Here is an 83619-nt window from a genome sequence, read left to right as displayed (position 1 = left end):
GCAAGAACAACACACTAAACTCAACCATTCGTTTCGTTCACTGCGTTGGTGTGCTGCGTATTCTATAGAGTTTACTCACGAGCGCAACCCCTTTTTCTTAAATAATCTAATAATTACGTTTACATGATTATTTTTCATACAAAACAACCTTAAAAACTATAAAATCAGCTTGTTTTACCTATTTTACACATCACTAATCACCACTACCTTCATAAAAAAACCACCTTTTATGGTGGCTCTAATTTATATATTTGTTTTATTGCTCTGCAAGCCAAGTCATAAATTTCTGTCTTTCAGCTTTTGTTGTATTTTTCCAAATATGAATTAACTGCTGAGCTTCGCCATTTTGTACACCAATATTCGATTGTGTTTTTGCTATTGGTGCGTTCAATTTGGCTTGTGAAGTGTATTCTGGCGATGGTTGAATGTTCACTTGAGATTTATCTACCGATTCACCTTCAGTAAATAAATTGCTCACAATGCCCAAGTTTGACGATTTTGCACCTTGCTGTTTAACAAGGAGTTGATTTTTACTGTTATACAGTCCAAATATGGGCTGTTTAGCATATTCTCTAGCGATATCTATGTTTTTTGGGTTATCAATTAATGCCAAAACGTAATTTTGATTATCTTCTAATAATGGTGTTTTAATATTAACAATATTTGATCGAACAATTTCATGTGTGCCAATATTTCGATTTTCTTCAAAATATTGTGTATATCTCACAGAAATAACATTTTCACCAGCTTTTAATTGATGTGCATTTTTCTTAGAACTAAATAAGCTTGTATTTACTTCATGCCCATTAATAGCTGCAACTTTAATTTCTTCTGGTGTTGTTAATGTAATTGCTGCAAATGCAGGTGAAGCCATCATCAATAAAGCTAAACTTAAAGACCATCTTTTATTCATCAACACTTATCTCATCATTTTTTAAATTTGATGAAACTATGAATGAACGAGATGACACTTTCATTACAACCAAACATCACATTCTTTTATATAAAAAAAAGAGCGCATTCGCACTCTTTTTACAATGATTCAAATATTAATTGAATGATTTAAAACGTTCCGCATCATCAATAAATGTTTTTTCACCAGCTGGTACTTCAATAGAACCAAATACAAGTTGTGCGCGTAATTTCCAGCTTTCTGGAATATTGAAGGTTTCTGCAACTTCTGCATCTACAATTGGATTGTAATGTTGTAATGATGCGCCAATGTTTTGTTCCGCCAATGCTGTCCAAACTGCAAATTGCGCAATTGCTGTTGAATGCTCAGACCAAACTGGGAAATTATCTGCATACAATGCAAAGTTTTCTTGTAAGTTTTTAATGACAGATTGATCTTCATAAAATAAAACTGTGCCTTTACCCGCTGCAAAACTTTGAATTTTTGCTTCCGTTGGTGCAAATGCTTCTGCAGGTACAATTTTACGTAATGTTTCTAAAGTGATATTCCAAAATTTAGCATGCGACTCACCCAGTAAAGTCACAACACGAGAAGATTGTGAGTTAAATGATGACGGGCTTAAACGTACAGCTTGTTGAATTGTTTTTTCGATTTCTGCGTTTGCAAGTTCTACTTTATTACCAATTGCATAAATTGTACGGCGTTTTTCTAAGTGTTTTAAAAATGACATTAGGATTCCTCTTTGATCTCACGATCACGCTTAATTCGTTAGATACATCTTATTATTTTTAATTTTTAGATAAACACTCAATTTCATAACAGAGTGTTTTATTAATGGAACAATCTAGTAAATCAAACTTACGCATATAACAAAAATCGTTATATGCGTAGCTTCATCAGTAAAAAACCTTAAATTGTTGCGCGTAATCTATATGTGGTTTTTCACCTATTTCTTGCTCAATGGAACCAAAAACAAGTTGCGCACGTAATTTCCAGTTTTCATCTATAGCAAAACTTTTGGCAATTTCTTCATCAATAATTGGATTGTAATGTTGAAGAGATGCGCCAATATCTGAATCTGCTAATGCTGTCCAAACTGCAAATTGTGCCATTCCTGATGTTTGCTCTGACCAAATTGGAAATTCTTTGGCATCGAAAGGACGTTTCTTTTGTAAATATTGAATGGTTTTTTGATCTTCATAAAACAAAACCGTTCCATAGGCTTTTACACATTGATCCATCTTAAGTTCAATACCTTCAAATATATGTGCAGGCACAATTTTACGTTGCATTTCCCGCACAATATCCCAAAATTTTTTATGTGAATTTCCATACAAAATAACCACACGCGTACTTTGCGAATGATAAGCAGATGGACAACTCCGCACAGACTCTTGAATAAGCTCTGTAAGATAGGTTTGACTAAAACGTATTTTATTACCTAAATCGCTTACATTTCTGCGTTTCTTTAGCTGATCAATAAATGTAAGGTTTTCATCAAAACTTATATTTCTCTTTTTAAATCGAAAATCTTTAGTGATGTCTGACGTTAAAACATGACCAATTTTATCTAACAATGCCATTACCTTAATTTCCCCCAAAAATCGGCATGAATCCCTTTATTATTGTAATGATTTTATTTTCAATTATTTACTTATAAGGCTTATGCTTGATGTATTTTAAATCAAACACTTAGGTAAAAAACAATAAACTCCGCATTTCGCGGAGTTTATGTGCAGTACTAAATATTCTAAAGATGAAAAGATAAGTTGTTATTTATCTGTTTCAAAAAGTGCAGCAACAAATGATTTTGCAGAAAACGGGCGTAAATCGTCAATTTTTTCACCCACGCCAATAAAGCGAATAGGTACATGTGTACGACTTGCAATATTAAATAAAACACCGCCTTTTGCTGTTCCATCAAGCTTGGTAATGGTAATACCTGTTAAACCAACAGCCTCATCAAACATTTCAACTTGATTAATTGCGTTTTGACCAGTACCTGCATCTACAACCAACATCACTTCATGTGGTGCAGTCGCATCACTTTTTTGCATAACGCGTTTAACTTTGGTTAACTCTTGCATAAGATGGCTTTTGTTGTGCAAACGCCCTGCTGTATCTGCAATAAGAACATCTATACCTTTTGCTCGCGCACTTTCAAAGGCATCATAAATCACAGATGCACTATCTGCACCATGACCTTGTGAAACCACAGGAATATTATTACGCTCACCCCAAATTTGAAGCTGTTCTGTCGCTGCTGCACGGAATGTATCACCCGCTGCAAGCATGACTTTTTTACCTTCGCCTTGTAAGCGTTTTGCAAGTTTACCAATGGTTGTTGTTTTACCTACACCATTTACACCTACCACCAAAATCACATAAGGTGATTTGTTCGGGTCTATATGCATAGGTTTTACACGTGGTTCCAATAAAGCCACAAGTTCTTCTTGCAATGCTTTATATAAAGAATGTGAATAAATTAAGTCGCCACGATTTGTACGTTCAGTTAAATTCGCAATAATTGTTTTTGTTGCTTCCACACCAATATCTGCAACAAGTAACTGCTCTTCAACTTCTTCTAATAACTCATCATCAATTTCTTTACCACCAATGAGAATATTCACCATCCCATCAGCAAGGTTTTTACGGGTTTTCGTTAACCCATCTTTCATTCGGCTAAAGAAACCACCTTGGGATTTTGTTTCTTCTTGTGCAACTTTTGCCGAAACATTTTCTGCTACTGGAGCTGTTTCAACAATAGGCACGTTAACTGAAGGTAAATTCGGTAAGGTAACATCGTCATCACCGATGTCAGCATCAATTAAAAATTTACTCTGCCCATTAGATTGTTGTTGCATGCCGAATCCCTGAAAATACTGCATTAAAATAAAAGTGAAAGTCTAGCATAAACCATATCGTTTTACGTTGTATTGATTTAGCAAGATAAGTTTGAAGATAAAGCCCTATTGGTCTTCAATAGACAATGCTGGAAGCTCGGTTGCTTTTTTCATTTCTACTTGATGCGCATGCATAAGGCGAAGATACTGCCCAAATAAAATAGATTGCTTCTGTAATAAATGTTCCGCCATTTCTTGGCTTTCAGGATGTATAGGCTGATTTGCAATAATTTTGACTTGCTGAAATTTATTCGCATCTATTGGGCGGTATAATGCAACTGTTGAAATAACTAAAATCACCGTAATAATAAAAATAATGAAAGCATTATAAATTTGCTCAAGTCTTAACTGAGCATAAAATTGACTCATTTTTTGAATTGCGTTGTACATGACTTACCTCGATTAGAGGTAGTTTATGGGTGTCTAAAATTATTCACAAGATATATAGCTCAATTCCACCCATATTTATGCATAGAATTGAGCTTTAAATTTTAATTAATGTAAAACTGGCGCTAAAAACACAAAATATAAAACAATTGCGATAACAACCAAAACACCTATCATCACTTTTACATTGGCTGGATTTTCATTTTCATGCTGATGTGGACTTTCATCTATAGCCAAACGCTGTAATTCACTATTATAGGTTTGATAAAAATCAGCACGCTGCTCTTCATTCAACTCACTGGTATAATCATAAACACGTTTTCTTTGTGCAAGGCAAAAATCGCCCAATCGCAGTTCATTATGATAAATCGCTTCATCTAATTGCTTTCGATGCAATTGAGCCAAACCTATAATTTGAGCTTTTATTGGTGGTAAATCTAAAAAAAATCCATCTATTGTCGTTGTCATTATTATCTCCCTTTTTTTAACTTTTCTTTAATCATTGACGTGTATTTTATAAACACGATCAATATTTAATCACTTAAACACATTCAAATACTATTTTTAAGCCAATTTGTTTGACACTTCAAGTAAATTGTAATAATAGTTTAATAATAGAGTGTTAAAAATATCTAAAGACTCAAGATTGGTCTTTATAGTTTGAACATAATTACAATAAGGAGTTATATATGATTCAACAATTCTCTCAACAAGACTTAGAACATGTTTACGCAGATGCAGTAAATACAATCCAATACGAAATGAACTTTTCAGATGCAGTTTCACAGTTGGAAGGTGCAGCACGAGCTGGACATGGTAAAGCGGCAATGTTCTTAGCAGAACTTTATTATCAAGGTTTCCGTGTAGAACGCGATTCGCTTAAAGCACAATTTTGGCAAAACCTAGCCACCATGCAAGCATAATAAAACGTCACTCAGGTGGCGTTTTTTTACGACCTTTTTCATATAATTTTACGATTCTACGCAAAGCTTAAACAATACTGTCATCATAAGTCCGTACAATAGAATCAAACAAACCACTTAGAACGATTATGAATAAGGTGAATGAGCTACACCTCCTACCCAAAGATTTTTTTCTGAAAATTACTATTTTAAAATCGATGATGTATTGTGGCGTACTTTGGGGTTTATACCGTCAAGGTTGGGCAATGACTTCCGATCAAGAACATCATATTTTCCCCTTTTGGTTAAGTTGCGCGCAAGCAGAAAAGCATGCACAAAAGCATTGGCCCAATTATACGCCACGTAAAATTACGCCCGAAGATTTTCAAAAATCATTATTACCCACACTTGTTCGTTTGAATGTGACACCTACTTTGTATAATTCAAATCAACAGAAGTTTAAATTTTCATCACAAATGATGAAATACTTTTTCTTTAATAAACCCGATAATTTACTTGCCTAGCAGTATTAAATACTTATATAAACAATACAGGGATGTATTCCATATTCACAAAATCTGACCATAAAGGTCTTTGTATTTATAAAATTTCACGTTAAGTTAAAAGTGAACCAACAAGAACAATGAGAAGAGGATAATTTTAATGAGCAATGTAGCACATGTTTTAAAGGATAAAGGCAACCCTGCTATATATACCGTAAAGCCGAATTCAACTGTACTTGATGCCATTAAACTCATGGCCGAAAAAGGAATTGGTGCGCTTGTTGTGACCGATGATAACAACAAAGTGGCGGGTATTCTTTCTGAGCGTGATTACACACGTAAAATTGTTTTGATGGAACGTACATCTAAAGATACAACGGTAAGTGAAATCATGACCGCAAAGGTTCTTACAGTTACCACCACATCTACCGTAAAAGATTGTTTAAAGTTGATGACTGATAAGCATTTGCGTCATTTACCTGTAGTTGAAAATGAAGAGTTATTAGGCTTCATTTCTATTGGCGATTTAGTTAAAACTGCAATGGATGACCAAAAGAAATTAATTGATCAGTTGCAGCAATATATTTCGGGTTGATTCATTAAGACACTTACTTGATATAGTAAGTGTCTTATATATTTCTTTTTAGAAAGCCCTCTTTTCCTTTATGTATTTCTGTAAAAAGCTTTCTTCTATTTTTTTATTACTTTCAAAGCGAATCCACTTCTTCCCATCCCATGCCTCAGGAAACACTCCAAATCCTAGCATGCATAATTTACTTTTTATTTCAGGATAAAAAGCAAAAATCAATAACCTATATTTTATAAAATCAGCAATATTACGACTCGTAAAATAATCTATTTCATTTTTTGATATTTCATAAGGTTTTATAAACAACCCGTAATCTTTATTGTCAGTTGTAAATAAATCATTTTCGCTTATTTTAAAATTTTCCAGAAATACACTTTTCGAAAATTTCTTAAAAGCAAGCCTTGTATCACTTGAACATACATCATCCAAAATAAAATGCATATCTTTTACTTTAAAGTTGTTATCAAAATATTCAACTTCTGAATTTGCATGTAAATTTATACAATATGCAGTAAAAACCACTAAAATAACTTTTTTAAATATATTCATCTTTATTGATTCTTTTCAATAACTTTAGATACTTTAAAAAAGCCCCGAAATTTTCAGGGCTCTTTCATTTCAAAACTTAATTTAAGCCTAGTTTATCTGCAACATAATCAGCATCTTTATCACCACGCCCCGATACGTTTACCACAATTTTCACATCTTTACCCAATTTAGGTGCTTCGCGTAAAGCCCAAGCAACAGCATGAGAACTTTCCAAAGCAGGAACAATACCTTCTACACGAGAAAGCGTCATAAAGGCATTTAAACACTCTTGATCTGTTGCTGTTGTATATTCAACACGACCTAAATCTTTCAACAAACTATGCTGAGGTCCAACACCCGGATAATCTAACCCTGATGCAATTGAATGAACAGGCAAAGGCTCGCCATTTTCATCTTCAAGCACATAACACGCCATACCATGAATTTGGCTTGGCTTACCCAAAGTTAAAGTCGCAGAATGCATGTCTGTATCTAGACCATGACCCGCTGGCTCAACACCAACCAATTTCACATTTGGTTCATTTAAAAATGCCGTAAATGCACCAATTGCATTAGAACCACCACCTACACAAGCAACCACATAATCAGGATTTGAACCAAAACGTTCATTGGTTTTAACTTTAATTTCATCACCAATAATGGCTTGAAAATCACGAACCATCATTGGAAATGGATGTGGTCCTACAACCGAGCCAATGGCATAAATATAATCTTTTGGATTTTTTAAATATTCTTCAAATGCACTATCTACCGCATCTTTTAACGTTGCCGTACCACGTGTTACAGCAATTAAGTTTGCACCCAAAATTTTCATTTTGACAACATTTGGATGTTCTTTTTCAATATCAACCTGCCCCATATGAATTTCACATGGAATACCTACAAGCGCACATGCTGTTGCCAATGCCACACCATGTTGACCCGCACCTGTTTCAGCAATCACTTTAGTTTTGCCCATATATTTGGCAAGTAAAGCTTCGCCCAAACAATGGTTAATTTTATGTGCACCTGTATGATTTAGATCTTCACGTTTTAAATAAATTTGTGCGCCACCTAACTTTTCAGATAAGCGCTTTGCATGAAATAACGGACTTGGACGCCCCACATAATGCGCAAATAACTCATTAAGTTCAGTTTGAAATTCAGGGGTTTTACGAATCTCTTCATAAGCAAGATTAATATCATCCATGGCTTGTTTTAAATCTGGAGGAATAAACTGTCCACCATAAGTACCAAAAAAGCCTTCTTCGTTTGGTAAAGCAATGCCATTAATTTGATGATTCATCGTAATCCCTGAATATAAAAATCTATAAAAGATGAGTAATCTTTATACTAAGACAATTTTTTTCAAAGCACTAATAAATATAAATAAAGTCACTTATAGATAAATAGAATTAACGCGAAAGATATTTCGTCATATCTTCAATGCCTTTTAATGTCATTGGATACATTTTATCTTCAAAGATTTGTTTTATTAGCCCGATGGTATGCGTGTAGTGCCAATAGTTTTCTTCTTCAGGATTTAACCACGCTGTCTTTTCAAAATGTTGACGTAAACGCTGTAACCAAACATGGCCTGCTTCATCATTCATATATTCCACAGAACCACCAACAGATTGAAGTTCATAAGGCGCCATACTCGCATCCCCCACAACAATCACGCGGTAATCTCGACCATAAGTATTGAATAAATCCCAAGTGTTCATTCTTGAAGATGAGCGACGCAAGTTATCCTTCCAAACGTAATCGTATAAGCAATTATGGAAATAAAAATATTCGAGGGTTTTGAATTCTGTTTTGGCTGCACTAAAGAGTTTTTCACATTGCGCAATATGTGCATCCATAGATCCGCCAATATCAAACAACATTAAAACTTTAATACGATTACGGCGCTCAGGTACAAGTTGCACATCTAAAATGCCTTGTTTGGCTGTTTCACGAATCGTACCATCTATATCAAGCTCTTCTGCTGCACCTTGACGTGCAAATTTACGCAAACGACGTAATGCCATTTGCATTTGGCGGCTTCCTAGAATTTGCTCATCATCTAAATTACGATATTGACGTTGTTCCCATACTTTTACAGCAGAACGTTTACGCCCTGGCCCACCAATACGCACACCTTCAGGATGATCACCATAAGCACCAAATGGCGATGTGCCACCTGTACCAATCATTCGGTTTCCACCTTGATGTTTTTTATGTTGTTCGCGCAAACGCTCTTCAAGCATTTTCATCAGCTCTTCAAGTGAGCCTGCTTTTTTAAGTTCTTCGCGTTGCTCTGGGCTAAGATGTTTTTCTATAAGCTCTAGGTCAAACCAATCTTTAGGAAGTTTATGAACTTGATTTAACAAATCATCTAAATCGAATGTTGAAATACCATCAAAATAGTCTTTCATGGCACGGTCAAATTTATCGAAATATCGTTCGTCTTTGACCATAATTGTTTTTGCAAGCTGATAAAATTCTTCTTGATCTGCAAAAACCAAACCTTCTGCAACAGCTTGATTTAAGTCAATCAGCTCTCGAGTTGAAACTGGAACACCATATTTTCTTAATGTATAAAATAATCGCACAAACATGGCGAGCCAATTCCTTTTTCAATTCAAAACAATGCGCTATATATCTAAATATCAGGCATGAAAGCATTATGCTTACTCAAACCATTATCTTAAATTGCTGATAATGAGTAAAGAATGTTTCTTGGACTGCGCTGTCACCAAATAAAAATAAAGCCTCTAAAAAGAGGCCTTATTTTTTCAAATTTTACAGTTTTTCAACCAAAATTCGATCTACATGCTTGTTACCTGTTTGCTTTTCGTGGTTTTTACGACGAATTTTAAGCACTTTATCTTCTTGTAAGTCTTGAAGCATTAATTCTACTGCCATCATTGACTCAAGTGCTAAATCTTGCCCAATCCACTTTTGCTCACCAGCATCCATTAATACAATTTCATCATTAATTTGATCATATAGGCTCATATTTCCCTCACTTCTGGCAAATTGATTACCAATTGTCTGAATATTTAATGAAGCGCAATACTATATACTGATTAATAAAAACTGCAATGCATTCTACGTTTTGAGTTTTTTTGATAGTGTCAAAAAACACGTTATATTCTAAAATTGTAAAATTAACCAAACATAAAATTTTATTCACAATACAGAAGATTAAAATGAGCCTTTATCGGAATATTAGCTTAGCATCGACTCTCATCATTACAACCATGCTTAGCACATACTCTTTTTCAAAACCCACTCAATTTTATAAACCTTATAAAAGCACTGAAACTGTTGAAAACATTCAACCTCGTCTTTATAAAATTAATGACTTAAAAGTGAATTTAACAAGTCGTATGGAGAGACCCGAATATTTAAATCAGGAAAGTATGACGACACTTTATAAAGAACAAATTGAAAGTAAATTACAAGAAAAGAATATGCTTGCTGATGAAAATACAGCTGTACCCATTAATTTAAATTTAGAAATTAATCAAAAGCGCGTATTTATGGGTGAAGGATTCTCTAGGGTTGGTAAAGAAGCCCTTGTCGGGAATTATTCAACAAGTGAAATTCAGTACAATTCCACAATTACAGCAAATAATATTGAACTTGCAAGCTACAAATCAGACAAATATGTCAGTATAGGTAATCATGGCTCTTATGCTAAGTTATTCAGAGATTTAACAGGTAAAGGCAAGCCAGAACATGAAATTATTGATGTTCAAAATTTTGCCGAGAGAATTGTGAATTCTATTCCAAAATAAAAAACCGCCTCAATTGAGGCGGTTTTTTATTCAATTCTAAAAAGAATTAAGCAGTAATTTCTTTTACAGCAGCAACAACAGCTTCAGTGGTAATACCAAAGTGTTGATATAAATCTTTCGCAGGTGCAGATTCGCCATAAGTCGTCATACCAATAACACGACCATCTAGACCAACAAACTTCCACCAGTAGTCTACATGTGCAGCTTCAACTGCAACACGCGCACGAATAGCCGCAGGTAAAACAGCTTCACGGTAAGCAGCATCTTGCTTAACAAATTCTTCAGCACATGGCATAGAAACTACACGCACACCTTCAAGTTGTGCATATGCTTCCATTGCTAATGAAACTTCAGAACCCGTTGCAATAATAATTGCTTTCAATTCGCCTTTTTCTTTCGCAAGAACATAACCACCTTTCGCAACATCAGCAATTTGTGCATCTGTACGTGTTTGGAATGGTAAGTTTTGACGAGAGAAAATTAACGCAGTTGGACCTTCCGAACGTAACAATGCAGATTTCCAAGAAATAGAAGCTTCTACAGTGTCACATGGACGCCAAGTATTTAAGTTAGGTGTACCACGTAAAGATGCAATTTGTTCTACAGGTTGATGTGTAGGACCATCTTCACCAAGACCAATTGAGTCATGTGTGTATACATGAATTACGCGTTGTTTCATCAGTGCAGACATACGTACTGCATTACGCGCATATTCCATAAACATAAGGAATGTCGCTACGTAAGGAATGAAACCACCGTGAAGTGCAACACCATTGGCGATTGCAGTCATACCAAATTCACGTACGCCGTAATGAACGTAGTTACCAGCAGCGTCATCTTGAACGCCTTTAGCACCTTTCCAAAGTGTAAGGTTTGAACCTGCTAAATCGGCAGAACCACCTAAAATTTCTGGAAGTTGTGGTGCAAATGCTTGAATCGCATTTTGGCTTGCTTTACGAGATGCAATTGTTTCTGCTTTTGCATTTACTTCAGCAATATAAGCATCTGCTTTTGCAACAAAGTCAGCAGGTAAATCGCCAGACATACGACGTTTAAGTTCAGCCGCTTCTGTAGGATATTTTGCAGCGTAGGCAGCAAATGTTTCATTCCAAGCAGCTTCAGATTTAGAACCTTTATCTTTTGCATCCCAAGCGCTATAAACGTCCGTAGGAATAACAAATGCTTCTTCTGTCCAACCTAAAGCTTGACGAGTTAATGCAATTTCATCATTACCTAGTGGCGCACCGTGGCAATCTTCTTTACCTTGTTTGTTTGGTGAACCTAAACCAATAATAGTTTTACACATTACTAGCGTTGGTTTAGATGTTTCAGCTTTCGCTTTAACTGTTGCTGCACGTAATGCTTCTGCATCGTGACCATCAACTTTAATTACTTGCCAACCGTAAGCCAAGAAACGTTGTTCTGTATCGTCAGAGAACCAACCTTCTACTTCACCGTCAATTGAAATACCGTTGTCATCATAGTAAGCAATAAGTTTACCTAGACCTAAAGTACCAGCCAATGAACATGCTTCGTGTGAAACACCTTCCATTAAGCAACCATCACCCAAGAAACAATAAGTGAAATGATCAACAACTTTAATGTCATCTTTGTTGAATTGCGCTGCTAACGTTTTTTCAGCAAGAGCAAAACCAATTGCGTTTGCAATACCCTGACCTAAAGGACCAGTTGTCGTTTCAATACCAGGCGCATAGCCTAATTCTGGGTGACCAGGTGTTTTAGAATGCAATTGACGGAAAGATTTCAAATCTTCAATTGAAAGATCATAACCAGTCAAATGTAACAATGCATAATGAAGCATTGAACCATGACCATTTGATAATACGAAACGGTCGCGGTTCGCCCATTGTGGGTTTGTCGGGTTATGATTTAAAAAATCACGCCAAACGACATCAGCGATATCTGCCATCCCCATTGGAGCACCAGGATGTCCTGAGTTTGCTTTTTGCACAGCATCCATTGCTAATACACGAATTGCATTTGCAATACGACGTTCATTCAGCGGGGTTGTCATAGGTCAGTGTCCAGATAAATCGTTTAAAGAAGTTGATATGAATAAAAATTCAAAGATAGCCTTATTGTCTTAAAAAAACACCTCACCGTAAAGTGCGATAGACAACATTTATCTCTTAGATACACAAAAGGTTAAAAAACCATCCATTTATTTCAATATAAACGCAGCAATTGTAAATTTAATCATCCTTTTGCTTCATCTTCATGAATCCCAATAATTTCAATTTCAAGCTTATAAATGTAGATTTTAGTCCATTATCAATTTTTCCGATGTCAATATCAGATAAAACGTCCATAAATTGAAATAATTTCATCAATTTTCGATGACTTGAACTAGTCCTAAATCGCAAGTCGTTGTACCATATTGCGTCTTTTAATTTATTAACTGTGATAGGACTTATGCGCGAGTACGCTGTATTTACCTCGGAATCTGTAAGCGAAGGCCATCCTGATAAAATGGCTGACCAAATCAGTGATGCTATTTTGGATGCAATCTTAAAGGAAGACCCATATGCGCGGGTTGCTTGTGAAACGCTTGTAAAAACGGGTGCGGTTGTACTTGCCGGTGAAATCACAACAACTGCAAATGTCGACTTTGAAGCGATTGTTCGTAATACCGTAAATGGTATTGGCTACCATCATTCAGATCTTGGCTTTGATGGTTCGACTTGTGCCATTATTAATATGATTGGTAAACAATCTCCTGAAATTGCTCAGGGTGTTGACCGTCAAAAACCTGAAGATCAAGGTGCGGGTGACCAAGGTTTAATGTTTGGTTATGCAAGCCGTGAAACTGATGTTTTAATGCCTGCCCCTATTTCATACGCACACCGCTTAATGGAAAAGCAAGCAGAACTTCGTAAACAAGGCACTTTGTCTTGGTTACGTCCAGATGCAAAAAGCCAAGTAACTTTTGCTTATGAAAATGGCAAACCTGTTCGTTTAGATGCAGTTGTACTTTCAACTCAACACGATCCGTCTATTTCTCAAGCACAGTTGAAAGAAGCTGTTATTGAAGAAATCGTGAAAAAAGTAATTCCTGCTGAAATGTTCCATGCAGACACTAAATTCCACATTAACCCAACAGGTATGTTCGTGATTGGCGGCCCTGTAGGTGACTGTGGTTTAACAGGTCGTAAAATCATTGTAGATACTTACGGTGGTATGGCACGTCACGGTGGTGGTGCATTCTCTGGTAAAGACCCATCAAAAGTTGACCGTTCTGCTGCTTATGCAGGTCGTTATGTAGCAAAAAATATTGTTGCTGCTGGCTTAGCTGACAAATGTGAAATTCAAGTTTCTTATGCAATTGGTGTTGCCGAGCCAACTTCAATTTCAGTCAATACTTTCAATACTGCAAAAGTATCTGAAGATTTGATTATTGCGCTTGTACGTGAACACTTTGACTTACGTCCATACGGCATTACACGTATGCTTGACCTTATTCAACCAATGTATCAACAAACTGCTGCATATGGTCATTTTGGTCGTCAAGGTTCTGACACTGCATTTACATGGGAAAAAACAGACAAAGTGGAAGCACTTAAAGCATCTGCTGGTCTATAATCTTTTTAGATTAACCTATGAAAAAGCCTGCATGATGCAGGCTTTTTTAATGCGCTCAATTTATTTATGCTTATCATTAATCACTTGTAAAACACTTTGTGAAATAGGCACTTCCTGATGATCTGAGAAATATAAATGTGTTAATTTCAGTACAACAATAAGAGCCAAACAGGTTAATGAACAAAAGATCCAAAAACCATAAGGACTTTTTATATTATGTGAACCGCAATTCGGGCAATCTTTTTCTGCTGAAGACACCACCTGATTACAGCAACCACAATGATATTGAATAGATAACATTACATGTTCCTCCCTATTATTTTTATTTTCATTTAAAACGAAACGTAGTTTCACACAATCAATCAACAATATTTGATTATTTATCGACCATCAAGTCACTATTGTTAAATCTTACACAATTACACAAATATCCCTCGCATTAAGAAATGTGTACAATGAGAAATGTAGATGGAGTAGAAAATGGTTCAATTAATTAAGAAAGGCGGCTTACGTGAAAGAGCCAACCGTAGTCGTAAATATCAAGGTTCAGAAAACACTGAAACGACTTTAAAGCCAAACACATACGAAAAAGCGCAAAAAAAAGAGGAAGCTTCCACTTCCCCATCATCAACTGAATTGCAAATAAAACCATCTGATCTTTAAAACATGACAAATGCTTCATAACACAGCACAATTGCAAAGATTAGAAATAAAGAGCCTGACAATACATCGATATATCCACCTGAACGCTGATATGCACGTTTAATTTTAGGCAAAGATAAAACCAACATTAACAATGCAAAGGTAATAAATGTTTGTATTGGGATAATAAAAGCCAATTGTGTTTTTAAATACTCACCTGCATTTGCACTCAATGCCAAAGAAAAGACACTACTAAAATAAATCAATGCTTTAGGATTGGCTAAATTTGTAAATAAACCCAATAAAAAATAGTTTTGTTGTTTTGGGACGTCTAATTCAATGTCATTTTCCAAATTGAACTTCTGTTTTAATGACTTTAAGCCACCATTTAACATTGCCCATCCCATTTTTGCGAGGAACAAACCACCAACAAACATCAATACTTGTTGAATCCATGGAAATTGATCAACCAGTACAGTAAAACCTAAGAGTGTAAGAACAACCCAAACCACAATTCCTGCTGTAATACCTAAAACAATTTTTAAAGTATTCGTGCGTGTTGTAGATGCTGAACATTTTGCAATAATCAAAACATCTGGACCGGGACTTAACTGAGCCACAAAATGAAGCAAACAAATTGTTAATAACAAAGACATATTTTCTAATTCTAGCAATGAATAAATTTAACTTTTAAATATTATACAGCCATAAAAAAGCAATATCTGTAAGGCTTTGGTGGAAAGTTAAACTTTTATATAAAAAAGCCGAGTATAAATACTCGGCTCAATATTTTTGAAATCTAAATTATTTATTTAGGATTTACATCTTTCATTTCAATTTTTTTCGCATCAGGTGTAATTTCACGTGCTTCACCATCAATAATGGTTGAATCATGTCCACCTTGATGATTTTGCATATCTTGCATTTGACGCATCATATCTGCAAATGGATTTTGACCTTGCGCCCCACCCATGCCGCCCATATCACCCATCATTCCGCCCATCATTTTATTCATCATGGCTTGTTGACGTTTCATCAGTGCATTCATCATCACCTTCTTAAAGACATTCTGAACGCCTGGAATTAAGATAAGTAACGCAATAACATCGCTAATTAGACCTGGAATTAAAAGTAAGAAGCCTGCAATAATTTTAGGTAAATTTCCAGTTAATGCTGGATCCGCACCCATCTGTCCCATTTGCATTTGCTGCATTTGTGGCATAACACCTGCTGAATATTTACGAATCATATTCAAGCCAATGAAGAAGGCAGCAACATACCAGAAGAATACATACCACATGCTACCCACGAGGTCGCCCACGCCAATCCATACAAAAACTTCTAGAATTAAGCTTGCTAATACAATAAGAAATAATTTCATGAAAATTAGTCTGATCTCAATAAAATAAATAAGGTCTGCTGATCAACTGCTTAATCACTATCAAGCTTTTTTGATACGCTTATGTAACAATATGGGCATTCTACAATTTTTAAAGGGTTGGCATGGCATTAATTATCGGAATTGATCCAGGTTCTCGTCTTACAGGTTATGGCATTATTGAACATGAAGGCTCAAAACTCCGTTTTGTCGATGCTGGAACTATTCGAACAGAAACAACTGAAATGCCCGAACGCCTAAAAAGAATTTTTGCAGGCATTGATCGCATTGTAAAATTTCACGGCCCAACAGAAGCAGCTGTTGAACAAGTTTTTATGGCGCAAAACCCAGATTCAGCTTTAAAACTTGGTCAGGCACGTGGTGCCGCAATTGCAGCACTAACCAATTTAGATTTAAATGTAGCAGAATATACTGCACGTCAAATTAAGCAATCAGTGGTTGGCTATGGTGCTGCAGACAAAGAACAAGTGCAAATGATGGTCATGAAGTTATTAAATTTAACTGTTAAGCCACAACAAGATGCTGCCGATGCTTTAGCCGCTGCCATTTGCCATGCACATGCCTCAGGTAGTATGAGTAAACTTGCTGTTTTAAATGCACTTGGCGTTGGTATGGCACGTGGTCGAAGCAGAGGTACTAGTCGTCGTAGATAATAGAACCTAAATTTAGCTCTGCATGAGCCTTTATTTTAAATAGAGGCTTAAATTAATTGAATGATAAAGTAATAATGCGCACATCTTAAAACCTGATAGCATAGCTACTTAAAGATAAAAATAATACTAAACATCAAAGGATAGATAAAATGAAATTTCACTTTTTATTAGCCTCATTTTCCTTATCATTGTTCAATTCAAATCATACTTATGCAGAAATATATCTCCAAAATTATGAAATACCTAAAATTGTAAAATATGGGGTAAATACCATTGTATTTATAGAACCTAAAAAAGATGCGTGTTCACAAAAAATGTGTGCTGTCGTCACACCAAAATGGAATTCTAGCGAACCTAAGAAACTCCAACTGAGAAGCCATATTGCGCAATTGCATGTCAACATTCGCTCTGCATCTATACTTATTGATGGTCAGGAAATTATCTTAAATACCGAAAATAGTACAACACGGAGTGAAAATTTAGATGGAAGCAATAAACTCAGCATGCAAAATCACTACGCAAATTATGACATTATCGACAGAATTTTAAGTGCTCAAGAAGCCATCATAAAAATACGTACCACCAATGGAGAGACTGAAACTTTAATCAAAAGCCAAGGGCAAATGAGCCAACAAGGCGAAGTATTAGAAGTATTTAAATCTAAAGTTAATTCCGAAAAATTAAAACTAGGTATTGAGTGAATGACTCAAACTCTAAAACTTTAAATGTTGTGTAAAATCTCTCTTCATTTCACTTACTGACGGTTGCTTAGGATAAGTCGCTATCAGCATTCTCCCGCTAAAACGAATATTCTTTTTCTGATTCGGATCAATACGAATAAAGACCAATTCATCGGGTTCATTTCGATGATTAATCTCACAAATCATAATAGTTCTATTTCTTTCAATTACTGAAAACTTTGGAAAAGCACTTTGAACAATTTGCTTAAATGACTTATTTCTAGATGAAACTCCATCCATTTGTGTATACATAATCAGTGCAATGCACAACAGAACAACCACTAAAACAATTGTATATTTATCCATGATATCCCCTTATTTAAAATTTAATACACTTTGCATTTCAATGTAATGATTAAGTAATTACATTTGCGCGTTAATCATTTTGTAAACAACCTTTGGCATATCGAAAGCTTGTAAACCACGCATCCCTTCTTTTGCCAGTTCATCCCCTGCAAGTGCATGTAAAGTCACAATTTCATGTAAAGCAATTTGCTCATTTAATTGTGCTTTTAAGCTTGCAATCATCCCAGATAAAACATCCCCCATACCACCCGTTCCCATACCTGCATTTCCTGCGGTACACATCCAAAGTTTCTCATTTTCTAAAATTAAACTTCCCGAACCTTTTAATAACCATTGACCATCATATTTATTTTTAAGTTCATGAATTGCCTTGATTCGATCTGACTCAATATCTAAAACACTAGAATTTAAAAGTTTTGCAGCCTCACCCGGATGTGGCGTTAAATAGATCTTTTGATTTAATTTTCGTGGATTTTCAGCCAAGAACCATAAAGCATCCGCATCTAATACAATGTCTAAATCTGAATTGATCAGTAAATCAAACCACATTTTATATTGCTGTTTAGCCCATTCATCTCGACCTAAGCCCATACCAAAACAGACTGCATCTATTTGTGATAATAAAGTCCGAACATCTTCTTTGCTTAGGCTATTTATATCTTTCAACATAATATTGGGCGCACGTGCAAGTATTGCAACATGATGCCGTTCATGACATATCACCGTCACTTTTCCCGCACCTGCTGCAAAAGCAGATTCAGCCGCCATAATCACAGCCCCCCCCATTTCTTCATGTCCACCCACAACAAGCACATGCCCATAACTGCCTTTATGACCAAAAGCCTGTCGTTTAGGCAAATAAATCTTTGATGGTGTAAGTTGTGCGATTGGGTGAATTTCGGAATCTAATGGAATTAAAGATATTGCTGATATTTCACCTGAATATTCTTTGGCTTTTCCTGTAAATAAACCTGCTTTTAAGCCTAAAACTGTAAATGTAAAATCTGCTTTAAATGCACATGGTAAAGGCTGTCCTGTATTGGCTTGCAAACCACTAGGAATATCAATTGCAACTTTTAAAGCTGAATGCTGATTCATCTTCGCAATAGCATCTTGCCACTTTTCATCTAACTGGCGGTTTAAGCCGATACCAAATAAAGCATCAACAATACATCCATAGTTTTTTTGAAAATCAAATCCTGTAAATATTGGAAGATCGACTTCTTTTGCCTCAAGATAAGCACGCTGTAAATCGGAAGATTCGCCTAATTCTGCAGCATATAGATCTACCTGAAAACCATTTTGCTTTAGATACTTCGCAACAAGATAACCATCTCCAGCGTTGTTCCCTTGCCCGCAACATACAGCAATAGTCGATATGTCACGTTGTTTTAATAAAGGAATAAGACGCTGTGTAATTGACCAAGCGACCTGTTGCATCAAGCCATATGAACTATTTTGTTGCGCAAACCAACGCTGTTCCCATGCTTGAATATCGTAGCTATGATAAACTTGCTGATGCATTGTTCTTCCTTTTTATTTCATTATGACATCATCCACAGCCTGTCAAAAAATTTCTGTGAATCAACAGAATCCTGAAGCGCTCAAGGCGTGGATTAAAGCTCAAGCTTTAGAATTAGGCTTTGCTGATTGTGTCATTGCGCGCCCAGATGCTCAAGAGGAATTGCCACGCTTACAAGAATATTTAGATCGTGGTTATCATGCAGATATGAATTTTTTGGCAGAGAATTTAGAAAAACGCGCCAATCCAACACTTTTAGTACCCAATACAAAAAGCATTATTTGTGTACGCATGAATTATTTAGTTGAAACACCCAAAGCGCGTTTGGTGCCAGATGAACCCAATTCTGCCATTATTGCCCGTTATGCACGTGGACGTGATTATCACAAAACCATGCGCGGACGCTTAAAGACCTTAGCTTCACGTATTCGTGAAAAAGTGGGCGATTTTGAATCTCGTCCTTTTGCAGACTCGGCACCTGTATTTGAAAAATCTTTAGCAGAAAATGCAGGCATGGGTTGGACAGGAAAACATACCTTACTTATCCATAAAAAATCAGGGTCTTTTTTTGTTTTAGGTGAATTATTTACATCTTTAGAATTGCCTTTTGATTCACCAACTACCAAACATTGTGGCTCATGTACAGCATGTATTGATATTTGCCCAACTCAGGCCATTGTTGAACCCTACATGCTCGATGCTCGAAAATGCATTGCATATTTAACCATTGAATATCAAGGCATCATTCCTGAAAGTTTACGCCGTGGTATTGGTAATCGAGTATTTGGTTGTGATGATTGTCAGCTTATTTGCCCTTGGAACAGTTTTGCAAAAACAACTCCTATTGAAGATTTCCATCCAAGACATGGTTTAGACCAAGCATCATTATTGGATTTATGGCAATGGGATGAAGCAACCTTTTTAGCCAATACCGAAGGTAGTCCACTGCGTAGAACAGGCTACCAAAGTTTCATGCGGAATATTGCTATAGGACTAGGTAATGCGCCATTTAGTTCGGCAATTATCGACAATTTAGAAAAAAATAAATTACTGCATGATGATATTGTGCAAGTCCATATTGATTGGGCAATTCAAGAACAACGCTTAAAACAACAATTTTGAAATTTAATTATTAACTTGTACTAACAATTTTCGCAGTAAAATCTTAAATTCCTATTCAGTGCAAAATTTGCAATATAGATTCATCTTAGTTGCATATTCATAACAATATACAAAAACACAAAATAAAACTTTGCGAGCATATTTATAGGATAAGGCTGAATTTTGCAGATAAATATACATTCATAAATTTATTAAAAGAGTAAATTTAATTTTCAAAAATGATGCGAAATTTTGAAATCTTATGCCTTTGGATTCACTATTATTTCTGTATGATAAATGAAGATAAAATAATCATGGACATTTTTATGACGATTCGTAATGATTGGACGCGCGACGAAATTCAGGAATTATACAACCAACCTTTTTTAGATTTGGTTTTTCAAGCACAACAAATACATCGCCAGAATTTTCCTGCAAATACAGTTCAGGTCAGCACATTACTTTCCATAAAAACAGGTAAATGCCCAGAAGATTGTAAGTATTGCTCACAATCTGCACGTTATGATTCAAAATTAGAAGCAGAAAAACGCATTGCTGTTAGCAAAGTAATTGAAGAAGCAAAACAAGCCTTAGATGCAGGCTCTACTCGCTTTTGCATGGGTGCTGCATGGCGTAACCCGCATGAACGTGATATGCCTTATGTTTTAGAAATGGTGAAAGAAGTTAAAGCCTTAGGACTTGAAACATGTATGACACTTGGGATGCTCAATCAATCTCAGGCGGAACGTTTAAAAGATGCAGGCTTAGATTATTACAATCATAACTTAGATACATCTCGTGAATATTATTCAAATATTATTAGTACACGTACTTTTGATGATCGCTTAACCACCATTGATTTTGTACGTAATTCAGGTATGAAAGTATGTAGTGGCGGTATTTTAGGCTTAGGTGAGCATCAAAATGACCGCGTAGGTTTGTTACATGAACTTGCGACCCTACCTATTCACCCAGAATCTGTTCCTATCAATATGTTAGTACCAATTGAAGGTACACCTTTAGCGGATGTTGAAAAGTTAGATGTGACCGAATGGATTCGTAGTATTGCTGTTGCGCGTATTATTATGCCAAAAAGCTATATTCGCTTATCTGCAGGTCGTGAGTCTATGTCCGATTCAGATCAGGCACTTGCATTTATGGCAGGTGCAAACTCGCTATTTTCAGGTGAAAAACTTTTAACCACACCCAACGCAGGTAAAGGTAAAGATAAAATTTTATTTGAAAAGTTGGGAATAAATGCTGAAAAAGCAAAACCAACTGTAAAAGAATTGAGCATAGATGCCATGTCTGCTTAATGCTTTTCTCAGCATTCTATGTTTTAATAGACTTAGTATGAGATGAGCCTCTTACAGTATTTAGACTTAGATTCTAAATACGACTAGCCCCTAACCATGGGGCTTTTTATTGCATAAAAACAATAATTTAAAAATAATTGGCGAAATATTGGCGTAAATTTATTTTTCATTTTTTAAATACGATATATGTTTGTAGTCTTAAGACCTCTACGAGGTCAACATAGTATCTTTCAAACAAAAACAATGTGTTATTTTAATATGTGACATTTTTGAGACAAATGGCAAATTCCCCACAATCTGTAATTATCCGTGTAAATCCAGTATGTCATTAAAATTATGGATCTGTGTCCCTTGAGTTTTGGTAGAATACTTCAGGATTGGGGTGATATTGTGGATGAGTGCTGAAGATGAAAGATATTCAAAAAACAATAGCTATAGTATTAGCTATTACAGCTGTGGCAAGCCTATTCTTCTTTGTTTTAATTTTTATATTGTTTGATTTTTTGAAAGTTGAAACACCTTTAAAAGACTCATGGGAAACTTTTGGTGGTTACTTTGGAGGCATAACCACTCTAGTTACTGCTTGTATTGCTTCATTATTATTTAATGATTGGAAAGATATAGAAAGATTTAAACGAGCTAATGAAATGCTTGATAAAATAAGTGTTGAAGCATCTATTATTCATAAAGATTTAACAGATTTGGTGATAAAATCTAGAATGAGCACTACCCCTAGTGACTATAGAAAAGAATCATCTCAAGTTATTAGACATAAAATACATATGCTTGTTACATATATAGCACTAGATCATGAAAAACTATTTAAAAGTAATCCGTATATTAAGAATTACTTTGATATTACAAATAACTTGATTGGCGACTACAGTCGCTATAGAAAAGCCTTAAAACAAGATATAAAGGCTAATAACGGATATCAGCTTTCTAATAAGTTATTGGAAAATTGCTTAGAAATTTTTAATTTAAAAATGGATGAGATGATCAAAAACAATCTAGAATGATAACTCATATGAGTTTTATAATTTCAAAATATTTTAAACAAAAACAATATATTAATTCAATTTTTAGCTACTCTTACCTAGTGCTTGAGCAGCTTAATTTTATTCATCATCTTTCAAACTTTTCACACCATTAACAGATGTTTTAAAGCCAACTTCTTTATGAATACTATGAGTACATTGCTCAACAATCCAAGCACCTGCAATACCCTTCTAAAATTTAAAAAAGTTACTAGCACTTCACGTATCTAATATGTATACAAAGGCTTATGAAAGTGAATTAGAAAACATAATTCTGTTCACCTACTTACTAAGACTATGAAAAAAGAATTTGAAAAAACATACTATAAAAATTTAATTAAGCAATTAAAAAAGGAATATCGATAATATTTAGCTATATATCCAAATGATTCTCACACAACTTATGATTGCTTTAAGTATAAAAACCCACTATAAACGTGGGTTTCTTCACAACCAAAATGCTTAACGTCTTGCCATAAAAGCCAAACGTTCAAGCAATTGAACATCTTGCTCATTCTTAATTAACGCACCATACAACGGCGGAATAGACTTGGTTTTATCTGCATTACGCAAAATATCTTCAGGCATATCATCAGCCATCAATAAACTTAACCAATCTATCAATTCAGATGTTGACGGCGGTTTCTTTAAACCTGGAACTTTACGTAATTGAAAGAAAATTTGTAAGGCTTCATTCACCAATGTCGCTGAAATATTCTTGAAATGTACATCAATAATTTCACGCATAGTTTCCTCATTTGGAAACTCAATATAATGAAAGAAACAACGGCGCAAGAATGCATCAGGCAATTCTTTTTCATTGTTTGAGGTAATAATCACAATGGGACGCTGAGTCGCAGTAATCGTTTCACCTGTTTCATAAACATAAAAAGACATTTTGTCGAGTTCGTGCAACAAATCGTTTGGAAACTCAATATCCGCTTTATCAATTTCATCAATCAATAAAACACAGCGCTCTTCACTCGTAAAAGCTTCCCAAAGTTTGCCGGGTTTGATGTAGTTTTTAATATCATAAACTCGATCATCCCCCAACTGACTATCACGTAAACGTGAAACAGCATCGTACTCGTACAAACCTTGCTGTGCTTTGGTTGTAGACTTAATGTGCCAAGTCATCAGCTTTAAACCAAGGCTCGATGCAACCTGCTCTGCAAGCAACGTTTTACCTGTCCCCGGCTCACCCTTAACCAAAAGTGGTTTTTGTAAACTACGCGCAGCTTTTACTGCAAGCTTTAAGCTGTCTGTAGCAATATATTGATCTGTACCTGAAAATTGTTGCTTATCGACCGACATGACTGAACCTTATTTTTTTAATTTACAGTGGCAAATCTTTTTTACTTAATTCGATTTCTGTTTTGTTTGAGGTGTATTTCGACCATAAATAGCCAATAATTGCCCCTAAACCAATCACAAACAGAATAAGTGATAAATTCAACCAAATAAGTGGTGAATCTTTAGTTAGCACACCAAAAAGCACACCAAAAACAGCAGGTGCAATAGATGCATTATTACCATCCGATGCTGTTGGTGTAAGCAATAGAGCAAATAATACAATCCAACTCATACCGCCTAAAAGCTTAGGCAGTCGAGTTGCAATACCATACCAACATGCCAAAACAATCACACTACCCAATAAATAAACGGTAATTGCAATCATTCCTTCAGGAATTGCGTCTAACATTGAAAGAAAACTATCCACAGCACAACTCCCTAGTTGAATTAAGCACCACGTAAACCTTCAGGTGCAACAGCATTTGGATCAATTAATCCTTCTGGCGGCACTTGAATGAAAAAGCCTTTGGTATTAATAGAATCCATTACATGCAAAACGTTAACACGTGCAAGTTTACGAGATTCACTTAACTCCAAATCCATTACAAATGTTGCACGACCAAATGCAGGACGCATCGGTTCAGGCAAAACGTCTAAAGGATCATTTGTTTCAGCTTGGTTTTCGCTTACTTCAGGACGAGCAATGTAAAGATACATTTCATCTTTCTTGCTAGATTTATAGATTGAACACAACATATTCGAATTAATACCCATATAATGCACGATAAAGCATACAACAAAAAAAAGACCGATACATTAACGATTATTAACGCATCAGTCTAGATTTTGTATAAAAAGAAAGAGTTTGAACAGTTTGCGTATGTTTTATACAGAAACTTTCATTTGAGTTGATAAATAATCCACATCATTATGCAATGCATTAATTAATGGCTTGGTTAACAAATCGTATCGCCATCCTAACAAATAGTCTGGCAAATCTTGTTCATCATTTTTAAACACAATGTGTTTATATAAAGCATTGAACCACTTTTTGCGCAACAACACTTCTTTAGGAATCCTTGTTTCTAAGGTAACACGGTCAATAATAGCATCTAACTTATCTGAAACTTCTTTAGAAGAATGACGAATAGGTCGAGCCATTCTTAGTGGCCATTCTTCCTGAGGTGGTAAAAATTTCAATAAATCGATGATGGTTTTACCATGCTCACGAATAATATTCGGACGAATTTGTTTTATATTCGCCAATAAAAAATTATTCTTAGGATTATTCTCCACCAAATCAATCATCGTTGCATTTTTTAAAATAAAACTACGTGGTTGATTCAAGGCTTTCGCCATTTGCTCGCGCCACACGGCCAAATGTTGCAATTGCATAAGCTGACGGCGTGAATGTCTGTAATTACCAATATCTGTATACAAAAGCTCTGTGGGCAGTTCTGTACCAATTTCTTGGGTCAAATTACGGCAATCTTCTAAAGCAAAAGAAAGAATATTCTTAGATGTTAATTCGGTCTGAATTTTGTCTGAAAGCTGCATGATATAAAGCACATCATTTGCTGCATAATTCAGTTGTTCCGTCGTCAATGGTCTTGCCAACCAATCGGAGCGCGTTTGATCTTTATCAATATCAATATTCAGAACCATTTTTAATGCATTTTGATAGCTTACTTGTAAGCCATGCCCTAAAAATGATAAGCCAACTTGGGTATCAAAAACGTTGGTTAAATTTTTATTTTGCGCATAATGATAAATTAAGTCGATATCTTCACTACATGCATGAAAAATGTTTTGTTTTGCGTTAAATAATTTATTCCAAAAGTCGGACAGTTCTAATGCTGTTCCATCGAGTAGATAAACCTGACCATTTACATTTATTTGAAAAACACCAAGTTTTGGCCACAAGGTATCTACTTTAATAAACTCGGTATCAAGTCCGTAAGTATTGCATTGACTCATTAATGCTAAAACATTTTCAAAGTCTTTTTGTTGTTGAATAAACTGAAACATAACGACGAGATTTAATTAGCGATTCTCTTCATCGTATTGTAAACAATAAATATAATTTAGCTATATGAATAATTACAAAATATCGTATTTTTATTGTTATTTACCGTGAATATTCACATTTTAATTTTCTATTTATACTTAAAAGCTCTTAATCAAAACATATTTTATACCCATCGATATATTCTGAATTAAATGAAATAAACTTCGTAAAGCTTATTTCATTTGCATACGATTATGAACAGCTTGGCTGAGTGTATGACTATCGACATATTCAAGCTCGCCACCTTGCGGTACGCCTTGTGCAATACGTGTCATATGTACAGGTAAATGCTTTGTCGCTTCTACCAAATAATGCGCAGTTGCTTGACCTTCAACGGTTGCATTGGTAGCAAGAATCACTTCTTTAACCTTACCATCGCAGAGTCTTTGTACCAAGTAAGGAATACCAATTTCGTCTGGACCAATGCCATCAAGCGGTGATAAATGCCCGCCCAAAACATGATATTTACCTCTAAAGCTACCACTTTGTTCAATTGCCATTACATCTGCAGGCGATTCCACCACACATAACAAATGCTCATCTCTTTCATGAGATACGCAGATATTACAGATTTCATCTTCCGTAAGTGAATGACAAATTGAGCATTCATGAATATAACTTGTAGCTTCATTCAAAGCATGTGCCAAACCTACCGCGCCCTCTTTATTTTTCATAATGAGGTGTAATGCCATACGTTGAGCCGATTTTGGCCCAACGCTTGGCAAAATACGCAGTGCTTGTACAAGTTGATCAAAACGATCACTAAACACTGAGGCTATTCCTTAGAACAAGCCAGCTAAACCTGGTGGTAAACCCATACCAGAATTTGCAGCTTTCATTTTTTCTTCAGAAACAACTTCTGCTTGACGTGCAGCATCATTCATTGCAGCAGCAATTAAGTCTTCAATCATGTCAGCATCATCTTGAAGAAGTTCAGGATTAATCTCGATACGCTTTACCACATTGCGGCAAGTCATTGTTACTTTAACCAAGCCACCGCCTGCTTCTGCATGAACTTCAGTTTGGGCAAGTTCTTCTTTTGCCTTTTTCATGTTGTTCGCAACTTCTTTTTGCATGCGCTGCGCTTGCTGCATTAACATATTTACGTTCATAAAAAACTCCGAACAAATCTTAAATTAAATCTAAACCACGACTGATGTCGGCAATAATATCATCAATATCTTCTAAACCAACAGATACGCGAATTAAACCTTCACGAATTCCCGCAGCTTCTTTTGCTTCAGGTGAAAGTTTACCGTGAGTTGTGGTTGCAGGATGAGTAATTGTCGATTTTGCATCACCCAAGTTACCTGTAATAGAGATAAATTGTGTATTGTCGATGACTTTCCAAGCACCTTCTCGACCGCCTTTCGCTTCAAAAGATACAATACCGCCAAAACCTGTTTGCTGTTTCGCTGCAAGTTCATGACCTACATGCTCAGGCAAACCTGCGTAATAAACTTTTTCTACTTTAGGATGTGCATTTAAAAATTCAGCAAGTTTTTGCGCACTTGCAGAATGTTCACGCATACGTAAACGTAAAGTTTCTAAACCTTTTAAGAATACCCATGCGTTAAATGGACTCATTGATGGCCCTGTTGTACGTACATAACCAAATACTTCTTCAAGTAATTTGTTATTTCCTACAACTGCACCACCTAAAGCACGACCTTGACCGTCTAAATATTTCGTTGCTGAATACACCACTAAGTCAGCACCAAATTTGATGGGTTGCTGTAATGCAGGTGTACAGAAGCTATTATCAATCGCAAGTAATGCACCGTTGGCATGCGCAAGATCTGACAATGCTTGAATATCTGCAATTTCAGACAATGGATTCGATGGAGACTCTACAAATAACAATTTAGTTTCAGGCTTAATTGCATTTTCCCATGCATTTAAATCTGTTAAATCTACAAAAGTTACTCCCACGCCAAACTTAGCAACATATTTTTCAAACATTGCTATTGTTGAACCAAATACAGCACGTGAACAAATCACGTGATCACCTGTTTTAAGGAATGACATTGCAACAGCCATAATTGCAGCCATACCAGAACTTGTTGCTACCGCACGTTCCGCACCATCAATTGCAGCTAAACGTTTTTCAAACATTGCTACTGTAGGATTGGTAAAACGTGAATAGATATTTCCAGGTTCTTGTCCTGAAAATTTAGCCGCAGCTTCAGCCGCATTTTCATAAACAAAAGATGAAGTTAGGAAAATGGGTTCTGCGTGTTCACCCTCGAAACTACGCGTATGTCCTGTGCGAATTGCTAAAGTTTCTAATTGGTATTGACTGTCGTCTTGTTGGCTCATTTCAATTAATCAGTCTGTAGACTGCCTTTGTAAACAATTGCCAACATTTTGAGCGTCTAAGGTCTTTATGGTCAAGGTATAATATTGAAATATTGTTTAGTCTTCGTTCAAATCGGCATCTCATTTGATAGATTTTTATATGAAAGCATTAAAATTAATACTCGAGAATCAAAGTGAAAAATTAAAGAATCTATCTATTCGTGTATTTAATCGAAAATCTTTGGTTCAATCTGAACAGACGCCTTATGAAATCATTGATGAATATCAAAATACCAAAATTCGCTATTACGCATCTCCAAATAAAAAATACAAAGAACCTTTAGTCTTTATTCCACCTTTGGCGGTTAGCACAGCAATTTACGACTTACATCCGCACAGATCTTTAGTTCAATACTTTCAAAATCAGGGTTTCGATCTTTATTTACTTGAATGGGATCGTTTCAATTACAGTCATCATTCACTTAATTTTTTATATTTTATTGATGATTTAATTCCAAACTGTATTGAACGCATTCAAAAGCATGCTCAAGTCGAGGATCTTTCAATACATGGATGGAGTATGGGCGGTGTATTTGTCACGCTTTATACGGCGCTTCATCGACCTCAATATGTTAAAAATTTAATTGTTTTAGGTAGCCCGATGAATGCTCACAAATCTGGTAAAATTGGTAAACTTTTCGATATTACACATCAATTTTTAAATAAAAAATCTAAACTTCAAAGCCTATTTTTAAAAGAAAATATCGCAACCCAATATATTCATACTCCTGGAATCATTAATTCTATTGGTTTCAAATTAATCAATCCAAAGTCTTGGCTCGACAGCAAAATACAGCTTTTAAAAAATTTGGGTGATGCCCAATTTTTAACTGAAAATGCCACAATGTCGCAATTTTTAAATCATATGATTGATTACCCAGGTGGCGTGAACAAAGACATGATTTTGAATCTTTGGTTAAAAAACCCACTTAAAGATGGTCATATACAATTAGTCGATAAGCTCATCGAATTAAAAAATATAGACTGCTCTGTCTTTATTGGCGCAGGAGATAACGATCAAATTGTTTCAGAAGCCGCAGCCAAGCCTTTAATTGAATTGACAAATAGTAAAGATGTCACGTTTACTCTCATTCCAGGCGGGCATTTAGGCTTAATGTCGAGCCAAAAAAGTGCTGAACAATTTTGGCCAAAACTTTCAAATTGGCTTGCACTCAGATCTACACAGATATAGGGAAACATCATGATTCAATCAGTTGCATTTATTGGTTTAGGCGCAATGGGCTACAGAATGGCAGCACATCTTCCTAAGCATTTCGACACAGTTTATGTTTGGAACAGAAACTTTGAAAAAGCCAAGCAACATGCAATTGAATATGGCACCCAAGCTGTAGAACTTCAACAAGCGGTACAAGCCGATATTATTTTTTCATGCCTACCTACAAGTAAAGATGTTGAAAACTTAATTGCAGGTGTTCAATTAAAAGCAGGGTCAATTTGGGTCGATTGTACAAGTGGCGTACCTGAATCTGCCAAACAACTTGCAGAGCAATTAAAAGAACAACATGTTGCCTTTTTAGATGCCCCTGTTAGCGGACAAACCATTGGTGCAGAAAATGCAACGCTCACCGTAATGATTGGCGGTGATGAAACTGCGTATGAGCAAGCATTACCTGCAATACAAGCTTTTGGAAAACTTATTAAGCATGTAGGTACATCGGGTGCAGGATTTGCCGTAAAAGCCGTCAATAATATGCTACTTGCTGTTAATTTATGGTCAGTAGCGGAAGGTTTTACCACACTAAAAGCCCATGGTGTAGATTTAACGGAAGCCTTAGATTGTATTAATGCATCAAGTGGTAAAAGTGGCGTAACAGAAAATGTATTGGCTCAACGTGTGTTAAATAGAAGTTTTCCTTTAACTTTTGCTCTACCACTGCTTGCAAAAGACACAGGAATTGCTTTAAATTTAGCCCAAGAAGTTAAATTACCTACGCCTCTTTTGAGTTTGACTCAAAACCTTATACAAACAGCAAACCTAACTGCTGAAGCAGATGCAGACTTCTCCGCTGCTGTAAAGTTGTATGAATCATGGAGCAAAATTACAATTAGCTAAAGTCCTGCCATTGATTAATACGCATCAAACGTATTACTTTGATGTGTATTAACGATAAGCAATCACCAAGGATACTCTTATGAAGAAGTTAACCATTGCAGCCATTGCAAGCCTTACAACTTTAATTGGGGTAAATACTGCTTTTGCTTCTGAACAAGAATGCAAAAAACTGAAAAATGATTCAGATGTGATTTATGCATCTAAAGGTTTCTGTTTTAAAGATCCTGAAGCAAAATCTCGCTTTAATGACAATGCCGATTGTTATACAGATAAACCAAAATTTTCTGAAGCAGAGCAAAAAAAGCTTGACGCCATCAAGGATCGTCAGAAAGAATTAAAATGTAATTAATTACATTCACAATATTCAATCAAGGAGTCAAAATGGCTTACGATGACCAAAACATTTTTGCAAGAATTCTTCGTGGTGAACTACCTGCCATTAAGGTTTATGAAGATGAATACGTTCTTGCATTTATGGACATCATGCCTCAAGCCGATGGTCACACATTGGTTATTCCTAAATCTCCAGCAGAAACATTATTAGATTTAGCCCCAGAAGCGGCTGCATATACCATCCAAATTGTTCAAAAAATTGCAAAAGCAATTGAAAAAGGTTTAGATGCGAAAGGCATTGTTCTTATGCAACTTTCTGGTTCTGCTGCAGGTCAAACTGTTCCACATGTTCACTTCCATTTAATTCCAAGCTCTGTTCATGAACTTGGTAAACATGCATTACAAATGGGTGATCAAGAGAAAATTAAAGTCTTGGCTGAAAAAATTAAAGCAGCACTTTAAATTTCGAATTGAAAAAGGAGCTTTTTAGCTCCTTTTTTTTGCATCTAAATACCTAAAATAAATAAGGAATTATCCTAAATACAACCCTTCTAGAGCTTAATTTCAATACTTATCTTTTAATATTTCTGCAATAAATCCTTAATCTTACTGACTTATTTGTCATCAATACTAAGCTCAAATGAAGTGCAGTTGTTACATAAAAATACTTCTGCTGACTATTTTTAAGACGATTTAACAAAAAGCTTGTATTGGAGTTACACATGAAAAAGACATTTTGTGCATTAGCAATTGGGGCTACAGTTTTCACACCAATGATGGCAACCGCAGCAGACGTACAAATTTATGGTCGCGCACATGTATCGCTAGATTATTTAAATGATGGTGCGGAATATGGTGAAGCCAACCTATCATCAAATTCTTCACGTTTAGGCTTCAAAGTAAATCAAAAAGTAAATGATGACTTAAATGTATTTGCTCAAATTGAACAAGAAATTAACTTCGCAAGCGGTGGTAACGATTCTAAAGGTGTTGATTTTGCCACGCGCGACACTTTTGTTGGTTTAAAAAGTAATGCCTATGGTCAAGTCCGTGTAGGTCGCTTCGACAGCCCATTTAAAGTTGCTCGTAGCCCTGTAAACCATTTTGGCGACATGGTTGGTGATGTCCGTAATGTCACACGTCAAGGTAATTTGAAATTTGATGAGCGTAATGCCAACACCATTGAATATAAATCACCAAGTTTTGGTAATGGTTTCAATGTTCTTGCTGCACTTTCAATGCATGACAAAACCCAAATTGAAAAAGAAACCGATACAGGTGATGGCAAAAATAACAATAAAGCTTACGACATCGCCTTAACGTATAAATCTGGCGCAATTGATGCCGCTGCTGCATATGAAAAATATGAAGAAAATGCATCAAATAAAGCAGGTTCAGGACGCGACTCTTTCCGCCTTGCAGGTGCTTATAATTTTACAGAGCAATTCAATTTAGGTGCAATGTATCAATTCTCTCAACACGATGATGACAAAGCCAATCCTGATGTTCAAATCTTTGGTGTATCGGGTGAATATAAAATCACACCAAAAACATCTGTTCGTGGTGAATACTTCTACCGTGATGTCGATGCTAACGATGCAAATGCAAGCTTAATTGCAATTGGCGTAGAGCATAAAATTGATAAAACATTACGTGTATACAGCAACTTGGCAACTACACTGAATGGCGACAACTCAGACATTACACCATGGAAAGAAGGTCGCAGTACTTCTGTAGCAGGCGTAAAAGGTGAAAATTCAACTGCCCTATCTCTAGGTTTACGTTACGACTTCTAAGTTAAAGCTTCATAAAAAAACACGCAATAAGCGTGTTTTTTTATGCTTCAAATTTAATGAAATATTATTTTTTTAAGAAACCCGAAACCAAATTCATCACATTCGCAATATCTGCATTTGCTTCTGTACCACTTGATTGCTCACCTTTAGGTGTTAAAGAATCAATAATTTGTGGAAGAACAGTTGAAATTGCGCTAAGTACATCTTGCTTAGGTGCTTGAGCTTGCACTGCAACCTGTTCAATTTCAGCATCTGAAAATAAGTTTTGAACATGCTGAGGATCTACGGCCGCATTATCACCAGGTCCTGTAGAAACCCAATCTTCTACTTGGCTTGTAAGCCCTTGACCTTTCAAACTATCCAAAGCGCCTTGTAAGCCGCCTTGTTTTTGAATCCATGCAAGTACCAATGGAAGTACAGCTATCAGTAATTGTGAACCACCACCTGCATTTGAATTTTGCTGAGTTTGTCCACCACCCAACTGACCTAAAACTGATCCAAGTATTCCACCCAATCCACCAGTATTTGATTGTTGAGATTGACCACCCAATTGACCTAGAACCGACCCTAGGATTCCCCCTAAACCGCCTTGTTGACCCTGCTGTTGATTGTTACCAAGTGCTTGTTTTGCCAAAATTTCTACAATATCATTTAAGTTTGTCATTTTTATTTATTCCATGGTTTGTTTAGGTTAAAAGAATACGATGAAAAATTTAAAATCTTGCCATTAACATTGTTAATATTTGCAATCTTTTAAATTTTTGATGATTTATCTTACCATCTAAATTTATTCCAATTTTCAGGATTTGCCCAAAATTTAGAATTAAACCAATCTGGCACATGCTTATACGTCAAAATATTAAATTGCCATAAAGCGAAGTCATTGTCATGCATTGTTTTATCAATAAGTTGCGTGAAACCTAAAGATCGAAGTAGCTTTTCATCATCCAATCTCGATACAACTACTAACCTTTTCGCCATCAAATCACGTAATTTAACCAATAATTTTGATTTATCTTGCATCGATAAATTTAAGGTTTCATCTGTATCAAATAAAACAAAAGCTAAGTCATAACGTTGTGTAAATGGCAGATTTAAAAAATCAGATACGTTAAAATAGCACCATTGAATTGTTTGATTAAGATCGTATTGCTCTAAATTTTGACCAATACAAATTGCAGTATGAACGGGCTGTTCTTTCGATAAATCGTCTAGCATTGAAGTGATGACGTTTAATTCAGCCATAACTGCATCCTATTTAAAAGTGAGTATCTTCATGGAATTACAAGGCATTTGCCACAAAATGCACGCAGGCCTCAAGGATATTAGTGTAACCGATCACCAGACACACAAGGCAAATGTAGAATATAAATTTATCTTAGATCGCACAGAATTTGATCTTCCATTCAGTTTAGGTCAAGAAATTGAATTAGAAACTTCAGGAAATATTTATTGTATTTCTTGTGGTACAAAAACATCTAAATCTTTTTCTCAAGGTCACTGTTTTAAATGCTTTAAAACAAAAGCATCTTGCGACATGTGCATTATGAAACCTGAAACTTGTCACTACCATTTAGGGACGTGTCGAGAGGAAAGTTTTGCGCAAGAAGTATGCTTCCAACCTCATATTGTGTATTTAGCAAATTCAAGTGCATTAAAGGTTGGCATTACACGCTTAGGGCAAATGCCTACGCGTTGGTTAGATCAAGGTGCTACCCAAGCACTGCCGATTATGAAAGTAGGCTCACGTCGCCTCTCTGGTCAGCTTGAAACTATGTTTGGCACACAGGTCGCAGATAAAACTGATTGGCGCAAACTTCTAAAAGGTGAAGCCGAGCCTTTAGATTTAATTCAACTGAGAGATGAACTTTTAATTGAGTTTGAATCACAAATTGAAGAAATTCGTGATGAATTTAGTATGAGTTTAGATTTTAACGAAAATGTTGAAATTCTAGAAGATGAACTCCCTCGCGAATTTATTTACCCTGTAAACCAATATCCTGAAAAAGTTAAATCACATAATTTAGATAAAACCCCCGTTATTCGAGGGAAACTTCAAGGTATTAAAGGGCAATATCTCATTTTAGATACAGGCGTAATCAACATTCGTAAATACACAGGCTACGAATTAAAAGTTCGATCTGAATAGAATAATGACATTAATTTAAACCGATATACCATTTTAGCGATATCGGTTTAATTTTTTGAAACTAAGTTTTTATCTTATAAATGCGTTATGACTTTATATTTAATAGATTATTGTTACAAAAAAACCACTTTCAATCTTTCAAGCTTATACGGGATAAACTTAATAAAATAAGTATTTTACATATTTATATAATGAAAAATTAAATGATAAAAATAAGTAATTTACATCATAACAAATATTCATGTATTTGCTAATCCACTCATAAGACTCCAATTTAATTCATAAAAAAACACTTATACCCCGCTACAATCACATTATAAAAAATAAAGAAACGATACGAAATACTCATTAATGCTACACATATTCAAAAAATCGAATCAGGTATTAAATATTGTATCTGCTAATAAGCCGATGAAAAAAAATGATCTATCAATTCCAAAGCAACAGGATGTTGCCTAGAAAGCATCTATCAAATGTCTTCTCTATTTAAAAAGGTTCTTTAAATGCAAAAATCAACCAAAATTCTTTTTGCAACACTCATTCCCACCCTACTTGTTTCAAACACTTATGCTAGCGAACAAAGCGATGCAAAAGGTTTTATAGAAGATGCAAATGGCTCTGTTCTTTTTCGTACAGGATTAAACACTCGAGATAAAAAAAATGGAAAAGCCGATCAAAATTCTGCAGGTCAAAGTGCAATCTTCAAATTAGATTCAGGCTTTACTCAAGGAACTATTGGCTTTGGTGCAGGTATTCTTACCGATGGTGGCTTTAAAATTGGAAACAATTTTAACGCAGGTCCAGACATGATTCCTGCAGAAAATCAGGGTAAAACCGATGAGTTTGGACATGTAACACCAAAAGATCATTGGCTTCGTGGTGGTGGTTACATCAAAGCAAGAATGTCTAATACCACTCTTGTTTATGGTACACAACTTGTAAATTCACCTGTATTTGCCAGCAACTTAGGCAGACTGGCACCTGAATATTACGAAGGTCTTTCTATTACTAGTCATGAAATTAAAAACCTTGAATTATCTGCAGGAAAATACACAAAAAATGTGCGCTCAGGTCAAGTCGGATCAGATGCGAATAACCTTGATCAAGCCATTACATGGGGTGCTAAATATAAAATCAATGAGCAACTGAGTGCATCATATTATGGTTTAGACATTAAAGATCGCCTGAAACGTCATTATGTAAATACCAACTTCAAACAATCTTTAAGCAATGATCGCTCACTCACTTACGATTTAAATGGTTATCATACAAAGTGGGATCCTGAGGGAAATACCTATTCAGAAACCACAAACGATAAAAATGATCGTGCAAACACCATTTGGTCAATTTCAGCTACATACAACACAGGTCCACATAATGTGATGTTGGCTTACCAACAAAATATTGGTAACACAGGCTATGACTACAACAATAATGGCGATGGTGGCGCAAGTATCGCCTTACCGAACTCATATTTATCTGACTTTGCCGGTGCAGGCGAAAAATCGGTAAATCTTCAATATACCTTCGACTTTAGTGCATTCAATATTCCAGGATTAACATGGACATCAGCCTATGTCTATGGTTGGGATATTGATGTCGCAAATGCAGATCGAACAAAACTAATTACAAGTAGCGCCAAAGAAACTGAATTTTTCAACCAAATTAAATACACCGTACAATCTGGTTTTGCTAAAGATGTTAGCTTCCGCGCAAGAAACTATATATATCGTGCAGATGAGGCGTATCGTGACAATTACATGCCAAATACCAACGAATGGCGTATCTTCCTAGATATTCCAATTACATTGTTTTAATTAATTTTCTTTCTTGCATAAAAAACTCGGATTCTAAAATCCGAGTTTTTTACATCATTTAAATTATTTTTACATTACTTAATTTTAGCTTTCGATTTTAAGTAAGCTGTATAAGCATCTAACTCTTGCTGAGCGCGAAGCTGTTGATACAACTTAGACACTTCTTGAACTTGCTGTTCTGGTAATGCAGATTCCAATGGATCTTCAACCTTAGATACAGCAACAACAACCATTTCGTTTGCTAACTCCGCTGTAGTTGTAGACCACATACCTGCTTTAGGTGGCATTACACTAAAAGCAGCACGTTCAATTGGACGCTTCAACAAACCATCAGCACGAGTAAACGTTCCTGCATTTTCAAATTTAATCCCACTCTCAGATACAACCACAGCAGCAGGTTTTGTTTTGAAATCATTTAATGCTTTTTGGATTTTAGCTTTAGCAGCTAAATATGCCTTTTGTTCAATCAATTTAGCATTCACACGAGGTGTTGCTTCTTTTAAGCTTTGAACACCCGCAGCATGATAATCACGAACTTTAACCCAAACAACATCGCCATTTGCTAGCTGAATGCTACTTGTTACATTACGATCGCCATTTTTAACGTCATCGTTAAATAATTTCGCCTTAACAGTTGGATCACTCAATACTGCGTGATGAGATCCTAATGAAAAGTTTTTAACCGCTTCAACTTTAGTGCCTTTTACTTCCTGAGTAACCACATCTAAAGAATCTGCGCCAACCACCATTTCATTTAAGCCATTCACAGCATCAGCAAAAGCATTTTCTGTTTTCGCTTTTTTCAGCTCAGCAGTTAAACGTTCTTTTTGACTTTCAAGACTTGGGACATTCACGCTTGGTGTTTGTGTCTGAATAATTTCATAACCAAATTGAGTTTTTAATGGTTTAGAAATCTCACCTACTTTTAAGCTTGCAACTGCCTTATCAAACTCAGCACCAAACAAACCTTTATCGTAGGCAGCTAACTGACCGCCTGTATTCTTAGACGTTGTATCATCTGAGAATTTTTGAGCAACAGTTGCAAATGACTCACCTTTATTCAATTCAGCATAAGCAGTGTCAATCAATTTTTTAGCATCAGCATCTGTTTTACCATCTGTAGCCACTAAAATATGCTTAATAACAGGTTCTACTTTCGCTTTTTCAGTTTCAATGAATTTTTGATATGCTTGTTGCAAATCTGCATCAGAAATGACAGCTTCTTTCGCACCAAACAATGCAGGTGTTACAAGAATATAGTCTGCATTTACACTTGCAATTTGTTTGAACGTATTTGAATGCTTATTGTAATAATCTTGAATTTCTTGAGGTGTTACTTTGATGTTCTTTTTATAGTCATCAAGCTTAATACTTGCCAAATGCAAGGTACGCTTTTCTGTTTGTAAATCGACAATTTGTTTAAGGTCGACTTTACTGACCAAAGCAAAATCAGAAACAGAAGTCGTCAAATTTTTCAAAGCATGATCTTGTCTAATATTCATAATAAAAGACTGACTATTTGGAAAGCCTTGAGAACTTAAATAGTTTGCAAACAATTCTTCAGAAAACTTACCATCTTTTTGGAAACTTGGTTGTTGTGCAATCATTTGCTCAATTTGAGTATCGCTTAAAGCAATGCCCAATTTTTCAGCTTGTTGTAATAATAAAGTGCGCGCAACAAGCATATCCAAAGCTTTATTTTTAATGAAAGACTGATTTAAAAGCGTCTCATCACCATTTGTATATTGTAAGTATTGCTGTTGAAACGATTTCGTCAGCCCTTCTAATTCTTTTGCAGAAATATCTTGGCCATTTATCGATTGAACTGAATCTTTAGAGTTTCCACCACTAAAATACCCTTCAATACCTACAAGTGCTAAAGGGGTCATAAACAAAACGAGCAACGCTTTGCCCAACCATCCTTTAATAACTTTACGAAAAGATTCCATAAGTATTCCAAATTTTATTTACGCGAGATTTTAACCGAAAACCCTCTATGAAAGAATGCATCCGAGCAGTAATTTATCATTATTCATAAAAAAACGCGCCGAAGCGCGCTTTTTATAAATTTAAAAGATTAAGCAACAGAATCTTTTAAACCTTTACCAGCTTTAAAGCTTGGTACTTTGCTTGCTTTAATTTGTAGCGTAGCGCCAGTTTGTGGGTTACGACCAGTACGTGCTGCACGTTCTTTCACAGCAAAAGTACCAAAACCAACTAGAGTAACAGTATCACCCTTCTTTAAAGCTTCTGAAATTGAAGCAATTGTCGCGTCTAAGGCTTTACCTGCATCAGTCTTAGACAATCCCCCTTTTTCTGCAATCGCATCAATTAATTCTGATTTATTCATGAAGATTAAGTCCTCTTAATTCGTTTATTTAAAGTACAGAAGTTTAATTTGAATTACTGTAATGCCTTTATAGCAATGGTTTAAGTGTAAAAGCAATACTTACCCCACCCTTTTATGCAAAATAAATTGTAAAAAACCGATAAAAATCGTGAAATGATTCAACATATTTCATTTTTCCTTAATGAGTTTTTTTATTTCCTTATTTTCTTCTAACAAAGAATCTACTTTGCCGCTCAATTCTAATACTATTTTCTCTAAATGGTGAAGATCTTTTATCGAAACTAACCCAATTTTATTCAAAGAGTGACTAATACTTTGGTCTAAACGCTTTTCCAATTGATTTTTAGTTTCACTAACGGAATCTTTAACTTTCACCGAAACTTGCTCAACAGCCAAATCTGCCATTTCGGTCGTTTTAGACTCAAGCTCCTCCCCAACTTGTACTAATGAGTCAAACAACTTATTTCCTTCTTCTTCTGCACGTGAAAAAGCACCTAATCCAGCCAACCAAATTTGCTTTGTATACTTCCTAAAATCCAAGGAAGATTTCTTATTACTATTTGTTTTTAATTTATTTTTATACATAAAATCTTGATCAAGTGCTTCCGCATTATCTGCATTTAATATTTTTTTCACTTTAAAATTCTCCATAATGTTTTATACCTAAGCAGATATATACATCCTCATATTTTCACCATAATAGCAAAACTAATGCTTGCGACTTTTGCTAAACTGTTCTACAAAGCAACATTCTATGTATTTTTTCAACGTCCTTCATACATTCGTAATTTAGGACGCGCTTGTTTTAAAGGGATTAAGTTTCATGAGCGAATCGCAACAAAAACAAAATGATACACATTTGTTGCTCAACACAGTTCTAATTGTTTTAGAAACTATTTTTACATTAATCCTAAAGCATGACCGTGTAATTGCATTACAAGCAAAAAAGTTTGTAGACAACAAAGTTTCAATTAAAATAAATAGTTACATTCCATTTTTTGACATTTATGTTCAATTTAATGAACACGGCATTCTATTTGATGCCAAAGCCCCTGCTCAGGCGGTAGATCTAGATGTACGCACATCACTAATGGATCTTTGTAAGATCTTTTTACTTGGAAATAAACGCAGCATAAAAACAATGCGCATTGATGGTGATTTAACGCTCAAAGATGAATTTAAAGATTTACTTTTACTATTTAATGCGCCCAAGATTCTTTCCGATTGGAAACAGTGGTTAAAAGAACCTACCGATGAACAAAATATTGTTACATCTAAAAAGCGTATTGCACCACTTTTAGAAAAAATCGATCAACAACGTTCAAAAATCAATTCATTACACGTTGAAGTTAAACAATATAAAAACAGAATACGTCGTATTGAACGCAAACATAAACAAATGAATTTTTTATTTATTTCAATAATTATGCTTTTAACAACACTTTTAGTATATAATATGCTCCCATAATTATTACTAAAAAATTCAATCTTTCCAAACACATTAATCAACCATAAAAAACTTGACTATTTTAGTCAGGATTCATAAAATCAGCATACCTAGTCTAACCATGTGTATCGAATCATGCGCTTAACCACTCGCGGTCGCTACGCAGTGACTGCTCTAGTTGATTTAGCTTTGCAGCCAACTGAACAAACGATCACTCTTGCTGAAATTGCATCTCGTCAATCTATTTCTGTAGCTTATCTTGAGCAATTATTCGCGAAACTAAAACGTCATGGCTTAGTTTCGAGTGTTCGTGGTGCCAATGGTGGTTATCACTTAGCACGCAATGCCGAAGATATCACTGTGTTAGACATCATCGAAGCTGTAAATGAAACCGTTGATGCGACTCGTTGCGACCATAAAGGCAACTGCCAAAATGGTGCAATGTGCTTAACTCATGATTTATGGCAAGAACTCTCCCACCACATCGCCGATTATTTAGGAAAGATCTCACTTGCTGATCTTGTAGCTCGAGACAACGTACAAACCGTTGCAATTCGCCAAAATTCAGCTTCTTTTGATTCAGACTTACTATCGGTTACAGGTATTTGACATGAAACGTCCAATTTATCTAGATTACGCAGCAACAACTCCTGTTGACCCTCAAGTTGCAGAGCGCATGATGGAGTGCTTAACTTTTGATGGCACTTTTGGTAATGCGGCTTCTCGTTCTCATGCTTACGGTTGGCAAGCAGAAGAAAAAATTGAATATGCACGTGAACAAGTTGCTAACTTAATTAAAGCAGATCCACGTGAAATCGTATGGACATCTGGCGCAACTGAATCAGATAACCTTGCACTTAAAGGCGTAGCTCAATTCTACGCATCTAAAGGCAAACACATCATTACAAGTAAAATTGAACACAAAGCAATTTTAGATACTTGCCGTGAATTAGAAGAAGAAGGTTTTGAAATTACCTATATCGAGCCACAACCAAAGACAGGTTTAATTACACCTGAAATGGTTGAAGCTGCGATTCGTCCAGATACAATTCTTGTTTCACTCATGATGGTAAACAACGAAATTGGTACTGTGACTGATGTTGCTGCAATTGGCGAAATCACACGTGCTAAGAAAATTTTCTTCCACGTAGATGCTGCTCAAGCTGCTGGTAAAATCGAAATCGATCTTTCTACAATGAAAATTGATTTAATGAGCTTCTCTGCTCACAAAATTTATGGCCCTAAAGGCATTGGCGCACTCTTTGTTCGTCGTAGTCCTCGTGTACGCCTAAAAGCTCAAATTCATGGTGGCGGTCATGAACGTGGTATGCGTTCAGGTACTTTAGCAACTCACCAAATCGTGGGTATGGGTGAAGCATTTGAACTTGCTGGTAAGAACTTAGCATCAGAGCAAGCCCGTATTCGTGTACTTCGCGATCGACTTTGGAATGGCATTCAAGATTTAGAACAAGTTTTCTTAAATGGTCACCCAACTCAAAGCGTTGCAAACTATTTAAATGCTAGCTTCAACTTTGTTGAAGGCGAATCTTTAATGATGGCTTTAAAAGATGCTGCGGTTTCTTCTGGTTCTGCATGTACATCTGCAACACTAGAGCCATCTTATGTACTTCGTGCATTGGGTCTTTCAGACGAACTTGCACACAGTTCAATTCGTTTCAGTTTTGGTAAATATACAACTGAAGCAGATATTGATCATGTTCTTGAAGTGACTAAGACTGCAGTTCAAAAATTGCGTGATCTTTCACCTCTTTGGGATATGTACAAAGACGGTGTTGACCTCTCAACTGTTGAATGGGCTGAGCACTAATTCATCCCTCTCGAGACAAATTCAAGTGAACTTGTCTCGTTGATAAACTTAATTTCATCCCCATTTAATACTAGGCTGACCCCGAGTTTTGGAGAAGCGTCATGGCTTATAGCGAAAAAGTAATTGATCATTATGAAAACCCTCGTAATGTTGGTGTTTTAGATAAAAACGCTGAAAATGTTGGTACTGGTATGGTTGGCGCGCCAGCTTGTGGCGATGTAATGCGCTTACAAATCCAAGTAGATAGCAATGGTGTAATTGAAGAAGCTCGCTTCAAAACTTACGGTTGTGGTTCTGCAATTGCGTCTAGTTCTCTTGTTACAGAATGGTTGAAAGGTAAAACTTTAGATCAAGCTCAAGAAATTAAGAACATTGATATTGCAACTGAACTTGCTTTACCACCAGTGAAAGTACACTGCTCTGTTTTAGCTGAAGATGCAATTAAAGCTGCTGTAGAAGACTACCGTAGTAAAAAAGCGAAAGCTTAATTGTTTTGCGTATTGAACAAAGTATCACGGAGTTTTCATGATCAATTTAACTGAAAATGCTGCAACTCATATCAGCAATTACCTGAAAAATCGTGGTAAGGGTGAAGGCATTCGCATTGGCGTGAAAACTGCTGGCTGTTCAGGTTTGGCTTATGTACTCGAATTTGTAGATGAAATCGACACACATGACCAAATGTTTGTTCAGCATGGTGTAAATGTATTCGTTGACCCGAAAAGCTTAGTTTATCTTGATGGTATGGAGATGGACTACGTAAAAAATGGCTTAAATGAAGGCTTCGAATTCAACAACCCAAACAAGAAAGGCGAATGTGGCTGTGGCGAATCGTTTACAGTTTAATATTTAATAAGCTTTTCTGCGAATTAAAACAGTGTTCAACACTGTTTTAATCGTATTCAATGTATCTGATTTTCAAATTTATCGTGGACCCAATCCCCATGAATCATTTTGAGTTGTTCAATCTTCCAGTTGCACTTGATATCAATTTAGCGACACTCAAAGCCGAGTTTTTAAAACTTCAACAGCAATATCACCCAGATAAAGCCGAAGATAAAGATCAAGCATTAATCAAATCAAGTGAAATTAATCAAGCATATAAAGCCTTATCAAATGTAGATAGCCGTGCCGCTTACTTACTGAGCTTAAAAAAGCAAGATTATCACCTTGATCAATCGATTGGTGATTTTGAGTTTCTTCAGTCTGCGCTAGAAATTCGTGAACAACTTGATGAAGCCAATTCTGCTGATGATCTTCAATCTCTTAAAAAAGAAGTTCAACAATGGATTGATGGCTTGGTTCGTGAATTCAAAATTGATTATGATGATGAAGATTGGGCAGAAGCCCGAGATACTGTTCGTAAACTTCGCTTCTTTCAAAAAGTTTTAGCAGACATCCTTAAAGCTGAAGATCGTTTCTTAGATGACGATAGCTTTGACTTAGATGATGACTTTTAAGCTTAAATCATTTTTTAACTTTTTAACTTTTAACGTGCAAAGGATGTAACACAATGGCTCTCTTGCAAATTGCAGAACCAGGTCAATCAAGTGCACCGCATGAACACCGAATTGCGATTGGTATCGATTTAGGTACAACTCACTCCCTGGTAGCAACGGTTCTTTCAGGTAAAGCCAAAGTGCTCAATGATGAACAAGGCCGTGTGTTACTTCCATCTATCGTGCATTATGCGAATCAAAAAACGCAATTTGGCGATGATGCAAAACCATTTCTTACCACAGATCCTAAAAACACAATTACATCTGTAAAACGTTTTATGGGTCGTTCAAAAGCTGATATTAAGTTTCAACACCCCTACACACTTGTGGGTGAAGATAATCAAATGCCTGCTTTTGAAACCACACAAGGTCATAAAACACCTGTTGAAATTTCAGCTGAAATTTTAAAGCAATTAAAAGATCGTGCAGAATCAAGCTTAAAAAATGAAATTAATGGTGCGGTTATTACTGTTCCTGCTTATTTTGATGAAGCTCAACGTCAAGCAACACGTGATGCTGCTCAACTTGCAGGCTTAAATGTTTTACGCCTTCTAAACGAACCTACCGCTGCTGCGGTTGCTTATGGTTTAGATCAAGAAGCAAACTTAGAACATGACCAAAACTATGTGATTTATGACTTAGGTGGTGGTACATTTGACGTTTCAATTTTACGTTTTTCACAAGGCGTATTTGAAGTTTTAGCTACTGGTGGACATACTGCGCTTGGTGGTGATGACCTAGATCGCTTAATTGTGAAATGGGCTAAAAAACAATTAAACATTGAAACTTTAGATGATGTTGCATACGCACATGCAATTGTATCGGCACGCCAAGCAAAAGAAGCTTTAACCGATATTGAATTAGTCGAATTAAAACTTGTCGATCAATTATTAACTTTAGATCGCCCAACCTTTGAAGATATTATTAAAGTTGCTTTAGACAAAACCATTAGCGTTTGTAAACGTGTAATGCGTGATGCCAAACTTGAATTAGATGATATTCAAAATGTAGTTTTAGTGGGCGGATCGACTCGTTCTTACGCTGTTCAAAAAGCGGTACGTGAGGTCTTTAATCAAGAACCACTTTGCACAATTAATCCTGATGAAGTTGTTGCGATTGGTGCATCCATCACTGCAAATCAGTTGATTGGTAACTCGAAAGATGGCTCATTACTTTTAGATGTTACACCGCTATCACTTGGCTTAGAAACCATGGGTGGATTGGTTGAACGTTTAATTTCACGTAATACCGCCATTCCAGTTGCACGTCGTCAAGAATTCACCACTTACCAAGATGGTCAAACAGCAATGTTGATTCATGTGGTTCAGGGTGAACGTGATTTGGTTGAGAACTGTCGTAGTTTAGGTCGTTTTGTTTTACGTGGTATTCCGCCTATGGTTGCGGGTCAAGCACGCATTGAAGTCACTTATCAAGTCGATGCAGATGGCTTATTAAGTGTCTCTGCAAAAGAAACAACTTCGGGTGTTCAAGCTCAAATCGATATTAAGCCATCTTATGGTTTATCTGATACCGATATGGAACGCTTGCTTGTTGATGGTTTCAAATTTGCTGAAGAAGATAAAAACCTTCGTCACTTACAAGAAACTAAAGTTGAAGCAAAACGTGAACTTGAAGCACTTGAACAAGCTTTAAAAGTAGATGCTCATCTTTTAGATAATGAAAAGCTTAATCTACTTTCAAAAGCAAAAACACATTTAGAAACGCAACTTGAAACATCAGAAATCAAAGCTATTGAAGATTCGGTTGAACAGCTTAAAATATATAGTGATGCATTTGCAGCTGCTCGTATGAATCAACACATTGATGCCGCTTTAAAAGGCACCAAGCTTGATGACTGGTCAAACTCAAACTAATTTAAGGTAAAAAATATGCCACGTATTAAAGTTCTTCCACATGCGCAAATTTGCCCAGAAGGTGCTGAGTTTGAAGTTGAAGAAAATGCCAATCTTTGTGAAAGCTTACTTAAAAACGGCATTAAAATTGAACATGCTTGCGACATGTCAGCTGCATGTACAACTTGCCATGTTGTTGTGCGTAAAGGCTTCGACGGCTTAGAAGAAATGAATGATGTAGAAGCTGACTTGCTCGATCGCGCTTGGGGCTTACAACCTGACTCTCGCCTATCATGCCAAGTTAAAGTAGTTAATGAAGACTTAGAAGTTGAAATTCCGAAGTACACCATTAATCATGCTTCTGAAAATCACTAATCGATTTTCAAAATAAAAAAACCACGCAATAGCGTGGTTTTTTTATATCTCAACTTAAGTTTTAAATATCATCAATAAAATATTAAACTCTATCTTCTTCAACAATCACTTCATCAGCTAAACGAAGCTTAACAATCCCTTGAGAATTTGTAAGCTCTTGTTGCGTTTGAATACGCTTAATCATTTTTTCTAAAACTTGAATAAGTTTTGAATATTCAAAATTTTGTACTTCATCAAAATTTAATAGCAGATGGAAGCCTTTATATTCGTAATCAAACCATTGCTGATATTCGGCTAGATCTGACTTGTACTTTTCCATCACCTGCCAAGTTTGCACAGGCTCTTGAATACCTTTCAAAGAAATTGGCGCTCTTGGTGCACATAAAAAACTACTTTTGACTAAATTATACGTACCTTCAGATACTAAAATTTCATCGACCTCAGCAGCACTTTGCAAACGAGCAGCTAAGTTAGCATCACGTCCAACAATAGTATAAGCCATACGATATGCCGCACCATAGTTCCCGACGTGGCAATATCCCGTACTAATACCCATCCGAATATGTAAGGCTGGATATCCCATCTTAATCCATCGTTCGCGCAATAGTTTCATTTGCTGACGCATGGCAATAGCCATTTCCACACATATTTTAGCATCCTGCTCTGCACCTTGAGAGTTTGGATCGCCAAAGAAGATAAGAATGGCATCACCCATAAACTTATCGACTGTTGCCTCATAGTGCTTTGCAATTTCAGTCATATGACTTAAATAGTCATTTAAGACAAATGCTAAATCATCTGGAATAAGTGTCTCAGATAATTCAGTAAAGCCTTGAATATCTGAAAAGAAAATTGTCATTTTCTTACGTTTGTATTCAATTTTTGCTTCAAACTCACCTTTCATAATCGATTGCCACAACTGTAAAGGCGCATAGCGACTTAGCTGATTTGCAAATTCCATATAACGATGCATCTGTGAATAGTAATATTCTTGTTTTGCTGTTGCCATTTTTACACGGCGAATTTGATAAATAGAGCCCATACCAAAGAAACCAATCACGCATAAAAATGCAAGAATGGTTAATTCACTACTCGTTTGTTCAAAATAAGGACCAAAACCAAATAAAAATATATTGGAAAAATAAAAAACAACAATACCAAAAAGACCTGATATTGCAATCAGAATAAAGGGAACTTTAACGTTTATAACAGTATATAAAAGTGCAATTAAAACTAAAAACGTCAGCACCAAATTCAAATGAATTGCAGAAAGTATGACTGCAACAATTGCAATATCTATAATAAAAAATACATTACGCTTAATGCGTGAATTATTATATTTATAATCAAGCCAACGACTTAACTTTGGTGTAAAAATAAGTAAAAGAACAAGAAAAACTGGAATATATATTTGGAACGAAGTTTCTGGATATGTAAAGTGATAAACAACCAAAATAAGCGCAAGGCTGCTATATCCCACAACCCTATGTAGGTATTCAAACTGCTTTGGCTCTCTGTCCATCCAACTGTCTAATGACAAATCCTTTCTCCCCAAGGATTAAAGCCACGAAAACTACCCGTGGCTTAATAGAATCGATCAGTCCATTCTCCAGTCAAAAGGCATTTCACCTTGACCACGTAGAGCAAGCATTAAAGTCTGACGCATATGCGCAAGTACTTCATTGCTATATGGAACTGCTTGTGTTCCCCAAACTGGTTTAGGCCAAGCAACATCATTTTGATAACGTACAACATGATGAAAATGCAACTGAGGAACCATATTCCCAAGTGCTGCAACATTCATTTTGTCTGCACGAAATACGCGAGATAATTGACTAGATAACCAGCTAGATTCACGTAAAAATTGTTCTTGGTCCGCCTGACTAAGTTCATATAGTTCAGTAATTCCTGGCACACGTGGAATCAAAATGAGCCAAGGAAATTGCATATCATTCATTAAACGACATGTTGATAACGGAAAGTCGCCGACAAAAAAAGTGTCTTGAGCAAGTTGTGGATGCAAACTAAACATATCTTTATTCATGATGCAAATTAGAATGATGGCTAATACTACCACATCCCAAAGGACGTGAATATTCTATATAACGTGTTTCATTACAAATAACTGATCATTTGTTTTGAACTTGGTCATACATTTATATGTAATATTTTCTCTAGAAAAATACAAGCATCTACTGAAATATATTAAAAAAATATGACCAACGACCTATTCCAAACCATCCATTTAAGATGGTTTGAGTTCCTTAATTAAGTGATTCAACAAATCATTAATAAACTGCAAACGCTTCGTATAATCCTCTAGCATCACCATAACTCTCAAACGCTGCCCACCATCCATTCGATAATAAGTGGGCTGTTTCTGCATCATTTGAATAATACTCATCGCCTGAACTGGTGTATCTGGTGAAAACTCAACATATCCACCATTTGCACTTATATCAACCTTCGTCATTCCAAGTATTTCTGCTTTTAAACGTATTTGATGTACTGCAAATAATTGTTTAACCGATTGTGGTGGAATACCAAAACGGTCTATCAATTCCATACGAATATTATCGAGCTTTTCTTGAGTATCGGTATTACTAATACGCTTATAGAACAATAGGCGTTGATGCACATCACCCAAATAATCATCTGGAATAAGTGCTGGCATATGTAAATTAATCTCGGCGGTTAGTGATAACGGTGCATCAAAGTTTGGTGTTTTGCCTTTTTGAATCGCTTTAGTCGCCTTTTCAAGCATTTCCATATACAAACTATAGCCAATCGCTTGCATAGAACCACTTTGTTGTTCACCAAGTAATTCACCTGCACCACGAATTTCCAAATCTTCCGTTGCAAGCATAAAACCTGCACCCAAGGTAGAAGCACGCTGAATAGCATCTAAACGCTTCTCAGCATCGCCTTTTAAGCCCTTGATAGATGGCACAAGTAAATAGGCATAAGCCTGATGATGCGAACGCCCTACACGACCACGTAATTGATGTAATTGCGCTAAACCAAGTTTATCTGCACGTTCAATTAAGATGGTATTGGCACTTGGAACATCAATCCCTGTTTCAATAATGGTTGAGCAAACCAAGACGTTATATTCTTTATGATAAAACTGCTGCATAACTTGTTCTAGTTCACGCTCGCGCATTTGACCATGTGCTACAGCAACTCGGGCTTCAGGCACTAAATTACGAATACTTTCAGCAGCACGTTCAATGGTATCTACTTCATTGTGTAAAAGATAAACCTGACCACCACGAAGTAGCTCACGTAATATCGCTTCTTTAACTGCATCATTCGTGTGTTCTTGTACAAAGGTTTTTACCGCTAAACGACGTGCAGGTGGTGTCGCAATGATAGATAAATCACGCATTCCACTAAATGCCATATTCAAAGTTCGTGGAATTGGCGTTGCGGTTAGAGTCAGCATATCGACATCGGCACGCATGGCTTTAATGCGTTCTTTATCACGCACACCAAAACGATGCTCTTCATCGACAATCATTAAACCTAAGTTTTTAAATTGAATGTTTTCTTGAAGAATTTTGTGCGTACCAATCACAATATCAACTTTACCATCGGCTAAATCTTCAATGGTTTTGTTATGTGTTTTGGTAGAACCAAAGCGTGAAAGCACTTCAATACGCACAGGCCAATCTGCAAAGCGATCTTTAAAAGATTCATAATGTTGCTGAGCAAGTAAAGTTGTAGGAACAAGTACCGCAACTTGTTTATTGTTTTGTACGGCAACAAATGCTGCACGCATTGCCACTTCTGTTTTACCAAATCCAACATCACCACAGACTAAACGATCCATAGGTTTTGCAAGTTGCATATCGTAAAGCGTTGCTTCAATGGCATTTGCTTGATCTAGTGTTTCTTCATAAGCAAAGCCCGAAGCAAATTGCATATAAAGTTTTTCATCACGTTCAAAACCAAAACCAGGCTTGGCTTGGCGACGTGCTTGAATATGTAAAAGTTCCGCTGCAACATCATGAATTTGTTCTAAGGCTTTACGTTTTGCTTTCGACCATGCATCTGTGCCTAGCTTATGTAATGGTGCTAAATCTGGGTCACCACCACTATAACGGCTAATTAAATGCAAATTAGTCACAGGCACATACACTTTGGCAGCATCGGCATAATCAAGCTGTAAAAACTCATGGTCTTGATCATCAATACTTAAGGTAATTAAACCTGCATAACGCCCTACGCCATAATCGATATGAACCACAGGTGCACCAATACTCAGTTCAGTTAAGCTACGAACCAAAAACTCTTCAGAGACTTCCTGTTGACGTTTACGACGACGCTGAACAACACGATGCTCATACAATTGATTTTCAGAAATAACACTGAGCTTTCCTGAAATTACCAAGCCACGATCTAAAGGTGCGCTTGTAATTGCAATAGCATGTAAAGATGTTTGAAATTGATCAAAAGTATCGACATTTGGAATATCACCCAAAGATGCTCTTAATGCATCTTTAAGTGTTTCACGTCGACCTGCACTTTCCGCCACAATTAAGACAGGATAAGTCACATCATCGACATATTTTTTAACGGCAAAAAATGGTTTTTCTTGTTTTGGATCTACAGCTAAACGAGGCGGAGTTTCAGTATTTAAATTGGTAACACCCGCTTTTTCATCAAAAACTTCAGACGATGCAATAATTCGACCAAAACTATTGATTTGTTCTAACACCTGATTCGGTTGTAAGAACAAATGTTCAGGTGGCAAAATTGGCTGATCTACATTGTGTCGACGGTCTTCATAGCGACGAACAATATCTTTCCAATAGTTTGTTAATTCATCATCTAAATGCTTATCTGTAATGACAATGCCATTCTTTGGTAAGTAAGATATTAGCGTGCTTTGGCTTTCCATGTCTTTTGCTTCAAAGAACAATGGGAAATAATATTCCAAACCTGGTGATGCAATACCTTCTAAAGCATCTTGATAAATAGGATTTCGTTTGGGATTTGCAGATGGAAATACTTCCGCATAACGATCTCTAAATATTGCTCGACCTTCTTTTAAAGGAAACTCTTTTGCAGGCAACACAATAAATTCTTTTAAAGCTTCAGTTGTGCGCTGTGTTTCGGGATCGAAAAATTTTAAGCTTTCAATTTCATCATCAAATAAATCTATACGAATAGGCGCATTTTGCCCCGACGCATAAATATCCATAATGCTTCCACGAACAGCGAATTCACCATGATCATAGACTGTATCTACAAGGTGATATCCTGCTTGAATAAGTCTGATTTTTTGTTTTTCTAAGTCAAATTTTTGTCCAATTTGAATATCAAAATGCTCACCTAAAACCCAAGTTGTTGGTGCGACACGCTGTGCTAAAGTCGTTGCTGAAATAAGTAAAATACCCTGCTGAGGCATATTCGACAAAATAGACAAACGCTCTGAAACAATATCTTGATGGGGAGATAATCGATCATATGGCAAAATTTCCCAATCGGGAAAAATAGTCGGCTTTATACCATAAAACTCGAGTTCGCTTTCAAGTTGCCCCAAATGCTGATTATTTCGCGCAACAAGAATAAATAGCTGTTTATTTTGCTTGCTGATTTCTTTAAAAAGCAAAGCTGTCGCAGAACCTTGTAAATTACCAATCCAGCGTTTTTCGCCCGATTTAAGGCGTTGCAAATTCAATTGAGATATTTCTTGTTGGAACATTTAATCTAGCTTTTAAAGTGGAAACAACGTGGTTCATATATTAGCACGATGATTTTTATGAATTGATTACTTTTTATAATAGAAAATAAACAAAGCCGAGATAACATCCTTGTCATTTCAAGCTAGAGAATTTAATTTTTACTTTTTATCTCGAATAAAATTTCGATAATAATCATTCAAAAGTTTCACCATCTGCTTAAACTCAGTTAAGTTTTCTTTTGTATTTTCTAAACGCGCAACAAATCTTTGCGTTGAGATTTCTAAATCAATTTTTTCATTAATGATCATACCCGCATCATAAAGTGCTTTTAAGTCATCAAATTTTTTCAGTCTGCGATTCGACAAATATTCCAAGCGTTCCGACCATTCATTAACGATGACACCATTGATGATAAAACCTCGCTCAACATCATATTCAATGTGATTTTCTTTTAAATAGACTTGTTCAGGTGTTTCTTTATCACTTTTGAAAAAATCGACAATTTTATTTAACATTTCAATTCAAACTTCATACAGCATTTTGCTGTGTATTTTATTCCTCAAATTGTTTTTAAGCGAATCTATATGACATATAAAAAAAGATGAACTATCCGAGTCCATCCTTATATGTTTTATCTTTATATTTAAACTACAAATCGACTAATTTTTCTTTTGAAACAATAATGCCGTTATTGTCTGCATAAACATAATGACCTGAATTAAACTGAACATTTCCAAAGGAAATTTCAATATCAGTTTCACCTACGCCTTTACGGTTACTCTTTTGAGGAATAGCAGCTAAAGCATGCACCCCCAAATCCAGTTCAGCAATCGCGTCGACATCTCGAATGCATCCATAAATAATCACACCATTCCAGTGATTATTTACCGCAGATTCAGCGATCATATCTCCCATTAAGGCACAGCGCATTGAAGCACCACCATCCACCACCAAAACTTTACCTGTTCCATCTGTTGCTAAAAGCTCTTTTACACGTGAATTATCTTCAAAACATTTCACAGCAACCACTTGCCCGCCAAAACTTTTACGCGCGCCATAACTTTTAAAAAACTTACCATCTAAAGATGGAATCATTACTTGAATAGCTAAATCTGGATGATCATCTAATAAATCACAAGTTACGAATGCTACATTTGACACAGCAAAATCCCTCTATTTTGTTTTATGTAGAGCTAAATTATCATAAATTTTAACTTTTTCAGTTTGATTGCAGGCAGCCTCGACCATAGTATGAGCCACTTGCTCCGCTGTCACAGGCTTATATTTAAAAGAATCGGGCACTAAATGCGAAAACTTTAAATATAACTTTTGGGTAAAATCTTCCAAAACTCGTTGTTCATGTCGCTCACCCAATAACAATGATGGTTGAATGATCGATATTTTGGATAGTTGTAATTTTTGAATGTCTAATTCTAATTGCCCTTTTACTTGGTTATAAAAAATTTTAGATTTTGGATTCGCACCCAAAGCACTAATCAATAAATAGTGTGTTTCTGTATTTTGAAATAATTTTGCAAAGTGAAAGTTTATTTCATAATCAATTTTGTAGAAATTTTCCTTTGATCCTGCTTTTTTAATGGTCGTTCCCAAACAACTAAATGCATGTGTATATTCATCAAGATGTGTCTGATCGAGTGAAAAAAAGTCACTCAGCACAATTTGATGCACTTTTTTTAAGTTTTTTAATTCTAAATTTTCACTTCGTACAATTGCTGTAATTTTGTGACAATTTTCCGATGCATTGAGCATATTCAACAAATGCTTACCCACCAAACCTGTTGCACCTATGACTATTACACTTTTTATTGAATTGATCATTTTTAAAACAAACTCCCTTCATATTCATTAATCTAACGCTTTCTTACAGTTTTTTCTGCATCTTAGATAGAGTCAAAGCAAGTCAAGACTTGACTTAACTGCATAATTTAATCAAAATATGCCACTTGTTTACGGGCTGGTGATCATTCTTCTGGAGATGGTTTTCAGATGCAATTTCAGCCCGCCCAGACCAATCTAATTCAAGGAGTGCACGAGTGGCAAACTCTGCTCAAGCTAAAAAACGTGCTCGTCAAAACGTTAAAGCACGTAAACACAACGCAAGCTTGCGTTCTATGGTTCGTACTTACCTCAAACGTACAGTAGCTGCTATTGCTGCTGGCGACTATACTGTTGCATCAGAAGCGTACAAAACTGCTGTACCTGTGATCGACCGTATGGCTGACAAAGGTATCATCCATAAAAACAAAGCTGCTCGTCATAAGAGCCGTTTGAACGCACAAATTAAAGCATTAGCTAACTAATTTGTTGCAATAAAAAGAGCCCTATTCGGGCTTTTTTTATTGCCTACGGTTTTATAAATACATCTGATCTATAACAAAAATCAATATAAAAATATTTCTCATGATTAAACAAATCCCATAAAAAAAATATGGTATTATTTTTTAGTCGTTAAATACCATATAAGCAAAATTTCTTAAATTGGGACAACACAATGATTAATAAATTTCTACCAACACTCGACAAATTCCAAGAAACAGAAAATCAGTACATTGAATATTTCAATTCCAAAGGTGAAACCGACATTGTTGGCAAAGTTATTTCCAACATGAGGGGTACGGCTGAAATTCAAGCATCACAAGGCGTCGACTCTTGGCTTGGCTATGGCGTTTACTTACCCGCTATTGAAAGAATATTTGCCCTGCATGAAGGTGAGAGTGAAGAAGAGTTCTATACTCGCACACAATACCCTAAAGATGTTGTAAGCGCCTATACCATTCCAGATCATGATATTGCGACCTTAATCGCTGCGGATAAATACAACCGCATCCATCAACAAAGTATTCCTGTAAATACCTATGTTTGGCCTTTAAATGATGATGGTTTTACCATTAACCTATTAAAATTTGAAAAACGATTAAAATCTAATATTTAAAATAAAAAGACCAGTTAAAAATTAACTGGTCTTTTAAACTCAATTCGATTCATTTTTTATTTTTGAAAATCACGAATATCCAACTGATGCAATTCACCACGCCAAATCCATTTTAATTTAGATTCTAAAAATACATCACCCTCAAACCAAACAAACAAGCCTTCCATCATTTTTGGCCAATCTTCTTTGGTAATAACCGATCGACCTGATATAACCGCCAAAATAGCCGCTAAAATGGTGTCATGGCTCACAGCCAAACTTAATCCATTTTGTGTAGGATGAGTATTATAAATAAGCTCAAGTACATCTACAGCACCATTAATTGGCTTTTTCATCCCCGGAAGCGCATTGTTCACAAAGCTATTAATAAAACCTAATGCACCTTGTTTTTTGAAATATGGACCTGCTTGCTTAATATCCAGTACAAAGCTACCCGGCTCTACAAGTAAACCTTGTTCAATAATTTCAATATGATGCGTATGTGATGCCTGACCAATATCATCTGCGCCTTGAATCATTAAAGCAGCTGTATCAATACAACGTTGAATTGGACTTGAAATACAATGCTGAATGGAACGATCTGTATTAGAAATTAAGTATCCACCCCAAGCTTCTGCTAAATCTCGCCCTTGATTGGTCAATTGCAAGTCATATCCTGCTAAGCCCTTACCTGCAACTTCTTCCCGAATTGAATGACGTGTAAATAATGTGACAGGTATTTTTGTATCGGGCAATAAATCGATAGCCTTTAACATGCTTGCAGGAAGAAGATCTAATGCCATAATAAAAATATTGAAAAGATTTGTTCCACTATAGCATGAAGCATTATTTGCTCAATGCTTACTAGCCATAAGTTCTAGTGCCTGAAATGCCAAATTCTTCATATGCTTATTTCGATATGCAATAAATCCACCATTCAAAAAATTCTCTCTTTGGTTATACAGAAATGTACGCGCCTTAAAATCGACCAAGCCACCACCAATCCGCTCAAGCAAACATTGACCTGCGCTTGTATCCCACTCACATGTAGGGTGAAAACGTGGGTAAATATCCACCTTATCTTCAAGCATCATGCAAAATTTGTATGCACTTCCCGCTTTAAACGCTGAATATGATGATAATTGTGAAATAGCTTCTAAATATTCAGCATATTGGGGCTTATTTTGACTGCTTTGGCTTAAACCAATTTTCACAACTTCCTCTTGCTCACTGTGTGCATAAATAAACCATTGTTGATTTATAACATCATATTTCAATGGAAAGCCTGTTTCAGGAGCTATATATAAGGTGTATTCACAAGGAATTGCCAAAATAGCAAAACTTGTATTCTCACCATCAATCACACTTAAATTAATGGTGAATTCAGGTCGCTTATGTAAAAACTCTTTCGTACCATCTAAAGGGTCAAGCATCCAAAACTTTTGCCAGTTTTGTCGTGTTAAATGATCACCTTCCTCTGAAAGTAATGGTAAATCTGAAATTTGTGCCAATGCCGAAGTTAAGAATGTATTTACCCGATAATCTGCTTGAGTAACAGGTGAATTATCCAATTTCTTTTCAATATCAAAAGTTCCACCTGCACAATATTGTTGATATTCTTCTCGCAAAATTTCACATGCTTGTGTCAAAATGGGCACAAGCTGCAAAGTCAAACTGTCTTGCGGTGCTGTTGTAGGCTTAAACATAGATTACCTTTAAATATGTCAAATCAATCTAAAAAACCAACAATCATTTTCGACATGGACGGGACATTACTCGACCTTGCTTATGATGATTTTATTTGGAATTATCTTTTACCTATTCGTTATGCAGAAACACATCTATGCACACTCGAACAAAGTAAAAATACACTTTATCAATTTTACCAAGAACATAATCATACGCTAAATTGGTACTCTTCACGCTTTTGGACAGCAAAAGTTGGCGTTGATGTTTTAGCTATGCAAATTGAATACAAAGATAAAGTTAAAAAACGTGAAGGTTGCTTAGAACTACTCACCTACTTAAAAGAAAATGATTATCCTATTTGGTTAGCAACAAATGCCGATGCAGCAGGCTTAAAATTTAAATTAGAAAAAACAAATCTTGCACATTATTTTGATGTTATTGTGAGTTCTGAAACCATTGGTCACGCCAAAGAATTTATCGAATTTTGGCAAATACTCGCAAATCAGCATCCTTTTGACCCAAATCATTGCTATTTTATTGATGACACCGAAAAAGTACTCAATGGTGCAGAAAAATTCGGAATTCAAAATTTATTCAGTATTCAGCAGCCTTCTTCCGATAATGCTCCGCGCACGGAATTTGCATATCCAATGCTGAATAACTTAACCGATTTAATTGAATATTTAGAACAAGCTGAGGAACGTAAAAAATATGCGTAAATCGAATCTTGCGCCAGATGCTGTTGGCATACGTATTGATAAATGGCTTTGGGCTGCTCGTTTCTTTAAAACACGCTCTATTTCAAAACACGCTATTGAAGGCGGTAAAGTTCATCAAAATGGCGAACGCGTAAAAGTCTCAAGAGAAGTTCGTGTTGGTATGGAACTCACCATTCAACAAGGTATAGAAAAAAAATCTGTCATCATTAAAGCACTGTCTGATGTTCGCGGTCCTGCGCCTGTTGCACAATTACTCTACGAAGAAACCGAAGTGAGTATTGCCCGTCGAGAATTGATTAATACCCAAAGAAAGATGCATAATTTAGCCCGACCCGATCATCGCCCAAGTAAAAAAGATCGTAGAGATATCAGCAAGTTTAAACAAGAAAATGATCAACAATTTGACCAATCTTGGTCTTATAATGATGATTGATACACGCGTCATATTGTGTCGTACACAATATGATTTCAATAGAACATATGGAAAATTTCTGTCACTATAGTCATGTGGAAAACGTTTAAATGAAATACATCCACTTGATTATTAATTTAGTGACATCGTATTGAGGCTATAAGATGGATGATAATAAAGGTAAGGCGCTAAATGCTGCACTAAGCCAAATTGAAAAACAGTTTGGTAAAAATACAGTAATGCGTTTAGGTGATAACACAGTGCAAGCAGTTGAAGCAATTTCAACAGGCTCATTAACGCTTGATGTTGCACTCGGCATTGGTGGTTTACCAAAAGGTCGTATCGTTGAAATTTACGGTCCAGAATCATCAGGTAAAACAACAATGACATTACAAGCAATTGCTGAATGTCAAAAAGCGGGTGGTACTTGTGCTTTCATCGATGCTGAACATGCGCTCGATCCACAATATGCACGTAAAATTGGCGTAGATATCGACAACTTACTTGTATCTCAACCCGATAACGGTGAGCAAGCGCTTGAAATTGCCGACATGCTTGTACGCTCTGGTGCAATTGACATGATCGTTGTCGATTCCGTTGCAGCACTTACGCCACGCGCTGAAATTGAAGGTGAAATGGGCGACTCGCACATGGGTCTTCAAGCACGTTTAATGAGCCAAGCACTACGTAAAATTACAGGTAATGCAAAACGCTCTAACTGTATGGTTGTTTTCATTAACCAAATTCGTATGAAAATTGGCGTAATGTTTGGTAGCCCAGAAACAACAACAGGCGGTAACGCTCTAAAATTCTATGCATCTGTTCGTCTTGATATCCGTCGTGTCGGTCAAGTGAAAGAAGGCGATGAAATTATTGGTTCTGAAACCAAAGTTAAAGTTGTAAAAAACAAAATGGCTCCTCCATTCCGTGAAGCATTTTTCCAAATTCTTTACGGCAAAGGTGTTAACCATCTTGGTGAGTTAATTGACCTTGCTGTTCAACAAGAAATTGTGCAAAAAGCGGGTGCTTGGTACTCATATGAAGGTAACAAAATTGGTCAAGGTAAAAACAATACCATCCGCCATTTAGAAGAGCATAAAGAATTAGCGATTAATATCGAAAAGCTACTTCGCGAGCAACTTCTTACAACTGGCACAGTGGTTGAAGAAGATACCGATGAGCAAGAACCTGATCTTTTAGATGCATAAGGCTTTTTAAATAAATAGCACTTTAGATGAATAATCTTTAAGCATCAGTACAGAGCGCCCTACGGGGCGTTTTGTTATTATATTCTTGTTATTTAAACCGAGAGAATTATGTCAGACGCAAAGTTTAATAAACTGCTCGATTATGAAAGCTTAAAAAAGCAATTTAGTGATGATGAAGATCAATCCCCTTCATCCCCCACAACCAATGCTTCTGTACTCGCGTTTGACCCCGAAGAAAGTTTATTTGGAAATAACCACAAAGAAGATAAAAAACCAGGTCTAACAGGCTCTCGTTTGCGTTCTTACGCATTTGCCGTACTTACACGTAAAGAATACTCCAAAGCAGAACTCATCGAAAAACTCGCCTTATACGCAGATCAAAGAAATGAGGTTCTTGAACTTGTAGATGAGCTTTCAAAAGAAAATTATCAAAGTGATCAACGTGTCGCTGAAATTATGCTTTCAAGTCAAAAGCGTAAAGGCAAAGGCCCGAATCAAATTAAAATGAAACTGAAAAATAAAAAAATTGATAGCGCATTAATTGCAGAAGAATTAAAAGAAACAGACTGGGTGCAACAAGCGTACGAACTTAAAGTCAAAAAGTATGGTACAGAAGTGAGTAAAGAGCCAAAAATCAAAGCAAAGCAAATTCGCTTTTTGATGTATCGAGGTTTTGAAATGGATGCGATTATTAAAGCAATTACAAGAAAACCGAATGATTTTGAATAAAGCTTAAAGTAGGAATTAAAAAAGAAGATCAATAGAATATTATTATATTAAAACTGGTGGCAACCCTACCAGCAAGACTTCGGCACATCGCTATTCTGTTACCGTTGCTACCTTCCGGTCCTGGCGGGGTTCACAGAGAACAATTGCGAAGTAACCGGCAGGGCTACCATTGCAAGGACAGAGTATAGAGATTTTTAATGAACTTGCAAGCATACAAAGTTAATTTTCAGTAATGATTCATCCAATTGATTATTAAAAAAACAAAACTATCAAATATACATTTTATCTTCTATTTTCTTCGCTACAATCTATTAGCTTAAAATAAGGCAACATTGTAAAAGCGTATTGCAATTCAGTGTCTAGACGTTTTAAATATCAAGATCAAAATAATTTTTGGTCATAACGTTTTGACCTATACACTAATCTAAAATGGAAATTATCTTATGCTAAAAAAGCATACTTTATTTACAATTACCTTGCTCTGCTCGGCTCCCCTATACGCTATTCCAATTGAATCTAGAGGGTTAAGCCAAGATGCAGGCAATTATGTAGCAGCAACACCAACTGCAATTAACACCTCAAATTCAGCAGATGATAGCGTAGCGACAACACCAACCAATCTAAACTGGCAATTAATGCAAAAAGCAGAACGTTTGGAAAATGATATTCGTAGTTTAAGAGGAAAAATGGAAGAGCAAGACAATGAAATTGCTCAACTTAAACACGATTTGCAAAACCGCTACACAGATTTAGATCAACGCTTAGAATTACTACAAGAAAAGGTAGATCCAGATTCTGTTGCTAAGCCAGAGGAGGATAACCAACAAGATACTTCTCCCAGCACAAACACAAAATCCGCTGTAAATACGACCACTACAGCAGTAAAAGCTCAAAGTACACCATCTGCACAAGTCAGCCCAAACAAGAATAAAGATCAAGCAGATAAAGTAGCGTATACCGTTGCTTTAGAAGCATATAAACAAGGCGGAGCAAAAAAAGCCATTGCCCCGATGCAGGCATTTATTAAGAACCATCCCAATAGTGCTTACATCAGTAATGCCTATTTTTGGTTAGCAGAGTTTAATTTAGGGACAGATCCTACAAATTATTTAGATGCAAAAAAGAATTTTGAAATCGTTGCCAACAAGTATCCAAACTCTTCAAAAGCATCTAGCGCACTCTATAGACTCCATAGTATTTCATTGAATGTCGATAAGAATGCAGCTCTAGCCAATAAATATAAAAATCAAATCTTAACAAATTATCCAAAATCTGAAGAAGCTGGCTTTTTGAAGAAATAAAAAAAAGACACCTTTAGGTGTCTTTTTTCTAGACTTAAAACAAAGAATCTTAACGAACGATACCTCGTTTAGATTCTTCAACAGAGTCAATTAAACGTTGAACTTCTGGCACTTCTGGCAAAATTTCTTTACGAATTTTATCAAGCGCTTCGGTTGTTGTTAAACCAGCCTTATAAATAAGTTTAAATGCTTCGCGAAGACCTTGAATCACTTCCTTCGACCAGCCTTTACGTCGCATACCCTCAACATTCATTGCAGATGCATGCGCTGGATTACCCGATACCATGACATAAGCAGGAACATCTTTTAAAATTAAAGATGCACCACCAATCATGCTATAAGAGTCAATTTTACAAAATTGATGAATACCTGAGTTACCACCAATAACAACAAAATCGCCTACATGCACATGCCCTGCAACACCCACATTATTTGCAAAGATATTGTGATCGCCCACAACACAGTCATGTGCAATATGTGTATTTACCATAAGTAAATTATGGCTACCTATTTTTGTAAGGCTATTATCTTGCACAGTTCCTCGATGCAAACTACAGTGTTCGCGAATCGAGTTATGGTCACCAATTTCAAGCCATGTTTCTTCGCCAGCGTATTTCAAATCCTGACAAACTTCACCAACGCTCGCAAATTGAAAAATTTCATTATTTTTACCAATGCGAGTATATCCACCAACAACAACGTGTGAGTGTAACTTTGTGCCTGAGCCAATGGTTACTTTAGGGCCAATAATACAATATGGACCGATCTGTACATCAGATGCAATTTCAGCTGATGAATCAATAATAGCCGTTGGGTGAATAAGTTCGTTATTACTCATGCCTGCCCTGTTCTTTGGTGTGAAATCATAATTTCTGCAGCTGCGGCAACAATACCATCAACTGAAGCAGTACAATGATACTTGTAAATGCCACGTTTTTGCATTACTAATTCAGATTTTAATACAAGTTGATCACCTGCAACGACTTGTTTTCTAAATCGAACTTTTTCTGCGCCAGCAAAAAGGAACAATGAACCCGATGTTGGCTTCTCATCATTCATAATAAAACCAAGCACACCTGAAACTTGCGCCAAAGCTTCAATAATTAACACACCCGGCATAATTGGATATTCAGGAAAATGTCCTTGAAAAAATTCTTCATTAATCGTGACATTTTTATAACCAACAATCGCATTTTCAGTTACCTCAGTCACACGATCAACGAGTAAAAAAGGATAGCGATGCGGCAAATACTCACGAATTACATTAATATTCATGGGTAGCGTTGGTTTCGTGAACGTTGTAACTGTAGACTCTGTCATCATAATTATTTACGCAATTTTAGTGTTGATTCAAGGGATTCAATTTTTGATTGCATATCATCAATTTTTTTGACCAATTGGGTCAATGGCACATCTGCTAATTGTTTCAACCTTACAGCTGCACGTTTCCATTGAGAATTTGGCATTACTACTGTTCCAGAAGAATATGTTCCTTCTTCTAAAATACTTTTTGTGACCATTGACATTGCCGTAATCGTTACATTATCAACGATTTGAATATGCCCAACCACACCAACAGCACCTGCAAGTACACAGTTTTTGCCAATTATTGAACTACCAGCAATCGCTGACTTTGCAGCAATTGCTGTGTTAGATCCAATTTTAACGTTATGCGCAATTTGCACAAGGTTATCAATTACCACACCATCTTCTATAATCGTGTCGTCTAAAGCACCACGATCGATACTACAATTTGAACCAAGACGCACATCATTACCAATACGTACTGAACCTAATTGTACAATTCTATGCCATTTTCCCTGATATGGTGCAAAGCCAAAACCTTCACTCCCAACAACAGTATTTGCATGAATACGAACTCGATCGCCTACTTTACACTCACCTGTTAACGTAACATGAGAGTCAATAAAGCAGTTTTTTCCAACTTCAACAAAATCATCAATTTTAACATGCGAGTGAATGACAGAATCATCACCCACAACACAGTTTTCACCAATCACGACATAATGACCAACGTATGCTGTTTCTGAAACAATTGCTGAAGGATGGATTTGTGCTGTACTTTCAATACCACGTTCTAAATGCTTACGTTCAAAAACATGAGTTAAAATCGCAAAAGCCAAATATGGGCTATCCACAACTAAAAAGTTTGAATGATATCCCTCAAGCAAGTCTTTATAAGCTTGTGTGACAATGAGCGCACCCGCTTTAGACACTTTCGCTTGATTGATATACTTTTCGCCATTCACAAAAGCAAGTTGATTTTCACTCGCATGCTCAAGACTCGCCAACCCCATTAATTGCAGATCGGCTTGCCCTGAATATTTCGCTTGTACTTTCTGTGCAAGGCTTTCTAAGCGATAAAATTGATGTTTCATATATTATTTAATTGCATTAACCTTTTGAATAATTTTATCAGTTAAATCAGCACTAACATCAGAAGCGAGTACTGAATTTTTATTTAAAACCACATCTAGTTTATTTTCTTTGCGCACTTGTTCAGCAGCTGTTTTCACACGTGTTTCAAATGTTGTGTTCGTTGCTTGCATTGTGGTTTGCACTTTAGATTGAACCTGTTGCTGTAAAGAATTCAACTGAGTCGCTTTCGCTTCGAAATCAGTCGACATTTTCTTCTTTTCAGCATCTGTCAATTTAGCTGTTTGCGCTTTTTGTTGAAGCGCTGCTAAATCTTTTTGAAGCTGTTCAATTTGAGTTGTTTGTGACTTAATAGATTGTTGCAATGTATTTTGCTGTTGTTTCAAGTAAGTGCTACCTTGCACCACTTTTTCAACATCAACAATACCATAATCTGCTGCTTGAACTGCTGTGAATGCCAAGCCTATAGTCAACGCTAATAATATTTTTTTCATGTTATATGTTTCCTAGTTAATATAAAGACTTAGCCGTACTTAGAAAGTACGACCAATTTCGAATTGAATATTTTTGGTTTCATCACCTGGTTTTTCATTCAATGGATATGCATAGCTCAGTGATAATGGACCAATCATGGTAATCCATGTAAAGCCAACACCTACGCTATAACGCATATTCCCCATATCGAAACCATTATTATCTTTACAGAATTGTTTACTTTCCGCAGATTGTGGTACATCACATTTAGTATCAAATACTTGTGCACCTTCAGCAAAAATAACTGGTCTAAATTGACGTGCCCAATCACCTTTAAATGGAACAGGGAGTGCAAGCTCAGTACCAAATTGCACTAAAGCATTACCACCAACTTCTTCATTATTCGAATAGCGCGAATCTGTACTTACACCACCATTTTCAGAGTTAACAGTTGGATATTTAGGACCTAAAGTACTATTGTCATAACCACGTACCGAACCATAACCACCTGCATAGAAGTTTTTAAAGAATGGTAAATCGTTACCGTAGCCTAACTTACCATAACCACGGAGTACAAAATCTTTACCCAATGGGAAAAACGCTTGTGCATCATAAGTTAATTTTTGATATTCAACATCGCCACCCGGAACAGCAATTTCAGCATTCACACGATGTGACATACCCGATGTCGGGAAAACTGGGCGGTTTAACGTATTGTATGACCAACCTAAATTCAGGTTAAATGTTAAGAAGTCACCCTTAAATTCATTCCCTTTAAAATCACCACACGAAGCACCACCAGGTGTTGCATTGCAATAATCCCCATACCCTGTCACTTTACCGCCATGTGACAATAAGTAATCGCGAATATATGTAGATACATAAGGGCCTGTCGTTACTTCTGTATTATCAATATTTAGACCCATACTAATGCTTTGATTTTCATCAATAGGATAACCAAAGGTTAAACCACCACCCAAACTATCTGTTACATAGTTATTAACGTTGTAATCGTCGTTTAGTTTTGTTTTACGGTAGTACATATTGTATCCACGACGAACACCATCAATCGTGAAGTATGGATCTGTAACGCTAAGGTTGTAGTAATCTTGAGTTTGCGAACGAGATAAATCAATTGCAACACTATTACCAGTACCAAAGAAGTTGGTTTGACTTAAACCTGCTTGATAGGTCATACCACCACTTTGCGAGAAGCCAACAGCGAGTGTACTTGTACCTGAATGCTGTTCTTCAACTGCAACATTTAAATCGACTTGGTCTGGCGAACCTGGCACACGCTCAGGCTTAACATCAACAGTTTTGAAATAACCTGTACGCTCTAAACGTACTTTAGATAGATCAATTTTTTCGTTGCTCGCTAATGCACCTTCCATTTGGCGCATTTCACGACGAAGCACTTGATCATCAGTTTTTGTATTACCTGAGAAGTTAATACGACGTACTGTAACTTTTTGACCTGGATTGATGTAGTAGTTTAATCCTACTTGCTTTGTTTCATTATCAATTTCAGGAACAACATTCACTTCTGCATAGTAATAACCTGCATTACCATATTTGCGCAGTAGTAATTGCTTAACGTTATTTACTTTTTCTTGTGAATAAATATCGCCTTCTTTATAGATTTGAAGCGTTTTTAATTCATCAGATGAGTAAAGAGCATCGCCCAAGAACTTGGTTTCAGCAAACTTAAATTGCTCACCCTCATCCACAGATACTTCAACAAAGATATTTTTCTTATCTTCACTAATATTTAAATTAGAATTATTGATGTTAAAGTTGATATAACCTTTATTTAAATACAAAGCACGTAATGACTCTAAGCTTGCAGCCATTTTTTCACGTGCATAGCGGTCGTTACGTGTAACAATTGAGCTCCAACCACTTTCTTTAATCGCAAATGCTTGTTTAATATCACTGTCTTTAAATACTGTATTACCAATAATATTGATATCTACAACTTTTGCAGCTTTACCTTCAGCAAACTCTACCGTTAAATCTACACGGTTATTTGGACGAGGTGTTGAAATCACTTTTACAGTTGCTTCATAGCGACCTTGTTGCATATATTGCTGTGCAAGTTCTGATTCAAGTGTTTGAATGGCAGACTTTTTAAGAACTTCACCTTCAGCAACACCCATTTTCTTCAAGCCTTCTTGCAAAGCTTCTTTTGGAATGAGTTTATTGCCTTTAAATTCCACTTTAGAAATAATTGGGCGTTCTACAACACGATATACAAGCACATCATTTTCATTTGACACTTTAATATCATCAAACAAACCCGATGCGTATAAAGCATGAATTGAATCGGAAATAGTGGCATCATTTACACGATCACCACTACCTACGGGGATTAGACCATAAACATTGGCTGGCGTTAAACGTACAAGTCCATCTATTTTTATATCTCGTACGACAAAGTCATTTGCTGCATTTACTTGTTGTACTGCTGCCATTGCACTGATCAGTGCTAAAGGCATAAAAAGGTTTTTGTGATGCATGCCAGTATTTTCCAATGTTAATTATATCATCCACGTTTTTTTATAAACGCATAAAGTCGTTAAATAATGCCAAGAGCATCATGCTCCCAAGCAGTACCATACCAATTTTCAAACCAACCATTTGTATTTGTTCAGAAACTGGTTTACCACGTATTAGTTCTATAAAATAATAAACTAAATGTCCACCATCCAGCATAGGAATTGGCAATAAATTTAATATACCAAGACTTACACTCATAAGCGCCATAAATGAGATAAATGTTTGCCATCCCATTTCTGCACTTTGCCCAGCGACTTTTGCAATGGTAATTGGACCAGATAAATTATCTAAGCCAATTAAACCACGAAACATTTTAACAATTGAATTTAAAATCATCCCTGAAATTTGACCCGTCTTATCAACAGCCATAGTCAAAGCTTCAACAGATGAATATTGAATCATTTGTTTATATTCGGCAGGTACTGTAACCTTTCCTGGATCACTTTGTACACCAAGAACACCAGAAACATTACCCATATTATCTCGTTTACCCTGAGGCATCACCTCAAGATGAACCAATTTATTTTGTCTTAATACATCTATTTTTAATAGTTTTTCTGGTGAAGATTGAACCACTTTAACAACATCAAACCAATCATTCATTTTAATGTTATCAATGGCAATAATTTTATCACCTACTTTCATCCCTTGACGAATTGCAGCACCATCATCACTAAGTTTGGTAATAACAGCTGAAATATGCGGACGGTATGGCGTAAAACCTAATGATTCTAATGGTGATTGACTTTGATCTTTTAGAAAATCTTGAATTGGAAGTTTAAAGTTTTCCGATTTGCCAGCACGATCAGCATCAACACTAATCACACCTGTTTCACCTACTCGATCAACCAGTGCAAAGTTTAATTTTTCCCAAGATGAAACAGCTGTCCCATCAATTGCTGTAATTTTATCACCGACTTGCATTTGTACAGTTGCAGCAGGTGAATTTGGAACAATACTACCAACTCGTGTATTTAGTTGTTCTTGAGATGGAAGAAATAATATCCAAAATAAAACTACAGCAAAGGCTAAATTAATCAATGGTCCCGCAGCAACAATCGCAATTCGTTTCCATGGATGTTGTCTATTAAATGCTTTTGGCAAATCTTCTTCTGAAACATTACCTTCGCGCTCGTCTAACATTTTGACGTAGCCACCCAAAGGCAATGCAGATAATTGATATTGAATACCCGATTTTTTAGATGTCCATTTTAAAAGTGTTGGACCAAAACCAATGGAATAAACAAGAACTTTAACGCCTAATTTACGTGCCACAAAATAATGACCAAATTCATGAATCGCAATTAAGGGACCAAGCAATAAAATGGCTGCGACTATCATAAAAATGGCATTCATTTTGTTACTCCGTTAACATCCAATCACAAATTGTTGAGCAACTATACGAGCTTCTTGATCGACTTGTAAAATTGTTTCAATCGATTCAGCAGGTGCAATTGCAATACTATTTAAAGTTTTTTCAACAATTTTAGGGATATCTGTAAATTTTATTTTATTCTTCAAAAATGCAGCAACTGCAATTTCATTAGCAGCATTTAAAATTGCAGGTGCTAAACCACCGACCTTCATGGCTTGTCTTGCTAAATCCAATGCAGGAAAACGTGTTGTATCAGGTTCTTGAAAATCTAATTGATTATTCATAAATAAATTAAGCGGTGGCACATGTGTCTGAATGCGCTTAGGCCACGCTAAAGCATGAGCGATAGGTGTACACATATCAGGATTGCCCATTTGTGCCAAAGTTGAACCATCTACATATTGAACTAAAGAATGAATAATACTTTGTGGATGAATTACAACTGTAACAAATTGTTCTTCTACTGCAAACAAATGACAGGCTTCAATCAACTCTAAACCTTTATTCATTAGTGTCGCAGAATCGACAGATATTTTCTGCCCCATTGACCAATTCGGATGCTTACACGCTTGTGCAGGTGTAACTGTTTCCAATTGCTCTAACGAATGATTTAGAAATGGCCCACCCGAAGCTGTAAGCAAAATTTGTGAAACACCTTGCTTTGGCTTTCCATTACGCTCAGCTTGTAAATAATCTTGAGGTAAACTTTGGAAAATTGCGTTGTGTTCTGAATCTACAGGCAAAAGTAAAGCGTTTGACTCACGTGCAGTTTGCATCATGATATCACCAGACATCACCAATGCTTCTTTATTTGCAAGCAATACCCGCTTACCTGCTTTCACTGCAGCCAATGTTGGTAACAAACCTGCCGCACCCACAATTGCCGCCATCACAATATCAACAGATGAATGTTCGGCAACAGCTATTAATCCTGCCTCATCTGATAAGATTTCAATATCAACAAGCTTTTCAGCATTTAATTTTTGCTTTAATTCATCTACTTTTTGAGCAGGAACAACTGCAACTTTAGGATGAAACTGTTTGCATATTTGAACAAGTTCATCAATTCGACTATGTGCTGTAACCGCAAATACCGAATATTGATCTGGATGTTGCTCTAGTATTTTTAAGGTACTTTGACCAATTGAACCCGTAACACCTAATATACAAACAGTTTGAGACATTTATAAATCTACGCCAATAAGTTTTAAAACATATAGACCTACTGCAAATACTGGAGCTGCAGCAAGCAAAGAATCAATACGATCTAATACGCCACCATGACCAGGTAAAATTCGACCTGAGTCTTTAATGCCTGCACGACGTTTGATCATTGACTCTAACAAGTCACCCAATACTGAACTAAATACAGTAATGACTGAAAGAATCAAAAATAGAATATGTTGAATCAGAGTTAAATCTAGATAAACCACTTCAACCACAATAATAATAATTGTAGTTACAAACACACCACCTAATAAGCCTTCAATCGATTTATTTGGGCTCACATGAGGTGCTAGTTTACGTTTACCTAGTTTACGCCCCACAAAATATGCACCACTATCTGCGCCCCAAACCAATAGGAACAAGTACATTAACCACCAAGGAGAACTACCCCAAACGGAAAAAATTGCAGTAATAGCTGCCGAAATGAGGACAAAACCAATAAAATGAAGGGAAATATTATACCAACCATCATATTCTGGGTATGACTTCACCCAACGAATACTCAGGAACCATATAAATATAGATGCTATCCATAGCAACAGTGCAATATCACTGTAATAGAGAGCAAGCGCTGAAAGTGCTACTGTAATTACACCAAAACCCCAAGCCATTGGTTTTATTACACTATCAGTTGTCTTAGGCATGAGTTTAAACCACTCATAACCAGCAACCCCAGCAGCAACAATCATCAACACCAGCATTGGATAGTCTGATTGCGTTGCAAACATACAACTCAATACCACAGCCACCAAAACCAATGCGGTAATAATCCGCTCTAACATGTATTAATTCTCAAATTTCTTTTGTTGAATTTGCTCTGAAGTTTTACCAAAACGACGTTCGCGATTTGCAAATTCTGCAAGCGCAAAATCGAACTCTTCGACAGTAAACTCAGGCCATAATGTTTTGCTAAAATATAACTCTGCATATGCTGCTTGCCATAATAAAAAATTAGACAAACGATAATCCCCACCTGTACGGATCAACAAATCAACAGCTGGTAAATCACTCAAGCTAACATATTGACCAAATACTTCTGTATCGATGTCATCAAGTTTTAATTTATCATTTTTAACATCTAAGGCAATTTGTTTTGCAGCTTGCGCCATATCCCACATACCACCATAACTAATTGCAATAGTTAAGGTCATGCTGTCGAACTTAGCAGTCCTTTCTTCAGCTTGCAACATAAGGTCACGCAATTTTGAAGATAACGGAGTCCGATCCCCAATAAAACGCAAAGCAATATTAAACTCTTCCATGCGTGGAATTTGCTCAAGAATTGTGTCTTCCAACAATTGCATGAGTAAATCAACCTCGAACTGAGGGCGATTCCAGTTTTCACTCGAAAAAGCAAAAACAGTCAGTGCCTCAATTTTTCTTTTTCGGCAATGCTCAACAATTGGATCTAGGACATTTTTACCTTCGCGGTGTCCACTACCTGTATCCAATTGATTTTTTTTAGCAAAACGATTGTTGCCGTCCATAATGACGGCAACATGTTTCGGAAGATATAAACAGTCTTCAACTTGGGTCATTAAATTAGACCTTCATTAATTCTGCTTCTTTCGCAGCCAAGCGTGAATCTACTTCAGCTACGAATTTATCTGTCATTTTTTGAACTTCATCACCTGCGCGACGATCATCATCTTCAGAGATTTCTTTCTCTTTCAATAATGCTTTAACATCACCCAAAATATCACGGCGAATATTACGAAGTGCAACTTTTGCATTTTCTGCTTCAGAACGCGCAACTTTCTGCATGTCACGACGTGTTTCTTCAGTTAATGCTGGAAGTGGAACACGAATTGCATCTGCTGTAATAGGGTTCAAACCTAAGTCAGACTCACGAATCGCTTTATCAATTGCAGCAACCATTGTACGTTCAAAAGGTTGAACAAGTAATGTGCGTGAGTCTTCAGCACCTACGTTTGCAACTTGGTTCAAAGGTACATCTGAACCATAGTAAGGCACCATTACACCATTGAGAATTGATGGGTGGGCGCGACCTGTACGTACTTTTTGAAAACCTAAGTCTAAAGACTCAAGTGTCTTTTGCATGCGTTGTTCGCCGTCTTTCTTAAGATCGTTAATCATATGATCTTCCTTACTAAATTCTTTGAGATGTAATTACTAAAATAGCGTGTAGTATAAAGAGCTTTCAGGCCCACGTACATTAATTCGTAACGTGAGTTCCTTCTTTTTCACCCATTACGACTGAAAGTAAAGCGCCTGATTTATTCATATCGAATACTTGTAGTGGCACATTGTGATCACGACATAAACAAATTGCTGTTAAATCCATCACACCTAATTTTTCGTCAAGAACTTGATCAAAAGTTAATGTGTCATATTTAACAGCATCATCAAATTTACTTGGGTCTTTGTTGTAAACGCCATCTACTTTTGTTGCTTTCAAAATTAAATCAGATTCAATTTCGATACCACGTAAGCATGCAGCCGTATCGGTTGTAAAGAATGGATTACCCGTTCCCGCAACAAATACACATACTTCACCACGTGTTAAATGACGAATCGCATCACGGCTTGAGTAAGACTCAACTACAGTACCAATAGGCAATGCAGACAATAAACGTGTTTTGATATTACGACGCACCAAAGCATCACGTAAAGCCAAACCGTTCATCACAGTTGCAAGCATACCCATTTGATCGCCCGTTACGCGACCAACCAAACCATCTTTTTGTAATTGGCTACCACGGTATAAATTACCACCACCAACAACAATACCAACTTGAACACCTAAACCAACTAAATGCGCAATTGCCAAAGACATCTGATCGAGTACTTGTGCATCGATCCCCATGTCTTTATTACCCGCAAGCGCTTCGCCTGAAAGTTTTAACAGAATGCGACCAAAACGTGGCTTTTTAGAATCCATCATCAAAAACTCCAAATTATCTAATTTAAATTATTAGGTATTCAAATCTTAAGCAGATTTAATCGAGATCAGTTTTGCATATAAATCGTATTCATCTGCATCTGTAATTTCGACTTCAAGTAAATCACCAGACTTAATTAACGACTTATCGATATCTTCAACAAAAACATTACCATCAATTTCAGGTGCATCCGCATATGAACGTGCAATTGCAACTGGGAATTCTTCATCCAAGTCATCAACCAACACCGTCATCACTTTACCAATACGCTTTTGTAATTTCGCAGCAGAAATGGCTTGTTGGACTTCCATGAAGCGCTCGTAACGCTCTTGTTTGATTTCTTCAGGAACATGATCTGGTAAATCGTTTGCTGTTGCACCTTCAACTGGTGAATACGTGAAACAACCCACTCGATCTAACTGAGCTTCTTTCAACCAATCCAACAACATTTGGAAGTCTTCTTCGGTTTCACCTGGGAAGCCAACAACAAATGTAGAGCGAATAACAAGATCAGGGCATTTTTCACGCCATACTGTTAAACGATCTAAAGTATTTTCACTATGTGCTGGTCGCTTCATCAGTTTTAAGATGCGCGGACTGGCATGTTGAAAAGGAATGTCTAAATATGGCAGGATTTTACCTTGTGCCATTAAATCAATAACAGCATCTACATGTGGATATGGGTATACATAATGTAAACGAACCCAAATACCAAGCTGACCTAAAGCTTCACACATGTCGAAGAATTTAGTCTTAACCGGCTGACCATTCCAGAAGTCAAGTTTGTATTTAGTATCTAAACCATAAGCAGAAGTATCTTGGGAGATCACTAATACTTCTTTAACACCTGCATTTTTCAATGCTTGTGCTTCGCTTAATACAGAACCAACAGGACGAGAAACTAAATCACCACGCATACTTGGAATAATGCAGAACGTACAACGATGGTTGCAACCTTCTGAAATTTTCAAATAAGCATAATGTTTAGGCGTAAGGCGAATACCTTGCGCTGGAACTAAATCGATAAATGGATTGTGTTTTGGTGGCTCAGGCACATATTCGTGCACAGCTTCCATCACTTCTTGATATGCCGCAGCACCTGTAACCTTTAATACATTTGGATGCATTTCACGGATTTTTGCTTCGTCTTTACCGAGGCAGCCTGTCACAATAACACGACCGTTCGCGCTCATGGCTTCGCCAATTGCGTCTAAAGACTCTTGTACTGCAGATTCAATAAAACCACAGGTATTTACAACAACTAAATCCGCACCGTCATAATCTGACGCTACATCATAACCTTCAGTCTTCAACTGAGTTAAAATTCGTTCGGAATCTACCAATGCCTTAGGACAACCTAAAGAAACAAAACCGACTTTGGGGGATTTCATGAATCTGCGCTCCACTATAATGCGCATATTGTATGTCTTTTCTAAACATAAAAATAGTTATAAAGCCCACTCTTTACATGTCGCACCAAAATACAGCCATAAAAATAATCATATAATTACAGTCGCACCATTATTGTGCATAAACTATTTACATTGTTTTCTCTATCCGCTATATCTTTGTAGATCGGAACAATTTAAGGGCATTTTTGAATTTTTAGTAGCAATTTTTGCCCAATTTAAACAAGTTGGCTCAGATGTTGCAGTAACTTGCATCAATTATGTTCTTTTTTTCGGAATTATTGCTTTACGAAGATGCTTCTGCATTTTGCAAACAGGACTTTATAACAAATGGATCAAGACTCGACTATCGACTATCGTTTGTTGGTAGATAATTTGGCCACTGCCATTCTACTGGTCGACAGTAATCTGAATATTTTTTATCTAAACTCATCTTGCGAAACCTTGTTTGATATTAGTTTATTACGTGCTGCGGGTCAGCCTGTTCTTAATTTACTTCACGTTCCAAGCGATGAGTTTAATACAGAAGAAGCCTTAAATAATTCTATTCGTACGGGGCAACCTTATACACGTCGTGAAGCAACCATCAATGTTAACTTCAAAGACATTCATGTCGATTACTCTGTTTCTTTATTAAATTACTCAAAAACATATCACCCTTTACTGTTGATCGAATTAAATCCGATTGATCGAATGTTAAAAATATCAAAAGAAGAAAAATTCGTTCAACAACATCAAGTGGCACGCCAACTCATACGTGGTGTTGCGCATGAAATTAAAAACCCTCTTGCAGGCATTCGAGGTGCGACCCAATTACTTGCAAGAAGCCTGAACGATCCACAATACGCAGAATTTACCGATATTATTATTAGTGAAGTTGATCGTTTACGTGTATTAGCAGATACGATGCTAGGTTCAAGACAATTACCAAGTTACGAACCGACGAACATTCATGAGCCTTTAGAACGTGTACGTTCGCTGATTAGCAATCAAACCAAAAAGAAAATCAAAATTACACGTGACTATGACCTCTCTTTACCCGATGTCCTTGCCGATCGAGATCAACTCATTCAAGTCATTTTAAATATTGGCGCAAATGCCGTACAAGCCATGACAGAAAATAAAGAGTTCTTTGTCGACCATCAACCAGAACTATTTTTAAGAACAAGAATTCAACGCCTTGTCACCATTAATAGCGTATTGAACCGCTCTGCTGTTCGTATTGATATTGAAGACAATGGCCCAGGTGTACCAGAAGATATTTTAGAGTCTGTATTTTATCCTTTAGTGACAGGACGTGCTAAAGGAACGGGACTTGGTTTAAGTATCGCGCAAAACATAATGCACCAACATAACGGAATGATTGAATGCCAATCTGTTCCAGGAAAAACAATCTTTAGCTTATATTTACCTTGGGAGTCGAATCATGTCGAGAAATAAAATATGGGTCATTGATGACGATCGCGCTATGCGCTGGGTATTAGAAAAAACATTTAGAGAAGAAGGTTTCGATGTTACAAGTTTTGAAGAAGCTCAATCTGCTTTAGATCAACTTACATTAGAAGCACCTGATGTCATTTTAACAGACATTCGTATGCCGGGAATTGATGGTCTTACATTCTTAGGAAAAGTAAAAGCCAACTTCCCCGACCTTCCTGTCATTATTATGACGGCGCATTCAGATTTAGAATCTGCGGTTTCAAGTTATCAAACAGGTGCTTTTGAATATTTACCGAAACCTTTTGATATTGATGAAGCTCTTGCCTTGGTAAATCGTGCAATTTTGCACATTACTAAGCTACAACAACAAGAATCTGCAAAAACAGCACCGCCAATTCAATCTACAGAAATAATTGGCGAATCACCTGCAATGCAGGAAGTATTCCGCGCCATTGGTCGTTTATCTCAATCGCATATTACTGTTTTAATTAATGGTGAATCTGGTACAGGTAAAGAACTTGTTGCACATGCGCTTCATCGCCATTCTCCACGTAGCAGCAAACCATTCATTGCACTGAATATGGCTGCCATTCCAAAAGATTTAATTGAAACTGAATTATTTGGACATGAAAAAGGCGCTTTTACAGGTGCAAATACGCAGCGCCAAGGTCGTTTCGAACAAGCCAATGGCGGTACGCTATTTTTAGATGAAATTGGTGATATGCCCTTTGAAACACAAACACGCTTACTTCGTGTTTTAGCAGATGGCGAGTTCTACCGTGTTGGCGGACATATTCCTGTAAAAGTAGATGTACGAATTGTTGCTGCAACACATCAAGACTTAGAAAAGTTAGTGCATGATGGACGTTTCCGTGAAGATTTATATCACCGTTTAAATGTGATTCGTATTCATATTCCAAAACTTGCACATCGTAGCGAAGATATTCCTATGCTTGCACAGCATTTTCTTGCTCGCGCAGGTAAAGAACTTGGTGTTAGCCCTAAAATCTTACGTCAAGAAACCCAAGAATACATTCAAAAACTGCCTTGGCCGGGTAATGTACGACAACTTGAAAATACGTGTCGTTGGCTAACGGTAATGATTACAGGTCGTGAAGTTTATCCTGAAGATTTACCATCGGAACTCAAACAAATTCCGTTAAGTAAAATGCCTGAAGGTGAAATTCCACCTAATATTGAGCGCATTACGATTCATCACTGGGATGAATTATTGGGTCAATGGGCAGGTCAAAAGCTTCAAAATGGTGAAATGAAGATTTTAGACATTGCCATTCCAATGTTTGAACGTTCACTGATTAATGCTGCGCTACAACAAACACGTGGTCGTAAACGTCATGCTGCCGAATTACTTGGCTGGGGACGTAATACACTCACACGTAAGCTAAAAGAATTAGGTATGGACACTATAGATGATGACGTTGAAGAAGAAGTAGAAACTCCCAATTAACTTAATACATCTAAAATAAAAAAGCTCCAATATGGAGCTTTTTTATTACATTCTTTTTAGCAATTTATTCATCAAACTTAAGCTTGAACAAAACCGACATATCTTGAAAGATTTTGTGCACCTAAATCGCTTTGATAAATCACATAATTTGGATAATTTGTATTGGTCAATTCTTCAAACATATTGAGCTGATCATCATGTGCGTGAATTTCATCTACGCTACGCGACATACTGTGTTCAAATTCATCTGAAATATATTCAAAACCCAAGTCCATCGCAATAAATAAAACATGATCACACGGCTGAACATATTGCTCCTCAGTCCAGTCAATTACAGCATGTTTACAATGAGGACATTGAATATTATCTGTTGCAGTCATATTGGTTTGAATAAGTTGATAAGCCATTTTAGTCACAACAGAAAATTAAATATCCGACATTATAAAAGAATATGCAGCAGAAATTAATCAAAGAATTCTACAATTGCTGTATCCATACTGAATTTAGCCGCCACAATTTTTAATTCCCCATCTTCAACACGTTGCTTTAAGAATGAAGAATTCTCACATAACTCAATCACAATATTCTTCGCATTTTCTTGTATGGCTAATTTTGCAATTTCAACTAATTCTGCGGTTTTATTGTTTTCATAAACATCAATAACCGTTGGTTTAATATCATCAACTATTTGCTGTAAGTTTTCAGGTAAAACTTTACTCGGATTACGACACACATCAATAGTCGATGCAATTGCACCGCAATCACTATGCCCAAGAACAACCACCAAGGGAATTTCGTATTGCTTTACGGCATATTCAATACTTCCAATTTGTGATGGCTTAGCGATATTCCCCGCCACACGAATCACAAATACATCACCAAAACCTTGTGAAAATATTTGCTCGGGCAATACCCGTGAATCTGAACAACTCAAAATAACAGCCATTGGCTTTTGATCCGCCATCATAATTTGATGTGCATCTTCAAAACGTTGCACAGCAATCTCACCTGAGCTAAATTTACGATTCCCTTCAACTAAAATATCTAAGGTTTGTTCTGCCGTATAACGCATAATATGAACTACAAAAAGTGGAAGTTTCAAATCTTAGAGAAATGTAAAATTAGCAACAAATAAAACAATTCAAATCACACTATTTAAAACATAAAACCTGAGTTCCACTACATTTAAACTATTATAAATACACGAAAAAAATTGATAATTTTACTAAATTAAAATTGACTTTATAGAACAATAAAAATTTAATGAGCATATTGTTGCATAAAGAGAATATAAAAAATGCTTACAGATTTAGATGATTTTTCTTGTTTTGCTATGGTTGTTGAACATGGCGGCTTTAGTGCAGCCGAAAGAGCAACTGACATACCAAAATCAAAATTAAGTCGTCGCGTACATAATCTTGAAGAGCGTTTAGGTGTTCGCTTAATTCAACGCAGTTCACGCCATTTTGCTGTGACTGATATTGGTATGAATATCTATCGCCATGCTCAAGTTATGCTGAATGCAGCTCAAGCAGCACACGAATTAGTGGATCATTTAAGTACCCAGCCTCGTGGCTTAATTAAAATTAGCCTGCCTGTATCAATTGCTCAAAATGAAATGGCAAAAATTTTGCCAGACTTCCTCAAGAAATACCCTGAAATTAAACTACAGATGATGGTAACAAACCGTCGTGTAGACATTATCAATGAAGGGATTGATATTGCTTTACGTGTTCGCTCAAGCCTAGATGATGACCCAAGCCTAATCATTCGTCGTTTTGCAAATATTGAACAACATTTATTTGCAACACAAGCCTATTTAAATGAACATGGCGACCTCAAAACACCTGAAGATCTTACAAAACATCAAATATTAAGTATGGCTGATGAGCATATAGATCAATTTATTACCGTTTATAACAATCAAAATGTGCAGAAAAAAATCAAAGTAAACCCTACGATCATGGGATCAGATTTACTCATGATTGCTCAGCTTACAAGTCAAAACTGTGGCGTGGCTTTACTTCCAGACCCTATTGCAAAAGATTATGTACAAAATGGGCAACTTGTTCGTGTTTTACCCGACTGGAAATCACAACATGGTATATCTCATGCGGTTTATCCATCTAAACGTGGTTTACTACCTGCTGTTCGCGTTTTTATTGACTATCTTGTTGAACACTTAAGCCAACACTAAGTTTTTCAGAAATGAATGACAATAAAAAGCCCATCAAATAGGATGGGCTTTTTTCATATACGCATTTCGTTCTTTTTAAATTTCAGGATATGAACCTACACCTTCAGGCCATGGCGTCAACAACTCAAAACCAGTATCTGTCACAACAACCATGTGTTCCCACTGCGCAGACAAAGATTTATCTTTTGTAACTACAGTCCAACCATCTTTCAGCTCTTTCACGCCAGATTTACCTGCATTAATCATAGGTTCAATGGTAAAGACCATGCCTTTTTTCAGCACCATACCTTGACCCGCTTGACCATAATGTAAAACACTAGGTTGTTCATGATAAGTCGTGCCAATACCATGTCCGCAATATTCACGTACCACTGTATAACCATCTCTATGTGCTACACTTTGAATAGCAAAACCAATATCACCCAATGTTGCACCTGGTTTTACCGCATGAATACCCGCAACCATGGCTTCATATGTCGTGTCACATAATTTTTTTGCAGCAGGTGAAACATCACCTACATAGTACATTCGACTTGTATCGCCAAAGTATCCATCTTTTATAATTGCAACATCAATATTAATAATATCGCCATCTTGCAATACCGTTTTCTGAGATGGAATACCGTGACATACCACCTCATTCACAGAAATACATGTGGTTTTGGTATAACCGTAATAACCCACATTGGCAGGAATTACCTTTAATGTATTAACAATAAAATCATTACAAATATCATCTAAGTATTCAGTCGTGACACCAGGCTTTACGTATTCCCCTATCATCTCTAAAACTTGCGCAGCCAGTCGCCCAGAAATACGCAACTTTTCTATATCTTGCTCAGTTTTAATTTTAACAGCGGAAGCTCGCATCTCTTTATGTCCGAAATTACATGAATGTTTATTATAGTCCTTTTAAACCTACATGTAAGCGAATGTACAAAATTCTCAAGCACCACCATAGGTTGGTTTTTAAACACTTAACCATTTTTTACAAAAAATTAAATAGATGCTTTATTTATCAAAACTGGCTTAACCATGATGATTTATTCTTAATTTACACTTTAAAATCATATGTATAATTTAAATCATATTTTAATTTTAGTTTAATTTTATATTTCGCATATTAAAAACACTCATATCTCACTGTATTTCGATTAGAAAATAAGAGCTTATTACTCTAAAATCGCCATTTTTGTTAAATACCGATCTCCTCCATGACGAATTTACGTACACGGGATATTATTGCCTTAGGTTTTATGACCTTTGCACTATTTATCGGTGCAGGCAACATTATCTTTCCACCTATCGTGGCACAGCAAGCAGGTGAACACGTTTGGTTAGCAGCTTTTGGCTTTTTAATCACGGCTGTTGGCTTACCTGTAATTACCATTATTGCTCTTTCACGCGTTGAAGGTTCTATTCAAAACCTCAGCTCACCTTTAGGTAAAGTGGCTAGTCTTATTTTGACGATCTCATGTTACCTTGCTGTAGGTCCTTTGTTTGCAACACCACGAACTGCAACCGTTTCTTATGAAATTGGCTTCTCTTCTTATTTTGGTACATCTGCTTCAAGCTTACTAATTTATAGTGCGATTTATTTTTCACTTGTAACGCTTGTTTCTTTATATCCAAATAAAATTTTAGATACGATTGGATATTTCCTATCTCCACTTAAAATCTTATCTTTGGTTATTTTAGGTGTTGCTGCATGTTTCATCCCATCGGGCTTTGTACCACCTGCAATTGGTAACTATGTAAATAGTCCAGTTTCTGAAGGTTTTGTAAATGGTTATTTAACCATGGACACTTTAGGTGCACTGGTATTTGGTATTGTGATTATTAATGCAATTCGCTCACGTGGTGTAACCGATGCAAAATTAACAACACGTTATGCTGTTATTGCAAGTTTAATTTCAGGTGTTGGCTTAACTTTAGTTTATTTAAGTTTATTTAAACTTGGTTTAGGTAGCCATGAAGTTGCTGCAAATGCTGCAAATGGTGCGGTAATTTTACATGCTTACGTACAACATGCTTTTGGTGACTTTGGCTCTATTTTCCTTAGTGCGATGATTTTTATTGCATGCATGGTTACAGCTATTGGCCTTACTTGTGCTTGTGCTGAGTACTTCTCACAGATTACTAAACTTGCCTACAAATACTGGGTATTTATTTTAGTTGGCTTCTCATTTGTTATTTCTAATTTAGGTTTAACAAAACTAATTGCCTTCTCTGTACCTGTTTTAAGCGCACTTTACCCACCTGCTATTGTCGTGATTCTTCTTGGTTTCTGTTGGAATTTTTTCAATAATCCATCTCGAGTAATTACACCTGTTACAGCAATCGCATTTCTTTTTGGTATTGTAGATGGCTTAAAAGTTGCTGGTTTAGATCAATATCTACCTGCTTCTCTCACACATTTACCATTAAGTTCACAAAATTTAGCATGGCTTATCCCATCTTTATGCGTACTGGTGATTTGTATTGTGATCGACAAAGTTAAAAAATAATCAAAATTAACCTTTGTTCTTTAAAGTTATGTTTTACCCAAATATAACTTTGCATATAATCAATAATTGTCTAGTTTTACCCAAACAGACTTTTATTGTTTATAGATCACAATTCAAAGCACAAAATTGACATAAAAATAATTTAATACTTTTATCCAATATATTTGGCATACATTATGCTTTAACTTTATTCATGTATTTTTAATAAAACCCATTGTTCGATAAATATTAAAGCCACCTTATTTATGTAACCAATTAATATTTATTATGTAAATGGTAGTATTAGCCATTGAAATACAATCAAATACAGCGTACAACTAATAAATCAATTTCCGATCAAAATACTATGATTTAGTAAAACCCTAAGGAGGGATGGAGATGTTATCAACACATTTCAACAAAGAAATCTTCATTAACACTCTAAAGACCAAACACATGGTGACGTATTTAAGCACCACTTTTGCTCTTATGATGATTTTAGCTATACATGGCATCATTCAAGGCAACTTAAAACCTGAATTCTTTGTATATGCTTTTGTTGTTTCACTTGCTTTTGCTATGTGGAACATCATCGATCACAAATGTCGTAAAACCTTAAAGCGTAAAACATTTGATTAGAAGGTGGATGCTCGTCATCCATCTTCAAAATCATACAAATACAAATACAAATACAAATACAAATACAAATACAAATACAAATACAAATACAAATACAAATACAAATACAAATACAAATACAAATACAAATACAAATACAAATACAAATACAAATACAACCTAATCATGAAAAGCTTATCAGCATTTTCAATATTTGAATCCACATTCCATTCAACATCTGACCTTCAAGTCAAAAATATCATTCAGTTTCTTTTGGGAACTTGTGTACATTATTGGCTATAAATTACATTCAATGACTGAATTCCCGCTATGACCACATTTGAAGATATCCAAATTCAATGTCGCGATAATTATATATTATCAGGACGATACTACCCTTCGAAATCAAATACAAAACACTCCCACCCCATTCTTATTTGTCCTGCTACAGGCATTACAAAAAATTTCTATCACTCATTTGCTGAATGGTTAAGTGAACAAGGCTATAACGTATTAAGTTTCGACTTTAGAGGCATTGGAGATTCACTTCACGGTCGAATTAAAGACTCAAAAGCCAGTATTGTGCAATGGGGTCAACTCGATATTCCTGCGGCAATTGAAACACTATTAACAAAAACAGGCACAGAGAAAGTCATTATTTTAGGGCATAGTGCTGGAGGACAGCTTTTAGGGATTGTGCCAAATTATGAAAAAGTCGCTAAAGTTGTTGCCGTATCAGGCTCTACAGGACATGTGAAAGGCTTAAAAGGTCGCACAAAAATTCTTGCACCTCTTATGTTTAAAGCTATTTTCCCGTTAGCAAGATACAGTATTGGCTATGGCCCAACAAATGCTATTGGTATGGGTGAAAACCTACCGAAAGATGTTGCAAAACAATGGGCTCAATTCTGCGGTAAATCTGGCTATATCATCAATGCAATTGGGCACAGTGTTCATGTAAATGACAACTATCATGAAAAAATTAGCGCACCTATCATTTCTCTTTGGTCATCCGATGATGAAATTGCAACCGAAGCCAATGTAAAAGATTTACTGCGTTTATATCCCAACAGCCAAACCCATATGATTGAACTCAATCCTCAAGCTTATAACCATAAAGCGATTGGACATATGCTCATGTTTAAAAAATCCCATCAAAACTTATGGTCAATTATTGAAAATGAGCTCCACATAAATTAATACCCAACCCTGTACTACAAAATGTAAAAAGCCTCACAATCGTGAGGCTTTTTATTTACAGCTTAAAATTAGTGACGAATTAAAACTGTTTTGATTCTATTAGAATCCATTTCGGTCACTTCAAAGCTAATTCCTTGATAATTCAATGTAGAACCAACCTGCACTTCACTTTCAATTTTTTCTAGTATTAGACCTGCAACACTAATATATCCTGCATCATCTTCAACAAGATCTAACATTCCAAGTTCAAGCTCAAGCTGATACACATCAAGCATGCCACTCGCCTTCCATGTTGTTTCATCTAGCTTCACCAAATCAAGCTGTTCATCTGCATCGGGGAATTCACCCGCAATAGCTTCAAATACATCTAAAGGTGAAACAAGACCTTGAACCGCGCCAAATTCATCACTCACCAAAACTAAAGATCCTTTTGATGTACGTAATGTATTAATAGCATCAATCACTTTCATTTTCTCGAAAATGTAAATTGGACGATGACGCTTAATCAAATCTTTCAACTGATCTTGATCATCTACAACATCCAGTAATTCTTTGGCACGAACAACACTAATCACTTTATCTAGGCTGCCTCGGCACACTGGAAATAAGCTGTGTGGTACAGATAAGATCTTTTCACGGATTTCTTCTGGACTATCGTCTAAATCCACCCAAGAAATTTGGCTTCTTGGCGTCATAATAGAAGCAACCGAACGCTCAGCAAGTGTTAATACACCACCAATCATGTAACGCTCTTCATCAGCAAATGTTTCTTTTGCCTCACGGACATGACCATCAGCATCTTGAGTTGTAAGCTGTCCGCCCATCAATTTTAATATCGAATCTGCAGTACGGTGACGTAGTGGAATTTTCGACTCGTGTTTCACCACGTTCCGCTTTGAAAATTGATTAAATGCTTCAATCAGAATTGCAACGCCAATACCTGAGTAAATATACCCCTTAGGAATATGGAAACCAAAGCCTTCTGCAATTAAGCTAATACCAATAAGTAAAAGGAAGCTTAAACAAAGAATGACCACTGTAGGATGTCTATTTACAAATACAGTGAGTGGTTTAGATGCAATTAACATCACAATAACAGCAATGGTCACAGCTGCCA

At 36.2% G+C, this 83619-nt stretch carries 91 protein-coding genes and 1 other RNA gene (1 of these 92 cut by a window edge); 39 read left to right on the top strand and 53 right to left on the bottom strand.

The window, feature by feature from the left end:
- Window positions 1-256 precede the first annotated feature (256 nt).
- The 6 genes from A6M14_RS03170 to A6M14_RS03145 form a co-directional block, all read right to left on the bottom strand.
- Window positions 257-913, bottom strand: a complete 657-nt coding sequence (locus A6M14_RS03170) for a DUF2057 family protein (protein WP_152873579.1) — start codon at window positions 911-913, stop codon at window positions 257-259.
- A gap of 136 nt (window positions 914-1049) precedes the next feature.
- Window positions 1050-1643 carry a nitroreductase family protein gene (locus A6M14_RS03165; protein WP_152873578.1) on the bottom strand — a complete coding sequence of 198 codons (594 nt, stop codon included), beginning with the start codon at window positions 1641-1643 and terminating at the stop codon, window positions 1050-1052.
- A 166-nt stretch (window positions 1644-1809) separates the two neighbouring features.
- Window positions 1810-2496: a nitroreductase family protein gene (locus tag A6M14_RS03160; RefSeq protein ID WP_152873577.1), complete on the bottom strand. Its 687-nt coding sequence runs from the start codon at window positions 2494-2496 to the stop codon at window positions 1810-1812.
- 189 nt (window positions 2497-2685) lie between these two features.
- On the bottom strand, window positions 2686-3777 hold the full coding sequence (gene ftsY, locus A6M14_RS03155) for a signal recognition particle-docking protein FtsY (RefSeq protein WP_152873576.1): 1092 nt from the start codon (window positions 3775-3777) through the stop codon (window positions 2686-2688).
- Window positions 3778-3882: 105 nt separating this feature from the next.
- Entirely contained in the window at window positions 3883-4206 is a 324-nt protein-coding gene (locus tag A6M14_RS03150) for a hypothetical protein (protein WP_152873575.1), read from the bottom strand.
- Between the two features lie 105 nt (window positions 4207-4311).
- On the bottom strand, window positions 4312-4671 hold the full coding sequence (locus A6M14_RS03145) for a hypothetical protein (protein ID WP_152873574.1): 360 nt from the start codon (window positions 4669-4671) through the stop codon (window positions 4312-4314).
- Between the two features lie 221 nt (window positions 4672-4892).
- Between A6M14_RS03145 and A6M14_RS03140 the strand changes: the two genes are divergently transcribed.
- The 3 genes from A6M14_RS03140 (at window position 4893) to A6M14_RS03130 (ending at window position 6203) form a co-directional block, all read left to right on the top strand.
- Entirely contained in the window at window positions 4893-5126 is a 234-nt protein-coding gene (locus tag A6M14_RS03140) for an SEL1-like repeat protein (RefSeq protein ID WP_152873573.1), read from the top strand.
- Window positions 5127-5254: 128 nt separating this feature from the next.
- Window positions 5255-5629 (top strand): DUF2750 domain-containing protein, encoded by a 375-nt coding sequence (locus tag A6M14_RS03135; protein WP_152873572.1) that lies wholly within the window; start codon window positions 5255-5257, stop codon window positions 5627-5629.
- A gap of 139 nt (window positions 5630-5768) precedes the next feature.
- Entirely contained in the window at window positions 5769-6203 is a 435-nt protein-coding gene (locus A6M14_RS03130) for a CBS domain-containing protein (RefSeq protein WP_152873571.1), read from the top strand.
- 48 nt (window positions 6204-6251) lie between these two features.
- On the opposite strand, the gene A6M14_RS03125 is transcribed toward A6M14_RS03130, so the two are convergent.
- The 4 genes from A6M14_RS03125 to A6M14_RS03110 form a co-directional block, all read right to left on the bottom strand.
- Window positions 6252-6746, bottom strand: a complete 495-nt coding sequence (locus A6M14_RS03125; protein WP_152873570.1) for a hypothetical protein — start codon at window positions 6744-6746, stop codon at window positions 6252-6254.
- Between the two features lie 76 nt (window positions 6747-6822).
- Window positions 6823-8031 (bottom strand): tryptophan synthase subunit beta, encoded by a 1209-nt coding sequence (trpB, locus tag A6M14_RS03120; RefSeq protein ID WP_152873569.1) that lies wholly within the window; start codon window positions 8029-8031, stop codon window positions 6823-6825.
- Between the two features lie 109 nt (window positions 8032-8140).
- Window positions 8141-9328 (bottom strand): vWA domain-containing protein, encoded by a 1188-nt coding sequence (locus tag A6M14_RS03115; protein ID WP_152873568.1) that lies wholly within the window; start codon window positions 9326-9328, stop codon window positions 8141-8143.
- 184 nt (window positions 9329-9512) lie between these two features.
- On the bottom strand, window positions 9513-9728 hold the full coding sequence (locus tag A6M14_RS03110; RefSeq protein WP_152873567.1) for a hypothetical protein: 216 nt from the start codon (window positions 9726-9728) through the stop codon (window positions 9513-9515).
- A gap of 194 nt (window positions 9729-9922) precedes the next feature.
- Here A6M14_RS03110 and A6M14_RS03105 point away from each other — a divergent pair, with 194 nt between their 5' ends.
- On the top strand, window positions 9923-10513 hold the full coding sequence (locus A6M14_RS03105; protein ID WP_152873566.1) for a hypothetical protein: 591 nt from the start codon (window positions 9923-9925) through the stop codon (window positions 10511-10513).
- A 46-nt stretch (window positions 10514-10559) separates the two neighbouring features.
- On the opposite strand, the gene tkt is transcribed toward A6M14_RS03105, so the two are convergent.
- The gene (gene tkt, locus A6M14_RS03100; RefSeq protein WP_152873565.1) at window positions 10560-12548 is read right to left on the bottom strand and encodes a transketolase; all 1989 of its coding nucleotides are present in this window, start codon (window positions 12546-12548) and stop codon (window positions 10560-10562) included.
- Window positions 12549-12946: 398 nt separating this feature from the next.
- Here tkt and metK point away from each other — a divergent pair, with 398 nt between their 5' ends.
- A complete protein-coding gene (metK, locus tag A6M14_RS03095; protein WP_152873564.1) occupies window positions 12947-14113 on the top strand; it encodes a methionine adenosyltransferase in 1167 nt (388 codons plus the stop codon).
- 60 nt (window positions 14114-14173) lie between these two features.
- Here metK and A6M14_RS03090 read toward each other — a convergent pair whose 3' ends face one another.
- A complete protein-coding gene (locus tag A6M14_RS03090) occupies window positions 14174-14413 on the bottom strand; it encodes a hypothetical protein (RefSeq protein WP_152873563.1) in 240 nt (79 codons plus the stop codon).
- A 180-nt stretch (window positions 14414-14593) separates the two neighbouring features.
- On the opposite strand from A6M14_RS03090, the gene A6M14_RS03085 reads away from it, so the two are divergent.
- Complete coding sequence (locus A6M14_RS03085) at window positions 14594-14776, top strand: hypothetical protein (RefSeq protein WP_152873562.1); 183 nt, start codon at window positions 14594-14596, stop codon at window positions 14774-14776.
- Here A6M14_RS03085 and A6M14_RS03080 read toward each other — a convergent pair.
- Together A6M14_RS03080 and A6M14_RS03075 are read right to left on the bottom strand one after the other, a co-directional pair.
- The gene (locus tag A6M14_RS03080) at window positions 14773-15411 is read right to left on the bottom strand and encodes a LysE family transporter (RefSeq protein WP_152873561.1); all 639 of its coding nucleotides are present in this window, start codon (window positions 15409-15411) and stop codon (window positions 14773-14775) included. The genes A6M14_RS03085 and A6M14_RS03080 overlap by 4 nt on opposite strands.
- Window positions 15412-15563: 152 nt before the next feature.
- On the bottom strand, window positions 15564-16136 hold the full coding sequence (locus tag A6M14_RS03075; protein ID WP_152873560.1) for an FxsA family protein: 573 nt from the start codon (window positions 16134-16136) through the stop codon (window positions 15564-15566).
- 122 nt (window positions 16137-16258) lie between these two features.
- On the opposite strand from A6M14_RS03075, the gene ruvC reads away from it, so the two are divergent.
- Both ruvC and A6M14_RS03065 read left to right on the top strand, forming a co-directional pair.
- Window positions 16259-16807, top strand: coding sequence for a crossover junction endodeoxyribonuclease RuvC (gene ruvC / locus A6M14_RS03070; protein ID WP_152873559.1), 549 nt, complete (start codon window positions 16259-16261; stop codon window positions 16805-16807).
- Window positions 16808-16956: 149 nt separating this feature from the next.
- Complete coding sequence (locus tag A6M14_RS03065; protein ID WP_152873558.1) at window positions 16957-17508, top strand: hypothetical protein; 552 nt, start codon at window positions 16957-16959, stop codon at window positions 17506-17508.
- Between the two features lie 12 nt (window positions 17509-17520).
- Here the strand turns inward: A6M14_RS03065 and A6M14_RS03060 are convergent, their stop codons facing one another.
- Window positions 17521-17853: a hypothetical protein gene (locus A6M14_RS03060; protein WP_152873557.1), complete on the bottom strand. Its 333-nt coding sequence runs from the start codon at window positions 17851-17853 to the stop codon at window positions 17521-17523.
- Between the two features lie 57 nt (window positions 17854-17910).
- Entirely contained in the window at window positions 17911-19377 is a 1467-nt protein-coding gene (locus A6M14_RS03055; RefSeq protein WP_152873556.1) for an NAD(P)H-hydrate dehydratase, read from the bottom strand.
- Between the two features lie 22 nt (window positions 19378-19399).
- Here A6M14_RS03055 and queG point away from each other — a divergent pair, with 22 nt between their 5' ends.
- The 3 genes from queG (at window position 19400) to A6M14_RS03040 (ending at window position 22811) form a co-directional block, all read left to right on the top strand.
- Entirely contained in the window at window positions 19400-20497 is a 1098-nt protein-coding gene (gene queG, locus A6M14_RS03050) for a tRNA epoxyqueuosine(34) reductase QueG (RefSeq protein ID WP_152873555.1), read from the top strand.
- A gap of 305 nt (window positions 20498-20802) precedes the next feature.
- The gene (gene bioB / locus A6M14_RS03045; protein WP_152873554.1) at window positions 20803-21792 is read left to right on the top strand and encodes a biotin synthase BioB; all 990 of its coding nucleotides are present in this window, start codon (window positions 20803-20805) and stop codon (window positions 21790-21792) included.
- A 407-nt stretch (window positions 21793-22199) separates the two neighbouring features.
- Window positions 22200-22811, top strand: coding sequence for a hypothetical protein (locus A6M14_RS03040; RefSeq protein ID WP_152873553.1), 612 nt, complete (start codon window positions 22200-22202; stop codon window positions 22809-22811).
- A 480-nt stretch (window positions 22812-23291) separates the two neighbouring features.
- On the opposite strand, the gene A6M14_RS03035 is transcribed toward A6M14_RS03040, so the two are convergent.
- The 7 genes from A6M14_RS03035 to A6M14_RS03005 all read right to left on the bottom strand — a co-directional run bounded on the left by A6M14_RS03035 (window position 23292) and on the right by A6M14_RS03005 (window position 28509).
- Window positions 23292-24143 carry an AAA family ATPase gene (locus A6M14_RS03035; protein ID WP_152873552.1) on the bottom strand — a complete coding sequence of 284 codons (852 nt, stop codon included), beginning with the start codon at window positions 24141-24143 and terminating at the stop codon, window positions 23292-23294.
- Between the two features lie 22 nt (window positions 24144-24165).
- Window positions 24166-24549, bottom strand: a complete 384-nt coding sequence (locus tag A6M14_RS03030) for a hypothetical protein (protein WP_188110842.1) — start codon at window positions 24547-24549, stop codon at window positions 24166-24168.
- Between the two features lie 20 nt (window positions 24550-24569).
- Window positions 24570-24878 (bottom strand): YcgL domain-containing protein, encoded by a 309-nt coding sequence (locus tag A6M14_RS03025; RefSeq protein WP_152873588.1) that lies wholly within the window; start codon window positions 24876-24878, stop codon window positions 24570-24572.
- A 129-nt stretch (window positions 24879-25007) separates the two neighbouring features.
- Entirely contained in the window at window positions 25008-26150 is a 1143-nt protein-coding gene (locus A6M14_RS03020; RefSeq protein WP_152873551.1) for a ribonuclease D, read from the bottom strand.
- A 213-nt stretch (window positions 26151-26363) separates the two neighbouring features.
- Window positions 26364-26960, bottom strand: coding sequence for a recombination mediator RecR (gene recR / locus A6M14_RS03015; protein ID WP_163124242.1), 597 nt, complete (start codon window positions 26958-26960; stop codon window positions 26364-26366).
- A gap of 12 nt (window positions 26961-26972) precedes the next feature.
- Entirely contained in the window at window positions 26973-27302 is a 330-nt protein-coding gene (locus A6M14_RS03010) for a YbaB/EbfC family nucleoid-associated protein (RefSeq protein WP_152873550.1), read from the bottom strand.
- A 19-nt stretch (window positions 27303-27321) separates the two neighbouring features.
- Window positions 27322-28509: an O-succinylhomoserine sulfhydrylase gene (locus A6M14_RS03005; RefSeq protein WP_152873549.1), complete on the bottom strand. Its 1188-nt coding sequence runs from the start codon at window positions 28507-28509 to the stop codon at window positions 27322-27324.
- Window positions 28510-28648: 139 nt separating this feature from the next.
- Here A6M14_RS03005 and A6M14_RS03000 point away from each other — a divergent pair, with 139 nt between their 5' ends.
- From A6M14_RS03000 to A6M14_RS02980, 5 genes are all read left to right on the top strand, one after another.
- Entirely contained in the window at window positions 28649-29740 is a 1092-nt protein-coding gene (locus tag A6M14_RS03000) for an alpha/beta fold hydrolase (protein ID WP_152873548.1), read from the top strand.
- A gap of 9 nt (window positions 29741-29749) precedes the next feature.
- On the top strand, window positions 29750-30622 hold the full coding sequence (locus A6M14_RS02995) for an NAD(P)-dependent oxidoreductase (protein WP_152873547.1): 873 nt from the start codon (window positions 29750-29752) through the stop codon (window positions 30620-30622).
- Between the two features lie 79 nt (window positions 30623-30701).
- Window positions 30702-30971, top strand: coding sequence for a YARHG domain-containing protein (locus tag A6M14_RS02990; RefSeq protein ID WP_152873546.1), 270 nt, complete (start codon window positions 30702-30704; stop codon window positions 30969-30971).
- A gap of 32 nt (window positions 30972-31003) precedes the next feature.
- Window positions 31004-31417, top strand: a complete 414-nt coding sequence (locus A6M14_RS02985; protein WP_152873545.1) for an HIT family protein — start codon at window positions 31004-31006, stop codon at window positions 31415-31417.
- 260 nt (window positions 31418-31677) lie between these two features.
- Window positions 31678-32751, top strand: a complete 1074-nt coding sequence (locus tag A6M14_RS02980; protein ID WP_152873544.1) for a porin — start codon at window positions 31678-31680, stop codon at window positions 32749-32751.
- 64 nt (window positions 32752-32815) lie between these two features.
- On the opposite strand, the gene A6M14_RS02975 is transcribed toward A6M14_RS02980, so the two are convergent.
- Window positions 32816-33415 (bottom strand): YidB family protein, encoded by a 600-nt coding sequence (locus A6M14_RS02975; protein ID WP_152873543.1) that lies wholly within the window; start codon window positions 33413-33415, stop codon window positions 32816-32818.
- Window positions 33416-33525: 110 nt separating this feature from the next.
- Window positions 33526-33996, bottom strand: coding sequence for a DUF6231 family protein (locus A6M14_RS02970; protein WP_152873542.1), 471 nt, complete (start codon window positions 33994-33996; stop codon window positions 33526-33528).
- A gap of 31 nt (window positions 33997-34027) precedes the next feature.
- Here A6M14_RS02970 and A6M14_RS02965 point away from each other — a divergent pair, with 31 nt between their 5' ends.
- Together A6M14_RS02965 and A6M14_RS02960 are read left to right on the top strand one after the other, a co-directional pair.
- Window positions 34028-34900, top strand: a complete 873-nt coding sequence (locus A6M14_RS02965) for a DUF2797 domain-containing protein (RefSeq protein ID WP_152873541.1) — start codon at window positions 34028-34030, stop codon at window positions 34898-34900.
- A gap of 503 nt (window positions 34901-35403) precedes the next feature.
- Entirely contained in the window at window positions 35404-36717 is a 1314-nt protein-coding gene (locus A6M14_RS02960; protein ID WP_152873540.1) for an OprD family outer membrane porin, read from the top strand.
- Window positions 36718-36791: 74 nt separating this feature from the next.
- On the opposite strand, the gene A6M14_RS02955 is transcribed toward A6M14_RS02960, so the two are convergent.
- The 3 genes from A6M14_RS02955 to A6M14_RS02945 form a co-directional block, all read right to left on the bottom strand.
- The gene (locus A6M14_RS02955; RefSeq protein WP_152873539.1) at window positions 36792-38666 is read right to left on the bottom strand and encodes a SurA N-terminal domain-containing protein; all 1875 of its coding nucleotides are present in this window, start codon (window positions 38664-38666) and stop codon (window positions 36792-36794) included.
- Window positions 38667-38794: 128 nt separating this feature from the next.
- Window positions 38795-39067, bottom strand: coding sequence for an HU family DNA-binding protein (locus A6M14_RS02950; RefSeq protein ID WP_152873538.1), 273 nt, complete (start codon window positions 39065-39067; stop codon window positions 38795-38797).
- 168 nt (window positions 39068-39235) lie between these two features.
- Window positions 39236-39718 carry a phasin family protein gene (locus A6M14_RS02945; RefSeq protein WP_378226867.1) on the bottom strand — a complete coding sequence of 161 codons (483 nt, stop codon included), beginning with the start codon at window positions 39716-39718 and terminating at the stop codon, window positions 39236-39238.
- Window positions 39719-39890: 172 nt separating this feature from the next.
- Here A6M14_RS02945 and A6M14_RS02940 point away from each other — a divergent pair, with 172 nt between their 5' ends.
- The 8 genes from A6M14_RS02940 (at window position 39891) to fdx (ending at window position 46069) form a co-directional block, all read left to right on the top strand.
- Window positions 39891-40535 (top strand): hypothetical protein, encoded by a 645-nt coding sequence (locus tag A6M14_RS02940; protein WP_152873537.1) that lies wholly within the window; start codon window positions 39891-39893, stop codon window positions 40533-40535.
- A 114-nt stretch (window positions 40536-40649) separates the two neighbouring features.
- Window positions 40650-41123, top strand: a complete 474-nt coding sequence (locus A6M14_RS02935) for an Rrf2 family transcriptional regulator (RefSeq protein ID WP_152873536.1) — start codon at window positions 40650-40652, stop codon at window positions 41121-41123.
- Between the two features lies 1 nt (window position 41124).
- On the top strand, window positions 41125-42342 hold the full coding sequence (locus A6M14_RS02930; RefSeq protein WP_152873535.1) for an IscS subfamily cysteine desulfurase: 1218 nt from the start codon (window positions 41125-41127) through the stop codon (window positions 42340-42342).
- A gap of 101 nt (window positions 42343-42443) precedes the next feature.
- Window positions 42444-42830, top strand: a complete 387-nt coding sequence (iscU, locus tag A6M14_RS02925; RefSeq protein WP_152873534.1) for a Fe-S cluster assembly scaffold IscU — start codon at window positions 42444-42446, stop codon at window positions 42828-42830.
- A 37-nt stretch (window positions 42831-42867) separates the two neighbouring features.
- Complete coding sequence (gene iscA / locus A6M14_RS02920) at window positions 42868-43188, top strand: iron-sulfur cluster assembly protein IscA (RefSeq protein ID WP_152873533.1); 321 nt, start codon at window positions 42868-42870, stop codon at window positions 43186-43188.
- Between the two features lie 98 nt (window positions 43189-43286).
- On the top strand, window positions 43287-43802 hold the full coding sequence (gene hscB, locus A6M14_RS02915; protein WP_152873532.1) for a Fe-S protein assembly co-chaperone HscB: 516 nt from the start codon (window positions 43287-43289) through the stop codon (window positions 43800-43802).
- A 53-nt stretch (window positions 43803-43855) separates the two neighbouring features.
- On the top strand, window positions 43856-45715 hold the full coding sequence (gene hscA / locus A6M14_RS02910; protein WP_152873531.1) for a Fe-S protein assembly chaperone HscA: 1860 nt from the start codon (window positions 43856-43858) through the stop codon (window positions 45713-45715).
- 15 nt (window positions 45716-45730) lie between these two features.
- Complete coding sequence (gene fdx / locus A6M14_RS02905) at window positions 45731-46069, top strand: ISC system 2Fe-2S type ferredoxin (protein WP_152873530.1); 339 nt, start codon at window positions 45731-45733, stop codon at window positions 46067-46069.
- An 82-nt stretch (window positions 46070-46151) separates the two neighbouring features.
- On the opposite strand, the gene A6M14_RS02900 is transcribed toward fdx, so the two are convergent.
- The 6 genes from A6M14_RS02900 to A6M14_RS02875 all read right to left on the bottom strand — a co-directional run bounded on the left by A6M14_RS02900 (window position 46152) and on the right by A6M14_RS02875 (window position 53598).
- Window positions 46152-47609 (bottom strand): adenylate/guanylate cyclase domain-containing protein, encoded by a 1458-nt coding sequence (locus A6M14_RS02900; protein WP_152873529.1) that lies wholly within the window; start codon window positions 47607-47609, stop codon window positions 46152-46154.
- A gap of 57 nt (window positions 47610-47666) precedes the next feature.
- Entirely contained in the window at window positions 47667-48101 is a 435-nt protein-coding gene (locus A6M14_RS02895) for an HIT domain-containing protein (protein WP_152873528.1), read from the bottom strand.
- Window positions 48102-48314: 213 nt separating this feature from the next.
- A complete protein-coding gene (gene mfd / locus A6M14_RS02890; protein WP_152873527.1) occupies window positions 48315-51779 on the bottom strand; it encodes a transcription-repair coupling factor in 3465 nt (1154 codons plus the stop codon).
- 138 nt (window positions 51780-51917) lie between these two features.
- Window positions 51918-52274, bottom strand: a complete 357-nt coding sequence (locus A6M14_RS02885; protein WP_152873526.1) for a hypothetical protein — start codon at window positions 52272-52274, stop codon at window positions 51918-51920.
- 133 nt (window positions 52275-52407) lie between these two features.
- Entirely contained in the window at window positions 52408-52920 is a 513-nt protein-coding gene (rraA, locus tag A6M14_RS02880) for a ribonuclease E activity regulator RraA (RefSeq protein WP_188110841.1), read from the bottom strand.
- 12 nt (window positions 52921-52932) lie between these two features.
- Complete coding sequence (locus tag A6M14_RS02875) at window positions 52933-53598, bottom strand: NAD-dependent epimerase/dehydratase family protein (protein ID WP_152873525.1); 666 nt, start codon at window positions 53596-53598, stop codon at window positions 52933-52935.
- 215 nt (window positions 53599-53813) lie between these two features.
- Between A6M14_RS02875 and rpsT the strand changes: the two genes are divergently transcribed.
- Window positions 53814-54080 carry a 30S ribosomal protein S20 gene (gene rpsT, locus A6M14_RS02870; RefSeq protein ID WP_163124298.1) on the top strand — a complete coding sequence of 89 codons (267 nt, stop codon included), beginning with the start codon at window positions 53814-53816 and terminating at the stop codon, window positions 54078-54080.
- 191 nt (window positions 54081-54271) lie between these two features.
- Window positions 54272-54712 (top strand): hypothetical protein, encoded by a 441-nt coding sequence (locus tag A6M14_RS02865; protein ID WP_152873524.1) that lies wholly within the window; start codon window positions 54272-54274, stop codon window positions 54710-54712.
- A gap of 56 nt (window positions 54713-54768) precedes the next feature.
- Here the strand turns inward: A6M14_RS02865 and A6M14_RS02860 are convergent, their stop codons facing one another.
- On the bottom strand, window positions 54769-55494 hold the full coding sequence (locus tag A6M14_RS02860) for a histidine phosphatase family protein (RefSeq protein WP_152873523.1): 726 nt from the start codon (window positions 55492-55494) through the stop codon (window positions 54769-54771).
- Between the two features lie 51 nt (window positions 55495-55545).
- The gene (locus A6M14_RS02855; protein ID WP_152873522.1) at window positions 55546-56397 is read right to left on the bottom strand and encodes a 3'(2'),5'-bisphosphate nucleotidase CysQ family protein; all 852 of its coding nucleotides are present in this window, start codon (window positions 56395-56397) and stop codon (window positions 55546-55548) included.
- A 15-nt stretch (window positions 56398-56412) separates the two neighbouring features.
- On the opposite strand from A6M14_RS02855, the gene A6M14_RS02850 reads away from it, so the two are divergent.
- The 4 genes from A6M14_RS02850 (at window position 56413) to A6M14_RS02835 (ending at window position 59448) form a co-directional block, all read left to right on the top strand.
- Window positions 56413-57099, top strand: coding sequence for an HAD-IA family hydrolase (locus tag A6M14_RS02850; protein ID WP_152873521.1), 687 nt, complete (start codon window positions 56413-56415; stop codon window positions 57097-57099).
- The gene (locus A6M14_RS02845; protein WP_152873520.1) at window positions 57092-57532 is read left to right on the top strand and encodes an RNA-binding S4 domain-containing protein; all 441 of its coding nucleotides are present in this window, start codon (window positions 57092-57094) and stop codon (window positions 57530-57532) included. Before A6M14_RS02850 ends, A6M14_RS02845 begins: the two co-directional genes overlap by 8 nt.
- A 143-nt stretch (window positions 57533-57675) precedes the next feature.
- Entirely contained in the window at window positions 57676-58719 is a 1044-nt protein-coding gene (gene recA, locus A6M14_RS02840; RefSeq protein ID WP_152873519.1) for a recombinase RecA, read from the top strand.
- 108 nt (window positions 58720-58827) lie between these two features.
- Window positions 58828-59448 carry a regulatory protein RecX gene (locus A6M14_RS02835; protein WP_152873518.1) on the top strand — a complete coding sequence of 207 codons (621 nt, stop codon included), beginning with the start codon at window positions 58828-58830 and terminating at the stop codon, window positions 59446-59448.
- A gap of 63 nt (window positions 59449-59511) precedes the next feature.
- Here A6M14_RS02835 and ffs read toward each other — a convergent pair.
- Window positions 59512-59608, bottom strand: an RNA gene (gene ffs, locus A6M14_RS02830) — signal recognition particle sRNA small type.
- Window positions 59609-59891: 283 nt separating this feature from the next.
- Between ffs and A6M14_RS02825 the strand changes: the two genes are divergently transcribed.
- Window positions 59892-60749, top strand: a complete 858-nt coding sequence (locus A6M14_RS02825; RefSeq protein WP_152873517.1) for a YbgF trimerization domain-containing protein — start codon at window positions 59892-59894, stop codon at window positions 60747-60749.
- Window positions 60750-60798: 49 nt separating this feature from the next.
- Here A6M14_RS02825 and lpxA read toward each other — a convergent pair whose 3' ends face one another.
- From lpxA to rimO, 12 genes are all read right to left on the bottom strand, one after another.
- Complete coding sequence (lpxA, locus tag A6M14_RS02820; protein WP_152873516.1) at window positions 60799-61587, bottom strand: acyl-ACP--UDP-N-acetylglucosamine O-acyltransferase; 789 nt, start codon at window positions 61585-61587, stop codon at window positions 60799-60801.
- Window positions 61584-62069, bottom strand: a complete 486-nt coding sequence (gene fabZ / locus A6M14_RS02815) for a 3-hydroxyacyl-ACP dehydratase FabZ (RefSeq protein ID WP_152873585.1) — start codon at window positions 62067-62069, stop codon at window positions 61584-61586. The genes lpxA and fabZ overlap by 4 nt, the downstream gene beginning before the upstream one ends.
- A gap of 5 nt (window positions 62070-62074) precedes the next feature.
- Entirely contained in the window at window positions 62075-63148 is a 1074-nt protein-coding gene (gene lpxD / locus A6M14_RS02810) for a UDP-3-O-(3-hydroxymyristoyl)glucosamine N-acyltransferase (protein ID WP_152873515.1), read from the bottom strand.
- Window positions 63149-63151: 3 nt separating this feature from the next.
- Window positions 63152-63640: an OmpH/Skp family outer membrane protein gene (locus A6M14_RS02805; RefSeq protein WP_152873514.1), complete on the bottom strand. Its 489-nt coding sequence runs from the start codon at window positions 63638-63640 to the stop codon at window positions 63152-63154.
- 39 nt (window positions 63641-63679) lie between these two features.
- The gene (gene bamA, locus A6M14_RS02800) at window positions 63680-66139 is read right to left on the bottom strand and encodes an outer membrane protein assembly factor BamA (protein WP_152873513.1); all 2460 of its coding nucleotides are present in this window, start codon (window positions 66137-66139) and stop codon (window positions 63680-63682) included.
- A 40-nt stretch (window positions 66140-66179) separates the two neighbouring features.
- On the bottom strand, window positions 66180-67535 hold the full coding sequence (rseP, locus tag A6M14_RS02795; protein ID WP_152873512.1) for an RIP metalloprotease RseP: 1356 nt from the start codon (window positions 67533-67535) through the stop codon (window positions 66180-66182).
- 12 nt (window positions 67536-67547) lie between these two features.
- A complete protein-coding gene (ispC, locus tag A6M14_RS02790) occupies window positions 67548-68738 on the bottom strand; it encodes a 1-deoxy-D-xylulose-5-phosphate reductoisomerase (RefSeq protein ID WP_152873511.1) in 1191 nt (396 codons plus the stop codon).
- Window positions 68739-69563 (bottom strand): phosphatidate cytidylyltransferase, encoded by an 825-nt coding sequence (locus tag A6M14_RS02785; RefSeq protein ID WP_152873510.1) that lies wholly within the window; start codon window positions 69561-69563, stop codon window positions 68739-68741. It abuts the gene before it with no gap.
- A gap of 3 nt (window positions 69564-69566) precedes the next feature.
- A complete protein-coding gene (uppS, locus tag A6M14_RS02780) occupies window positions 69567-70319 on the bottom strand; it encodes a polyprenyl diphosphate synthase (protein ID WP_152873509.1) in 753 nt (250 codons plus the stop codon).
- A 4-nt stretch (window positions 70320-70323) separates the two neighbouring features.
- Window positions 70324-70878, bottom strand: coding sequence for a ribosome recycling factor (frr, locus tag A6M14_RS02775; protein ID WP_152873508.1), 555 nt, complete (start codon window positions 70876-70878; stop codon window positions 70324-70326).
- Window positions 70879-70957: 79 nt separating this feature from the next.
- Complete coding sequence (gene pyrH, locus A6M14_RS02770; protein ID WP_152873507.1) at window positions 70958-71686, bottom strand: UMP kinase; 729 nt, start codon at window positions 71684-71686, stop codon at window positions 70958-70960.
- Window positions 71687-71731: 45 nt separating this feature from the next.
- On the bottom strand, window positions 71732-73075 hold the full coding sequence (gene rimO, locus A6M14_RS02765) for a 30S ribosomal protein S12 methylthiotransferase RimO (RefSeq protein WP_152873506.1): 1344 nt from the start codon (window positions 73073-73075) through the stop codon (window positions 71732-71734).
- A gap of 348 nt (window positions 73076-73423) precedes the next feature.
- Here rimO and glnL point away from each other — a divergent pair, with 348 nt between their 5' ends.
- Both glnL and glnG read left to right on the top strand, forming a co-directional pair.
- The gene (gene glnL / locus A6M14_RS02760; protein ID WP_152873505.1) at window positions 73424-74533 is read left to right on the top strand and encodes a nitrogen regulation protein NR(II); all 1110 of its coding nucleotides are present in this window, start codon (window positions 73424-73426) and stop codon (window positions 74531-74533) included.
- A complete protein-coding gene (gene glnG, locus A6M14_RS02755) occupies window positions 74520-76001 on the top strand; it encodes a nitrogen regulation protein NR(I) (protein ID WP_152873504.1) in 1482 nt (493 codons plus the stop codon). The genes glnL and glnG overlap by 14 nt, the downstream gene beginning before the upstream one ends.
- A gap of 77 nt (window positions 76002-76078) precedes the next feature.
- On the opposite strand, the gene A6M14_RS02750 is transcribed toward glnG, so the two are convergent.
- Together A6M14_RS02750 and A6M14_RS02745 are read right to left on the bottom strand one after the other, a co-directional pair.
- A complete protein-coding gene (locus A6M14_RS02750; protein ID WP_152873503.1) occupies window positions 76079-76408 on the bottom strand; it encodes a hypothetical protein in 330 nt (109 codons plus the stop codon).
- A 56-nt stretch (window positions 76409-76464) separates the two neighbouring features.
- A complete protein-coding gene (locus tag A6M14_RS02745; RefSeq protein WP_152873502.1) occupies window positions 76465-77073 on the bottom strand; it encodes a carbonic anhydrase in 609 nt (202 codons plus the stop codon).
- 225 nt (window positions 77074-77298) lie between these two features.
- Between A6M14_RS02745 and A6M14_RS02740 the strand changes: the two genes are divergently transcribed.
- On the top strand, window positions 77299-78198 hold the full coding sequence (locus A6M14_RS02740) for a LysR substrate-binding domain-containing protein (RefSeq protein WP_152873501.1): 900 nt from the start codon (window positions 77299-77301) through the stop codon (window positions 78196-78198).
- 75 nt (window positions 78199-78273) lie between these two features.
- Here the strand turns inward: A6M14_RS02740 and map are convergent, their stop codons facing one another.
- Window positions 78274-79068: a type I methionyl aminopeptidase gene (gene map, locus A6M14_RS02735; protein WP_152873500.1), complete on the bottom strand. Its 795-nt coding sequence runs from the start codon at window positions 79066-79068 to the stop codon at window positions 78274-78276.
- A 344-nt stretch (window positions 79069-79412) separates the two neighbouring features.
- Between map and brnQ the strand changes: the two genes are divergently transcribed.
- The 3 genes from brnQ (at window position 79413) to A6M14_RS02720 (ending at window position 82502) form a co-directional block, all read left to right on the top strand.
- A complete protein-coding gene (gene brnQ / locus A6M14_RS02730; protein WP_152873499.1) occupies window positions 79413-80705 on the top strand; it encodes a branched-chain amino acid transport system II carrier protein in 1293 nt (430 codons plus the stop codon).
- Window positions 80706-81083: 378 nt separating this feature from the next.
- Window positions 81084-81323 (top strand): hypothetical protein, encoded by a 240-nt coding sequence (locus A6M14_RS02725; RefSeq protein ID WP_152873498.1) that lies wholly within the window; start codon window positions 81084-81086, stop codon window positions 81321-81323.
- A gap of 309 nt (window positions 81324-81632) precedes the next feature.
- Window positions 81633-82502: an alpha/beta hydrolase family protein gene (locus A6M14_RS02720; protein ID WP_152873497.1), complete on the top strand. Its 870-nt coding sequence runs from the start codon at window positions 81633-81635 to the stop codon at window positions 82500-82502.
- A 68-nt stretch (window positions 82503-82570) separates the two neighbouring features.
- On the opposite strand, the gene A6M14_RS02715 is transcribed toward A6M14_RS02720, so the two are convergent.
- Window positions 82571-83619: the 3' portion of a TerC family protein gene (locus tag A6M14_RS02715; protein WP_152873496.1), read on the bottom strand. Its footprint extends 475 nt past the window's final position; the window shows 1049 of its 1524 coding nt (coding positions 476-1524); its start codon lies off the right edge, out of view — the gene reads right to left on this strand; it ends in the stop codon at window positions 82571-82573.

The organism is Acinetobacter portensis, assembly GCF_009372215.1.
Lineage (GTDB): Bacteria > Pseudomonadota > Gammaproteobacteria > Pseudomonadales > Moraxellaceae > Acinetobacter > Acinetobacter portensis.
The sequence above is the reverse complement of the archived record's forward strand: the minus strand, read 5'-3'. Positions and strand labels throughout refer to the sequence as shown.

Coding starts and splice junctions, on each gene's coding strand:
- A6M14_RS03170 (WP_152873579.1), bottom strand. CDS start 913: ATGAATAAAAGATGGTCTTTAAGTTTAGCTTTATTGATGATGGCTTCA.
- A6M14_RS03165 (WP_152873578.1), bottom strand. CDS start 1,643: ATGTCATTTTTAAAACACTTAGAAAAACGCCGTACAATTTATGCAATT.
- A6M14_RS03160 (WP_152873577.1), bottom strand. CDS start 2,496: ATGGCATTGTTAGATAAAATTGGTCATGTTTTAACGTCAGACATCACT.
- ftsY (WP_152873576.1), bottom strand. CDS start 3,777: ATGCAACAACAATCTAATGGGCAGAGTAAATTTTTAATTGATGCTGAC.
- A6M14_RS03150 (WP_152873575.1), bottom strand. CDS start 4,206: ATGTACAACGCAATTCAAAAAATGAGTCAATTTTATGCTCAGTTAAGA.
- A6M14_RS03145 (WP_152873574.1), bottom strand. CDS start 4,671: ATGACAACGACAATAGATGGATTTTTTTTAGATTTACCACCAATAAAA.
- A6M14_RS03140 (WP_152873573.1), top strand. CDS start 4,893: ATGATTCAACAATTCTCTCAACAAGACTTAGAACATGTTTACGCAGAT.
- A6M14_RS03135 (WP_152873572.1), top strand. CDS start 5,255: ATGAATAAGGTGAATGAGCTACACCTCCTACCCAAAGATTTTTTTCTG.
- A6M14_RS03130 (WP_152873571.1), top strand. CDS start 5,769: ATGAGCAATGTAGCACATGTTTTAAAGGATAAAGGCAACCCTGCTATA.
- A6M14_RS03125 (WP_152873570.1), bottom strand. CDS start 6,746: ATGAATATATTTAAAAAAGTTATTTTAGTGGTTTTTACTGCATATTGT.
- trpB (WP_152873569.1), bottom strand. CDS start 8,031: ATGAATCATCAAATTAATGGCATTGCTTTACCAAACGAAGAAGGCTTT.
- A6M14_RS03115 (WP_152873568.1), bottom strand. CDS start 9,328: ATGTTTGTGCGATTATTTTATACATTAAGAAAATATGGTGTTCCAGTT.
- A6M14_RS03110 (WP_152873567.1), bottom strand. CDS start 9,728: ATGAGCCTATATGATCAAATTAATGATGAAATTGTATTAATGGATGCT.
- A6M14_RS03105 (WP_152873566.1), top strand. CDS start 9,923: ATGAGCCTTTATCGGAATATTAGCTTAGCATCGACTCTCATCATTACA.
- tkt (WP_152873565.1), bottom strand. CDS start 12,548: ATGACAACCCCGCTGAATGAACGTCGTATTGCAAATGCAATTCGTGTA.
- metK (WP_152873564.1), top strand. CDS start 12,947: ATGCGCGAGTACGCTGTATTTACCTCGGAATCTGTAAGCGAAGGCCAT.
- A6M14_RS03090 (WP_152873563.1), bottom strand. CDS start 14,413: ATGTTATCTATTCAATATCATTGTGGTTGCTGTAATCAGGTGGTGTCT.
- A6M14_RS03085 (WP_152873562.1), top strand. CDS start 14,594: ATGGTTCAATTAATTAAGAAAGGCGGCTTACGTGAAAGAGCCAACCGT.
- A6M14_RS03080 (WP_152873561.1), bottom strand. CDS start 15,411: ATGTCTTTGTTATTAACAATTTGTTTGCTTCATTTTGTGGCTCAGTTA.
- A6M14_RS03075 (WP_152873560.1), bottom strand. CDS start 16,136: ATGAAATTATTTCTTATTGTATTAGCAAGCTTAATTCTAGAAGTTTTT.
- ruvC (WP_152873559.1), top strand. CDS start 16,259: ATGGCATTAATTATCGGAATTGATCCAGGTTCTCGTCTTACAGGTTAT.
- A6M14_RS03065 (WP_152873558.1), top strand. CDS start 16,957: ATGAAATTTCACTTTTTATTAGCCTCATTTTCCTTATCATTGTTCAAT.
- A6M14_RS03060 (WP_152873557.1), bottom strand. CDS start 17,853: ATGGATAAATATACAATTGTTTTAGTGGTTGTTCTGTTGTGCATTGCA.
- A6M14_RS03055 (WP_152873556.1), bottom strand. CDS start 19,377: ATGCATCAGCAAGTTTATCATAGCTACGATATTCAAGCATGGGAACAG.
- queG (WP_152873555.1), top strand. CDS start 19,400: ATGACATCATCCACAGCCTGTCAAAAAATTTCTGTGAATCAACAGAAT.
- bioB (WP_152873554.1), top strand. CDS start 20,803: ATGACGATTCGTAATGATTGGACGCGCGACGAAATTCAGGAATTATAC.
- A6M14_RS03040 (WP_152873553.1), top strand. CDS start 22,200: ATGAAAGATATTCAAAAAACAATAGCTATAGTATTAGCTATTACAGCT.
- A6M14_RS03035 (WP_152873552.1), bottom strand. CDS start 24,143: ATGTCGGTCGATAAGCAACAATTTTCAGGTACAGATCAATATATTGCT.
- A6M14_RS03025 (WP_152873588.1), bottom strand. CDS start 24,878: ATGTTGTGTTCAATCTATAAATCTAGCAAGAAAGATGAAATGTATCTT.
- A6M14_RS03020 (WP_152873551.1), bottom strand. CDS start 26,150: ATGTTTCAGTTTATTCAACAACAAAAAGACTTTGAAAATGTTTTAGCA.
- A6M14_RS03010 (WP_152873550.1), bottom strand. CDS start 27,302: ATGAACGTAAATATGTTAATGCAGCAAGCGCAGCGCATGCAAAAAGAA.
- A6M14_RS03005 (WP_152873549.1), bottom strand. CDS start 28,509: ATGAGCCAACAAGACGACAGTCAATACCAATTAGAAACTTTAGCAATT.
- A6M14_RS03000 (WP_152873548.1), top strand. CDS start 28,649: ATGAAAGCATTAAAATTAATACTCGAGAATCAAAGTGAAAAATTAAAG.
- A6M14_RS02995 (WP_152873547.1), top strand. CDS start 29,750: ATGATTCAATCAGTTGCATTTATTGGTTTAGGCGCAATGGGCTACAGA.
- A6M14_RS02990 (WP_152873546.1), top strand. CDS start 30,702: ATGAAGAAGTTAACCATTGCAGCCATTGCAAGCCTTACAACTTTAATT.
- A6M14_RS02985 (WP_152873545.1), top strand. CDS start 31,004: ATGGCTTACGATGACCAAAACATTTTTGCAAGAATTCTTCGTGGTGAA.
- A6M14_RS02980 (WP_152873544.1), top strand. CDS start 31,678: ATGAAAAAGACATTTTGTGCATTAGCAATTGGGGCTACAGTTTTCACA.
- A6M14_RS02975 (WP_152873543.1), bottom strand. CDS start 33,415: ATGACAAACTTAAATGATATTGTAGAAATTTTGGCAAAACAAGCACTT.
- A6M14_RS02970 (WP_152873542.1), bottom strand. CDS start 33,996: ATGGCTGAATTAAACGTCATCACTTCAATGCTAGACGATTTATCGAAA.
- A6M14_RS02965 (WP_152873541.1), top strand. CDS start 34,028: ATGGAATTACAAGGCATTTGCCACAAAATGCACGCAGGCCTCAAGGAT.
- A6M14_RS02960 (WP_152873540.1), top strand. CDS start 35,404: ATGCAAAAATCAACCAAAATTCTTTTTGCAACACTCATTCCCACCCTA.
- A6M14_RS02955 (WP_152873539.1), bottom strand. CDS start 38,666: ATGGAATCTTTTCGTAAAGTTATTAAAGGATGGTTGGGCAAAGCGTTG.
- A6M14_RS02950 (WP_152873538.1), bottom strand. CDS start 39,067: ATGAATAAATCAGAATTAATTGATGCGATTGCAGAAAAAGGGGGATTG.
- A6M14_RS02945 (WP_378226867.1), bottom strand. CDS start 39,718: ATGGAGAATTTTAAAGTGAAAAAAATATTAAATGCAGATAATGCGGAA.
- A6M14_RS02940 (WP_152873537.1), top strand. CDS start 39,891: ATGAGCGAATCGCAACAAAAACAAAATGATACACATTTGTTGCTCAAC.
- A6M14_RS02935 (WP_152873536.1), top strand. CDS start 40,650: ATGCGCTTAACCACTCGCGGTCGCTACGCAGTGACTGCTCTAGTTGAT.
- A6M14_RS02930 (WP_152873535.1), top strand. CDS start 41,125: ATGAAACGTCCAATTTATCTAGATTACGCAGCAACAACTCCTGTTGAC.
- iscU (WP_152873534.1), top strand. CDS start 42,444: ATGGCTTATAGCGAAAAAGTAATTGATCATTATGAAAACCCTCGTAAT.
- iscA (WP_152873533.1), top strand. CDS start 42,868: ATGATCAATTTAACTGAAAATGCTGCAACTCATATCAGCAATTACCTG.
- hscB (WP_152873532.1), top strand. CDS start 43,287: ATGAATCATTTTGAGTTGTTCAATCTTCCAGTTGCACTTGATATCAAT.
- hscA (WP_152873531.1), top strand. CDS start 43,856: ATGGCTCTCTTGCAAATTGCAGAACCAGGTCAATCAAGTGCACCGCAT.
- fdx (WP_152873530.1), top strand. CDS start 45,731: ATGCCACGTATTAAAGTTCTTCCACATGCGCAAATTTGCCCAGAAGGT.
- A6M14_RS02895 (WP_152873528.1), bottom strand. CDS start 48,101: ATGTTTAGTTTGCATCCACAACTTGCTCAAGACACTTTTTTTGTCGGC.
- mfd (WP_152873527.1), bottom strand. CDS start 51,779: ATGTTCCAACAAGAAATATCTCAATTGAATTTGCAACGCCTTAAATCG.
- A6M14_RS02885 (WP_152873526.1), bottom strand. CDS start 52,274: ATGTTAAATAAAATTGTCGATTTTTTCAAAAGTGATAAAGAAACACCT.
- A6M14_RS02875 (WP_152873525.1), bottom strand. CDS start 53,598: ATGATCAATTCAATAAAAAGTGTAATAGTCATAGGTGCAACAGGTTTG.
- A6M14_RS02865 (WP_152873524.1), top strand. CDS start 54,272: ATGATTAATAAATTTCTACCAACACTCGACAAATTCCAAGAAACAGAA.
- A6M14_RS02860 (WP_152873523.1), bottom strand. CDS start 55,494: ATGGCATTAGATCTTCTTCCTGCAAGCATGTTAAAGGCTATCGATTTA.
- A6M14_RS02855 (WP_152873522.1), bottom strand. CDS start 56,397: ATGTTTAAGCCTACAACAGCACCGCAAGACAGTTTGACTTTGCAGCTT.
- A6M14_RS02850 (WP_152873521.1), top strand. CDS start 56,413: ATGTCAAATCAATCTAAAAAACCAACAATCATTTTCGACATGGACGGG.
- A6M14_RS02845 (WP_152873520.1), top strand. CDS start 57,092: ATGCGTAAATCGAATCTTGCGCCAGATGCTGTTGGCATACGTATTGAT.
- recA (WP_152873519.1), top strand. CDS start 57,676: ATGGATGATAATAAAGGTAAGGCGCTAAATGCTGCACTAAGCCAAATT.
- A6M14_RS02835 (WP_152873518.1), top strand. CDS start 58,828: ATGTCAGACGCAAAGTTTAATAAACTGCTCGATTATGAAAGCTTAAAA.
- A6M14_RS02825 (WP_152873517.1), top strand. CDS start 59,892: ATGCTAAAAAAGCATACTTTATTTACAATTACCTTGCTCTGCTCGGCT.
- lpxA (WP_152873516.1), bottom strand. CDS start 61,587: ATGAGTAATAACGAACTTATTCACCCAACGGCTATTATTGATTCATCA.
- fabZ (WP_152873585.1), bottom strand. CDS start 62,069: ATGACAGAGTCTACAGTTACAACGTTCACGAAACCAACGCTACCCATG.
- lpxD (WP_152873515.1), bottom strand. CDS start 63,148: ATGAAACATCAATTTTATCGCTTAGAAAGCCTTGCACAGAAAGTACAA.
- A6M14_RS02805 (WP_152873514.1), bottom strand. CDS start 63,640: ATGAAAAAAATATTATTAGCGTTGACTATAGGCTTGGCATTCACAGCA.
- bamA (WP_152873513.1), bottom strand. CDS start 66,139: ATGCATCACAAAAACCTTTTTATGCCTTTAGCACTGATCAGTGCAATG.
- rseP (WP_152873512.1), bottom strand. CDS start 67,535: ATGAATGCCATTTTTATGATAGTCGCAGCCATTTTATTGCTTGGTCCC.
- ispC (WP_152873511.1), bottom strand. CDS start 68,738: ATGTCTCAAACTGTTTGTATATTAGGTGTTACGGGTTCAATTGGTCAA.
- A6M14_RS02785 (WP_152873510.1), bottom strand. CDS start 69,563: ATGTTAGAGCGGATTATTACCGCATTGGTTTTGGTGGCTGTGGTATTG.
- uppS (WP_152873509.1), bottom strand. CDS start 70,319: ATGACCCAAGTTGAAGACTGTTTATATCTTCCGAAACATGTTGCCGTC.
- frr (WP_152873508.1), bottom strand. CDS start 70,878: ATGATTAACGATCTTAAGAAAGACGGCGAACAACGCATGCAAAAGACA.
- pyrH (WP_152873507.1), bottom strand. CDS start 71,686: ATGATGGATTCTAAAAAGCCACGTTTTGGTCGCATTCTGTTAAAACTT.
- rimO (WP_152873506.1), bottom strand. CDS start 73,075: ATGAAATCCCCCAAAGTCGGTTTTGTTTCTTTAGGTTGTCCTAAGGCA.
- glnL (WP_152873505.1), top strand. CDS start 73,424: ATGGATCAAGACTCGACTATCGACTATCGTTTGTTGGTAGATAATTTG.
- glnG (WP_152873504.1), top strand. CDS start 74,520: ATGTCGAGAAATAAAATATGGGTCATTGATGACGATCGCGCTATGCGC.
- A6M14_RS02750 (WP_152873503.1), bottom strand. CDS start 76,408: ATGGCTTATCAACTTATTCAAACCAATATGACTGCAACAGATAATATT.
- A6M14_RS02745 (WP_152873502.1), bottom strand. CDS start 77,073: ATGCGTTATACGGCAGAACAAACCTTAGATATTTTAGTTGAAGGGAAT.
- A6M14_RS02740 (WP_152873501.1), top strand. CDS start 77,299: ATGCTTACAGATTTAGATGATTTTTCTTGTTTTGCTATGGTTGTTGAA.
- map (WP_152873500.1), bottom strand. CDS start 79,068: ATGCGAGCTTCCGCTGTTAAAATTAAAACTGAGCAAGATATAGAAAAG.
- brnQ (WP_152873499.1), top strand. CDS start 79,413: ATGACGAATTTACGTACACGGGATATTATTGCCTTAGGTTTTATGACC.
- A6M14_RS02725 (WP_152873498.1), top strand. CDS start 81,084: ATGTTATCAACACATTTCAACAAAGAAATCTTCATTAACACTCTAAAG.
- A6M14_RS02720 (WP_152873497.1), top strand. CDS start 81,633: ATGACCACATTTGAAGATATCCAAATTCAATGTCGCGATAATTATATA.